Source organism: Nocardiopsis lambiniae (assembly GCF_031845465.1).
Lineage (GTDB): Bacteria > Actinomycetota > Actinomycetes > Streptosporangiales > Streptosporangiaceae > Nocardiopsis > Nocardiopsis lambiniae.
The window spans coordinates 1-115,343 of the sequence record NZ_JAVREP010000007.1; the positions used below are offsets into that span (position 1 = coordinate 1).

A 115,343-nucleotide genomic window follows, 5' to 3' on the forward strand; every position below is an offset into this window, starting at 1 on the left:
GATCCCCCACCCGCGCTGTCACCTCGACTGAGGACGGAACACCCTCCGTAGCACGTCCACCACCAGCTGCCCGCCCACGACCAACGCCCCCAGGGCGAACAGCCCGCCCAGCCCGGAACAGAACGCGCCGATCAGCACCAGCAGCACGATCGACGTCCCCGCCCCGCTGCCCGGACCCGCGTCGACGTAGGCGCGATCCCGCTCGGTCATCGACATCCACGTGTCCTCACCGGGTAGCAGGCGCGCCTCGTCCACCCGCCCGGCCTCGCACGGACCGGAGGAGTGCACCCGCACCCCCTCCCGTGCGGGGCCGTCGCCGTCGGGCTCGAACGTCCCGTGGCACACCTCCCTGTTCCGCACCCGCTCCTCGTGGGTCACCGTCACCCGCCCGGTCTCACCGGAGAACCCGTACGCGGCCCCCAACGACGCCCACTCGTACCCGACCACCTGAGCGCCCACCTGAAGGAGGAAATACGCCAGCAACCCGGCGACCAGCGCCAACCCCGCCCGCCCTATCGGCGAGGTCACCTCGTGCGCCTCCGGACCTCGTCCCACCGGCCACCCCGTTCCCGTCCGTCCGTCTCCGCTCTCATCCGACGCCCCCGGGCCTCCGTCGGTTCGGCCCTTCCCGGTCGCCCCCGGGATCAGGGAAACGACCCGTCCTCGGTCACCCACCGTTGACACCCGCTCACGGGGGATCGATATTCGGGAACCAGCGCGCTGCACACCCGCCCCCTGCCAGAGGACCCCCATGCACCGACGACGAGCACCACGCCGCCTCGCGGCCCTGATCCTGGGGGCGCTGACGGCCCTCGCCCTGCTCCCGGCCGCCTCGACCACCGCCTCGGCGCAGAACGTCGTGGAGGCCGCCGGCGGCACCGGCCCCTACGACGCGGGATACGTCACCACCTGGCGCCTGCGCGACCACACCGTCTACCGGCCCCTGACCCTGCCCACGAACGAGACCCTGCCCATCGTCGTGTGGGGCAACGGAGCCTGCCGCGCGGACGGCACCTGGTTCGAGAACGTCCTCACCGAGTTCGCCTCCCACGGCTTCCTCGTCATCGCCAACGGCCGTCCCGGCGGCACCGGCCGCACCGACGCGGAGATGCTCACCGAGGCCATCGACTGGGCCGTCGCCGAGAACACCCGCCTCTTCGGCGAGTACCGGGGCCGCATCGACACCGGTCACATCGCCGTCATGGGCCAGTCCTGCGGCGGGCTGGAGACCTACGAGGTCGCCGACGACCCCCGGATCACCACCACCGTGCTCTGGAACAGCGGCCTGCTCACCGACCGCGACGACCACCTCCTCGACGACCTGCACGCGCCCGTGGCCTACTTCACCGGCGGTCCGAGCGACATCGCCTACGCCAACGCCCTGGACGACTACGGAAAGCTCCCCGCCGGGCTGCCCGCTTTCATCGGCCACCTCGACGTCGGCCACTACGGCACCTTCGCCGAACCCAACGGCGGCGAGTACGGCCGGGTCGGCGCCGCCTGGCTCCGCTGGCACCTCAAGGACGACCCCGCGGCCCGCGCCGAGTTCGTCGGCGACGCCTGCGGCCTGTGCGACACCGACTGGGACATCGACCGCAAGAACTGGTCCTGACCCCCGTGCGGCCGTGCCGCCCACCGGCACGGCCGCACGGATCGAACGGCCTCGACGCCGGACCCCGCCGAGGCCCAGGCCCGGCCCTCACCAGGGCCGGGCCTCGCCCTACTCGCCCGGGACCGGCGACCGAACCGCTCCAGGCGGCTGCGCACCCGCTCCGACGCCTCCTCGGTGAACAGCGGCGCGAACCCCGGCCGCGACACGAGCGCCTCCACGGTCGGGGCCGGCCGTCCCCGCTCCCACGGGTTCGCGCACCCCTCCGACACCTCGGGTACGTTCGGCGGCCCACGCCGTTTCGTGCGGGCCTGACTCCGAGGGCATTCCCGGAGCGCGTGCCCCGCCTCCCGAACGAGACCATCGAGCGCGCTCCCGCACCCATGACCATCCACACCGCTCTCGGCCCCATGTCGCGGAACCTGTGCCGTCCCCCACGGAAATGGCCGGATCCGGACGTGCCCTGAGCGGCGGCCCGGCACACGAGGACGTGCGCGCCCCGGTCCCGTGCCAGGTGGGGCCGGTGTTCCGCCGCGAGGGCGCCCAGATCGCGCCACCGTGGCCGGACCACGGAACGCGAGGGGTACCGGAACCCCGTCTCAGGCTTCCGATACATTCTGCTCTCGGATCACCCGTCTCGGTAGCGAATGGAGCGCCACCCCGGGCCCAGACGGTGAAACGGAGCGAACCCATGTCCACCTGGAACATCCAGCCGGCCGAGGTCGGCGCCATCCTCGACACCGTGTTCTCCCACATCGGGGACGAGGAGGGGACCAGCGGCCTGACCGGGGACACGGTCGACCTCGGAGATCACCTGGTCGACGCCGACACCCACGCCGCCAGCGCCCCGATCGGTCAGGCACTGAGCGAGTTCGCCGAACACTACTTCGGTGTCCTGGGGGAGGCGATCGGCCTGGCCTCCGGCGCGGTCAACGGGGCGGGAGAGGCGACCCTCCACTACGTCAACGGGAACCTGGAGATGGCCGCGGAGGCACAGGACGCCGTGATCGCCGCGGACCTGGAGGAAGAGAGACCACCCGGGGTCACCCTCCACTGATCCGCCCGCAGCCCCCACCCCCGATCCCCGAGAGCACATGACCACTTCCTCCCCCTGGGACAGCGGCGGCGCCTACGCCTGTCTTCCCAACGGCGCCGTCGACCCCTCGCTGATCCCCATCCCCGACGTGGACCCCGACGAACTGGAGACCACGGCCACCCGGCTCACCGGGACCGCGGGCGATATCGGGCGGTCCGGTGGCGACATCACCGCCTCCTGGGCCGGCCTCGGTGGCGTCTACAGCGCACCCGAAGCCGAGACCCTCTTCGCGAAGATGGACCCGGTCAGCTCCCACACGCTCGACGTCCAAGAGGCGGTGGAGACCGTGGCCGACGCCCTGTCGGAATTCGCCGCCGACGCCCGGGAGGCCAAGAGCAAGCTCGTCTCCCTCAAGAGCCAGGCCGAGACCCTGCGCGCCGACATCGGCACGGACGAGGACTGGGCCGAGGACGACGACCTGCGGGACCGCAACAACTCCCTCAACAACCGGATCGCCTCGGCGGTCTTCGACTACCAGTACGCGGAACGGAACTGCGCCAACAAGATCACCCGTCTCTTCGGCGGCACCTACTTCGCGGGGTGGTCCGAGTTGTCACCCGAGGTTCCAGGCCGCACGAGCGACGGTCGAGAAAAGGTCTACTACGGCTCCTTCAAGCCCTTGGTCGACGCGGTCAACCCGTGGGGGAGCCCGGTGGACGCGCCGCCGGCCGGTGGGGTCCTCGGCGACGGTATGGCCGCACTGGGCGACATGGGAATGGGGGCGCTGCTCGGTCTCGGCGCGGCCTCCGGTGTCTACCGGGACGGGAGGGCGGCCTACCCCTTCGGAACCGAGTGGCAGGAGAACATGGGTGCTTACTTCGGGGACCTGAAGGAGGGGTACGCGACCCTCACCGGTTTCTACGTCGACGGGCAGTGGACCGGCCATGACTCGGTGGACGAGTGGTACGCGCATTTCAGGGGGCCCGCGGGTGAGCTCCTGGGATCGCTGGTCGCCTACGACCAGTGGGAGGAGCGTCCCGCCTACTCGATCACCACCGGGGTCGCCAACGCGGCACTCATGGCCGGCGGGGTCGGAGTGTTCAAGTTCCTTCTCGACGGCCCGTCAGGGCTGGGCGGTGGACCGGACGGCCCCTCCGACTCCTCACGGGGCGGTGAGGGGTCGTCCGGAAACGGTGGTCTCTCCTCCGGAGACCGTCCCGGTGCCTCCTCGCTCCCCGGACAGGAGGGCTTCGGCACGGGGAAGGACGGCACGCCCTCCCTGAACGAGGTCCGGCAGACGCTGAGCGACCTCAACGACCTGAACGGGGCCGACCGCACCGAGGCACCGCACTCCACGGGGACGGGACCTGTCGATTCCGGTACCTCGAATGGTCAAGGCACGTCCGGAGCGGACACCGACATCCTGACCACACCCTCCGGAACGGCCGATACGACCTCGCCTTCCACGTCGGTCGCAGGGGACACCGACAGGAACGCGAACGACCCGTGGACCGCCGCACCCGTCAACGGCACCGACCCGGCGCCCACTGCGAACACCACGAACGGGGCCGATCCCTCGGCGCGCACCGAAGGCACCAACGGAACCCGGTGGGCCGGCGGCACGGGTACGGCGAGCATCGCGCACGGTACCGGCACGGTCGACGCGAACGCCCCCGATCCCGCCACCGTCGACCCGGGATCCGGCCCCGACGGAGGCGGGAACGGTGGAGGCGACCCCCAGGCCGTCACAGGCGGCCAGGACCCGAACGGCGGCCAGCAGGGCGGCTCCAACAGCGGTGCCGGTACCTCTCCGACCGACAGCACCACCACGCACCCGGTGCCCGCGCCGCCGCCCGACCCGACCGCGTTCTACCCCGGGTATCTGGATGTGGATGGCATCCGGCGCTTCGCCGACGAGTCCGAGGTGGACGCCTACGCGCAACAGGTGCTGCTGGACCCGACCGCCAACCCGCACGCCTTCGACAACCTGCCCGCCGAACAGCGGGAGGTGGTGTTCAAGTACACCACCAACTCTTGGATCAACAGCATGGCCCGGGCAGGATCTCCCGTGGAGGTGCAGAGGATCCTCGACAGGATGATCGACTACACCCTGAGCAAGAGCGCGGCAGGGGAGACGGCGAGTGTGGGTTGGGAGTTGTACGAGCTCAACGGGCGAGTTCGCCCCACTCTGGCTGACTTGAGCGCCGCGAGTTCGAGGACCGACCTCACGGTGAACCAGCGGGCGCTTATACAGGACATCTTCTCCAACACTGATCCGGAGGGTCGCCTTGATCAGTGGCTGAAAAGCTCTGGTTATGCAGGTCTCGCCGCAGACATGAACGGTGGAAGGTACCCGGATGCCGCTGACGTCGGAGCCCTCATGTCCGAACTCGACGGCGCTGTGGACCGCCCATTGCCTGAACCCGTCGAACTGGTGAGGGGCGTTCACAGTCTGAACTACATGAACGGCTTCGATCCGAGTAATATATATTCGCTGGTGGGGGTTCCGCAAACCGAGAAGGGTTACATGTCGACTTCTATCGGTTCGAGTCCGACCAGGGTGGATGGAAAGAACTTCCCCTACGTTATGAATATTCAGTTCTCTGGAGAGGCCAGAGGGCTTTGGGTTGGAACTCGAAGCGCTTACCCTTTTCAGAGGGAGTTGATCCTGCCCAGGGGGACGCGGTACGTGGTTGAGAGGATCAGGCCCAATGGGTCGAATTATGTGCTCGACGTGAAAATTCTGGATTGAAATCTTCTTTGGGGGCCTGTTGAATTCATTTTCGGGTGCGCGTGGCAGAAGCTATCGCGCTTCTTGCGAGGGTTCGATTTTTCATTACCCGGTCCTGTTGAACGGAGTTCGGATAGCGCACATCTGGTGTTCGGTGGACCAAGAGGATTTCGCTGCCGGTTTCGTCATGATCGTCTCGGCGCTCGAATACGAGGAGCGAGTCGCGGCTCTGGCAGTCTGGTCCCTTCGTCGCACTGAAGCCGCACAATCAGGGCTTCCTCCACGAGAGGCCCTGGAACGGTGGAGGCGGGAGCCGGAGCATTCGAAGGCGGGTGGTGTCCCTGCAGACGTCGAGGTCGAGGAGCTGCCAAGTCTTGATGCCTTGGACGAGATCGCTAATCCCGGCTATGAGGAGCCCCCACTCGCACCGGAACTCGGCGCAGGGCCCGTCGACTTCGCAGCCCAGATCGAGAAGGACTGGGCATGGCAGCGGTGGGGAGACTTCGCTCCGGTGACGATCGGGAAGACCTACCGGCCCCGCACCGACCAGCCGGTGCGCTACCTGCCTGTTCACCTCGGGGACGAACTCATCGGGTACTTGTGGGCGTCGGTCACCGACGACGCGGCCGCATTCCAGTTCCTCCTTCCGGGTGACTCGGTCGGTTTCCGGGCCAACGCCTGGTGGATCGACGAGATGATGCAGCTCCAGGAGAGCGGCGTACCTCCGCTCCAGGCCCTGCGCTCGCGTGTCGGTGCGCCGGAGGATCCCAAGGGTGGTCGGATCGACGCCGACGCCGAGGAGCGCACCGCCCCCAGCCTGGACGCCCTCAAGGAGATCGCCCGCCGATGACCACGGCGCCCACCGCCACCGCCCCCACCGCCCCGCCCCTGCCCGCAGGCCGGACCCTGGTGGCCCTGCTCCACGACCGACCGGCCGTCCACGGCCTGCTCAACGCCCTGCGCACCACCGGGCTGCGCCCGCACCCGGTGTCCGACGGCGTGCTCATCGAGCTGCGCGACGCCGACGACCGGCTCGTCGCCGCCGTGCAGGCGGCCCGGCACGTCAGCGTCCTCGCGGAGGCCGAACGCCTCCTCGGTCCGCTCGACGACGAGGACGTCCCCGCCCAGCCCTGGTGGGTGGAGGCCCGAGCCTCCCATCCCGACGCCTTCACCGCGCTGACGGCATTCGCCACCGCCCTGACCACGCGCTACGGCGGGACCGTCCGCACCACGCCCTCCGACGCGACCGCTCCGCCGATCGCGACCCCCGCACCCCACCCGGCCCTCATCGCCGCCACCGAACACACCCTCCTCGCCGCCGACGACCGACCGCTCATCCCTTTCTCCGCGATGCTGGCCGACGCCCTCGCCACCCACGGGCCCGAGGGGTGCGCCGTTCAGATCGTCACCCCGCCGGGCAGCACTGTCACCCCGCTGCTGGCGGTCTTCCTCGCCAGCGGACCCCTGTTCCGCTGGGTCATCAGCAACGATGGCACCCACCACGACGCCCTCACCGGTGAGCCCCTGGTCTGGGACGACCGCCACGGCTTCGTCACCGACACCCACGCGCTGCGGGAACACGGCCCCCACCCCGACCACCTGCCCACAGAGGGTCGGCAGGCCCCGGGGTGGCGGCTCACCGTCGAGCTCACCACGCTCCACCCGGCCAGCGATGACCTGCTGCTCGGCGAGGCCGCCGAACTCCTCGCCGCGCACCTGACCGGTGGGCGGATCGCCCTCTTCGACACCGGCGAACCCCTCTGCCTGCCCTGGGACCCGCACGCCCTCACCCGCCTGTGCCGGGACCGCGCACCGGCCGCCTCGCTCCTGCCGTTCTCGGGGATGCCCGACTCCGTCCGCGACCCGGACAGCCTCGGCTTCCACGGCCTCCTGCGCGTCCAGCGGGTACAGGAGGGCGTCAAGGAGACCGTCTGCCTCACCGTCGTCCACCCGCAGGGAGCCCAACCCGACCTCGACGCGATCCCACGCGCCGTCGCTGCACTCGCCTCCCGGGGCCTGATCCGGAGCATGTCGGTCGCCCGTCGCCCCGGCACCCGCCCCGAACCCCGCTGGACCGGTTTCCCAGCCCCCGTCGGCCTCGCTCTGGGCCCCGAAGGCATCACCGAACTCGGCGTCACCGACCCCGCGACCGCCCCGGTCCCCGTCCGCCTGTTGGGCCCCTCGCTCAACCCCGCCGCCTGGTACCGGGTCGGCGATGGCACCCACCCTGAGGACTGGAACCGCCTGCGCCTGCTCCACCGCCACCTGGACCCCGAACGGCGATAGAAGACGCGGAGGAGTCGCCTTGGCTCCTCAGCGCCGACCCGGTCGACCCCGCCCGCCGCTTTCGCTCCGGCGAGGACCATAGCGCTGGACGCGGTTCTCGCAGAAGTGATGCCGGTCCCCTCACGCCCCTTCAACGTGTTCGCGGTGCCTTGGCTGCGACTGTGGGGACACCGATCGCCTCCACGAGGCGACCAGGCGTCACCTGGGCCGCTCAGGCCCGCCCTTCGTGGCGGCGAACACCCTTGAGAGCACCGCTCCGTACATCCGCTGCGGGCTGGGGAGCGACGGAGGGTGCAGGATCCCCGGCATCGGTCCCAGATCCTCGGCGAAATCGATCAGCTCGCCGTACACCTCCACCGCCCCTGACGGCCTGTCCTCCTGGCGCTTCTCCAGCAGTGCGGCCACCACCGCGGTCAGACTTTCCGGCACCTCCGGGCGTACGCTGCGAACGTCCTGAGGACGTTCGCTCACCTGCTTGGACGCCAGCCCGAAGTCCAGGACCTTCACCGTCCCGTCCGGCTCCAGCATCAGGTTGCCCGGCTTCAGGTCCCTGGGCACCAGGGACGCCCGGTGGGCCACAGCGAGCACCGCGCACACCTGCGCTGCGATCCCCGCTGCCCAGCCCACGGGCAGCCGCACCTGCTCGGCGACCAGGTCGGCGACGCTCACCCCTCGGACGAGCTGCATCACCAGGTAGGGGCGGTCGCCGTCATACCCGATGTCGAACACCGAGGGCACCCCGGGATGCTGGAGTTCGGCGGTGATCTTCGCTTCCCGCAGAAAGCGCCGAACCAGTTCGGTACGCTCCTCCTCATCGGCATCCCCGGGAAAGCGAACGAACTTCACCGCCACCCGGCACCCCAGCCGAACGTCGGTGCCCTCCCAGACATCGCCCATCCCGCCTCGGGCGATCGGCGCGGCAGCGAGTTCGTAACGCGCGTCCAGTACCTGCGTTCTGCGCGCCTCGGCCATGTTCGTACTCTCCCGGTGCCTACTCCTGCCGCGACGCTATCGCATCAGCCGGATGCCGAGAGGGGAAGCCGTCGCGTGGTGACCGCAGGTACGGAACACCGAAGCCGCTCCACGGTGCGTCGGCCTTTGCGTGTGGCGGCCGGTCTTGAGCAACCGGAACAGGTGCTCCGGAGAGCGGAAGAAGGAAGGCCGTCCTCCCCCCGGCTCGAAAGCGATATGCGAACAGCCCCTGACGCCCGTCCTTCAGTCTCCTTGTCCGTGGGCCCGCGTACTCTTCTCCGGTGCCTCCGGGGAGCTTCCCGCCCAGGTGACAGTGAAGAAATGGAGTGCCGCCTCGTAGAGCACCCCGGGTGCGCTCACGTACAGGCAGGGAGAGTGCCTGCCATGCCCGTGGCGTTCGTAGAAGGTGATGTACGCGGCCCGGTCCGTCACGATGACGCGGTAGAGGTGCGGGAGGTCGAACCGGCGCAGCTCGACCTTCGGTAGGCCGCGAGACACCCTCGCCAGATACACGGTGTTCGCCCGGATCTGCTCACGTAGCAGTTCGGTGGTGAAACCCGGATCGACCGAGACCAGGTCGGTTGCACGGTGGGCCAGCCACTCGCCGGGAACTGCGTCGGGGTCGGGCAGCAGGATCTGCACCGATTCGGCCCTGCCGACGTTTCCGGACCACAGCGGGGCGAACACGTCCCTGGTGAGGGTGTTGCCACGCCCGGACAACACCTTCACCCAACGGGCCCGCACCAGATCTCGCGCGATGTCCTCCTCGGCGGACCGCTGCTGCCGGTACACCCGACGCACCCCGGTTCCGGTGAGTCGCGAGAGCAGTTCGACCAGCCACCAGCGGGGGCGGGACGACCGTACCCATCCCGCAGCGAGGAGGATCATCGTGGCCAGGATCGAGCTGAGAACGCCGAGTACGAAGCCGGTCACGCGAGACTCCTCGTCCGTCAGGGGGCGGGTGCGGTGCATGAACAGATCAGAGCAGGTAGGGAAGCAGTTCTCGGACGACGTGGGCCGCGTTGTGCGCGGCCAGCCCATGGGCGTCGTCGTTCTTCTCCGCGTCCGCCCCGTCGGAGATGCCGCGGACCACGAGCCAACCCGGGTTGTCCGCTTCGCGTACCGAGTTCTCCTGCCAGAACTGACTGAGTCCGCCTGATTCCATGTCCACTGCCAGGATCTTGTCGTTGTAGTCCTTCAGCCAGTGGCGCACCTCGGAGTCGCTGTCGGCGATCACCGCCTCCCCCGAACCGATCAGTCCGTGGTGGACCTCGAAGCTGCGTTTGCGGTGCCCCTCCGCCCGGCCCCGGATCATCGCGGGCTCTCCACGGTCGGTGAAGTAGGCGTTCACCGCGTGCACGATGCGGGCCGGGGCCTGTCGTTCCTCACCCCGACGCTGTACGCGGTCCCCGGCCGTGATCTTGCGCGCGTCGTAGTAGACGATCCGTGTGGAGACGATGACGTTGCCGACCCGGGTCGGCCCCTCACTCCGGGTGTGTCCGTGATGGATGCCGCCCCCGATCCCGACCAGGACCCACAGGCGAGGAGCGAAATGGTGGCGCATATGGTCCAGCGCCGCCATCACCGATCGCTGCCCGGGGCCGTGGGTCTGGGTAGCGACGACGCTCGCCGTGCCGCTGTCGGTGGGGATGTCGCCGGTGCTGAAGAACAGACCTTCCTTCTTGTGCGGACGGTCCAGGCCCAGTTCGTCGAGGACCGCCCGCATCTCCGCGGGCAGGATCGTGACGATGCCGACGTTCCGGCGGAGTTCGCCACCGCCCGGCGCGGTCCGGGTTCCGAGGGCCTCCGCCCCGTTCGGGGGCACGGTCATGTGTGCTTTGTTGCCGACGGCGGTATTGGTGAAGCTGTTGGTGCCGCCCATGTTGACGATGCCGCTGTTGCCCTGCGTGGATTCGTGGAGGGTCATGCCGCACTTCCGCTCTGTGCCCCACCGGGAGTGGTGGATTGGGTCGGGTTGTTGTTGATCTGGGCGTGATCGCCGACGGCGGTGTTCCGGAATTCGTTGGTGCCGCCCATGTTGACGATGCCGCTGTTGATGATCTGCAGCGCCCGGTTGTCGAAGTCGGAGACGTCCACACCACGGGAGCGGAGGAAGTCGCTGGTGGCCTTGAGCAGCCGCTGCTCCACGTTCTTCATGTGGCCCAGGAGACGGGTCTTGTCCAGTTGGACCTTGCTCCATTCCTCCGCGTGTTCCTGGCGGATACTGATTCGACTGCCGATTCCGACGTTGCGAACGGGCGTGAGGGTGGGATCGCGCTTGTAGAAGACGAGCGCCCTGGCGATGAAGTAGGGGTAGTAGACGAACCGCCACAGAGAACGGATCTCCTGGGGGAGACTGAACAGGCCGCGACGGGCTGCGCTGATGACGGCCCGCTTGCCGTGCTGGCCGAACTCCTCTGCCCTGCGGAAGTCGTCGGGGGTGCGGGTCAGGGCGCAGGCCGCGAAGGAGAGGCTCAGCGTGCGGCCCTGCACCCCGACCTGGAGGAGGACGGTGGCCACCAGTTCACCGTCGGCGTCGGGCACGATCGCTTCGAGGAAGTAGTGGTAGGCGGGGTTCTGCCGGTTGATGATGCGCCGCATCACCGAGGTGCTCACCGGCTCCCGGAGCAGGGACCTGTCCTTTGAGATGTCGGATTGGGCGATGTAGACGCGGTCCCGCACTTCCACGGGGAGCCGGACGCTCTCGTCGTCCTCACGGAGCTGAGTGACGGCCTCGCGCAGGTGGTCCACCAGTTCATGGGGCTTGAACGGCGGGTACCGGTGCTCGCGCTCGTGCAGGGGGCTGTCATCGCTCCCTGGGCGCAGGAGCTGGACGTTCATGGGCGGGTTCCACTGGTGGATCAGCTCTCCGGCGCCGACGAAGGGGGACTCCGTGCCGAAGAGCGTGAATACGCCCTGCTCCTCGTCCTTCGTGTCCTTCTGGTGCGCCGGGCGGCGGTAGACCACGCAGGGGTGCTTCTGCTGTTCGTTCACGACCCGCTCACGGTGTGAGAGCCGTCGCGGTCGCAGGCCGGGCGCCTTGTGGATGTGGTTGATCCACCTCTGACGCAGCCCGCCCGCGACCACCGCCAGCACGCCTATGGCGCAGCCGATGTAGAGGGCCAGGGTCCCCTGATCGGGGTGGGAGTAGGCCAAGGCGGCCATGATCGAGGCCAGGACCAGTGAGAAGACTCCGGTGCGCTTGAGGCGCCTCTCATCCTTGCCGTGCTTCCAGTCATACGCCGACGGGAACCGTGGGAGGTGCCTTCGCTTCTTCTTCGACCGTGGGCGGAGTGTCTGGTCATCGCGCCGGGTCAGCCGCCTGGACAGGTCCCACGCCCACTCGAGGAGGACGAGGAGCGTGAACCCGCTGATGATCAGCAGGCTCGTTACGGTGTACCCCAGCAGGTGGGGTGCGAGCGCCGAGGCCGCCAGTGCCGACCTCAGCAGTGCCGTCAGGTGCAGTGCCCGCCAGGCGTGGCGCATCACGGGGACGAGGTCGAACCCGTAGGAGGGGGCGACCCGTCGGCGGGGGGCTGTGCAGATCTCTCCGATGACGAGGTCCCGGAACTCCTCGTCGACATGGACTCCGGTGCAGAGGTGGCGAGTGGCCCCGCTCGGTTCTCCGGTGGTGTCCGGAGACGGGGGAGGACTGTGGAAGGGAGGGGCGTGGGTCGTGGCGGTCATGCACTTCTCCTGCGCCGATCCAATTAGGGTCGGAGTGACCATAAATGGTTCCGAGGGTTCAGGTCAAGATGACCTTTAAGGGGGATGCGGTGGACGACCGCTTGGTGAGGTCCGTCGGAGTGGAGTTGTCCCTGGTGACGGTGGACCTGGCCATCTTCACCATCAGGGGCGGGACACTGATGATCCTGCTGGTCGAACGCGGAGAGGAGCCCTTCCTGGGTCGCCGGGCGCTGCCCGGCGGCAGGGTCCGCAGCGGGGAGACCCTCGACGAGGGGGCCCGGCGAGAGCTCATGGAGGAGACCGGAATCGACGGAGCGCGCCTGCACCTCGAACAGCTCGGTGCCTACGGCGACCCCGGGCGCGACCCCCGGGGCAGGGTCGTCACGGTGGCCTACCTGGCCCTGGGGCCGGACCTACCCGAGCCGGTGGGCGGAACCGACGCCGCGCAGGCCCACTGGATACCGGTGGGCGACGTCCTCGAAGGCCGGGCCTCCCTCGCCTTCGACCACGAACGCATCCTCTCCGACGCCCTCGAGCGCATCCGGGGGAAACTGGAGTACACCACCGTCGCGGCGGCGTTCTGCCCCGAACCGTTCACACTCACCGAACTGCGCACCGTCTACGAAGTGGTCTGGGGGCGCGGGCTCGACCCCAGCAATTTCCGCCGCAAGGTCACCGGGGCGAAGGGCTTCGTGGAGCCCACCGGTGATCAGCGCGCCCAGACGGCGGGGCGGCCTGCGGCCCTGTACCGCAGAGGAGACGCGACGCTGCTCTCCCCGCCCCTGCTGAGATCGGCCCCGTGACCTCCGCGCCCGTCAGCCCTCAGCACCAGGGGCGTGATCCTCTGGGACCAGGGCACCGGAGGTGAGACCCTCCCGGGTGAGCTCCGCCGTCTTGCGGGCCAGGACCGCCAGCTCCTCGGCCCGCCGCTCGAACTCCTCCAACGCCCGGAACGCCGCCCCGTAGCGGCGCTGGTCGGCCGGGCCCATCTGCGGCACCCGCGCCGCCCGGGCATCGGTCCGGTGGGTGCCGCTGGCGCTTGTGGAGCGCCGCGTGTTGGCGGGCGCCGCGATGAAGCCCCGCAGGAAGTCGCCGTCCAGCCGCTCGTCCACCGCTCGCGGCGACCCGCCCTCCAGGTCCACGAGTCCCGCGTCGACCAGGTCGCCCACCCGGACCTGTGTGCCCGGCCACTCCGCCGTCCCCGGGGCGGACACCTCCGGCAGCAGGCCGTCGATCGACCGCGCCAGCCGCCGCAGACCCTCCCGCGCCGACGCCAGCGCCCCGGGCAGGTCCTCCAGCCCGGGCGCCAGGTGCCGGCCCGGGGTCAGGTCCACCTCGTCGTCCAGCAGGTCGATGAGCGAGACCTCCGCCCCTCCCTCCCGCGGCCACGCCCACGGGCCGTCCGGGTCCGCCCCGGACAGGTCCCACATCCGCACCGACCGGGCCGCGTCACCGGTCCCGGTCGGGCGTTTGAGCAGCCACAGGTGCACCGGCTGGGCGTGCGCCGCGGCCAGCCCGGCCGGCAGCGCGACCACGTCCGTGAGCAGTCCGCGCCGGACCAGTTCGGCGCGGGTGCGCCGCCCGGTGCGCCGGTAGGCGCACGAGGTGGACAGCACCACGGCAGCCTGTCCGCCGGGCTCGGTGTGCGCGTACGCGTGCTGCAGCCATGCCAACTCGTTTTCCGCTCTGGGCGGCACCGCCAGCTCCCACCGCGGATCCATGAGCAGCTCCTCACGTCCCCAGTCGGTGGTGGCGGGCGGTGGATCGCACACCACCAACCGGGCCCGGTGGCCCTCCCAACGGTCGGAGCGCAGAGCGTCACCGACCCGGATGTCCGCCTCGATCCCGTGCTCCAGCTCGGACCGGGCCCGGACGAGCCGTGCCGCGTCGGGGTCGATGTCCTGTCCGGTACGTCCGGCGCCGGAGGCGCCCACACCGAACAGCAGCGCCCCGGTCCCGCACGCGGGGTCGAAGACACTGGTCGCCGTTGCGTCCGTCAGAGCCGCCAATGCCCGCACCAATCGCATGGTCGACCCGGACGGGGCGCCCGCGCGCTCCCCGGCGTTGAGGAACCGCTCGGTCAGGGCCCGGGAGACCTCGGAGGGGGAGGACTCGGAGGCCATTTCCTCCACGAGCCGCACCGCCTCGTCGCCCAGCCCGCCCCGGTCCCCGTCCAGCAGGTACCCGACGGTGTCGGCCAGCGCGGGGAGCATCCGCCCGGGGTGGTCGCCGCGCAGGGTGTGCCACAGCCGTACCTCGGTGGACTCCTCCACCCCCTTGTTCTGGGTCTCCAACCAGGCCCGGACTCCGGACAGGGAGAACAGCGGGCTTGACGGTGTACCGCCGACGGGGGAGGGGAAGTCGTCGTGGCGCCGGCGCCAGTTGGAGACGGCGGCGCGGGTGACACCGGCCAGCCGCGCGATGTCGGCGGCGGTGACCTGCTGTTCGTCTGCTGTGGTCCGGTCGCGGGAATCCATGGAGGTCACAGTACACGGCCGGATATCGCCGTCCGAAGAGGCGCTTGTTTGCGTTGTCAACGCCCCTTTTCGGCAGGGGATCCCTGCCCCGGTCGTCGGCCCGCGGCTCCTCTGGCGCATGTGACGAATGCGTCTCGGGCGCCATCCTTGCCGGGCGTACGCGCGTCCCCATCTCCGCAAAGAAAAGTGGAACCCGAATCCGATCGGTAGTCGCTCCCCTGGATCACCCTGATTTTCGCTGGGGCTTGCCACGCCCCGCCGTGCTGTGTATGTTTGCAAAGTAAACAGCATCAAAATTCTCAAGTATTCAAGAAATGTGTACTCGAGTGCGGCCCTCTCCGGTCCGGGCCGACGCCCCGGCGGCCCTCGACTCCGGGCCTGCCTCCGGAGGTCGCCTGGAACCGGCCGGGCCGCCTCCCCGTTCCCCTCCCGGGCCCCGGCCCCTCGGGCGTACGGTGAGTGCACACCCCGGACGGCACAGCGGCACAGCGGTACAGCGAAGCGCAAGGGACAGAGCGATGGAACGGCAGTACGTGGCGGACCGCTTCCGCCTCGACGGGATCATCGACCGCGGCAACATGGGCGAGGTCCACCGGGCCGAGGACACCCGACCACCCGAGGGCACCCCCGAACAGGACCGCCGCGTCGCCGTCAAGCTCATCCTGCGCCGCCGCTCGGGCGCCCCGGTCGACCCCGGGGACAAGTCCGTCAAGCGCTTCCTGCGCGAGGTGGACATCATGCGCCGCTTCGAGCACCCGCGCATCCCCCGGGTGGTCGACGGCGGGATGGACATCACCGGCGGCGACCACCTGCCCTACCTCGCCATGGAACTCCTGGACGGGCGCACCCTGCGCGACCTGAGCGACGATGTCCCCCAGGTGCCCGTCTCCTGGGCGGCGGCCATCGGCGCCCAGATCTCCGACGCCCTCTACACCGCCCACGCCGAGGGGGTCGTCCACCGCGACCTCAAGCCCGCCAACGTCATGATCACCCGCGGAGGCCTGGTCAAGGTCCTGGACTTCGGCATGGGGCGGATCGTCGACGATCCCGACCTCACCAAGCTCACCAGCACCGACACCACCGTCGGCACCGCGCGCTACATGGCCCCCGAGCAGTTCCAGGGCGCCAAGGTCACCTACGCCGCCGACCTCTACGCCCTGGGCTGCGTCCTGTACGAGCTCCTCACCGGGGCCCCGCCCTTCGACGGCGTCACCAACTTCGAGCTCGGCTACAAGCACAACAACGACGGCATCCCGCCCCTGGGCATGCTGCGCGCCGACCTCCCGGGCCCCTTCACCCACCTCATCGAGCACCTGCTCAAGAAGAACCCGGCCGAGCGCCCGGGCGACGCCGCCGAGGTCCGCGACACCCTGCGCTCCCTGGCGACGGCCTCCGGCGCCCCCGGCACCGCCCCCACCGTCGACGCCTGGGCCGAGTTCGACCCCCGCGACCACCTGCCGGTGCCCGCCCCCGCACCGGTCCTGCCCGACAGCACCACCGTGCGCCCGGTCCACGACGCCCCGCTCGGAGTCATGGACGTGTTCTCCCTCCACGAGCGGCTCATCTCCGAGTACCGGGACTTCACCCAGGGCGGCACCGTCCTGCGCGACGAGCGCATCGCCGCCTACCTCAAGCAGGACCTGGACGCCAAGTCCCAGTGGCCCGACCCGTGGCTGTCCCTCAACCCGTTCTTCGCCTCCGGCGGCACCGTCCCCGAACTCGTCAGCGAGGGCCTGCTGCACCCGGAGACCGCCCGCATCTTCCAGGCGCAGAAGAAGGAGGGGAGCACCGTCTGCGACGGCCGACCCCTCACCCTGCACCGCCACCAGCGCGAGGCGATCGAGACCGCCCAGAGCGGCCGCTCCTACGTCCTGACCACCGGCACCGGCTCGGGCAAGTCCCTCTCCTACATCGTCCCCATCGTCGACCGGGTCCTGAAGGAGCGCGACCGCGAGAAGGCCGGGGGGAACCACTCCAAGCGGGTGCGCGCCATCATCGTGTACCCGATGAACGCCCTGGCCAACAGCCAGCTCAACGAGCTGAGCAAGTTCCTCGTCGACGGCTACGGGCAGGGCCGCGAACCCGTCACCTTCGCCCGCTACACCGGCCAGGAGGGCGAGGAGGCCCGCAAGCGCCTGCGCGACGACCCGCCGGACATCCTGCTCACCAACTACGTGATGCTGGAGCTGATGCTCACCCGGCCCGACGACCGGCGCTCCCTCATCAAGATGGCGCGGGGCCTGGACTTCCTCGTCTTCGACGAGCTGCACACCTACCGCGGCCGCCAGGGCGCCGACGTCGCCCTGCTGATCCGCCGCGTCCGCCAGGCCTGTGAGGCCCCGGACGTGCAGTGCGTGGGCACCTCCGCCACCATGTCCTCCGAGGGCACCCTGGACGACCAGAAGAACGTGGTCGCCGACGTCGCCTCCAAGATCTTCGGGACCCGGGTCGACCCGGGCGACGTCATCACCGAGACCCTGGTCCGCGCCACCGCCGACGACCCGCAGGACGGGCCGGTCCGGGTGCCCGCCGAGCGCCTGTCCCAGGACGCCCCGCGCGCCTACAACGACCTGTACCGCGACCCCCTGGCCCGGTGGATCGAGTCCGCCTTCGGCCTGGTCGCCGACCCGGACACCGGCCGCCTGGTCCGCCGGCGCCCCACCAAGGTCGAGGACGCCGCCGCCGAGCTGTCCCGCGCCACCGGCGTGCCCGTCGAGCGCTGCGTGGAGGCGATCCGCCGCACCCTGGAGGCCGGCGCCGAGGCCTTCCACCCGGGCAACCGCCGCCCCCTGTTCGCCTTCCGGCTGCACCAGTTCCTCTCCAAGGGCGACACGGTCCACACCACCCTGGAGCACCCGGAGGAGCGCCACCTCACCCGCGACTACCAGCTGGAGCTCCCCGGCAGCGACGGCCACCTCCTCCTCCCGCTGGCGTTCTGCCGCGAGTGCGGCCAGGAGTACATGACGGTGTGGCGGGTGGAGACCGCCACCGGGACCTTCTACCGCTCCCGCCGCGACAGCGTCCCCTCCGAGAAGGACGCCGTCGAGGGCTACCTGTACGTCTCCCCGGACTCCCCCTGGCCCGCCGGCCTGGACGAGGTCCTGCGGCGCGACCTGCTCCCGGACTCCTGGATCGAGGTCGACGACAACGGCCAGGAGAACGTCAACAAGAACTACCGCGACCACGTGCCCCGCGCGGTGACCGTCGACCCCCGCGGCACCGAGGGCCAGGGCGAGCTGCCGGCCGCGTTCATCCGCTCTCCGTTCCTGTTCTGCCTGCACTGCGGCGTCAGTTACGAGAACAAGCGCGGCAAGGACTTCGCCAAGCTCGCCACCCTCGACCAGGAGGGCCGCTCCTCGGCGACCTCCCTCGTCTCCGGCACCATCGTCCGCGCCCTCAAGGCGGTCCCGGAGGAGGCCCTGCCCAAGGAGGCCCGCAAGCTCCTCACCTTCGTCGACAACCGCCAGGACGCCTCCCTCCAGGCCGGGCACTTCAACGACTTCGTCCAGGTCGTCGAACTGCGCGGCGGCCTGTACCGCGCCCTGATCGAGGCGGGGGAGGACGGCCTCAACTCCGAGGACCTGGCCTCCCGGGTCGCCGAGGCCCTGGCCCTGGCGCCGGAGGACTACGCCAAGACCCCGGGCCAGGCCCCGCGCCTGGCCGCCCAGGCGGCCAGCACCCTGCGCGACGTTCTCGCCTTCCGCCTCTACCTGGACCTGGAGCGCGGCTGGCGGGTCACCATGCCCAACCTGGAGCAGACCGGCCTGCTCAAGGTGGACTACGCCGACCTGGAGTGGACGGCCCAGCAGCAGGACCGCTGGGACCGGACCTTCTCCCCGCTGCGCTCGGCCGACCCCCACCTGCGCACCAGGATCCTGCGCGCCCTCATGGACGAGATGCGCCGCGCCCTGGCCATCGACACCCCCTACTTCCGCGACGAGGCCTTCGAGTCCCTCCAGAACGCCAGCGAGACCCGGCTCACCGAGTCCTGGTCGCTGGCACGCGGCGACCGCGCCAAGGTCGCGGTCGCCTACCCGGCCCCGTCCAAGCGCACCCTCAACCCCAACGGGCTGTTCCTGTCCGGGCGCGGCAAGTACGCCAAGTTCCTCAAGCGCGTCGACGACTCCTTCAAGAACCTGAGCACCCACGAGCTCCAGCAGGCCATCGCCGACCTGCTGGAGGTCCTGGCCGACGCGGGCCTGCTCACCAGGGTCAAGACCGTGCCCGGCCACGCCCGCCACCGCTTCCACCGCACCGACGGCGAGGCGGTCACCGGCTACCAGGTCGACGCCGGCTGCCTGCTGTGGAAGGCGGGGGAGGGGCGCTTCGGCGCCCAGGACCCGCTCACCCGCACCTACGCCAGCGGCGACGGACCCCGTGTCAACACCTTCTTCCGCGACCTGTACCGGGGCGCCGCCCGCACCCTCACCGGGCTGGTCGCCCGCGAGCACACCGCCCAGGTGCCGCCGGAGGTCCGCGAGGAGCGCGAAGCGCAGTTCAGCAAGGCCGACCTGCGGCTCCTGTACTGCTCGCCCACCATGGAGCTGGGGGTGGACATCAAGGAGCTCAACGCGGTGATGATGCGCAACGTCCCGCCCACCCCGGCCAACTACGCCCAGCGCAGCGGCCGCGGCGGCCGCAGCGGCCAGCCCGCCCTCATCACCACCTACTGCGCCACCGGCAACAGCCACGACCAGTACTACTTCCGCCACTCCGACAAGATGGTCGCCGGGGTCGTCCAGGCCCCCCGCCTGGAACTGGCCAACGAGGACCTGGTCGCCGCCCACCTCCAGGGCATCTGGCTGGCCGAGACCGGCCTCAAACTGGGCCGGGCCGTCCCCGAGGTCATCGACATCGGCTACGACGAGGACCAGCGCGTCCCGGCACCCGAACTGCCCCTCAACAGCGACGCCCACGCCAAGGCGTTCGACGAGGGCGCCCGCCGCCGCGCCATCGCCGCCGCCCGGGAGGTGTTCGACGACGTCCTGCCCCAGCTGGAGGCCATGACCTGGTGGGACGACTCCTGGCTGGAGCGCATGGTCCAGAGCGCCCCGCAGCGGTTCGACAAGGCCTTCGGCCGCTGGCGCGAGCTGTTCCGCGCCGCCCTGGTCGACCAGGCCGAGCAGAACCGCCGCCGCCTGGACCACAGCCTGTCCGAGCGCGACCGCAACCAGGCCAAGCGCCGCCGCGAGGAGGCCGAGGTCCAGATCGCCCTGCTCAAGAACGAGAGCCAGGAGAGCAAGTCGCTGCTGAGCGACTTCAACCCCTACCGCTACCTGGCCAGCGAGGGCTTCCTGCCCGGTTATTCGTTCCCACGCCTGCCCCTGGCCGCCTACATCCCCACCCGCCGCACCCGCTTCGACGAGGGCGACTTCCTCCAGCGGCCCCGGTTCGTGGCGATCCGCGAGTTCGGCCCCGGCGCCCTCATCTACCACGAGGGCGCCCGCTACCAGGTCACCCGCATCCAGCTCCCGCCGGACTCCACCGGCGACGTGGTCACCACCAGCGCGGTGCGCTGCGCGAACTGCGGCTACCACCACGCCCCCGAACAGCGCGTCGACCGCTGCCTGCTGTGCAAGGAGAAGCTGACCGGCCTGACCCCCAACCTGCTCCAGCTGCACACGGTGTACACCACCAAGCGCGAGAAGATCTCCTCCGACGAGGAGGAGCGCCGCCGCGCCGGGTTCCGCCTGGTCACCTCCTACAGCTTCGCCGACCACGGCGGCGGCCGGGAGGGCCGCCAGGACGCCAAGGTGTCCGACGGCGCCGGCTCCCTGGCCACCCTGCACTACGGCGACTCCGCCACCGTCCGCATCACCAACCTGGGCCGGCTGCGCGCCAAGGACGACGAGCCCGACGGCTTCTGGCTGGACCCCACCACCGGCAAGTGGCTCAACGAGGCCACCGCCAAGAAGGCCGTCGGCGACACCTCCGAGACGCCCCTTGTGGAGGACGGCCCCGACGCGGGGGAGGAGCGGGTCCACAAGAAGCGGGTCATCCCCTACGTCGAGGACCGCCGCAACATCCTGGTCCTGCACCTGGACCGGGCCCTGCCCCAGGAGCAGGCGCTCACCCTGATGTACGCGCTGGAGCGCGGCATCGAGGCCGCCTTCGAACTGGAGGACTCCGAGCTCACCAGCGAGCTGCTGCCCCCCGAGGACGGGCCGCGCGAGCGGATGCTGTTCACCGAGGCCGCCGAGGGCGGCGCCGGTGTGCTGCGCCGCATCCAGCACGACCGCGACGCCCTGGCCACCGCCGCCCGCGCCGCCCTGGAGATCTGCCACATCGACCCCGACACCGGCGTCGACCACGACGGCGACAAGGTGTGCGCCCGCGGCTGCTACGACTGCCTGCTCACCTACTACAACCAGACCCACCACCAGCTCATCGACCGCCGCCTCATCCGCGACCTGCTGCTGCGCCTGTCCGACGCCGAGACCCTGCCCACCGGCCTGGGGGTCTCGCGCACCGACCAGATGAAGACGCTGTCCTTCCAGTCCGACACCGGCCTGGAGCAGCGCTTCGTCACCTGGCTCAAGGAGCACGGCCACCGCCTGCCCGACGAGGCCCAGGTGTTCGTCCCCGAGGCGTCGGCCCGGCCCGACTTCGTGTACCGGCTGCCCAACGCGGCGGTGGCGGTGTTCGTCGACGGGCCCGTCCACGACGACGCCACCGTCGCCCAGCGCGACGCCGAGGCCGAGGACCGGCTGCTCGACGCGGGCTGGGAGGTGGTCCGGGTGCCGCACGACGCCGACTGGAGTCTGGTGGTGCGAGAGCACCAGGACTACTTCGGTCCGGGCACCCGCCGCTGAACCCGCACCCGGCGGCCGACCACCCCCGGCCGGCCGCCGGGACCGCAGCCCCGGCGGGGGCCGTCCGGCCCGTGACGGACCCCGCCGACCCCCTGTAGAACTCGATACGACGTCCACCACGACACCGAGGACACCCTCACGATGACCACCGCGTACGCCCCCGGCTCCCTGGTCTCGGCCAGGGGCCGCGAATGGGTGGTGCTCCCCGAGAGCGCCGACGACATGCTGGTCCTGCGCCCCCTGGGCGGCAGCGACGACGACGTGGCCGCCCTGTTCCCCGCCTTCGAGAAGGTGGCGGCAGCCAGCTTCGCCCCGCCCACCCCCGACGACCTCGGCGACGCCCGCGCCGCGGGGCTGCTGCGCAGCGCCCTGCGCATCGGGTTCCGCTCCGGCGCGGGCCCCTTCCGATCCCTGGCCGGGATCGCCGTGCAGCCGCGCGCCTACCAGCTCGTCCCCCTGCTGATGGCGCTGCGCCAGCCCACCGTGCGCATGCTCATCAGCGACGACGTCGGTATCGGCAAGACGGTCGAGGCAGGGCTGATCGCCTCCGAGCTGCTCGCCCAGGGTGAGGCGAGCGGGCTGGCGGTGCTGTGCTCCCCGGCCCTGGCCGAGCAGTGGCAGCAGGAGCTGCGCTCCAAGTTCGGCATCGACGCGGAGCTGGTGCTGTCCTCCACCGTGTCCCGGCTGGAGCGCAACACCGACTACGGCGGATCACTGTTCCAGAAGTACCGGCACGTCATCGTCTCCACCGACTTCATCAAGTCCACCCGGCACCGTGACGACTTCGTCCGCCACTGCCCGGACCTGGTCATCGTGGACGAGGCGCACACCTGCGTGTCCGCCGACGAGCCGGGCGGGGGAGCGGGCAGGCGCAACCAGAACCAGTTGCGCTACGAGCTCCTCCAGAAGGTCTCCGCCAAGGAGGACCGCCACCTGCTGCTGGTCACCGCCACCCCGCACAGCGGCAAGGAGTCGGCGTTCCGCAACCTGCTGGGGCTGGTCAGGCCCGAGCTGGCCACCGTGGACCTGGACACGGCGGAGGGACGGAGCCTGCTGGCCCGCCACTTCGTCCAGCGCAAGCGCGCGGACGTGCGCAACTACCTCACCGAGGAGCGGGGCGGCGCGCTGGCCGAGAGCACCGCGTTCCCCTCCGACCGCGAGTTCAAGAACGAGCCGTACAAGCTCACCCCCGCCTACCGGGACCTGCTCGACGATGCCCTCGCCTACGCCAAGGAGCGGGTCGAGCAGGGCACCGCCCAGGGCAAGCGCGAGGCCCGGGTGGCCTGGTGGTCGGCGATCGCCCTGCTGCGCTCCCTGGTGTCCTCCCCGCGGGCCGCCGCCAAGACCCTGCGCACGCGTTCCGTGGCCGCGGCGGCCCAGACCCCGGAGGAGGCCGACCAGCTCGGCGCCCCGCTCACCCGGGACGCGGCCGACGCCGACGCCCTGGAGGGTATGGACACCGCGCCGGGTGCCGAGACCTCCCCGGACGGGGCGGCGGCCGCCAAGCACGACCGGCTGCTGGAACTGGCGAAGCGCGCCGAGGCCCTGGAAGGCCCCGAGAGGGACCGCAAGCTCAAGGAGCTGGTCAAGCACCTCAAGGGACTGCTGGAGGAGGGGTACAACCCCATCGTCTTCTGCCGGTACATCGACACCGCCGAGTACGTGGCCGAGCACCTGGACGGCAAGCTCAACGGGCGTGCGTCGGGCGGCCGGCCGGGGTGGAAGACCACGGTCAAGCACGTCACCGGCAAGCTCTCCCCGCAGCAGCGCGTCGAGCGCATCGAGGAGCTGGCGGAGGAGGCGGCCGCCGAGGCCGCCCGCGCGGCCGTCGACGAGGAGGGCACCCAGGCCCGCCGGGTGCTGGTGGCCACCGACTGCCTGTCCGAGGGCGTGAACCTCCAGCACTACTTCGACGCCGTCGTCCACTACGACCTGGCCTGGAACCCCACCCGCCACGACCAGCGCGAAGGCCGTGTGGACCGGTACGGGCAGCAGCGGGACGTGGTGCGCGTCATCACCATGTTCGGCGAGGACAACGTCATCGACGGCAAGGTCCTCGAAGTCCTCATCAAGAAGTACCAGGAGATCCGCAAGGCCCTGGGCGTGGCGGTGTCCGTCCCGGACGAGACGGCCGCGGGCGTCACCGACGCCATCGTGGACTGGCTGCTGAGCCGGGGGCGCGAGGCCGAGCAGGAGGCGCTGTTCACCCCGGAGGACCTGGTGGCCCGGACCGAGGAGGTCGACAGCGCCTGGGAGTCGGCGGCCGAGAGGGAGAAGACCTCTCGCACCCGGTTCGCCCAGCGGGCCATCCACCCGGAGGAGGTGGCCCGCGAGGTCGCCGCCGTCCGGGAGGCCCTGGGCGGGGCCGGCGAGGTGCGCGAGTTCACCGAAGATGCGCTGCGGGCGTTGGGTGCGCTGGTCACCCCGCTGCCGGACGGGGACGGTGACGGCGGCGGGTTCCGCGCGGACGTGTCCACGGTCCCGGTGGGGCTCAAGGACGCCATCGTCCCCCTGGTGGGCGGCGATGTGGTGGACAAGGGGCGGCCGGTGCCGTTCCGCGAGACGGCGGCCGTGCCGCGCGGGGAGGCGGCGCTGGTGCGCACCGACCCGGTGGTGGGGGCACTGGCCTCGCACGTGCTGGACACCGCCCTGGACGCGGAGGGCGATCCGGACAAGCGGCCGGCGCGTCGCTGCGGGGTGATCCGCACGGACCGGGTGAGCACGCGGACCACGCTGCTGCTGGTGCGGTACCGGTTCCACCTGACCCTGCCGTCCCGGCACGGGACCCGGCAGCTGGTGGCCGAGGACGCCCGGCTGCTCGCCTTCACGGGTGCGCCGGACAAGGCCCAGTGGCTCACGGCCGAGCAGGCGCGCGAGTTGGTGGACTATGAGGCCACCGAGAACACCGCCCCGACGATGGGTGTGAACACCATGCGGCGGGTGCTGGACGCCCTGCCCGCCGTCACCGAACACCTCGACTCCTACGGGGACGAGCTGGCCGCCGAACTCGCCGACTCCCACCGACGAGTGCGCGTGGCCTCCGAGGAGATCCGCCGCGGTCTCAAGATCCAGGCCCAGAAGCCCGCCGATGTCCTCGGCGTCTACGTCTACCTGCCCACCGTCGCCAACCCCGCCGCTTCCGCCGGAGGTGCCGCCTGATGTCCGCCATCGCACGCAACCGTGTGTTCGAGTCCGCCCAGACCGTGGGCGGCCTGCTGCCCGCCGACATGCTCGTCCGCATCTCCGAGGGCAAGGATGTGGAGGGGGCCAAGCCCGCCGACTACGGGGTCCGCGTCGGCTCGGTGTCCGACGAGGCCGAACGCCGCTGGGAGTACCTCAAGGGCGTGTGGCGCGAGCTGCGCAAGAAGCTGCCCGTGGAGGGGACGGGTGAGGGTCCGGCGATCGACTCCGTCAACGCGGCCCGCCCGCAGTGGGTGGAGCCCCTGTTCAACGAGCTGGGGTTCGGGTGGCTGAACGCCGGGCCGGGGGAGGGGATCGCCTCCGACGACGGAGCGAAGCGGTTCAAGATCACGCACCTGTGGCAGCACGTGCCGATCCACGTGGTGGCCTGGCACGCCGACCTGGACAAGCGCCCGGGCGGGGCCGGGACGGTGCCCCCGCAGTCGTATGTGCAGGAGATGCTGAACAGCTCCTCGGCCCACCTGTGGGCGGTGGTGACGAATGGGCGGCAGCTGCGGCTGCTGCGCGACTCCAGCGCGCTGGCCACGGCGGCGTACGTCGAGTTCGACCTTGAGGCGATCTTCGACGGTGAGCTGTTCAACGAGTTCGTGCTGCTGTTCCGGCTGCTGCACGCCTCCCGGTTCGCGGTGGAGGCGGAGCAGCCGCCGGCCACATGCTGGCTGGAGAAGTGGCGCGGCGACGCGATCAAGTCGGGTGCCCGCGCCCTGGAGCAGCTGAGCGAGAACGTCCGTGAGGCGATCTCGGCACTGGGCACCGGGTTCCTCAAGGCCAACCCGGACCTGCGCAAGGACCTGGACGTGAAGGCGTTCCACGGGGCGCTGCTGCGGCTGGTGTACCGGATGCTGTTCCTGTTCGTGGCAGAGGACCGCGACGCCCTGCACCCGCCGGGTACGGATGGGCAGGCGCGGGAGCGGTACGCGAAGTACTTCTCCTCGGCGCGGCTGCGGCGGCACGCCCGCCGGCGCCGGGGGACCTCGCACGGTGACCTGTACCAGGCGTTGACGCTGGTGCTCGACGCCCTGGGCGGCAACGACAAGCACCCCCATGGGCGGCCCGAGATCGGGGTGCCCGCCCTGGGCGGTCTGTTCACGGCGACGGAGGCGGACGCGCCGCTGCACGGGTTCAAGCTGAACAACGAGGCGCTGCTGGGGGCGGTCCGCCACCTGGCCCAGGTGCGCGACACGGCGTCGCGGCGCTGGCTCGCGGTGAACTACCGCAACCTCGACGCGGAGGAACTGGGGTCGATCTACGAGTCGCTGCTGGAGCTGGTGCCCAAGTACAACGTCTCGGACCTGACGTTCGAGCTGCGGGTGATCGGTGGCAACGACCGCAAGACGACGGGGTCGTACTACACGCCGTCCTCGCTGATCGAAACGCTGCTGGACTCGGCGCTGGACCCGGTCATCGACGACGCGGTCAAGCGCGCCGAGCAGAACGCCACCGCTGCCGGGAAGAGCGATGTCTCCCACACGGTGGTGGAGGAGCTGCTGTCCCTGACGGTGTGCGACCCGGCCTGTGGCTCGGGGCACTTCCTCGTGGCGGCGGCGCGGCGGATCGCCAAGCGGGTTGCCGCGGTTCGCGAGGGCAACCCCGAGCCGACGGTGGGCGCGGTGCGGCACGCCCTGCACGAGGTGGTGGCGCGGTGCATCTACGGCGTGGACCTCAACCCGATGGCGGTCGAACTGGCCAAGGTGTCGCTGTGGCTGGAGGCGCTGGACCCCGGCAAGCCGCTGAATTTCCTCGACGCCCACGTCAAGCACGGCAACGCGCTCATCGGGGCGACCCCGGCCCTCATGCGCCAGGGCATTCCCGACGCGGCTTTCATCGCGACCGAGGGTGATGATAAGAAGCACGCGAAAGCCTTGGAGAAGATCAACGCCAAGGAGCGTGAGGGGCAGGAGAGCCTGTTCGACATCGAGCCGGAAGCCGTCAAGGTGTCCAACAGCTCGTTTGCGAGCAGGCTGCGTCAGATCTCGGCTGCTCCGGCCGAATCGCTTGAGGATGTGCGTCGGCAAGAGAAGGCGTTCGAGGAGTTCCAAAGTTCGGATGAGTACACGCATGCGCTGCATCTGGCGGACGCCTGGTGCTCGGCGTTCATGGCGGTGAAGGACCCGAAGCAGCCGCGTCCGGTTACGGAAGCTGTCTTCCAGGCGTTGCAGGAGCCGGAAGGTCATGGTGCCACCGAGGACACCAACCAGGAGATCATTCGGCTGCGGAAGCAGTACGACTTCTTTCACTGGTACCTGGAGTTCCCGGACGTTTTCTCGGTTCTGGAGAACGATAAGGGAATCAACCCTGACACGGGGTGGTCCGGTGGTTTCGACTGCGTTCTGGGAAACCCGCCGTGGGACAGCGTGGAGCTGAAGGAACAAGAGTTCTTTGCCCAGCGGGACCCGGAGATCGCCGAGGTTTCCCGGGCTTCCGAGCGCAAGAAGATGATCGCGGCTCTCAAAGACGACCCGGACAAGCATGAGCTTTACCGAGAGTACGCTGAGGCCAAGCGGAAGGTGTATGCCGAGAGTCACTTCCTGCGTAGGTCGGGCCGTGTCCCGCTGACAGGGAAAGGGAACCTCAACGTTTACGCGGTTTTCGCCGAGACGGACAGGATTCTGCTCGGTGAGTGCGGGCGCTGTGGTGTCATCGTTCCGACCGGTATCGCGACGGATGCGCGCACCCAGTACTTCTTCAAGGACCTGGTGCAGAAGGGTTCTATCGCGGCCCTCTACGACTTCGAGAATCGAAGCGGCTTGTTCCCGGCCGTGGACTCGCGCATGAAGTTCTGCATCCTGTCCCTTGCGGGTCGCGACCTGCGCGAATCTGAGGCCTCTTTCGCGTTCTTCCTGCACGACCCAGCCGAGCTGGACGATGCCGACAAGGCGTTTACCATGACTCCGCAGGAGATCACCCTCCTTAACCCAAATACGGGCACTTGCCCGATCTTTCGCTCCCGCCGGGATGCCGAGATCACCCTGGGCATCTACCGACGAGTCCCGGTCCTGGTGAAGGAGGGCGACCCGAACGGGAACCCCTGGGGTGTGTCGTTCATGGCTATGTTCCACATGTCCCACGACTCCCACCTCTTCCGTACTTACGAACACTTGGAAAAGAGTGGATGGATTCTGGAGGGAAATATCTTCGTCAAAGGTGAGAAGCGCATGCTGCCCCTGTACGAGGCGAAGATGATTCACCATTACGATCATCGGTGGGCCACATACGCGCAGGGCGGCGATACCCGTGATCTCACTCTCGAAGAGAAGAAGGACTCGAACGCCGTGGTCATGCCTCGCTACTGGGTCTCGGAGGGTGCGACCGACACGGGGGAGAAGGACAAGTACAGCAAGCCGGTGATGGAAACCGGTGTCCAGACCAAGTTGGACGCTGCTGGCTGGGGTCGGGGATGGCTTCTCGGTTGGCGCGACATCTGTCGTTCAACAGATTTGCGAACGTCAATAATTTCCTTTGTTCCTAAATCCGCAGTTGGAGACAAGTACCTTTTGATGTTCCCGGACTGTGAAGCCGGGATCGTTCCTGCCCTTGTGGGCATGCAGGCTTCTTTTGCTTTTGACTTCTCAAGTCGACAAAAGCTTGGCGGGACTTCCATGAAATTCTTCACGTGGAAGCAGCTTCCATTTCTCTCTCCGGGGGATGTTGCTTCAAATTCTGATTTTATCTCTAGGCGTGTCTTGGAGTTGACTTTTACATCTAAAGACATGATCTCCCTTGCGCGAGACCTTGATGATCAAGGAAATCCATTTCTGTGGGAGGAGGGGCGCCGTTTCGTAATGAGGGTTGAGCTGGATGCGCTCTTCTTCCACCTGTACGGGATCGATCGCGATGACGTGGAATACATCATGGAGACCTTCCCGATCGTGAAGAAGAAAGATGTGGCCAAGTACGGCACCTACCGCACCAAGGAGCGCATCCTGGAGATCTATGACCGGATGGCGGAGGCCGGGGTCTCTCAGGACACCCCGCTGGTCGATGGTGAGAACTTCATATCCGAACTGACCCCGCCGCCCGGCCACGGCCCCCGGCACGCGCCCGTTTCCTGATGTGCCTGCGCCCCGCCCCGAAGCCTTCGGGGCGGGGCGCCAGCACTCAGCAATCGGGTCTTGTCATGGACGCGCACTCCATGTGCTTCGGGTAGTAGCGATGACTTCTCCGGCCGCGCTGCCCTGGGGCCTTCCGGCTACCTCTTCTCGTTGCTGTCACCCGCGATCACCGAGGGCCAGGGGAAGTCCTCAGGTAGGGCGTCCATGACCACCTCCCCGCAGCGCCGCCCCTTCCAGGTCCCGGCACTGCGCATGGTGCCCACCTCCCGGAACCCCGCCTTGGCATAGGCGGTGCGCCCGGCGGCATTGGGTTCGAGCACTTTGAGCCAGACCATCTCCAACCCGATGACATGGAAGGCGTAGTCCAGGGTCAGCCGTGTGGCCGCTGTCCCCACACCCCGGCCGCGACTCTCCGGTGCCACGACCAGAACGAACTCCGCCGTGCGCACCTGGTGGTCGATCAGCAGACTCGCCAACCCGCACGGGGCCGTCTCGCCGCCCCGGGTGTCGTACACGGTGAACCGGGCCTGGTCGGGCGCTCCGCGCAATTGGTGTTCCAGCCCTTCGGCCCGCGACTCCGCGCTCTCGGGAACCTGCCGCCCGTACCCGAGCACCGCGCCCGGGTCGCTCTCCCACCGCCAGTACTCATGGGCCAGGTCGGCGCGCAGCGCCCCCAACGCGATGCCCTCGACTCGGGCCCACAGAACGGGTTCAGCGATGTCACTCACGGGACTCCTCGAAGGGTGTGTAGTCGGTGATGTCGTCGGATTCGGCGACCGGTCGGCCGTCGACTTCGACCCAGGCGTGCAGCCGCACCGGATCGGTGGCTGCCCCGTGCCGGAACACTGCCCGGTGTCCCGCCCAGCGAAGGGCGACGGAGGTCGCCGCAGCCTCCTCCCAACATGCCACGCGCAGCGGTAGCAGGCGGCCGATCCTCCTCACGGCGTACGCCGCCGCCTCCGCAACGGCATGGTCGGCAGGACCTGTCGCCATCCGTCCGGCCAGGCGCCGGGTATGGGCGAACGCTTTCGTACGGCCGAGCACTCCAACGCTCACGACGAGGGACAGCGCGCAGGCTCCCAACGCATACCAACGCAGTGATGAACGGGGAACCGGCGCGAGCGCGGCAGGGCTCTCCCGCGTCCCCCAACTGGGCGAGGAAGACACTCCCGGCCTCACCCTGCCCCAGGCCCGGGGATCTTCTCCCCCGGCGAGGACCCCGGCGTTCACCAAGGCCGCAACCGCCCGTCCCCGATCCGGGACGGACAGAGCCGAGACCACACCTCCCGCACCTTCCAAACACGAGATGACCTCAGCGGCCTCCCCCGAGAACAGCTGCACCGCCCCCGTCTCCGCGTCCAGGGCGACGCAGGCGGACGGGAAACAGATCAGCCGCAGCTGCGGGGCCGGCACAAGGTGCGGCGGAAGTGCCGTCATCACGCCTCCTTCCGTGCTCGGCTCCGCGTCCACGCGGCTGGAGGGCTTGCCTCGACCGCACGCCCCCACACCTCGGCGGAGATCACCGGCTCCAGCAGCCCCCAAGGGGAATCCCTGCCCAGCGCCGCCATGTGGAGTTCTCTGCGCAGTTCCTGCGGGTCGATCAGGCCGTGGCCGGCCAACCACCCGTCGAGGAGGACGGACACTTCTGGAAGATGTGCGCGCAACCCCAGGTGGTGGTCGGCATCGGTACCCCCCTTGGTACGGCGTCGCGTGATCGCTTCCGGTAGGACATCTCGCATCGCCTCCGCCAGCTGCGGTTTGTAACTCCAGGGCGACCCCCGATCCGTGACACGGAAGGCCAATGCGGCCTCCACCACGGATCTGTCCAGGAACGGGGCTTCCAGGCGGACCCCGAAGGCCTCGGCGAACTGCGCGTCGGCGTGGGCGGTGCGCCCGATGCCGCGCAACGTGAGGAGTTCCGCGTCCGAGCGCAGGAGGTCCAGCACACCACGGCCGCCTCCGAGGGCCGTCATGGCCTGTGCCTTCGGGGTGAGCCAACGGCAGGAGAACCTGTTCCCGCCCCGGGCCGACTGTCGCAGCAGCCCTGCGGGGGAACGCCGGTCGAGCTTGGCCCACCCGTGCAGATCACGCAAGGTACGGATCACGCGACCGCGCACCGCCGGCCTCAGTGCGAGCTCGGGCGACTGCATCAGCAGTGCGTCGCCTCCATCGCCGGTCATGTGCAGGGTGTTCCCCGCGGTCCGGATCCGCTCGTAGGCGAGGATGTGCCGGGCGCAGGTGACGGTGGACGGGGCCGGTTCGTCGGTCGGTGGTATTTGTTCCAGGCCGCTGTAGGGGAGCTCGGTCTCGCCCAGGGCCAGCAACTCGTGGCGCATGCCGAGCCGTCCGCGCGCGGCCTCGCGTGCGTGGTCGAGATCGCCGCCGTGGTCTCTGGAGGCGGGATGGACCGTCCAGGCGGTCAAACGCCGAGAGCCCGTGGCCCGCTGCTCGGCGAGGAGACACAAGGAGGTCGAGTCCAGGCCTCCGCTCAGATCACAGGAGAGACGCTCCGCCTGCGCGAACCTCACCTCCACGGCGCCTTCCAATGCCCTTCCGAAGCGGGGAACGGTCTCGGCCCGGGGACGGGTCCTGGGCGGTGACCACCAACGGTCGACCACAGTCCGTCCTCCATAGCGCATGTCCAGGCTGTGTCCCGGAGGAACGGCATGCACCTGTTGGAATGCGCTTCGCTCCGCGAAGTGCGGTCCCGCCGGGTCCATGAGCAGACCCGATAACCAGGCCAGATCCACCCCGGTATCGGTGAGGCCGGCCAGGGCACGGCTGGATGACGCCCACACCACTGAGCCCTCCACTTCGCAGAAGTAGAGGGGAAGCGCGTGTACGGGATCGGCGAACACTGTTGCCCCACCCCGATGGGCGACGACCACCGCGTACATACCGGCCCACGAGGAAGGACCGGTACGCCAGGCTCCCCGGAGCCAGCCGCGCAGATCGTCCGCGGACACCGTGTGGCTGCCGAGTACCGCACCCATCAGTGGGCCGCTCCTAGTGACGGTCACGGTGGGCCCGGCACCCGGGCCCACCCTCCACAGCTCACCACAGGGGATCACCTCTGACCAGGTCGGGGCCATCGGTCGCGGGGCGGAGGAAACGGCGGCCGTGACCACCCCGCCGAACCAGCCCATGGTTTCTCCTATCCTTGAGGCACCGACTTCATGTCGGGTCACTGGTACTTGTAGCGCTTGTCCTCGGTTCCGCTCCGGGTGCTCGTTCCCTCCGTCAGCTCCGCTGCGTCGCCGAGTTCGACGACATCGGGGAAGAAGGGTTCCGATCCGGATTCCTCCACCGTCTGTACGGGGTGGGCGTGTTCCTGCATTGCTGGACGCTCCTTCGTGCGCGCCGGTGATGTGGTCCTTAAGTCTGTTCCTGAACCGGGGGACGGATCTACCGCACGAAGGACACCTCGAAAGACGTCCTGGTGCGATAAAACGTCCCCATGCCCCCTAACGAACGGCTTCGTCTGTGCCTGTCGCGGTCCGGGCACACGCTGGCCTCGCTCGCCGAACAGGTGCGCACCGACCCCAAGACCGTGGCCCGCTGGATCAGCACCGGGCGGGTGCCCCACCGTCGCAACGCCCATGCGGTGGCCCGAGTGCTCGGTGTAGACGTCCGGGAGCTCTGGCCCTCTCTGGAGCAGCTGAGGGAGAGCGGAACGGGCGCGGACCAGGATCTGAAGTCCGTTCACCTTCAACGCTCCGAGGTACCGATCGAGCAGTGGCGGACGATGTTCGCGGCCACGGAGAGATCGATCGACATCCTGGTCTACGCGGCCCTGTTCCTCCACGAGCAGATCCCCGGTTGGAACGACCTGCTCAGAGAAAAGGCCGAGAACGGTGTCCGAGTGCGTGTGCTCATCGGAGACCCCGGTTGCGAAGCCGTGCGTGTACGTGGGGAGGAGGAGAACTTCGGCCACGGCATCCAGTCCCGGTGTCACCTGGCAACGATGCACTACCGGCCGTTGGCGGTCGTGCCTGGTGTTGAGGTGAGGTTGCACTCCACGACGCTGTACAACTCGCTCTACCGGGCCGATGACCACATGTACGTCAACACCCACCTGTACGGGGTCAACGCCTACGGCAACCCGCTGCTACGGCTCGAACGCACAGCCCCACAAGGACTGTTCGACGCCTACGCCGCCAGTATGGAAGCCGTATGGAACGATGCCCGGCCGTTGGAGGAGTGAACCGGAACATGGCTCGTACCGAGTACTACGACGACCCTGCCGCACCGGTCCCGAACAGTCTGGTGGTGGCGGCCAGCGCGGCCGTCATCGACGGTGAGGGACGGCTGCTGTTGCAGCGGCGGGTGGACAACGGGCTGTGGTCGATGCCCGGCGGGGCGATGGAGATGACCGAGAGCCTGCCGCAGGCGGCGGTGCGCGAGGTGTGGGAGGAGACCGGGTACGAGGTGGAGGTCACCGGCCTGGTCGGCACTTACACCGATGCCCGGCACGTCATCGCCTACAGCGACGGCGAGGTCCGCCGCCAGTTCAACGTGTGCTTCCGCGCCCGGGTCGTGGGCGGACAGCTCACGGTCAGCGACGAGTCGCACGAGGTGCGCTGGTTCGCGTCCGCCGAAATCGAGGACCTGCCGATGCACCACACCCAGCGGCTCCGGGTGGAACACGCCCTGCGAGGGGGACCTCCGTACACCGGCTGACCTCGCTCAGGTGTTGTCTCCGGGGCGCTTGAGCTCAGCTTGCTTTGCGCAGTACGGACCCCGTCTGCTGGAGGTTCACAGGCGGGGCCCGGCGATGGTGCTGTCGCCCGGGTCAGGTGTCCTTGGCCGTGTCGAGGAAGGCCTGCCACTCATCGGCGCTGAAAAAGAGCGCGCCCAGCTCCCGGTGCTTGGTGTCCCGGACCCCGGTGACCGGACCCTCCGAGACCTCCACACACTCACCGCGCTCAGCGCTGTAGCTCGCGGTGTGCCAGGGAGAAACGGGCATCGACGCCGTCTTGATGGCTTCGTGTTCAGTCATCAGGTCTTCTCCAGTTCGCCTGCCAGGTGGCAGATGAAGTCTTGCGTGTCGTCCAGGGGCAGGGCGGCCGCCTGCAAATGCTCGAACCGGTGCTCGTGGTCGGCGAGTTCGTTGCCGCCCTCGAAGAAGTGCCCACTGGGGAGGACGTCGATGTAGCCCACACGGTCGGCATCACCAAGGTGCAGCAGAGTGTAGCCGCAGGGCTGCGCCATGCCTTTGGACAGTAGCAGCACCTGAATGTCAATGTTCGGGCGCTTATTGAGCTCCAGCAGGTGCCGCAGCTGGGTGCCCATCACCTGCGGACCGCCGACGAGGCAGCGGAGTGCGGACTCGTCGATCACCGCCCAGATCCGGGGCGCGTACTCGCGGTTGAGGAGGGTTTCGCAGCGCTCGATCCGGGCGGCGATGCGCTTCTGGCGCTCTTCAGGATCGGTGACGATTCCCCGGGACATCAAGGCCTCGATGTAGTGCGGGTGCTGAAGAAGTCCGGGGACGACCCCCATCGCGTACTGCTGGATCTTGGTGGCCTCGTTCTCCAGGCTGTAGAAGGCGTTGCCGGCCACGTCCTCGTGCTGGAACCACCAGGGCTTCTGCTTGCGTGCCGCCTTGGCGATCTCCACCAGCTCTTCCCGGAGCGCGTCGCTCGCGCCGTACAGGCGGCAGAGCGCGGCCACGGCTTCCGTCGTCAGCCGGACGAACCGCCCGTTCTCGATTCTGTAGAGCTTGCTGGTGTCCCAACCCAACTCGTTCGCGACCTGCTCCTGGGACAGCTTGGCCTGGGTCCTGAGCCGCTTGAGCTGACTCACCAGGTAGTGCCTGCGCACGGGGGAGCCCTGGGCCACGGAGGCCTCCTTCGTCCAGTCGTCACATCGGATGGCAGGGGAGACCCATCATCTCACCGCGCCAAAAAGGACATGTGTTCATAATGCAGACCACTTTAAATGCAGGCCTTGTAAGTTTGAAGGCCGCTCCCTAGCTTAGAGGGCGAGGCGAGATTCCGGCGGGTTTCTCCGGAAGGAGGGGCTGACCTCGGCTGGCGCGGTGTGCCATGCGGGGAGGCGGCCGGGATCTGGCCGATCCCTGGCGTGCATCGCTCACTACGGGATGGCCGCTCACGGGGCGGCCACATGAAAACGGGCTCTGGGGGCGAATGCCGCGCCCCCAGAGCCCAGTGACAACGCAAGACTCCCTGCAAGGAGAAGCGCATCATGACCATTGTGCCGTGTCCCAGCGCGCTCTTCCACACCCCCACACCCGGCTTCGCTGGGCGCCGCTGGGCCAGCCGCCTCTACCCGGGTGACCTCGCCGAACTCTCCGGGGCCCGTCAGGACCTGCGCGCCGACCTGCACCGCCTCCAGGGGCTGTGCCCAGACCTGGCCGACACCATCACCCTCTGCGCCAGCGAGATGTTCGCCAATGCCTGCGACCACTCCCGCTCCGGCCAGAAGGGCGGGCGGATCATTCGCACCCTGTCCATGCCCACCGCCCGCAGCCTGCACGTGATGATCGTCGACGACGGCGTCCGGGACGCCGCCCCCGCCTTTCCGGAGATCCCGCACCAGCGCACCGTCGAGGAATGGGAGGAGGCCGAACGCGGCCGCGGCCTGCTGCTCATCGACGCCCTGGCCACCTGTTGGGGGTCCCGGGCCGTGGTGGACTTTCCGTTCTGCGCGGGGCTGGGCACCGCGGTCTGGGCCGAGTTCACCCTCCCCGCCCCGGCCGGAGACGTGGCCCGGTGAGCGCCGAACCCGTCTCCTCCGGGGTGCGCGCCGTGCTGGGCGCACCCCGGGGCCGCCGCTTCTCCCGCCCGGGAACCCCGACCCTTCCCGCGCTGTCCACTCGGGAACAGCGCCTCCTGGCACAGATGCCCGACAACCCCCGGGTCGCCTACCGCCAGGCCCGCGGCCAGACCCCGCCTTGGATGAACCTGCACTCCGCCCGTATTACCGGGGACGACGCCCCGCGCCCGGCCCGACGACGCGAACCCGCGCCCGTCCCAGGCCGCGTTCCGGCACCCCGGGTTCCGCGCCCCCGGCCCGCCCCCGACGACGGCCCGGCCAGGCCGCGCCCCCACCGGGAACCCCCGCCGTTGCCGCGCTGCCGTCCGGGCCGTCCGCGCAGCCACCGCAAACCCCGAAAGCCCGGCCGCATCGCCTGGCGACTGACCGCCTACACCCTCGCCGCCCTGGCCGGCGCCCTCGCCCACCACTTGGCCGCGCCCTTGTTATAACCATCCGACTCCACAGTCACCGCCGGGGCGGACCCACCCGCCCCGGCCTGTCCCGAACCCGATCCGGGGTGCCCACAGTCCACCTGCCCCGCCTGTCATCACGGAGACTTCTTCCGCACGGCACCCGTGGCAGACGGCCGACGACGCAGATCCATGGGTGCCGGCCGGTACGAATCGGAACCGCAACCTGTGCCTCATGGCCGAGAAGCCATCCCCGTGTTGTGGACGGCCGTGCTCGGAGCGAGATCGGCGAGATAGGACCTACTCGCCGTCCACGGTGTGAGTTCCACGCCGAAGGTGTCCTCCGTGCCCTGGGACAGGTGGACGAGCCTGCCCACCACATGGATCGGGTCCCCCGCACGGAAGGCCCCCGTGTACGCGCCCAGGTACGAGCGCAGGTGCACGATCCGGTCGGCGAAGGACTCGGGGTCGTCCACGGTCGAGCGCAGCACCCGGTCGACCCTGATCCGGTACAGCGCCGGAGTCAGGATCCCCTCCGCATGGTCGGTCACCGTGGCGAGCAGGGTGATCTCACCGATCTCCTTGGCGCTCATCGTGTCGGGGTTCCCGGGGACGTCGGCACGAAACACACACTCAACCTGACCATCCGCGCCCACCAAACCACGACCGGGTCCCGGTGGCGGCGCATGGACCCGGCCGCCCAGGCCCTGCTCGTTCTGGTCCACCTGCACAAGGGCGAACCGTTCGCCCAGGTTGCGGCTGGGCTCGGCATCAGCGCCGCAACCGCCTGGCGGTAAGTGCGCGAGACCACGGCCCTGCTCGCCGCCCAGGCGCCCACCCTGAAACAGGGCTGCGCCGCAACCGCCGCAAGGGCTGGGCGTACGTGATCGTGGACGGCACCCTCATCGCCTGCGACCGCGTCGCCGCCGACCGGCCGTTCTACTTCGGCTACTTCGGCAAACACCGGCGCCACGGCATGAACATCCAGGTCGTGTCCGCACCCGACGGCGAACCGCTGTGGACGTCCTGGTCACTGCCCAGTGTGGTGCATGACACCAAAGCCGCGCGGGTGTGGAAGATCGCCGAGCTCATCAAGGCCGCGGGGCTGATCGGCCTGGGCGACAAGGACTACGTCGGGCTCTCTGACGTGATGTTCTACCTGTTCAAGGGGCACGACAAGCCGCAGTGGAAGAAGGACGCCAACTCCGACCACGCCCAGCTGCGCTCACCCGGCGAGCGCGAGATTGCCCAGCTCAAGCAGTGGGACATCTTGCACCGCCTACGCTGCTTCCCACAATACGCCGCCAGATCACCCGTGCCGTGCTGGTCCTTGAGCTCCAAGAAACAGGACGAAAAAGGTTTAGTGTTGCAACATTCTGGAATGATAAGTCAGGAGCTAAGTTGAATTCCTGTCGCAAATGCGACGAGAATCAAGACTCCCATCCAATAAAATATGCGAAGCTTTCCTGTGGAGTGAATGGCCTGCTTGTAGGGCCATGAATTATGGAAATATTCCGGCAGGGGGCTCGGGCTGGAGGCGCTGATTTGATGCGTTAGTCCTGCTTTGGGGAGCATGCGGCGTAGTTCTGTCTCGAGAGTTTCTCCGTGTTTGACGGATCCTATTAGAAGTCTGTGGTACCAGGACTTGTCCACAAAATAAAAAGCAAGCCAAAGGATCAAACCAAAGAATAAAATCAGGGTAGGGAACTTTAGTGACAGGGAGAAGAGAGTGACTTCCGTTCTTTCTCTGGATGTCACTGCCGCTGTCCCTAGGGTGAAGGTCATAGCGGTCAGAGCCAGTCCGCGTATGCGCCAGCTGATGTCATTGAAATGCTGCTGAACGGAAATTGTTTGCTTCCACATTTCTATATAATGCTGAGTCTTGTCATCGTCTGTAGGATCTTGTGGCATCTAAGCTCCTTGGAAATCGAACATGTCCAGTAGTTCAGAGAATCCCTTATGTGCAGTTCGTGTGGGTGCTATATCGGGGCGCTCGGCCAGAATTTTCTCTCTCCTAATGTCTTCCTCCGTCCAGTGCGAAACTCGACGTAGGAGCTCATAGCCTTCACGATCGTGAGAGACGCCGTAGGCGGCATGAACATCATGGACACCGAATTCCTGGGCCATGGCCACGTCTTTCATTAGGCTATCACCGATATAGACCGTTGAACGGCGATCAACTGAAAAATCTTCAAGGATCCATCGTAGTACTTCTTTGTTCGGTTTGAGTAGTCCTTGGCGTACGTGGCGGTGCTCAGTCTTTTTCAGTCCGTAGTCGCTGGATGGGTACATTCGAATGCTTTCGGGGGTCTTTCCGTGCGGAAAGTCATGGTCAGGGGAAGAATACATGGTATCGATCAAGCCGTCCAGTCCTGTATTCCGCATCCTCCACTCTGACCAAAAAGAAATTGATTCGGTGTAGGCGATTACGGGGACGCCCCGGCTTTTTATCTCTCGGAGAGTTTTCTTGACTCCGGGATAGAGTGAAATAGTGTTCTTGCGCGCGCTATTCAATGCGTGTAGAGCTTCGTCATATGTTTGCATCGGAGAGCTTTTTGGTGAACGCTCTTGGAGTGAGGGAAGCTCATCCAAAAGAAGAGAGTATTCAGTGGTGGCTCGCGCCTGGTGGACCTCTCGTATCTCTGCTTCCAACTGATTCTGAGGCACCCCGCTCAGCTCGCTGAGGCGGTTCAACATAGCTGAGAACGACGTATGCCACATGTGAAACCAGTCCCACAGCGTGTTGTCGAGGTCGGTAATCAGAAGGGACACACGTGGTGTAGAGAGCTTAGAAGGCACGTTGGCCTCTCGGTTGAGGGTGCAGGTACAACTTCGGTGATGTGAGTAAGAGTACGATAAGGGTCTGACAGGCCGGGGTGGTGTCAATTCGTGGAAGCAACGCCTTCGTCCTGACAGGGCTGTTTCAAAGTCGGGATCGTGGCCCATTAGCGCTGATCACAGCCCTGTAGCGATCCGTCCGAAGCCCCCACCAACGAGCAACGGAGCCCGCTAGAAGAGCAGGGACTCTCACATCTCTGACTTCCAAGGGACTCCGTTGCGCCCCCAGTCTGCCACGCCCACCACCGCCCCCGTCGATCTTCCCGACAGGCTCACCCATCTGACCGATCCCCGCTCGCCGCGCGGTCGCCGCCACAGCCTGGCCAGCATCGTGCTGTGCGCCCTGTGCGCGATGCTCGTCGGAGCCCACCACCTGCGGGCGATCGGCCAGTGGGCCGACGCCGCACCCCTCTCGCACCCTGGCCCGCCTGGGCTGCCGGATCATCTGCCCCGCCCTGGGCGCCCGCGCCGCTCCGTCCCCGGCGACCATCCGCCGTGTCCTGCTCGCCCTGGACCCCGAGGCCCTGGCCGCCCTCATCCGGCCCGACACCCTCCAGATGGTGGCGGTGGACGGCAAAACCCTGCGTGGATCGGCCACCCCCGCCGAGACAGCGGTGCACCTGCTGGCCGCCCTGACCCCCTACCGGCGCCTGGTCGCGCAGGTGCGGGTGCCGGCCGGTACCAGCGAGATCGACGCCCTGGCCGTGTTGCTGGACGGTGCGGACCTGGCCGGTGTGGTGGTCACCGCCGAAGCCCTGCACACCCAGGCCGACACCGCCACCCACCTGGTCCAGGAGTTGCACGCCGACTACGTATTGACCGTCAAACGCAACCAGAAGACGCTGTTCGAGCAGTTCAAAGCCCTGCCCTGGGCGCAGGCGCCCACGCTGGCCACCGCCCGGGACCGCGGACACGGATGCGCTGAGACTCGCACCGTCAAGGTCATCAACCTCGCGGGCAGGCCCGGTTTCCCGCACGCGGTCTAGGCCGTGCGCCTGCGCCGCTACGTGAGGGATCGGCGCACCGGGAAGGTGTCGTGGACCTATGCTTATGCGGTGACCTCGCTGGAGGTCGGCCAGGCCGACGCGGCTCGGATCGGCGCTCTGGTGCGGGGGCACTGGGGCATTGAGGCATGGCACCACATCAAGGACGTGTCGTTGGGTGAGGATGCCTGCAAGGTTCGCTGTGGGCACGGCCCCGACAACCTGGCCGCGTTACGTGCTCTCGCCTTGGTGTTCCTGGGCCGGTTGGGTCAGGACACGGTGCCCGACGCGATCCGGTGGGTGTGGTATGAGGCGTTCATCCGCCCGCTCGACGTGATGGGGCTTCGTTGACCAGCGCGAACGTTACTGCATGCCGAGAATGGAACAGCCCTGGCCAAGACTGGGATGATCGTGCAAGACACTCTGGCGTCGACCACCGTAAAAAACCTCTAATATAACCTCTATGAGTCACATCTGACGTATTCTTCGATGCTTTCCACGTACTCCTCGCGGGTGTCGAATTTTTCCCAATGAGAATCGAGATAGAGACCTGAGAAATCATTTCCCTTCATGGGCTCGCCGCACCAGTCAACTTCGTTCACCTCCAGGGCGTGCTGCATGGCCTGAATCACCTCGCTTTCGCTGACCCCCGAGCCCCCACCGACCTCCCATTCCTCTATGGCAACGGTCACATGATATCCTTCCGCGTCTTCGATGACCGCTTTGGATCTCAGTAGCACATCGATCCCATCGAATTCCGACAGGCCTTCCTCTTCTTCAAATTCTTTTCGTTCTTCGTAGTAATTTCTTACGTTCTCCATGGCTGATTCTCCATCACTTCTGGAGAATATTTCACCGAGAACGTAGGCATCGGTGGTCGCCGAAAGCCAGATCCGCGTCACTTGATCGACCTGGGCCTCGGTGTTGGCGGGTGTACCTCCGTTCGCTTCTTCGCGGGTAAGACTGCACGCGGAAGCAAGGCCGAGTGTGAGAATGGAAATGGTGGCGAGTGAAAGCGGCGTCGTTCTTCTCATCGGCTGTTGTCTTTCGATTTCATTGAACGAGGGGGATCCAATTAATCACGAACTCGGTGAGTCTGCGGGCACTCCTTCGTAGAGCCCGTTGATGTTTTCCTTGGAGTAGCGGAGTTGGTCTTCGATGGGACTGTAGTAGTCGCCGAAGTATTCGGTGAACCCCGCCGAGAAATCGGTTCCGGATTCATTCTCCCTCGGTGTCCAATCGACTTCGCTGGATTCAAGGAAGCTGTTCAATGCCTCTTGGGCCTCCGAGGAATCGAAGGATTCGTCCCCGGTCTCGCCGCTGAAATCGATGTAATACTCCCCGTTGTGCTCACCCAGGAGACCCGCGCGTTCCAGTACTTCCTGGGGGGTGGCATCCCCCGCGATCCGTATTTCGTCATTGATGCTCGGGAGTTCTCCACCGTTACGCTCGATCACCTCGGAGAGGACTCGTGAGCTCGTGTAGTACTCTACGTCGATCGCCGTGGTTCTGCTGTTCACGTGAGACGTGGAACTCAGATAGTCGTCGAACGCTTGATTGATGATGTCTGGAGTCATGAACTGCGACATGCTTTGAATTGCCACGCCGACCCCCGGAACCAACCCCAAGGCGTTGTTTCCGGTATTCGCCACGCCGTCGACGATTCTCCGTCTCAGTGCCATTTCTTCTTCGAGGTCGAGGTTTCGATTCACTGCTTCGTTGTGCAGGGCGGCATCCACGAGCGACTGGAGGACACCGGCGTTGGCGCCTGTCTCCACCTCATTGCCGTCCACCAGGTATATCTCGGTCTGCGCGGCCGAATAAACCGTCGCTGCGGTATGGGCGCGGACAGCAGAATCCTCGTTGCCCATGATGTACTCAAGGAAGATCAGTCGCTCGGCGGGGGACATGGCGAGTGCCCTGGAGTCGTCATTCCAACGGTCTTCCTTCTCTGGCCTCTCCCATCCGAAGTCCACGTGCCCGCCGTCGATACCTTCCTCGTCGGCGAAACTATCGATGTACAACTCGAAGAGGTGGGCGAACCCGTCAGCGATCTCTCCGTTGACCGCGGTGAAGGGGGCGTCGGGAACTTCTGTCCCGTCGGCAAGTTCCACTTGGATGCCCGTGTCGGAGAGGATGTCGTGCATGTCCTTGGAGGTGATCGTCTCCATGAGTCCGTCCATGGCCTCAGCGGCCATGCGGCGCTCATCCGCGTCGTCACTCCATGACATGTCCTCGATCCACTCGGTCAGACCGCGAGCCGCATCTCCGTCATCTTTCCAGTCGTGGGTGTACAGGTCACCGATAATGCGGTTCGTGACGTTCTCGGCGGTGTCCTCGGTCCATGGAAGTTCCCCTTCGACACCGTCCGGATACTCCCCGGTGAGAATCGCGTAGTTGGCATCCTCGTTCCTGGTCGCTACATCGACGAGCCCGGCCATGGAACTGTCGTCATTGCCCAGTGCACCGATCCTCGTGAGTGACAGCGAGACGGTGTCCATCATGCGTGTGGAGAACTCGGCGCCCCCCTCCATGTCCTCATGGGAATGCTGAAGGAAGTCGTTGAGGTATCCGGCTCTCTCCATCCAGTCCGTGTGAGTCTCGTTGAAGCCGCCGGCGGTTCTGGTGCCGCTGAAGTCCGGGCCCTCGATCACGGAGCGGACAGATGCGGGCAAATCTTCGTATCCGCCGCCTATCCGTTCGTCGGACAGGGCGAGGATCCCGTCCCCGAGCACTCCGAGCGCGTGCTCGCGCTCCTCATCGCTCAGATGGCCTCCCTCCATCAACGTAGGCAATCCGAGCACACCGTTGCCGTTCGGATCCGCCTCTTCAAGGCTTTCGTAGAAGGTCTGGAGGAAGTCGATCTCTTCACTGGGATAGCCCGTGGTCCACTGTTGGGCCTGCTTGGCGTTGGTGCCGATCATCGCCATCACGAGCATCAGCTCGTGGTAGCGGTCGTCCAGCGGCTTGTCACCGGACCAGTAATCCGCCAGCTCGTCCGCCCACTCCTGGGCGTTCTCCTCGGTCAGCTCGCTCGGGTCGACCAGCATCGTGTAGTAGCGGGCCGGGTCGAGGTTGTAGAACGCCCAGTTGGCGTAACCGCCGTCGATGAGCTTCTGCACGTTGACCTTGGTGGCGCCCTCCTCCAGCATGTCGCCGATCTCCTCGGCGTGCTCCTGGTAGGTGGTCCACAGGGTGTCGAACCGGCCGCTGACGCTCGTGCGCTTCTCGACCAGCTCGTCGTACAGGTCCCGGCAGGTGTTCTCGTCGCTCCAGAGCCAGGTGCGCTCGGGGAAGGTCGACGTGATGTGGCTGGAGGAGTAGTCGCCGGGCACCCGACCCTCGCAGTTGGTGACGGCGGTGTTCCACTCCTCGAGGAGTTCCTCGCGGCCCTCGCGGAACTCCTCCACGTAGTCGGCCCACATGTCGCTGACCATGGCCGCGTAGGTCAGGGCGACGGCGGCGTCCACCCACAGCTGCCGATCCTCGGCGGCCAGCGTGCTGATGTCCCAGGCCAGGATGCTCGTGAACTGCCCGGCCGCGCCGTCCAGACTCGCTTGCAGGTTCTCGGAGTCGCCCAGGACCCGGGCGTCCAGATCCTCGAAGTCGGTGGTCCGGGCCCGGATCAGCGCGGGGATCGCGTCGGTGGTGCGCAGGGTGAGGGAGAGGTCGAAAGATGCCACGGGGGTTCCTCAGGGGGAGCGGGATCGGGGAGAGGGGGTCAGTAGAAGTTGACGTTGCCCAGGCCGGGCGGCACGTGGTGGGTGGCGTCGGACAGCTCCTCGGAGCTCTCCAGGTCGTTGAGGGCGACCTCGCTCGCCCCGGCCTGGATGTTGTCGGCCAGTTGCAGCCCGTGCGCCTGCACGTCCACGAACCCCTGGAGGTGGCGCTCGCGGAAGGACCGCCATCCGGCCTCGATGTCCTCTTCACCCGACACCCGGATCGCGTCGTCGACCGTCAGGTCGAACGCGTCGGCCAGCCCGGCCATCGCCGTGGCCAGCGCCTCGGCGTCCTCACCGCCCTGCCGGGCCTCGTTCGGATTCGCACCGGTTCCACCGCTCATGCGAAATGTGACCTTCCCCAAGGGCGGTACAAGCCCTCATGACTTTTGTGTCGCAAGACTCCTGCTTATCGCCATAAGTTACCGCTCCGCACTGAGAGCAATGGATCCGCCCTGAGGTTCATGGCTCGCGACCTGGGTTTCCAATGGAACTCGTGACCACTTTCGGCCAGTCGAAGGTGCCCGGAGCAGGGAATCCAGATCGGTTCACCGGCTTTGTTCGCTGGACTCGCGTGAGCCGAGTCCGACCTTGTGCACCTCCAAGTGCTGCGTGAGCAGATGCTGTCCCGGGACCTGGGCCTGCTGTGGTGGCTGGAACGGAACAGGTACCGCAGGGGACGGAAAGCCCGTTGCTGTGGACCAGGGAGCCCATCGAGGACCACCGGGAGCTGGTCGCCGTGCTGCGCCGCGAGAGCGCCGTCGCGGAGACGCGGGAGGGTGCGCTGCTGAGAGCCAGAGTTGAGGAGGCCCTGGCCCTGGTGGAGGACCCCGAGACCGCCGCCCGCTTCGCCCGCCACCTGGGGGACTGCATCGCCCACATCCCGCCCGGCCCTCCGGTGAACGAGGCGTGCGATCCACACCTCGTTGTCCGCGACGGCTGACATCATGGCGGAAAGCCGTGTGCTCACCCCGCTCCCGCAGTACCGCCCCCGCCCCCCGAGTGCACAGGAGACTTGTTGCAGTCCAACACCTACAGCCCGACCGCGATCTTCGGTAGCCACACGCGGTACGTTGTCCCCCTCTTCCAGCGGCCTTACGTCTGGAACCGGGACGAGCAGTGGGAACCGCTCTGGCAGGACGTGTGATCGGTCGCCGAGCGACTGCTGGAGCCCCAGGCCCTGCTCGCCCCTCCGGCGGCACTTCCTCGGGGCCGTCGTCTTGGACCAGCAGAGCATCCCCACCGGGCACATCGCGGTGCGCCGGGTCACCGACGGACAGCAGCGGCTGACCACCCTCCAGCTCCTGCTCGACGCGGTGCGCAGGGCCGTGCGGTCGCACGGCTTCTTCTTCGAGGAGATCACACGGTGGGCCCTGGACGACGGTGAGGGGACGCCCGGCGGGTCCCCGCAGGAGCGGTTGACCGCCCTGGTGCGCACGGTCCGCGACCATCTGCGCCTGGTCGTCATCGACCTCGAGCCCGGCGACAACGCCCAGGTGATCTTCGAGACCCTCAACCACCGCGGCAGCCCGCTTCTGGCCGCCGACCTCATCAAGAACCTGCTGTTCCAGGTCGCCGAGCAGCAGGGCGCCGACGTCGAGGGCCTGTACCGGGACCACTGGGCGCCGCTGGACGGCGACCGGTGGCAGGAGGAGGTCAGCCAGGGGCGGCGCAAGCGCCCCCGGATCGACATGTTCTTCCAGGCGTGGCTGACCATGCGGCTGCGCCGCGAGGTCCTCCAGGACCGGCTCTTCGTGGAGTTCCGGGAGCTGCTGGCCACCGGGGGGACGACGGCCGCCGCCCTGATGGAGGAGGTCGCCGCCGACGCACGGGTCCATCAGGCCATGGCGGACGCCCCCTACGACTCCGTCGAGGGCCTGTTCCACTGCCGGGTGGTCCGCCTGGACACCGCGGTCGTGGCGCCGTTGCAGCTGTGGCTCATGCGCTGGGACGAGTCGGACATGCCCGAGGAACAGCGGCACCTGGCACTGGGGGCGCTGGAGAGTTGGATCGTGCGACGGTCAAGGACATCAACCGCTTGGTCGTCCTCCTCAGGGCCGTGCACGAGGCGGGCCCCGGGCAGGCGGGCACGGCGGTGCTCCGGGAGCTGGAGCGGCAGACCGCCTCCTCCCGGTACTGGATCGACGACCACCAGATGTGGACGATCCTGCGGACCGCTCCGCTGTACCGGCAGCTCACCCGCCCCCGCATGCGCATGCTCCTGGAAGCGGTGTAGGACTCCCCGCGCGGGCCGTGGGGCGAGGGGCAGCCCTGTCCGCGTCAGCTGACCGTCGAGCACGTGATGCCCCAGCAGTGGACAGAGCACTGGGGAGAGGATGTGCTCGGTGATCCGGAGGCGGAACAGGCCAGGGAGGAGCACGTTCATGTCCTGGGCAACCTGACCCTGGTCAACGACAAGCTCAACCCCGCACTGTCCAACCGCCCCTGGGCCGATGAGACCACGGCGGCCCGGGGGATCAACGGCAAGGGCAAGCGCTCGCTGCTGCTGGTGTACAGCACCCTCAAACTCAACGCGCTCTTGGCCGTCGGTCACGAGAAGGAGTGGACCGAGGCGGACATCGACCGGCGCACCGAGCAACTCGTCGACCACCCGGGCCTGGGTCAGCGGCCCGCCGGGGCGAAGTCGCGCGAGGCGAGGAACTCCGGGCGTGGGGCCGGGGCGCTGAACGGCTTCACGCAGGCGTTCTCCACGCTGTTGAATACGATGAAGACGTTCGAGCGCGGGTACGGCGTGATGTTGCCGCCCGAGCCGTGCATGCAGTTGGAGTCGAACACGGTCACCCCGCCCGCCGGGCCGGTGAGCACGTCGATGCCGTGCCGGTCGGACAGCCGGGACAGGGACGCCTCGTCGGGGGTGCCCACGTGCTGGCTCCTCAGGGAGGCCCGGTAGTGGTCCTCCGGGGTCTCGCCCACGCATGAGACGAACGTCCGGTGCGAGCCGGGCATGATCATCAGCGCGCCGTTGTGCGTGAAGTTGTCGGTCAGGGCGACCGAGAAGCTGCACGCCCGCATCCTGGGCATGCCGTCCTCGGCGTGCCAGGTCTCGAAGTCGGAGTGCCAGTAGAACGAGCCGCCGCCGAAGCCCGGCTTGTAGTTGACACGGCTCTGGTGCACGTACACGTCCGAGCCGAGGATCTGACGTGCGCGCTCCACCAGACGGGGGTCGTTCACCAGGTCGGAGAACACCGTGCTGATCTTGTGCACGTCGAACACCGAGCGCACCTCCTCGGAGGAGGGCTCGACGATCAGGCGTTCGTCGCCGCGCAGCGCGGGGTCGCCGGCGAGCCGGTCCAGTTCGGCCCGGTAGGCCGCGACCTCGGCGTCGGTGACGAAGGCTTCGATCTGTGTGTAGCCGCGACGCTCGTACCCTTCGAGCTCCCGGGAGGAGAAGGGGCCGTCGCCGGAGCCCCAGACGGTGGGGTCCTTGCGGTCCAGCAGTGCTGGTTCGGGGGTTTTGCGGGTCGGGTACTCGTCCGCGGTCGATGCCGGAAGATCCATCTGCAGAGTCATGGCCGAATCCCCTGGCGGGGTCTCATCCTCTCCGAGGTCGACGGTTTTTCCTGCCGACACGTGAACCTAACAAAGAGGAGAGGTCTCTCGTTCCGCTCTTGAGAAGGTGTGTGTTTGTCGGATGACCTGCCGGGTAGGGCTCGATTACTATATGGGCGGAAGTTCTTCCCGGAAGCTTTCGTCCGTGCCCCTCGGTGTGTTCTTTCCGGGAAATGAACCGGCTTACCTGCGAAGATCGCGCGGGGTGCGGGGTGCGCCGCCTCGGGTCATCCTCCCAGCTCGTCGCGGTGCGGGACGCGGATCGGATGATTCGATGTCGCGATGCGGAATCGTGTTGTGCTCTGGTTCACATCAATCTGATTCAGATTATGGTGCAGAACCTCCGTCCGCCGTTCGGTTGTCCGTGCCGCCTCCGCTTTTCTCCACGAAGTCGGTGGAGCGACCCTTGTCGCTGTTCGTCGGCGGTTTTCTCCTGCGTTTCTCGCGGATCGGAGTCCGGGTGAAGGCCACCGTTGCCCGAGGTGCGCCGGGGCCCCGCCCGGCATCGTCGTGTCGGCGGTATGTGGTTGTCTCGTCCCATGGGTGTCGAGATCGAGCGGTTCCTGCGATTGGCGAAGGCGCTACCGGAGTGCGAACAGCAGCAGGGGGACAAGTACACGACGTTCCGCGTGCGAGGGAAGCCGTTCGGCTACCTGTGGCCGCGCACCGCCACGGTGGGGCTGAAGCAGACCCTGCTGGAGCAGACCGCCCTCGTGGCCGAACGCCCCGAGGTGTTCGAGGTGCAGTTCACCGCGGGCGGGTTCGGGTGGGTGGTCGTCCACCTCGACGGGATCGACCTGGACGAGCTGAGCGAACTCGTCCTGGAGGCCTGGTTCCTGACCGCGCCGGAGGACCTGCACACCTCACAGCCGACCCCGGAGGCCCTGGTCGGATCCTGAACCGCGGAATCTCCATTCCTGGAGTGGAACGCGGGAACGCGGGCCCTCCCCGCCTCCTGTCCGCCACCATCGCCGACCGGGAGGTAGGGCGATTTCGGCCATGCGGGCCTTCAGGGACCCGAAGCCCTCGATGAGCCGTCGCTCTACGGAAGCCGGTGGGGCCGCGGGGGTGCGATTCGAGCGGCTCCGAACACCATCCGATCCGGCGGGCCGGGGAGTGGAGACATCCCGGCCCGCATCTCGTATCGGCGTGATCCGTCAGGAGGGGCAGGGAGCGCTGTCTTCCTCGGTCACCCACTCCTCCCCGGGGACGTCCGGGATGTCCTCGGCGTCGTCGTAGCCGAGTTCCTCCAAGACCTCCTCGTCGGTCCACATGCCCGGCCCGTCCTCACCGAACGGCAACACCGCGAACCAGCGACCCTCGTCCTCGTAGACCATCACGTACAGGGTCTCCCGCGCCCCGCCGCGAGAGCCGTCGAAGCGGACCGAGCACGTGCCGTGGAAGTACTGCCGTGACCAACTCTCCTCCGGGACGAACTCCTCCCCGCCGTGGGCCTCCAAGGCCAGTTCGGCCCGCTCTCGTTCGGCCTCCGGCTCTCCGATGGCCAGCAGCCCTTCCACGTCCGCGGCGTTGATCGCCGCGATGTAGGCCTCTGCGGCCTCCTGGGCGGTCGCCCGACCCGCGTCCTCCCCGGAACAGGAGGTCGCGAACAGACAGACCGTCATCGCCGCGAGGAACGGGGGGAGTCCCCTGAGCGCCATGTCGTCCTCTTTCCGTGCTCGATGTCCGTCGGTCCCATCCCGTTCCTCAGGTCCGATGGGGGTACCACGTGGCACCCGGGTGGCGCTGCCTGATCCGGCTGAGCTTCTCCTCCTTCGTGTCCGTGGAGTGGTAGTTGAGGTACTTCTCGCCGCCGGAACCGGTCTTCACCACGATCATCGAATGGTCCTTGGCGGAATTCTTGCGCCAGGCCGCCTGAAGGATATCGCCTGCGGCCAGACTCTTGAGAGTGATCTTCTTCGTGCGCTTGGACTTGTCGCGGGCGAAGATCCCCCAGTTCTCCGCGCCCGCCCAGGTGTAACTCGTGGTGGCCGTCATCGACCCATAGAACCAATTAGTGCTGCTCTTGCGACCGATGACGCTTCCGGTATGTTTCCAGCCGCCCGATTTCATGGCCTGGGAAACGAAGTTGGTGCAGTCCTGTTTGTACGAACGGTAGTTCTTGTTGTAATTCTTGACGTACTTCTGCGCGTAGTCGACGACCTTCTTCTTGTTTGCCTTGCTCAGCGCCATGGTGCCCATGCCCGAGCCCTCCGCGGTCTCCAGGGGCCGGCCGGTCGTCTCGGCCTCACCCGCGACCTCGGGTTCCTCCAAGGCGGACCCGGTGTCGATCACCTGTGTGGCGGGCAACAGGACACCCGGGGCGAACTCGGGCGTGGAGTCCAGCAACACCCATCCGGAGCGGCCCTGGACGAAGACGAATTCGTGCCTCAGCCAGTACTCGCTGAACTCCGGCTCGCCGGGGGCGGGATTCTGGTAGTAGAGCTTGGAGTTCTCCTCGACGGTGATCGTCGCGCGATCACTCTCGGCGGCTATCTCGATCAGGGAGACGGCCACGTCGGCCGCCGCATTGCCGCCGTCGACGGAGCGGTCCCCTTCACGGTGGTCCTCGATCACGACGATGTCGTCGTGGATCCGCTCCTCCAACGCGGAGTCGACGGCCAGTCCGTCGGTCAGCCTTCCGAACAGCGAAGGTGAATTGACGAGCTGATCCGAACGCAGCGCCAGATAATTCCGGGCCTGTGCCAAGAGGAATTTCTCATCGGCGGGGGATATTCCGGTCGAGGCCGAAGCCGCACCCGGGGGGAGAAAAGCGAAGGCAGTGGCACTGAGCCCAGCGGCGGTGAACAGGGAACGGCGATTCAAGGACACGTACGGGCCTCTGGTGGGAAGTCGGAGGGCTCGGGGCCCTCTCGTTATTCAGGACCTTTGGAACCTAGCCCTTGGTACAGGGTTGATCCAACTTTTGTTCATCTTCTGTCCGTAGTGGGACAAGAGAGAACCGCCAGGCTTTCCGAGTGCGTTAGTCGGTGCTCTCCCCGCCACTTGCGGGGGCGCGGCGCCCAGGACCTCGTACTCTTCCCGACCGCTTCGGTGGAGGAGGTGGCCGGCTGCCCGCGAGGAGGTGGACGGGATCGCACTGCCCGAGGGCTGCCGGGAGCGGAGGGCGACGAGGATCCGGGAGGCCTCCTCCGGTTCGACCGCGCCGTTCAGGGCCGTGACCGGGGAGCGGACCCGTCGCCTCCGTCCGGTGACGGGGTGGCCGTGAGGAGGATGCCACCGTTCTCCCCGGCGTCGTGCTCCGGTCAGTGGGTGTGGAAGTCCGCGAGGTCGATGGGCGGCGCGGCCGTGAACTCGACGCCGAGTTCGGGTGGCAGGGGTTCGCCCGAGGCGGCGTCGGTGCAGTGGGCGTCGAACATCTCGGCCTCGTCGAGGGGGACGAGGGTGTGGGCGGCGACCCGCCATCCGCGGACGACCTTGACCGGGATGTCGACCCCGTTCGGGAGGGTGTGGGAGATCCGGTCGGTGAAGGTGCGCATGATCAGCGCCGCCGTTCGGCCGCCGGCGAGGGTGGTGGTCAGCCGTTCCACCACCGGGGGGTGGCCGATGTCCCATGCTCCGTGGCGGAGGGCGATCGTGGTGGACATCGTATGGCCGGTGTGCAGGGTGAGGATGTGGTGTCGGCCGGGCAGATCCCGCAGGAGCGCGGACAACAGGATGCGGGCACGTGAGGTGAGCATGTTCTGAGTATGTGCGCGCGGATCGGGCCGGATCGGGTTGTCCACAGGGCGGATTCCGCGCACGTTGGGGGCGGTCGGAATCCCCCTCCTTCAGAAGGGGGAGGAGGTCACAGCGCCAGGAACCCGACCGCGCTGGCGCCCAGGACCACCGCCCAGGCGGGCGTGCGCCACACGGCCAGCGCCACGAACGCGACGGAGGCCACCGCCATCGTGGCCGGTGAGACCACGCCCTGGGTGAAGACCGGGTCGTACAGGGCGGCGCCGAGGATGCCCACGACCGCCGCACCTGCTCCGGCCACGGCGCCACGCGCACGCGTGGCGGTGCGCAGCCGCTCCCACAGGGGCAGCGTGCCCACGAGCAGCAGCGCCGAGGGCAGGAAGATCGCGGTCAGGGCGATCGCCGCGCCCAGGAGCGGGCTCCCGGCCACGGGTGTCAGCGCGCCCAGGTAGGCGGAGAAGGTGAACAGCGGTCCGGGTACGGCCTGGGCCGCTCCGTAGCCCGCGAGGAAGGACTCGTGGTCCACCCGGCCGGTCCCCACCACCTCGGCCTCCAACAGCGGAAGCACGACGTGTCCGCCACCGAAGACCAGCGATCCGGCCCGGTAGAAACCGTCCGCCAGCCCCACGGCGGGACCTGCGGTCAGCGCGGCGAGCACGGGCAGGCCCACCAATAGGGCGGCGAAGACCGCCAGGCACACCACGGCGGTCCCGCGCCCCACGGGAACCTCGCCGGCGTCCGCTCCGTTCTCGACGGACCCGGTCGCACGCAGCCAGAACAGGCCCAGCACGCCGCCCACGAGGATCGCCGCGACCTGGCTGAGTGCCGAGGGCAGCAGCAGGACCAGGACCAAGGCCACCACGGCGATAGCGGCCTGCCGTTTTCCCGCCGCCAGGCTGCCGGCCATGCCCACCACGGCGTGGGCGACCACGGCCACCGCAGCCGCCTTCAACCCCAGCAACCAGCCGGCCCCCGGTTCGGCGCCCACGGCCTGCACGCCCAGGGCGAAGGCCACCAGCAGCACCGCCGAGGGCAGTGTGAAGGCCACCCAGGCCGCGGCCATCCCCGCGTATCCGGCCCGGCGCAGGCCGATGGCCATACCGACCTGGCTGGAGGCGGGGCCGGGCAGGAACTGACACAGCGCCACCAGGTCCGCGTAGGCCTCCTCGGTCATCCAGCGGCGCCGCACCACGAACGCCTCGCGGAAGTAGCCCAGGTGCGTCACCGGCCCGCCGAACGAGGTCGATCCCAGTACCAGGAAGGCACGGAACACCTCGCCGGCGCTTCCGCGCCCGGTCCCGGGGCTCTCCTCCACGGTCTCCCCGCTCATCCGCGCGTCCTCGGCGGAACGGACCCCGGGGGCGTCGGTGATGAGTGCACGGTGGGGGCTCCTTCTCGGGGGACGTCCTCTGCGGACACCTCGTCCGATGTCGTCGGACGATATCGACCTGGAGCGCGAGGCCGTCGAACGGGGGTGCCGGACGTGGCAGGTGCCTCGCTCCGCCGGTGATCCACGCGGGCCGAGCCGTCCCCGACGCCGACGGAGGTGGCCGACGAACGGTGTCGTCCCGACGTTCCCACGTCGACCGCCCGTTCGAGGTGACGTGGACGCGGCACGCCACGGAACCGGAGGTGAACGATCACGGGCGGGTGGGGCCGTGGGAGCGATGCCGCTCGTCGGGCACGTCCCCCGGGGCGGCCATCGACCGCGTGTCCCCGGGTGCGCGGATCCCGGCGGCCCGCGCGTGGTCACGGCCGCCCGGTGCCTTCGTCGAGGGGCGAGGGCACCGGGGTGATCAGGCGGGTTTGCGCAGGACGGTGATGCCGTCGCGGTACCTGGTGACCGTGTACTGGTCGCGGTCGCCCCACGAACGGCGCTGTTCGACGACCTCCAGGCCGGCGTCGGCCGTCCAGCGGGCGAAGGCCTCGGGGGAGACGTCGGAGCGGTTGCCGTCGTCGCGCCAGCGTCGCTGGCTGATCCAGCGTTGGGCGACGTGGCCCGGACGGCCCGTGCGTCGGGTCAACGGGGCCAGGCGCAGCGACCAGTCGGGCTTGCCGGCGTGGTGGACGACCGCTGTCGCTCCCGGGGCCATGACCCGGGCCATCTCTCCGAGGTAGCCGGTGATGACGTCCGGGTCCAGGTGGACGAAGACGTCGAAGGACCACACGAACGCGATGGAGGCGTCGGGGACGGGGTCCATGCCGCTGTCGGCGGTGTGGTGGACGCGCAGGCCGGGGTGGTCGGCGAACCGTTCGCGGCAGTGGTCGAGGCAGGTCTCGTTGACGTCGACGATCCACACGTACGGGGAGTGGTCCAGCAGGTGCTCGGTCCATCGACCGTGGCCGGGGCCGATCTCCAGGGAGGCGCCTCGGGAGGCGCCCGGGACGAGCAGGGTGTCGATGAGCGAGGACTTCCACTCCTCGTAGGGCTGTCCGCAGTGGGCCGCCATGAAGGACCACTCGTCGCCGTTCTTGTCCCAGGAGTGTTTTTTACCCCATGTGCTGCGATTCCATTCGACGGTGGGCATTTCTTCTCTTCCTTGTGCTTTGTCGACTGATGCACGTTTTCCTCGATGGGAAAAGTGCGCTTCGCAGCCTACAGTCGATGAAGGGAAAAGGTGTTCTCACTTCTTCCCCGGGTGGAGTCCACCTGTTCCCACGATCCCCTGAAGCGGGCCCTCGTCGCTCGGCCGGGCCGTGCGGCGTTGTGGGATCCGTGTCGTGCCGGAGGTGTTCCGCCTGCGGTTCTGCGGCCAAGGTCCACCGTCCCTTTCCGGCGGAGCGGGACCGTCCGCTGTCACGGGCGGGGGGATGCCTCTTCTCTCGGGGGGCGTCCACGCGACCGAACGTATCGGTTTCATGCCGACCTCGCAGAGTTTTCACGAAAAAAATCATGAAAACATATGATCTACAATATAAAGATGGCATATCGGTCATGGAATCTTCATCCCGGCCGGTCGACGGGGTGCCGATGACGCATCGTGCGCGTCATGTCCCGGAGGCCGCGCGACGAACAGGGCCGACCGGGGTACGGGCCCGCGCGACGTGACCCGGGTGGTGCGGGGCGTCGCCGGGAGACGATAGGAAAGGGGGCGGTCCCCGCACACGTACGAACACGGAGAGCCCTCATGGCCACCGCGCCCCCCGCCCCGACACCTCGGCCCGTACCCGACCCGGAGCGGGAGGGCGCGCTGCTGGAGGAGTTGGTCCGGCTGCTGGCGGCGGAGGCGCCCGCGGGGTGGCGGGTGATCTCCTACCGGGCCGCGCCCGTCGGCGGACCCGAGTGGGGGCGGCTGGGGGTGGTCACCGCCGAGGGGCGCGAGACCGCACCGGTGCCGCCGGTCTCCCTGAACCCGGTGGTCGAGCGGCTGAAGGACCTCTGGTACGTGCCGGGCGAGGGCACGTGGCTGGACATGCGCCTGGTGGTCGAGGCGCCGGGACGCCACACCGTGGAGTACGACCACGTCGGCTGCCCGCCGCCGGCGGAGGCCTACCCGGTCCTGTCCTTGTGGGAATGGGAGAGGTACCCGCGCGATGAGGAGCACGTACCGCGGTGGTGGCGGGAGACCCTGGAGAAGGTCCGCGGCCTGGACGTCGAGGCCCTGCGGGGTGAGTTCGCCGCCCTGGTGAGGGGGGCGTTGGAGCACGAGGGTCTGACCGTCCTGGGCCGGCGGGCGTCGTCGCTGCGCCTGCTCACCCCCGAGGGGCGCCCGCTCGCCCTGCACGACATCGACCCGTTGTTCGCCCGGACGCTGCCCGACCGGCTCCTCACCGGTCCCGCCCCCGAGCCGAACGCCCCCCTGGCGCGGGACACGGCCGCGAAGTTCGTGCGCGCCGTTCTGCGGGGGGTCCGTGACCGGGGCCGGGGGCACCGGGGCGAGGGCCCGGACACGGCGGTCGGCGCGGTGGTGGCCGAGCTCGCGCGCCGGGGTGTGCGGTCGTTCGTCACCGACGCCGACGTGCTCGTCCTCTCCGGGGTCGACGGCCGTGGCGCGCGCACCGACCTCACCCCGTTCCGCGAACGGGCGCGGGACGCTTTCGAGGGACGGATGGAGGAGGCCGCGTCCTGGTACGCGGACCGGGTGACCGCGTGGTTCGGGCGTTCGCGGGCGGGGGAGGGCGCGGAGCCCTTCGATCACCGGCTGCGGGTGTCCCTCAGGACGGGGAGAGCGCCCTTCCACCTGTTCCCCGACAGGGCTCTGCGCTCGGAGACGGGTCTGCACCAGTGGGTGGTGCTGGACGGCCCGTTGGGCCCCGCGGACCTGGAGGGGGTGGTGTACGGGGATTCGGCGCGGACGTACGCCGAGGTGCACGCCGAGGCGGTGCGGCGTTCGATCGCGGAGCCGGTCGAGACCGTGCAGGGGTGGGTCGACGGAGCACGTCTGGTCACGGTGAAGGGGGCGCACCCGTACGCGGCGGCGCAGACGCACGTGCTGGAGCGGCACACCGGGGAACTGGCGCACGGGGCGATCGTGGCGTTCCCCGACGCGCGGACGGTGCTCGCGCACCCGCTGGGTCAGGGCGATCCGATCGCGGCCATGGAGGGGCTCAACGGTCTGCTGGCCCGGTGGCCGAGGGAGGTGGGCTGGGAGGTCGACGCGACCCGGTCCTACTGGTGGCACCCCTCGTCCCGGGAGCGGGCCGACGAGACCGACCTTCCGGATCTGCGCCCGGTGGGGGTGAAGGTCGACCACGGGCTCAGGTCGGTGTCCCTGCTCACCTCCGACGAGGAGTTCACGACGCTGATCCCCTCGTTGATGTGAGCCGGACGGTTCCCGGGACACCGGTACCGCCGGGAACCGATAGGAAAGGGGGTGATCGGTGCGAACCGTCGACCTCCTCCCCGTCCTTCAGAGCGGGGTCCGCGCACCTCACGACCAGTTGAACACGGAGAGCCCTCATGACGACCGCGCCCCCCGGACCGATGCGTCGGGTCGAGCAGGCCGAGGAGACGGCACGCGTCCTGTTGTCGGTGGCCCCCCAGGGGTGGCGGGAGATGGTCCACCGGGTGGTGTCCGTGGGCGGGTTCTCGCACGAGACGTTGTCGGTGGTGGACGCCGACGGTGCGGTGTCCGAGGCGTGGATCCCCCGGGCGGTGTCCGACGCGGTCGCCGGTCTGAAACGGGCCTGCCACCGGAAGGGCGAGGGGACCTGGACGTCGTTGGAGTTCACGGTCGCCCCGTCCGGGCGGTTCGGGGTGTCCTACGACCGCGACGCGGAGCCGACGCTGCCGTCGGGGGTGGCGCCGGTGGTGTTCCGGCAGGAGCTGGAGCGGTTCCCCCGCGATGAGGAGCACGTTCCCGGGTGGTGGCGGGAGCGGCTGGAGCAGGCGCGTTCGGTGGACGTGGACGCCCTGTACGCCGAGTACGCGGAGCTGGTGGCGCGTGAGTTCGAGGCGGAGGGCGGGGTGGTCGGGTACCGGCCGCCGACCTCGCTTCAGGTGCTCACCCGCGACGGGCGCCTGATCCTGCGGCAGGACCTGCGCGAGGAGTTCGAGAGGGCGGTGGCGGAGCCGGGCGCCCTGGGTTCCGCCGCGGCCGGGTTCGCCGCGTCCGTCTTCCGGCGCGTCGAGGGCGGTGGGCCGGCCGTCGAGGCCCTGGTCGCGGCGTTCGCGCGGTTGGGGGCGCGTGCCTCGCTCGGCGCGCTGGGTGTGGTGAGGGTCGTCTTCGGCAACGGCCGGCGGGAATGGGCCGACGTCGAGGGGTTCTGTTCCGCCTTCGGCGGTCTGCCCCCCGAGGAGCTGGGGCGGGAGGCCGCCGCGTTCGTCCGGGAGCGGACCCGGTGGTGGGATCGGCGCGGGGCCCGCCGGACGGTGGACGGCGGCGGTTTCGCCGGCCGGTGGCGGGTCCGGCTACTGCGCGGTCCGGAGTCGACGCAGGCCGTCCGGGAGCGGGCGCAGGTGCGGGAGGTCGCTCCGGGGCTGTGGCAGGGAGTGGTGTTGGAGGGGCCGGGGGCGGAGCCCCCCCCGCCCGTCGACCGGGCGGTGTTCGCCTGGGAGGGGCGGTCGGAGGCGCGGGTGTTCGCCGAGGCGGTCGAGTCCTCGGTGAACGAGCCGGTGCGGGTGCGCGAGCGTGGGGCCGACGGTACGCGGTTGCTGTGCATCGGTGGGGAGCACCCCTACGTGGCCGCGCAGGCGTACGTGTTGCCGAGGTACGCGGGGGAGATGCCGCACGGGGCGGTCGTGATGTTCCCGACGCCGTACGTGATGTACGCGCACCCGCTGGGGCAGGGGAGCCCGGTCACGGCGATGCAGGTGATGAACGCGATCGCGGACCGCCTGGTGGGGGTGGGCGACCCGGGGGCGCGGAGCGCGGGACGGCTGTACTGGTGGCATCCGTCGGCGTGGGGCCGGAACCTGGGACGCCCGCCGGAGCCGAGGGAGGTGGGGGTGCGCGTCGACCACGTGGTGGGGGAGGCGACGCTGCTCACCTCCGACGAGGAGTTCGATTCCCTGGTGCGCTCGCTGGTGTGATCGCCGTCGTCGGTTCAGGGAGAGCCCGACCGGCGGCCGGTCGGGCTCCGCCCTCCCCGGCCCCTCGGGTCCGGGTCACGTTGACGGGGTGTTCCGTTCGCCGTGGCGGGTGGCGGGAGGGTCGAGTTCGTCCAGGGCGGTCACGGAGGCGGTGTAGGCCGCCGCCCCCTCCGGGCCGAGTGCGTCGGCGTAGGCCTCCACCGACACGGCGGGGACGTCCTGGCCGTTGGCCTGCGCGGCCAGCAGCCACCGCGCCACCTCGTGCGGGTCGACCCCCGCCCGGGCACAGGCGGTGGCGTGCAGGGGGACCAGGGCCGAGGCCTCGGCGGACGGGAGCGCGGGGTCGGTCAGCATCGGGGCGGTGCGGTCGATCAGGACGATGGCGCGGCGGGCCAGGGACTCGGCGGCCGTCCACTCGCCGAGGTCGGACAGCGCGGCGACCTCGCGCACCAGCTCGCGGACGGCCTCCGCGTACTCCTCGGCGCGGTCGGGCAGGAGTGAGGGGCCGGACAGCAGTTCCAGGGGGTCGTCGTCCAGGGGAGAGGTCATGGGACCAGTGTCCCCGACCGGCGGTGGCGGCCGATCCGCTCCGTGCCGTGTCGAGAGGTCATGGCGGGGTGGGGCCTCGCGGGCCTGGTGGGTGTGCGGGCGGGTGAGGAGGACGGTGGTTCCGGCCGGGGTCGTGGCCGCACTCGGGTACAGCGCCGGTGTGCGGGTCCCGGGCCGCGGGACGCGGGCGCCCCTGGAGGGGCGGACGGTGGACGCCGGTGGTTTTCCCCGGCCGCGCCGGTGAGGCCACAATGGAGGGATGTCGCAACGCGGATCACGTCAACGCACCCTCCCGTCCCGCCCCGGGGACACCGACCCCTGCCTGTGCGGGGGCGGGGAGTACGGCTCCTGTTGCGGTCGGGCGCACCACGGGACGTGGGCCGCGAACACCGCCGAGGCGCTCATGCGTTCGCGCTACAGCGCCTTCGCCGTCGGGGACCGGGAGTACCTGGCGCGCACCTGGCATCCCGATACCCGTCCGGCCCGGGTGGAGGTGGATCCGCGCACCGAGTGGACCGGGTTGGAGATCCTGGGGACCGAGGGCGGTACCCCCTTCCACGGCGAGGGCACGGTGCGCTTCCGTGCCCGGTACCGGGAGGGCGGCCGGGCGGGGGAGATGGTGGAGCACAGTCGGTTCGTCCGGGTCGACGGCGCCTGGGTCTACCTGGACGCGCAGGCCTGAACGTTCCCCGTGGGGCCGTGCCGGAGGATCGGCGCGACCACCGCGGGTCAATGCCGGTCGCGTCGGACCCGGACGGCGGCGGCCCGGAAACGGGCGGCGCGGTCCGGGTCGGGGTGGACGCGGCACAAAGCCTCCAGGACCCGCACGGTGTCGGGGTGGTCGACCCGCCGGAGCCGGTCGACGTCGTCCAGGAGCAGGGTCTCCAGACCGGCGGTGTCGGGAGAGGTGAGGAAGTCCACGAGGCCGATCTCTCCCGTCGACATCGCGGCCGCGACCATGTCCACGACCACCCACGGGCCGTGGTCCTCCATGATCCGGTCGATCTCCCCCTGATCGAGCATCCGTGAGCCGAGCAGGACGATCGCGGCCAGGCTCACCAGGGCCGGCCGTTCGGAGCCCAGCAGGGCGCGCAGGTGCGGGCCCAGGTGCGAACTGGTCAGGTTGAGCACCTTGGCGCCGTCCCAGCGGCGCAGTGCCGACCCGGGCCGGTCCACCGCGCCGCCGATCTCCCGCAGGGCCCGCGCCGGGGTGCGGGCGGCCAGCCAGGAGTCGATGGCGATGAGCCGGCCGTCCAGGGAGAAGGAGTGCAGCGAGTCGAGGAACTCGGCGGCGCCCACCCGGCTGAAGTCCTCGATGAGCGGGGCGGGGACCCCCACGGACAGGAGGATCTCGCGCACCCCGAAACGGCCCAGCGGGGTGAGCCGCACCAGGCACGGCCCGGAGGAGGGCCGTGCGTGTCGGTGGTCGAGGTGGACCGCCCCGATCTCGGTCAGCTGCCACAGCATGGGCAGGAGCAGGTCGGACAGGCGGTGGCGCACCCGGTCGGACAGGCCGCTCAGGGCCTCGGGTCCCGTCGACAGTTCGGTGACCAGGTCACTCAGCGGGACACGGGACCGGTCGGGCGCCTCGTAGAGGGAGCGCAGCACCCGGGGGAGCAGGTCGGGGCCGGTGGTGCCGGGTTCGGTGCCGGCCAGGTCGCCGCGAACGCTCTCGACGGTGGTCTCGAACATGTCGTTCCACCAACGCAGGATCTGTCGGGGGTCGCGGGCCCGTTCCTCCAGGTCCGGGGCGGGGCGGGCCTGCCCGGCGGCCAGTTCGACCATGCCGAGGCGGATCGCCTCCCACCAGGGCAGTGCGAACAGGGGGTCGATGGAGGAGAGGTCCTCCGCGCGGGTCGGGCCGGCGTCCCCCGACGGCTCCGGGGGGAGTCCGGCGGGCCGTAGCGAGAGGGCGCGCACGGCCTCCCCGATCAGCGGGGGTTCGGGGAACCCGCGCGGGGTGACCGGGACGGTGGGGCCGGCCCAGCGCGCCAGCGCCAGGGCGTTGGCGTACAGGGGGCAGTGCGAGGCGGAGAAGGCCAGCTGTGTCTCCGGGTGCAGGTGTATCGGTCGTGCGGAGACCCGGGGAGGGTCCGGGGGCCGCGGGTGATGAGAGGGCGTGTTCAATCCCGGATTCTCCTCACGAGGAAGGAAGCGACGTCCCTTCTCTACCGCTCCGGGGTGAGGTCGTGGGCGGGTTTCCCGAACATTGGCGCGGAAAAACCGTGGTCGAGAAGGCCGAACCGCGCGTTCGTCGGGAAAAGGGGCATCTCAGGGCCGGGCCCGTGCGCCCGGTCCGTGGACCCCTGAGGACGGGTGGGAGGCGCGGTGGGAGCGGATCGGGCGGGGCGGAGCCCGTGCGGGCCGGCCGCCCCGGGTGTGGGGCGGCGGCCGGTCCCGTGGAGAAGGAAGGAGGGCCCGATTCGGATGAACACCCCACACGGCGGTGCCGGGCGGTTTAGCGTCGTCTCCATGACCGATGACACGATCGGGGCTTCCTACCCCGCGACGGTTCCCTCCGCGCTGGCGGAGGTCTTGGAGCAATTGGATCTGCGGCAGGGGCTGCGCCGTGAGCTGCAACGCTATCCGGAGGAGACCGGCACCATCCTGGTCGAGACCGCCGAGTACCTGCTGCACGAGGGCGACCGGGAGCAGGGCCTGCGGTTGCTGGTGGCCCTGCGCGACCATCCGCCGACGCCCGAGGACGCCCAGTACGCGCTCATCGAGATCGCCCGCGACCTGCGCGAGCACGGTGATCCGGCGGAGTCGGAGCGGATGGTGGAGGACCTGATGAAGTCGGCCGACCTGCGGCCCGGCCCGGCCGGGCTGTTGGCCGACCTGTTCGAGGGGGACGGGGACCCGGTGCGGGCGCTGCACTGCTACAACATCGCCGCCCGGGAGTTCCTGGACCGTCCCGGGGAGTCCCTGGCCGGGGCGAGCGTCTTCGACATCGGTCCGTTGGTGGGGCGGGCCCGCCTGCGGGGGGACGCGGGCCTGGAACCGGACGTGCACGACCTGGTGGTGATGGAGGCCGCCGGACGGTTCTGGCGAGAGCGCTCGGAACAGGGGACGGACACCCCCGGGGTGTTCCATTCTCGGTGAGCGGTGATGTCCGTGCCGGTCACCGAGGCCCGATCACGTCCCGTGGTCGGGTGGAGGCCCGTACGGCGTCCACCGAACGGCACCGGGGAGGGCGTCCTGCCCCGGATCGGACGACGACACCGTGGCGACCGTGCGCGGCGCGTCCGGGTGGTCCCCGTCGATGCCGAGGAGATCCGGGGCTTCGCCGGTGGGCCCGGCCCGGACCCGTGGGCGGAGGGGCGCCGCGGATCCGGGCGGAACGGGTCCTGGAGCCGGAGGACCGGCGGGCGGTGGCCCGGGTGGACGTGCCCCGCCGGTGCGATTCCGGGGTCTGCACGCCCGTCGCCGTGGCACCGACCACCGAACACCGCGGCCCGAGCCGCGTGCGGTCGCCCCGATCCGCGCACAACGCCCTGCGACGGATGATCGTGGCCTACGATTCTGTTCTCTCGACCTTCCTTGGTCGTCGTGGGCCGGGCGCGTGCGGGTGTCCGGAGGTTCGCTCTGGAGGGGTCCGTGGCCGTCGCAGCGGGTTCGGGTGAGGAGATCGTCCCTATCGTTCCCGGTTCGCCGCTGGACGAGGCGTCGGCGGTGGAGGGCGACGGCGGCCGGTCGTCGGTGCGCGACGGTGTCGAGGGGGTCCTGTGGTGCGCCCTGATGCTGGAGGACGTCCGGCTCGCCCCCTCCGAACGGGTCGGCCTGGCCTGGTTGCTGCGCGAACACCAGGAGTTCGTCGCGGCTTCGTTCGTGGTCGGCGACGGCCCCGGGTTCGCGGCGTTGCACTCCGGGCTGCGTGAGGGCGAACGCGGGTGCGGGATCGTCGTGGGCCGACCCGGGGAGGGGCGGACCGGCACGGCCGTCGCCGCTCTGACCCGGGCCGGGCTGACGGTCCGACCGCTCATGGTGGACATCGACGAGGACGACCCGTTCCAGGGGGTCTGGCCCGAGGCCGGGCGGGGGTACCTGATCGACGTGTCCGGGGCGGGACCGCTGCCGGACGGGTTCCTGCGGGCGCTCCGCGACTTCGCGTCGGCGGCGGCCCACGGTGGGGCGGCGCTGGTGGTGATCGCCGACCCCGGCCAGTGGGATGCCGACCCGGTGCCCGGGGCCGCCCACCTGCGGGTGCGCCCACCGGAACCGCGCGAGGTGCTCGCGGCGCACCTGGGGTGCCTGTCGGGCGACCGTTACCGGGCCGCCCGCTGGGCACGCGAACTCGACGGGTACGGGTTGTTGCGCGGTGCGACCCCGGCCGAGGCCGCCGCGCTGGCCCGGATCGCGCACGGCGTTCTCCGCGGTCGGGAACGCGGATCGGGCGAACGGGAGCGGCTGGCGCTGATCCGGGAGCGGTACCTGGGCGGCGGGGAGATCGCCTCCTGGTTCGCCGCCGCCACCGGGCCCGAAGGGGTGTGGCATCGGGTCGTGGTCGCGGCGTTGGCCGTGCTGGAGGGGGAACCGGTCCAGACCGCCCTGGCGGGAGCCCGGGGGCTGGCCGAGGAATGGGGGGTGGTCCCCCGGGAGACCGACGGCATCGACGGGATCGGCATCGGTCCGACACTGGAACGGGTGGGTGCCCGGCGCACCGGTACCGGGGAGGTGTTCTTCGAGAGGGAGGACCACGCCGACCGCGTGCTGGACCACCTGTGGGCCGAACACCCGGGGGTGCGGGCGGGCCTGACCCGGTGGGCGGCCGGGGAGGCGGTGCGTCGCGGCGGGGGGACCGCGCACCGGATCGGTGCCCGGCTCTTCTCCCTGTTCGAACGGTGCGACGACCCTCGGGCCCTGGTGGGGTTGTTCGACGCCTGGGTCGGGGAACCGGACCTGGTGGACGTGGTGGTGTCGTTGGCCTCGGCGGCGCTGGTCCACCCCCGGTTCGCGCGTTCGCTGCGCGAGCGCCTGTACGAGGAGGCTCGGGCGCCCGCGTCGGTGATCACGGCCCGCGTGGTGGCCCGGGTGTGCGCCGAGTACGGCAAGGCGGACCCGGCGGGTGCGTTGACCCGGTTGAAGTGGCTGGTGGAGGTGGACGAGGACGCCGAGGCGGCGCTGCGCGACCTGGCCCGGTACGAAGGGCTGCATCCGGCGTTGACGCGGGCGGCGCTGGGATGGATCGGCGGGGCGCTGCCGTGGAACACCGGGGCGACCTCGCCGGTGCGGGCCGACGCGGGCGTGCGCCTGCTGGAGGCTCTGATGGCGACCGGCGACGACATGACCCCGGTCCTGTTGGCACGGCACCTGCGGGGACCGGACGAGGAGAGCGAGCGGCTCGTCGGGGCCGCGTGGTACGCGCTGTTGGAGTTCGGGGCGCACGAGCGGGTGCGCGCCGCCCTGGCGTCGTGGATGCGGGCGACCTCGGCCGGGCCCGAGGGGTTCGACGAGGTGGTGTACGTGCTCGGGTGCGCGGTGGCCGGGTTGGCCGACGCCGATCCGGACGGGGTCGCCCGCCGGGCCGCCCGGCTGGACCGGGCGTTGACGGAGGTGTGCGCTCGGGAGGGATGGGAGGGGCCGCGGTACGCGCGCGTGCGCGAACTCCTGGGACTGGTCCCCCAAGACGACCGCACCGCCTCCGTCTCCTGACCGCGCCCGGTGTCGGTCGGCGTGCGGTCAGTCCGAGAGGGCGGCCTGGGCCCCGGGCGGTGGGGACGCCGGGGCGGCCCACGGGAAGGGGGCCTCGGCGGCGACCTCGCGCATGCGCCGGTAGGCGGCCTCGTCGGAGGGGCGCGGAGCGCCGTCCTCGGCCAGCAGGTGGGTCAGGGGCGGGGCGGTCCCCCCGTCGTCCAGGACCACCGTCTTCTGCCGGGCCCCGTCGCGCAGGGTCAGCCGGACCTCGGTGATGTTGTCCGTACCGCGCAGGTGGAACAGCCCGGCCAGGTCCACCCGACGGGCCAGGATCTGCTCGGTCAGCGAGGCGGGCAGATGGCGCTGGCCCGGCGGCGGGGTCAGCACGTGCCGGAAGGTCCCCATGGGGCGGGGGTCCTCCAGATTGAACAGGTCGGCGCCGCGGGTGATCTCCACGACCTCCACCCTGACGGCGTGGGCGCTCTCCAGGAACCGCCGGTAGGCGTCGGAGTCCGACAGGGGGGCGCAGCGCAGGGACAGCCGGCCGCCCAGCCGGGCGTCGACGGCGCGTTTGAGGTGGTCCAACAGGATGGTCCCGGCCCCGCGCCCCTGGTGGCGTTCGGTCATCGCCAGCGCGTGGGCGCAGCCCTGCGGGACGACCAGCAGCGCGCGCAGGTGCGTGGTGGCGGCCTCCTGGGCCCCGTAGTGGTAGGGGTCCCTGTCCTCGGCGACGCTGCGGATGGTGCCCGGGGTGCCGAACCTGCCGTAGTCCAGCCGGACCTCGATCTCCCGGTCATCGGTCCGGCGGTGGGCGCCCACGGACAGATGGGAGCGGCGTTCGGCGTCGGTGACCGGTGTGCTCTCCAGGTCGCGCACGGCGGTGTGGAGGAGATCGAGCAGGTCGGTCCCCTCGTCGTCGAGGCGGTCCACCGGAGGGTGATCGTCCGGGCGGCCGGGCGGGGCCGCCCACAGTCGGTAGGCGGCGAAACCGTGTGTGGCCACGCGTGTCCGTTCGGGTCGTCGGTCGGGTCGGCGCCGCCCCGGGCGGGCGGCACGGAACACCAGGGTAGTGGGGTCGGGGGTGGTGGTGCGCGGCGTGTCGGAGGCGGGTCGATCGCGGTCGCGACGGCGTAGGGGACGTGCGGCCGTTCGAGGTCGCGGTGCGAGGTGGCCGGGGCGTCCGGTGCGGCGTGCGCGACCGGGCGCACTCCGATCTCCGCCCGCGCCGCGGGTCGTCGGGATCCCCTCGGCGCGGGCGGAGTGCGGGAGGGGCGGTCGGGGCACGAACCCGGGCATGGGTGAACTGGTACTGGTCAGGCATGGACAGACCGAGTGGAGCCGCACGCGGCGGCACACCGGGCTCACGGACGTCCCGTTGACGGAGGAGGGGGAGCGTCAGGCGGAGGCGTTGCGGCCGTTGTTGGCCCGGCGCACGATCGGTCGGGTGATCACCAGCCCGTTGGGCCGTGCGGTGCGGACCGCCGGGCTCGCCGGGCTCACGGGCGCGCGGGTCGACCCGGACCTGGGGGAGTGGGATTACGGCGGGTACGAGGGGATCACCACCGCCGAGATCCGTGAGGAGCGGCCCGGCTGGGATCTGTGGCGCGACGGGGTGGTCCCCGGTGGTGCCGACCATCCCGGTGAGCGGGTGGAGGAGGTGGCGGCCCGGGTCGATCGGGTGCTGGCGTCGTCGGCCGAGGGGGTGGGCGATCCCGGCTCGGACGATGTGGTCCTGGTGGCGCACGGGCATGTGCTGCGGGTGCTCACGGCGCGCTGGCTGGGGCTGGACGGCCGGGCGGGGGCGCTGTTCTCCCTGGGCACAGGGGCGGTGTGCACACTGGGCCGCGAACACGATCGGCCGGTGATCACCTCGTGGAACCTCATGCCCTGAGCTTGCGCCGACTGAGGCCGGGGGATTCCGACCGCCCCATCGGGTGGTGCTCGGGCGGGTCGCCTCACGGAGGTGGTCCCCCGTTCCGAGGCGGGGGCGGGGGTGCGCGGGAAGGCCGCGCGTGACGCGGGTCCGGAGGACCGGGACGGGGGAGGGACGGATCTCCCACCGACGGTCAGGACCGGACGGATACGGCACCGAAGGCGGCTGGTGGCCTGGTGCCGTTTCCCCGGTGAGGGGGCGGTCCTGTCAGGGGTGAGCAGGGGAAACTCGGGGCTCGACGGACCGGAGTCGACACCCGCGTTCTGTGCGGGGTCGGTTGTTGGTTCAGACGTGAGGCCGACGTCACCGGTTCCTCAGGGGGCCACATGAGGCCACTCTGGAACCTTTTGCCTCGTGATCCCGTGGGGGACGGGGACGGTCGGGCCCGCTCGTGAACAGGGGACACGAAGGCTCCGACCGCCGGCGGCCCCCCTCGGGTGAGAGGGGCCGGATCCGCCGTCGGTTCCCGTGGGGGACGGCGGAGGATCATGTCGGCGCACCGTGTCCGCGGGGGCACGGTGCGCACACCGTTGGTGGCAGGGCCTTCCATGAACGGGGGACATGGAGGACCCCGCCACCTCGGCCCGCCCTCCGCGCGGGGGCTGCCGGAGGGCGAGGCCGACGGTGGCGACGGCACCGGAGGTGATGGCGCCGCCGCTCGGGGAAGGTCTATGCGGCGTTCTCGCGGTCGAGCGCCTCGCCGGGTCTGAGCCCGAAGGGCACGCCGAACCCGGCGAGCCATCCGTCGCGTCCCAGGCGGTCGAAGATCTCCTGGGTGACGTCGTGGTCGGGTGCCGATCGGAGCGGCCAACCGAAGTGCTCGGAGACGGCCGACCAGCTGGGGCCGTGTCCATGGGCGGCCCGGTATCCGTCCACCCAGTGGGCGACCTCGGCGGCGCGCTCGGCGAGCAGGCGGTCGGCGCGTTCGGCGACCGATACGTTCAGCGGCGTGGTGGCCGGGGAGACCCGGGGCGGGGTCGGCGGCGGGGGCGCGGTGGGGGCCAGCCAGGCGGTGGTCTCACCCAGTCGGGCCTCGACGATCGCCCCGTCGTCGCGGACGGAGACGATCCACTCGATCCGCGCCAGCCATTCCAGGAGTTCGGTGAGCTCGTCGGGGCCGGAGAGCGCGCACGCCACGGATACCTCCACCCGGGGGACCCGGATGCGGCCGCCCGGCTCGGCGCGGGCGGCCAGGTAGGTGCCCACGAGACGGAGCCGGTTGGGCTTCTTGCGCATCTTCTTGTGCCCCATCGACCGGGCGACCCATCCCGAGGCCCGGGAACGGATCCCCTGTCCGACGTCCCAGGGGTTGCCCTCCACGTCGGGCAGGTCGCACAGGGCCGGGTCGGAGGGGTGGGAATCGATCACCCGCTCGGGGGTGGTGACCAGCCAGCCCGAGGCGATCAGGTCGCTGAGCGCGGCGTGCGGGTCCTCCAGACGGAGGATGCGCATGTCCTGACCGAGCAGGTAGACCTTGCCGCGTATCGCACCGCGCAGAGCACAGACGAGGGCGAGGTAACGACTGTCGGGGTCACCGCCCACCGGTTTCGAGGCGACGTAGGTCCACACGTCCCGGAGGAAGTCCATCTTGCGGGTGCTGATGGGCAGTTCCCGGTTGGGGTGGGGGGTCGGCGGCGGCGGACCCTCCCTGCGCCTGGGCGGCTTGGGCGGCCAACCGGGCGGAGTGGTCACACCGTTCTCCTGGCAACGGACGCATTCCATCGCCGCGGCCAGGTCCGGATTGGGCCTGTGGAACCGTGGTTGTGGGATCTGATCGGGGGCCGTGGACCCGTCGATCGCGGTGTGCTGCGTCATGGCAAGGAGACTAGCGGGATTCGCGTGGGCGGGGGTCTCCGTCGGTGGGAAAACCGCGGGTGACCCGTAATCCGAATAATCGCTCCCTCAAGCGCTCACATCCGGTATAGGGCGGGCGCCGAAGGCGCCGACCGCGGGGGTGGGGCGCGGGCGTGCGGGCGGGGCGGGGTCACGACGGCGCGCCCTCCTCCCGCTCGGATGCGGGACACCACGGGTGATAGGGACAGGTCCGGCAGGCGGGACCGGGTGCGGGGGCGTGCACCCGGTCCCGGTGCCAGGGGGCGACCAGGGCGCGGACGGTGCGCTCGGCCGCCGCCAGGACCGGTGGCGAGGCGGGGTCGACGACGTCGACCCGGGCGCGGTCGGGGGTGAGGATCTCCATCTCCACCGCCGGTTCCGGGCCGGCGGCGATCACCCCCGCGGCGAAGAACAGCACCCCCAGCGCGGCCCGCGGATCATCCGCGAAGAGTTCCGGCCCCCGGGCCTCGGGCGGGCCGTCCTCGGCGATCAGGACGGTGCGGTGGACCCAGGAACCGCGTCGGTGGTGCAGGACGTCGGCGCGGTGCACGACGAGCACGTCGGCGTCGGTGTCGTCGGCGGTCAGGGTCGGACCGGAGCGCACGTGGTCACCGGCGGGCAGGTCGCGCAGCGGACAGACGGGGATGTGGGCGGCGAGCATCGCGGCGGCCCGCCGCGCACGGTCGCCGAACAGGCGTCGACCCGCGCAGGCCCACCGGGAGGGGTCCACGGGTAGGTCGGCCGGTTCGCATGCGCGCCGGGGCAGCCGGTCGTGTGCCCGCCGCAACCAGGCTCGGACCAGCTCCGCCACCACCCCGGCCGACCCCCGTCCACCGGAACCGCCGGTACGGCCGGGAGCGCCGGGACGGCCGGTCCACGGACCCCCGTCCGTTTCCGCGCCGTCCGCGCGCACGACGTCGCGACGGACTCCTCCGGTCCGTCCTTCGACGGTTCCGGACCCGTCCACGCGCACGATGGTCCGTCCGGTGCCACGGCCGGGGGAGCCGGGCGCCTCGGGTGTGTCCGGGGGCGCGGTCGCCGTGTCCGCGCCCCCGGGAGGAGGGACGACACCGGCGGCGCTTCCACCGTCGCCGCGGTCGGGCGGGGACTGGGGCGGGAGAGGGGTGATCGTCGGGGGACGGCGGTCGATGACGGCGGGCAGGCCCAGGGCGTGGAAGTGGGCGCGGGCGGGGCAGAGGGCGAACTCGCGGGCGAGGGTCGGGGACCACGACCGCCGCTCACCGCCGGAGGAGCCCAGCAGCCCCGGAGCGCGGGGCAGCCGCCCGCAGCCGCGGCGGACCCCGCAGGTCAGGCAGTCCGTGCCCGGGGCCCGTGCCCCGCCCACCAGGGCGGCGCGCAACCCCTCGCGTCCCTTGGCGGCGAACAGTTCCCCGGCCTCGTCGGCGGTGCCGTCGAAACGGACCGCCGTCGTGCCGTCCAGGCACGACACCTGGATCACCCGCACCCGTTCCGGTGGCCGGCCGCGCCCGCGCATCGGGTAAGGGGCCCCGTCGTGGTAGCGCCGTGGATCGGCGGCGTAGGCGTCCCGGTCCACCGGCGACCCCGTGGCCAGGACGTAGGCGGCGACCGCGACCCCCGCGTCGGGGGAAAGGGGCCGGCGCAGGCCTCCCGGGCTCGGCGCCCACAGCTCTCTGACCGACCCGTCGGTGTAACAGCGCCCCGCGGCGCGCACCTCGTAGGGGCGGCGGTGGCGGGACCCGGGTTCGGGCATGTACTGGCGCACCCAGAAGTCGGCGACGGGGGTGCGGCCCGTCGTCGCGGCGAGGTGGGTGCGGGCCGCGTGGCGGACCCACGCGCGCACCCCGTCGTGCACGGCCGGTACCCGTTCGCCCAGCACGGAGATCGCGGGGCGTCCCGGTGCGGGCAGGTGGGCGCAGGCCCGCTCCAACGACCGACCCCGGTGTTCGACCAGGTCGAGGACGGCGTTCAGGGCGAGCGCGGGCACCTCGCCCGGTCGGTGAGGGGCCGGACCGAGGGCGAGGTCGGCGCGTACCCGGCGGTGGGCGGGGCAGCCTCCCCGGGCCAGGACGGCGGTGTCGCTGAGGAGTCGGATGACGGGAGGGTGTCCGGTGTCGGTGATCATGTCCTGCGCCTTCCGGAGGGGCTTTTCCGGAAATGGTGGCATGAGCGGGGGATCGCCGCCGGAGGCCTGTGGATAACCTTTTCGGTCCCTGCCTCTATCGAATCTCGGGTCGGGCCGGATCGAAAATCAAAAATCCAGGACCTGTTTTCCCGGATATCCGTTCACCTGCGACGATGCCGTCGGTGTTCGACGGGGTCGGACGCCGGTCGTGGGAAAGCCCCACGCGGTACGCGCTGTCCGATCAGACTGGGGTGCGTGCTCCAACAGCACATCGTCGAGGGTTTCTGGTTCAACGATCGACTGTACGTGTGGGGAATGGACGCCACCCTGCCCCTCGTCACCGATTCCCGTCGCCGTGTGCCGCCCCACCCTTACGCCCTGCCGCCCGAGGACCTGGGGCGGTGCGTGGACGGGGCGGGAGCGGATCCTCGGTTCCGTCGCCGCCGATCGCGGTCTGCGCGAGGCGGTGTTGCTCGGGCGGGCCCCGGTGGCCCTGACCGGGGTGTTCGAGCGGCACCGCGCCGTTCTCTTCCCCCGGGATCCCTCGGCGCTCGACGTGTCCTGCTCGTGTCCTGTCCCGGGGTGCGCCCACGGGCGCGGGGTGGTGACGGAGATGGCGCGGGTCTTCGACGCCGACCCGTACCTGCTGTTGACGTGGCGGGGCCTCGAACGGGGGGAGTTGCTGCGCCGGGCGGGCCGTTCCCGTGGCGCCCCGTCCGTGCGGTCGGGGCCACCGCCGATGGCGACGTTCTGGGAACGGACGGACCCGCTCCCTGCATGCCCGGTGCGGTCGGGCGACCCCGGCGATCACCGTCCGGCCGGGCCGGGCACCGACCGTTGGTCGCGGGCCCAACGGTTCCTGCGCGGCGTGCCTCCGAACGCGCCGCGTGATGGCCGCAAACCCCCGGCCGGCGGGGATGTCCGGGTGGAACAGCGAGAACGCGAGATCGACAGAGGGGATGAACCTACGTAAAAAGTCACTCACGGTGACGTTTTCGGCGTCTTGGGAGGCGCGGCGAACGCACACGTCTCCCCCTTCGATCATGTTGAATGTCGACCATGATCGTGCGTCGAGTACTTCCCGATGAGATGAGCGCCGTCAGCGAGCTGCGGGTGATCGCCTACACGGCCGACGGACTGTTGGATGTCAACCCGGACTACGTCGAGGCGTTGCGGCTCTTGGGCGCCGACGGCCACGGCGAGGTCCTCGTGGCCGAGGACGACGGTCGTCTGTTGGGGACGATCATGTTCGAACCCTGGTCACCGCAGAGCGAGGTGGCCCGGGGCGCGGACGAGGCGGAGGTGCGGGCGTTCGCGGTGGCGCCCGAGGCGCGAGGCCGGGGTGTGGGGCGCGCGTTGGTGAACGCGCTGGTGGAGCGGGCCCGTGAGGAGGGCGTCTCCCGGTTGCTGCTGTCCACGCAACCGCAGATGCTCTCCGCTCAGTACGTGTACCGGGCCCGCGGGTTCGTCCCGGTTCCCGAGCGCGACTGGTCGCCCCTGCCCGACGTCGTGTTGTCGACCTACGAGTTGGTGCTCAAGGACTGAACACCGTGGGGGCCGTGGCGGGGCCGGTCCCCGCCGCGTCCGCGTTCGCCGTGAAACCGCCGACGTGAGGCGGCCGGCTGCGCGGAACCGTCCCGTGGCGGGTGGTCGGGCTTTCCTCCCTCGGAGGGGGAGGGAGGTCGCGTCCCGTCCGCGTTCGTTCCGGTGCCGTGTGCGTCGCGGTGCCGTGTTCACACCGAGCGCGCCCGGCGGGCCGCCCGGGCCAGGACCAGCCCCAGCTCCCCGTCGGCCAGGCGGTCCAGCACCGTGTCGGCGGCCGGGTGGCCGGACGACCGTACGGAACGGACGAAGTGTTCGGCGTGGGGGGACAACCGTTCGCGGTCCCGGACGGGCAGCGGCAGGCCCGCCTCCACCAGTACGGCGTAGTCGTCCAGCAGGGCCCACGCCGTGGGCCGTGAGGTCGGTGGTTCCTCACCGGTCGCACGCAAGCGCCGTACCCATCCGCCGAGCACGGGGTGGTCCAGGTGGGGGCGCAGGGTCGTCTCCGGATCGACCCCCTGCCGGGCGAGCAGTTCGGTGACGTTCCTGCGGCGGTGCCAGGCCCCGGGGGCGGTGGAGGCCTCCAACAGGGCGCCGGCGGCGGTGTCGGGGTCCCGCCCCTCGATCCACCGGTGCAGGAGGTCCCCGGTGTCCGTCGGACGCCCCTCCTCGGTCAGGGAGAGCACCTCGTGGGCGTCCATGTCGGCGATCGCCCGGGTCACCCGTACCGGGACGCCGACCCGTCGGAGCCGGCGCACCATGCAGTGGTCGCCCAAGCGGCCGATCCGGAATCCCCCGTCGGTCCGGTGGACCGCCTTGAGGTCGGCCAGGAGTTCCAGGGCGACGCGCACCCGCTCCTCGTCGATCCCGTCCCGGCCCCGGTAGGCGGCGGTGATCTGGCGGGGGGCGCGCTCCCGGCCCAGGAGGAACAGATCGGTGAGCGCCAACAGGGTGGTGGTGCCGTGTTCGGCCGTCATCGCGGGCAGCGCGTCGGCCCAGGCGTCGGCGACAGCTCCGGGGACACCGGCCGACCAGGCGTAGGCGGCGCGTCCGGCCAGGACCCGGGTGTAGGTGGTGCGCAGCAGACGCGCGGAGCGGGCGACGGAGAACAGGTGGTCGATCTCGGCCGGGGACGCTTCCAGATGGGCCGCTGCGGCCGGCACGTCCTCGGCGCACAGCGCGTCGCGGCCCTCGGAATCGGGGCGCAGCAGCCGGCCCCGATCGACCCAGACGGTCAGCCGGGCGGCATCGGCCAGCGTGCGGCACTGACGTGCGGCGTCGTCCAGGTCGCCCGGTTCGGCGGGGGCGATCGGTCGCGGCGGTGTGCCGTCGAGCCGGTCCAGGAGCGGTTCGGCGCCCGCAGGGGCGGGGACGGGGGCGCGGTCCCCTCCCACGGTCAGGTCGACCTCCTCGATGGCGGACCGGAGGCGGCGAGGGCTCTCGTCCGAGACCAGGCCGTCCTGGTCCACCAGGTGATCGCACCAGGCCAGCCAGGTGGAGCGGAGCACAGCGGTGTCGCGGAGCGCACCGGGGTGGCGGGGGCCGCCGGGGCGCGCGCCGGCGCGCACGACGCGGGCGACCTCGTGCACGTCGTCCACGTACCAGTCCCCTGGCTCGGGCGCGCCGAGCTCCAGGTGCGCGGTGAGCAGCAGGGTCAGAGCGTCGGCGTCCGGTACGGTGCCGGTGTCCCGCGCCCCATCGAGGCATCCCCGCACAGCGGAGGCGATGCCCTGTGTCACCGTCTCCCCACCGAAAGTCGTGGTACTCACGATGTCAGGGTAACCGCGCCCCTCACCGCCGGAGACGGGAACGCCGAAATCGCGTCGGAGTCCCACCCCGAGACGGTCGATCGGCCATCGAGAAGTCCGGATCGGCGCTCACCCCCGGCCCGTCGACATGGGAGGCGATCCGTTCCACCGCCGCTCCGTACACCTGCCGTCCCGTCCTCGACGGGACACGGGAGGCCGGCCCGTCGGCAGGGCCCCGATCCGTGCGCCCGGCTCACCGTCCAGTGCGGCCTCGGCGGGGAAAGAGTGTGAACGTGAGGAAACCGTTCCCACGAAACAGCGGGCGGCGTCGTTCTCGCGTCCGTGATCATCCCCGGTGAACGCGCCCCGGGCCGGCCCCAGAGGAAGGGACCGTCCGAGAGCAAGGTTTGACCCCGCTCGCATAAGAGCACATAGGGAAGGGAATCGGTCCTATTCCCCCTTTTTGTGTGCTTTCGCCCCAGGAGGGCGCCGCGTGACCGACGACCTTGTCACGACAGTCCGTTCCCACCAGGCGGAATGGCCCGCCGGACTCGACGTGGAGGAACTGCTCGCCCAGGGATGGCGTCCCACCCCTTTTCGCCAGTTCATCCTCAAGATCCACAGCCGTTGCAACCTGGCCTGCGATTACTGCTACATGTACGAAATGGCGGATCAGGGCTGGCGACGCCAACCGCGCCGAATGGCCCGACCGATCGTGGACCGCGTCGCCGAACGGATCGCCGAGCACGCCCGGGCCCACGGCCGTTCCCGGGTGGACGTCATCCTCCACGGCGGCGAGCCCCTGCTGGCCGGGGCGGACCACATCCGCTATGTCGCCGACGCCCTCCGCAAGACCTGCGAACCCGACGTCCACGTCTCCCTGCGCGTGCAGACCAACGGTGTCCTCATCGACGACGCCTTCCTCGACCTGTTCGACGAACTGGGCGTGCGGGTCGGGGTGAGCGTCGACGGTGCCGAGGAGGACCACGACCGCCACCGGCGCCGTGCCAACGGACGCGGCACCCACGCCGAGGTCCGGGCCGCCCTCGACCGCCTCACCCGCCGTCACCGGCATCTGCTGTCCGGGTTGTTGGCCACCGTCGACCTGGAATCCGACCCCGTGACCACCTATGAGGCGCTGCTGGAGTTCGACCCGCCCGGCGTCGACTTCCTCCTCCCGCACGGTACCTGGGACACACCGCCACCGGGCCTGACCGGGGAGGGCACCCCCTACGGCGACTGGCTGACCGCCGTGTTCGACCGCTGGTACGGGGCGCCCGTGCGGGAGACCGACATCCGTATGTTCACCGAGATCATCCGGCTGGTCCTGGGCTCCCCCTCGCGCACCGAGTCCGTGGGGCTCTCCCCGGCCGCCATGGTGGTGATCGAGACCGACGGATCGGTCGAACAGGTCGACAGCCTCAAGGCCGTGGCCGAGGGCGCCGCCGGCACCCCCTTCCACACCCTCACCCACCCCTTCACCGAGGCCCTGTACACGCCCGGCGTCGTCGCCCGGCAGATCGGCCTGCGGGCGCTGAGCGACACCTGCGTCGCGTGCCCCCTGGTCCGGGTGTGCGGGGGCGGGCTCTATCCGCACCGCCACCGGAACGGCACGGGGTTCCGCAACCCGTCCGTGTACTGCGCCGACCTGGCCCGGCTCATCACCCATGTCCACCAGGCCGTGGCCGCCGACGTGGCCCGCATCCGGGAAGAACACTGAATGCCCACCACCCCCGCCACCGTTCCCGACGAGGTGTTCGACGCCCTGGCCGTGGGAGGAGGGGGGACCAAGGCCACCGCCTACCTGCGCGCCGCCCAGTACGGCAAGCACCTACTGCTGGTGCGCCGGGTGCTGGACGCGGCCAGGGAGGCGGACCATCCCGACACCGGACGTGTCGAGGAGGCGTGGTGGGCTCTGGTCGCGGCGCAGGAGACGGATCCCCCGTCGGTCGCCGCGACCCTGCGCCACCCCACGGTCGGGGTGTGGGCCCGGCGCACCGTGCTGGCTCTGGAAGGGCGGCGCCGCGAGGACCCCCGTGTCTCGGTCCTGGCGTCCCTGGCCGCCGCCGCCGCGCTGCGCGCCGGGACGACGCTGCGGATCGAGGTCCCCCTGGACGGTCCCACGGCCCCGCTCGTGTCCCTGGGCCGGGCCGTGGTCGGCGGCGAGACCGGAGCGGTGGCCGAGGTCGCCGACGGGCGGGCTGTGCTGGCCACACGGGACAGGGAGGTGGCGGTGCCCACCGATCCGCACCGGGACGGCCCCGGCTGGCAGGCGCTGCGCCGGATGGAGGCCGAACACGCGGGACACCGCTTGGCCCTGCTCTTGGACGACCAGGATCCCGACCGCATGCCCGGGGCCGACATCGTCGCCCGCCGCCTGACCGGACCGGAGGTCGACCACTGGCGTGCCGTGTTGTGGGAGGCGTGGGAGATCCTGGTGGAGGACCACTGGACGATCGCGGAGGAGACGGTCGACACCGTCCTCACCCTCACCCCCACCCGGCCAGCGGACGGCGCACACACCAGCGCGACCGCCCGGCACGCCTTCGGGAACCTGGGGCTGTCCACCCCACCCGAACCGGTGGCGTTGGCGCTCACCTTCGCCCACGAGGTGCAGCACGCCAAAATGACCGCGCTGTGGGACCTGGTCCCGCTCACCCTGCCCGACGACGGCAGCCGTTACTACGCGCCCTGGCGACCCGACCCGCGACCCGCGGCCGGACTGTTCCAGGGGGTGTACGCCCACTTGGGCGTGGCCGGTTTCTGGAGACGCCACCGGCACACCGTGGCCGGGGCGCGGGCGGAGCGGGCCCACGCCGACTTCGCGCACTGGCGGCGTTCCACCCTGGACGCCGCCCGGGTGCTGGCGGGGTCGGGCCGGCTCACCCCGGAGGGGGAACGGTTTCTCACGGCCACCGACCGCACCCTGGAGGCCTGGCAGGACGAGCCGGTGCCGACGGCTGCCGCGGAGGCCGCCGCCCGGGGCGCCCGGGAGCACCTGGCCCGATGGTTGGAACGCCACGGCGACCGTTCAGGGTCCTGACCGGTTCGGACCCCTCCACGACGGCCTCTCTCCATCAGGAGCCGGCGACCTTCAACCGGGGCGGGACGGGGCGAGGGCGGGGGCCCGGCGCACGGTCAGAGTTGGCGGGGATCGAAGTCGAAGTTCATCCGCCGACCGGACAGGAACGCCTCGGTGAACTGGTGCTCGCGGCCGTGGACGCGGGCGTACAGGGGTTCCACCTGAGCGAGCAGCCGGTCGGCCTCGTCGTCCTCTCCCTCCGCGCGCAGGTCCAGGATGAGGTTGGCCGAACAGGAAAGGACCATGGGGTGCTCCTCGCCGAGCAGGGCCCGCATGCGGCGCAGACTGCCCCGGCCCAGGCGAACGGCGTTCTTGGTGTCGTTCAGCGCGGACAGGTCGCTGGCCAGGTTGAGGGTGATGCCCAGCGCGTAGTGGTGGTCGCGGCCCAGTTTCTCCTCCACACCCGCCAGTGACGCCTCGTTGAGCCGGCGCGCCTTCGACGGGTCGCCCAGCATCCGGTACAACAGAGCCACGTTGCTGGTGCACCCGTGGTTGTAGGGGTGTTCCGCACCGTAGATCTGGTCGTAGCGCAGGTCGGTGTCCTCCGCCAGTTGCAGTGCCTCCGCCAGCGCGCCGTGCATCCGCCAGGTGTTGGCCAGGCACATGGCGGCGGCGAGCGTTTCGGGGTGGTCGAGCCCGTACAGCCGCAGGTGCCGGGAGTGCGCGTCCTGGGCCAGCTCCAGGGCCTGCTCCAGGTCCCCGTTCATGCGCAGGGAGGTGGCCAGGTCGATCTGGGTGCGCAGGGTCCGGGGGTGATCGGCGCCCAACTGTTCGCGACCGTAGGCCAGGGCGTCCTCGCCCAGGTCACAGGCCTCGATGTAGTCCCCGGCCAGCCGCACGGCCAGTGCCAGGCCGTGCAGATAGATGAGCAGGTGTACGGCGGACTGGGTCGCACTGTGGCGCTTGTGCAGCATGTAGACGCGCTCGTGCAGGTCGCGCGCCCCGGAGAAGTCACTGGTCAGGGCGAGGTCGACGGCCAGGTTGTACATGGCGCGCAGGGTCGCCGGATCGGCGGGGCCCAGCGCCTCCCGGTGCAGCCGCAGAGTCTCCTCGTCGCTCTCGCGGGCCTGCTGGAATTCGCCCTTGGCGCGCAGGTCGGCGCCGATGCCCGAGCGCACGGCCAGGGTCAACCGGTGTTCGGGGCCCAGAACGCGCTGCGTCTGTTCCAGGAGGGTCCGGTCCAGGTCGTACGTCTCCTGATAACGGCCCAGTTCGCGCAGCCGGTTGGCGTACTTGAGCCGTGCCTCCAGGACGTGGGGGTCGTCGGGGCCGGACACCGAGGCCCACTGCTCGACGAACTCGTGTGCGTAGCGTTCGGCCATCGCGTAGTTACCGGAGGTGTACAGGAAGGTCAGGACCTTGAGGGCGAATTCCCTGGCCTCCGGAAGGGTGCTCTCGGCGATGCCGGAGGGGCGCAGGTGGGGCAGTAGTTCGAGGTAACGGTCCTGGGAGGCCGGGTTGTTCATCGCCGACGGCGCGGCGGCGGCCAGGAGAGACCACACCTCCTCGCGCACGCCCCGCTGTTCCTCGGAGGACAGCTCGGCCCGGATCAGGGTCTGGATCAGTCGGTGCACCTGAATGGTCCGGTTGGAGTTGTCCAGCCGGATGAGCGCGTACCGGGCCAGTTGGCCGATGACCCGGATCAGCTTGATGGGGTTGGCCAACAGGTCGATCATCTCCGGGCGGACCGGGCCCTCCTCCACCGGGAAGAAGACGTCCCGGGGGATCGGTTCGGGCCCGAAGAAGGCGCAGCAGCGCAGCAGGTCCATGGCCTCGGGCAGGTTCTCCCGGAGCTTGCTCACCGACAGCTGCCAGGCGGCCGTCATCGGTGTCGGATACTCGCTCGGCGCGCCCTCGCGCAGCAGGGAGGCGGGCTGCTCGGCCAACAACCTCAGGTACTCGCGGTTGGACATCCCGGTCTCCGACCGAAGCGCTCCCGCCTGTTCCAACGCCAGGGGAAGGTGTCCCAGGGCCTCGGCCAGCTCCTCCGCCTCCGCCCGGGTGATGCCGCGCGGAATGCGCTTCTTGAGGAACTCGACGCTTTCGACGTCGGGGAAGACGTCCACCGAGACCGTCTCGGCGACCGACTGCCAGCGGTGATTGCGAGAGGTGATGAGCACGTGCCCGGTCTCATGACCCTCCGGGATGACATCGCGCAGGTCCTCGGGTTCGTCGGCGTTGTCGTAGATGAGGAGCCACCGCCGGTAGGGGTCGCCCCTGCGAAGGGCGTTCAGGACGGTCTCGGCCGCCTCCTCGATGCCGGTGGAACTCACCCCCGGCAGACCCATGTGGGGGGCCAGATGCGCGAGGGATGAGCGCACCAGGCCCGGCTGGTCGGCGTTGATCCACCACACCAGGTCGTATTCGTGGCGGTAGCGGTAGGCGTACTCCACCGCCATGAGGGTCTTGCCGACACCTCCGTAGCCGTGGAGCGTGTGCGGGACCACGGCGGTGATCTGGTTCATCAGACCGAACCTGAGCGCGTTGAGCTGCTGGGCGCGCCCCGTGAAGTTCTTGTTGCGCCCGGGGACCCCTCCCCAGACCTCCGGAGAACGCCCCGGCGCTCGGCCTCCCACGGGTCCTTGCGCATCGGCCACTTGGCTTCCTCCGTTTTCACATCCGTCACACCAGAAAACCGTTACCGCATCCGGTCCTGATGCCTCGTCCGTGTCACCATTCCTTTTTCCGTGCTTCCGGGACCGGGTGGTTTTCAGGGTAGGCGATCATGTTAGGGAGCGACAGTCGCGTGGTAAAAACCTCAACGAGGAAGTAGTCGGAAAAAACGTTTCGGAGGATGGCTCGCCGCCCTCCGGACGGGTGGGAACGGAGAGGACTGTGACGGCAGTGCAACATGGCGGCGACCTCGCCCTGGTATCTCTTGAGGGCCTGTCGCTAAGGGACCTGGAATGCTTCGGGGAGTCTGTGATCATCGGTGCGCTCGGGTCCGTCCTGGGTGCCGGAGAGGCCGACGGTGAGATCGTCGCCTCCTTCGCCAACGAAGGGGACAAGGCCTGAGTCGTTCCCAGGTCGGATTTCCCGTGGTGTGCGGCGTTCGTCGAGCGGACCGCGCACATTGTTCCAGGTGAGAATGCCTGCGTGGGGCATTGTTCTCCTTGTGGTCCACGGCGTTCCCATTGTCGTTCCTGCTCTTGTCGATTTCTCGTTCTCGCTGGTCGGGAGCCATTGTCATGAAACGAACCGCCGGGTGGGACGACCGACCCGGGCCGTTCGTCGGCCCGCGACCCTTCCGTGCCCGGGATCGGCCGTTCTTCCTGGGACGAGGACGGGAGGTCGCCGCCCTGGTGACGGCCTGGCACGGTCATCGGCTCACCGTCCTGCACGGTGACACCGGCGTGGGCAAGACCTCCCTCGTGCGCGCGGGGGCCGTTCCCGGGATCACCGACAGGGGCGGCGACGTCCTGCCCCATGACGACCTCTGCCTGGACTCCGGGTTCCCCGCCGCCGTCCTGCCCGACCAGAACCCCTACGGCCGCGCCCTGGTCTCCTCCTGGGACCCCGAGGGACCGCCCGGGCGCTCTGTCGCGGACCTGCTGCGCACACGTTCCCGCACCGACCGCTATGGCCGCCGGATCCCCGTGTACGCCGTCCTGGACCGGGTCGAACTCCTCCTGCGGCCGGGGGGCGCGGGCGAACATCACCGGCGCGACCTGCTGGAGGAGCTGCTCACCTGCCTGGACGGGCACGAGGAGCTGCGCCTGCTGCTCGTCGTGCGCACCGACCACTGGGACGAGTTGCGCCGCCTGCTCGACAAGTACACCGTGCGGTTCGCCGAGATCCCACTGCACCCCCTCACGGCACGGGCGGCGGCCGAGGCCGTCGATCTGGCCCTGGACCGGGTGGGTCACCGGTTGGAGCCGGGGCAGGGACGGCTGCTCGCCGAGGAACTGTGCCTCCCCGTCCCCGGAACGCCCCATCGGGGCGGAATCGTGGACCCGGGCCTGCTCCAGGTGGTCGGACGGGCGCTGTGGGAGGCGTTGCCCGCCGGAGCCCGCACGCTCACCCGTGACCCGACCGCCGACACCGACCGGGCCCTGCACGCCCATACGGCGCGCGCCGTGGCCGAGACGGCCGCCGAGTGCCTCGTCTCCCCCCGCGCGCTGCGCGCCTGGCTCGCCCGCGTCCTCGAATCGGGGGAACAGGGCGCGCGGGCCTTCCGGGGCGGTGAGGACGCCGCCCGAGCCCTCCAGGACCGGCACCTGGTCGGCCGACACCACGCCAACGGCACCTACCTCGTGCGCCACCCGAGGCTGACCGGTCCCCTGACCTCTCCGGATCCGCTCCCCGAGGTCCCCCGCGGGGCGACCTCGCACTTCTCCTTCGCCTGCCGCACCCGGACGCGGGGAGACCTCCCCGTGGCCCGTGAGCACGCCCGTCGGGCGTTGGCCGCCCAGCCGCCACCCCGGCCCCGCGATCGGGCCAGGATCATCTCCCTCCTCGGCGACCTGGCCTTTCACGAGGGGGACTTCCCGTCGGCGGCCCGTCTGTACCAGGACGCTGCCGGACTCCGGGCCTCCCTGGGGGAGGGCGTCGCCGTGGGCCACGCCCTGCTCGCCCAAGCCCGCTGCCTGCTGCTGGCCCGTGACCGTCCCGCCGCCCTGAACGCCCTCGCGGTGGCGGCCGGTCGGGCCGGCGCCGACCCGGGGATGCAGACCGGCCTGGGCCAGGCCCTGTGGCAGGCGGGCCAGGCCGAATCCGCCCTGGACGTCCTCGATCGGGTGCTGTCCCGCGACGGTGCCAACGCCGAGGCCCGCCGCACCCGGGGGGAGATCCTCGCGGATCAGGGGGAGGCCGTCTCCGCCCTGCGCGACCTCGAACGCCTGGAGGCACCGGAGAGCCCTTCCACCCGTACCGCCCGCGCTCTGGCCCAGGCCACCCTCGCCGGGGTCGGCACCTGGTCGGAGGAGCTGGACGAGGCCCTGGTCGAAGCCGCCGACAGCGGTCCGGTCCTGCTGCGCGCGGCCCGGGTACGCCGTCTGCGGGGCGACCGCGATCTCGCCGCCCGACTGGCGGCCCGGGCGGTGAGCGCGCATCACCCGCCTCTGCCGCCGCACCAGGTGTCCACCGCCGCCCGACTGTCGGAGGAGGCGTGACGTCGGTCCTGGCGCAATGGTCGGACCCCACCGTCCTGGTCGCCCTGATCACGGGGGTGACCACGGCGACGGCGACGATCACCGCCTCGGCCGTCACCGGGGGGCGGGCGGTCAAGGCCGAGCGGGAGCGGGCGCGCCACGCGCTCGAAGCAGAACGTGACCGGTTCGAGCGGGAACGCGGCCTCCGGTCCGAGGAGGCGCATCGCGCCCTCATCGGTGAGGCTGCCGCGAGTGTGCTCAGGTTCGCCATGACCGGGAGGTGGATACTGCACGTTCGGCTCATGGGGCCCAGCGGGCCGGGCCGGGAGAGCCTGGCCGACCTCATGGACCGTTTTCCCGATGACGCCCTGGCGGCCCTCACCGCCCTGGAGAGGCTGCGGGGCGTGCTGCCCGCGGAGGCGGCGGTCTTCGCGGAGGAGCTGGTGGCGACGGTGGACCGGGTCTTCGTGCGAGTGACCTCCGAACGCGCCGAGACCGGGAGCGCCGAACTCGTCAAAGCGGACCTGGATCGGGGGCTACGGCGACTGTTGCGTTCCCTGTCCGGGCCCGAGGAGGGTTCAGGATCACCATCAGTACCGTGAACACCAGTGCGATCACCCCGTTGGCCGCCGCGAGCAGGGCGCTGGTGGGTCCCGGTCCCCAGGCCTCCAGGAGGTGGCCGCCGCACACCAGCCCCAGCGGCATGGCCCCCTGGGCGAAGAACTGGTCCACCCCCAGGACCCGGCCCAGGAGGTTCCGGGGCACGTGGGTCGCGTGATAGGTCCCCACCGTCACGTTCATGTGCGCTCCCACGAACCCGATGCCGCCCCAGGTGAAGGGGAGCGTGGCCATCAGCCAGCGGGGATCGAGGTGGTGGGCCACCGCCAGGGCGCCCAGCGGGAGCATCCACGACCACAGGCACAGGGCGATCATGTGCACCGGGCGGAAACGCCCCACCAGACGCGGCGCGAGCAGTGATCCGAGCAGGCCGCCCACCCCGGTGGCGGCCAGGACCACGCCGATGAGCACGGGCGGGAAACCCTCGTGTGTGACCGTCGACATGATGAGCAGCCACACCGTCTGGAACAGGGCGTTGGTGATGGTGCACACGATCAGGGCCGATCTGAGCAGGCGATCGCGGTACAGCCATCGGAAGCCCGCCCGGAACTCCTCGATGAACGGCTCCCGTTCCCCGCCCCTGTCCACGGGGGCGGGGCGCACCGGCCGGGGCAGGAACAGGGCGGTCAGCAGCGCGCCCGAGGACATCACGAGGTTGAACGCCGTGGGCGCCCACGCGGCCAGGCCGAACAGGAGGCCGCCCAGCGGCCGTCCGGTCATCTGGGTGCCGTGGGCGCGGGCCTCGTTCCTGCCCACCGCCTCGGCCAGATGTTCCTCGGGCACCAGGTGGGGCACCGCGGTGGTGGCGGCGGTGGCGAACAGCGTGGAACAGATCCCGTGCACCGCCATGGCCGCGATGAGGAGGGAGACGGGTGCGTTCCACAGCAGGACGGGGGGCACCAGGAGGACGGTCACCGCCAGACGCCCGGCCTGGCCGATGATCATGACCCGGCGCGGATCCACCCGGTCCACCAGGACGCCGACAGGGGCGTGCAGGAGGATGCGGGGGAGCATTCCCGCCACGGCGATCCACGCGGCCGTCACGGGCGAACCCGTCTGCGCCAGCGCCAACAGCGGCACGGCCAGGGTGAAGGTCATGGTGCCCAGGCCGTTGAGCGCCCCGCCGCTCCACAACAGGGCGAAGTGACGCCGCCACGGGGTCCGGACGGCGGTGTTCTCGGGGACGGGGGGCGAGGCCACCGCGCGGGTCTCGGTGGTCACCCCGTCCATGTGACGTTCTCGGGCATGGCTCTCGGAAGGAAGTCGACGTCGTTGTCCGACGGCGTGCGGGAATCCGATGGCATTCCCGGGCTGCCGTCCTCCTACCTGCCTCGGTGGCCGGATGGGCCGTGAGGCGGCGCCGCGGCCGTGTGTTCCCCGCCGGCGCCGCAGTGGGACGGCGACAGCCTAGTGCGATGAGGGTCCGTGCGTGCGCGTAACACGTCAACAGCCGATGAAGAAGATCGTTCAGGCGCCTCCCGTGTCCACCAGGGTGAGCCGGTGGGCCTCGGTGGGGTCCGGGTGTTCCCACCGGCCCACCAGACGGTCCACCACCGCCGCCGGGATCGGGGAGGGGCGGCGGTCCAGTCGGGCGCGCAACGTCCGGGGCGGGGCCTCCACCGCGACGATCTCGACCCGGGCGCCGTAGGCCGCGGCCAGGGTCGTGCAGCGGTCGCGCATCGACCGGGACACGTTCGTGGCGTTCCAGACGAAGGACCGTTCCGCGCGCAGGTGCTCGCGGGCGCGCTCGTGGGCCGCGGTCGCCACCGGGCGCTGGTCGTCGGTGGGCCGCACCCCCAGTTCGCCGCGGATCGCGTCCAGGCTCACCACCGGCCCGCCGGGGCGCTCCCGTCCGATCCAGGTGTCCTTGCCCGCCCCCGGCAGGCCGGACATGACGGTGACGGTCATCCGGGTGTCGTCGTAGGCGTCGTGGTCGGGGTCGCGCTCGGGGCGCTGGAAGAAGCGGAACCGGGCGTGGTCGGAGGGGAAGGCGCGCGGCCGGTCCAGGCAGGCCTGTTCGGCGCAGTACTCGCGGTAGAGGTCGATGTTCTCCAGCACCTCGGTGGCGTCCCCGCAGTCCCGGCCCAGGATGTCGGCGGTGGCCAGGATCGCCAGGTCGTCGTTGCGCGCGGTCAGGCTCACCCGGAACACGATGCCGCGCAGGTCGGGGCGTTCCAGCGCCCAGAACGGGACCTGGTGGTGGCGGACCAGCGCCGCCACGTGCTCGCGCCAGGCGACGGGGGCGCCCATCCGCCACAGGAGGCCGCGCACCATGAGGTCGCCCCGTCGGGAGTGGCCGTGGGCGGTCACCCTGCCGTCGGTGTCGCGTCGGGTGCACAGGGGTTTGGCGATGTCGTGCAGCAGCACCGCGGCGAACAGCCGTACCCGCTCGTCGGCGGGGCGGGCCCGCCACTCGGATAGGGAGGCCAGTGCCTCGCAGGCCATGCGGGTGTGCACGGCCACGTCCCCCTCGGCGTGGTGGACCGGGTCCTGTTCCACCCCCTCCAGGGCGCGGACCTCGGGGAGGGCGTCGCGGATCCGGTCCCAGTCGAGGTCCCAGGTGGGCGGGGCCGGGCACAGGTCGGTGAACTCAGTGAACGTTCGCATGGAGCACCTCCGGGTCGGCCAGGCCGTTGGCGATGACGGGCCGGTCCATCCAGTGCGTCCCCGAGTCCAGGACGGCGGTGGTGAAGTCGGCGCGGACCCACTTGTAGCGGTCCACGGTGCGCCCGCCCTCCTCGACCTTGACGTACAGGCCCTCCATGAGGTCGGAGCCGTCGCTCTCGGCCAGGGCACGGGCGGGGTCGGTCCCGCCCGCGCGGGCGGCCTCCTCCAGGGACCGCCGCCAGTGCGGGGTGCGACAGGTGGAGGGGCCGACCAGGTCGGTGAGGTCCTTCACCCGGCGGAGGGGCCCGGTGTGCAGTACGGGCACCGACACGATGGGCAGGCCGGCCAGCAGCGCCCGGCGTGAGGGGGTGTCCAGGAACGCGCCCTCGCGGGTGTCCAGGACGTCGAACTCGCAGAACAGGTGGGGGAGGGCGTCGTAGTACACGGTGTGCTTGGCGTACATCCACTCGCCGTACAGCACGTACCGGTCGCCCAGCCGCTCGCGCAGGCGCGGTGCCACGGCGGCGGCCCAGGCCTTGAAGGGGGCGAACTGGCGCTCGCGGGGGCCGCCGGTGAGGTAGTGCCCGCGGCTCTGGAGGCGCAGGTCACCGTCGGGCCCGAAGCCGATGCCGGCGTTGGCGCCGTCGAGCTTCTCCTCCACGACCAGGTGCCGTCCGGCGAGGGCGGAGAAGGGGACCGCGGACAGGTCCCGGTCGCCGGGTTGCAGGCGTGATCCCCGGATGTGCCGGGTCCGCGGGTACTTGTGCATGAGGACCGTTCTAGCGTGGCGCCGGGTCACCGGGCCAGGGATTTTCCCGGGCACCGCACGGCACCGGGATGCCCCGGTCGGTCACCGCCGCACGGCACCGGGGCGGTCCCGAGGGCACCGCCGCCGAGCGCGTCCCCCGGTGCCGTGCCGCCGGGGATCAGCGTCCGGTGACGGGGCGGCGCGATCCCAGGGAGGCGGCGTCGGCGGCGGCCCGTCCGGCGTTCCACCCGTCCTCGCTGTAGGGGCCGCGCACCCGCGAGTAGGTGAGTTCGCCGAAGGCCTGTGCCACGGCCCGTTCCACTTCGCGCTCTCGGGCGGCGAACAACGGGACCAGATCACGGCCGGCCTCGGCCTGGACGGCCTCCCGGGCGGTGCGGGCCGCCTCGGTGAGGCGCTCCCCGACGCGCACGGCGAACGCCGACATGAACGAGGAGCGGAAGTCCTTCCCCGCCCTGCGCCCGGAGCGGTCGCGCGCCGAACTGCCCGCCCGCATCGCGGTCTCGGCCTGCACCAGCAGGGAGGTGAACAGCAGGTCGACGGCGTCCACGTCGTCGGGGAAGCCCATGACCGTGCACATTTCGAGTTCGCGGTGCCACACGGCCCGGCAGTGGTTGGCCTCGGCGACCTCGTGCAGCAGGACGGCCTTGGACTCGTCGTAGGGGGCGTCCACGGGGAGCCGCCGGGCGTGCCCGGCCTCGGAGGACTCCGGATCGTCCTCGTCGAGCAGCGCCCGGTCGATGCTGTGCCGCGCCATGAGTTCCTGGGCGCGGGCGCTGAGCGCCTCGGCCTCTTCGGGGAACTCCGTCGATTCGGCCTTGGCCAGCAGGGCCCGCACCCGGGCGAGTTTGCCCCGGTCCACCTCGGTGCGTGCGCGGGTCGGGCGTGCCCGGCCGGGACGGTGGGCGCCGGGCGGGTCGACGAGGCGTTGCAACGGTGGTAGGACGCGCAGTCCGGCCAGGGTGCGCAGGACCTGTTCCACGGCTTCGAAGCGCAGCAGGCCGTGGGCGTCCGCCAGGTGCGCGAGGGGATCCCCGACGGTGTCGAGGGCACGCGCCTGCGCGGTCCAGTCGGGCGCCACGGTGGCGGGGGCGTGCCGCTCCAGGTCGGCGGTGATCGCGTGGGCGCACACCGCGGCGGCGGCCGGGCCGAGGAGGCGTTCGACGCGGCGCGTGGTCTCGGCGGGTTGCCAGCCGCGCGCCCACACCGACGTCATGGCGTCGCGCAGCGCCTCGGTGAGGGCCCGTTCGGCGTCGCGGACCCGGGCGGCGTCCTCGGTGTCGGCGAGCAGGGCCGCGGCCAGGTCGACGCCGTCGCCACCGCGCCCCATCACCAGGGCGTCGACCGCCTCGGTGACGATCTCGGCGGGGGACGACGCGGTCGAGGGACCGTCCCAGTCGGGGACGGTCCGGTCGCGGCGCCCGGCCGTTCGTCGCCTCTTGCCGCCCACGGTGTTCCCCTCGGTCGCGGTGTCGTGTGATCGGTGGACGATCCTACCGAGCGGCGCGTACCCGCCCCGCACGTGAGGGAACGGAAATACCCGGGAAAAACATCCGGGCGGGCGTGCCGGCGGCTTTGCCGGGGAAAGTGTCCCGTATCACTTCACCCGCCAGGGGAAATGCTCCCTGCCGAACGCGGAACCCGGCGCGCCGGGCCCGACATCGCCGGTCAGCGGCGCCTGCGAGTGGCTTCCGCGTATACGTGCGGAACATCATGTAAGAGCTGATAGAGGGCCTGAAGTCCGCCATACCTCCCAATCCGGGCTCGCCCTCTCGTGGTATCGGGTGCCCGTCGAGGAAAGGTGGAACTTTCCTTCCCGAAGCATCGCGGAAACATCCCGGTCCTAGCGTCTCCTCAACCGCAGTCACCGAGGAGTCTCCATGTACCAGGGCACCGGTCCCACCGACCATGAGGGAACCGCGAGCGGAGACGGGGCGGGCCGCTGCCCCTACAGCGAGGACGGTGCCCTCGCGTTGCACCGGGGAGGAGAGCTGCCCTGGCGACAGTTGCGCGAACGGCACGGCGGGCTGGTCCCGGTGGAACTGGGCCCGGGGGTTCCCGGGTGGCTCCTGCTGGGCTACAAGGAGAACCTCCAGGCGCTGCGGGACCAGACCTACTTCTCCGCCGATCCGCGTCCCTGGCGTTCCACCGGGTCTCCGGCCCGCAGCGGGGCCCTGGGGCACGACGGCGCCGAGCACCAGCGGCTCCGGGCCCCCATCGTGGAGGCGCTGGCCGCGGTCGGCACCGCCCAGCTGGTCCCGGTGGTCGAACGCGCCGCAGTGCACCTGTTGGGCCGGGCCGCGGCCGACGGCAGCGCCGACCTCATCGGTCAGTACGCGGCCCCGCTGCCCGCGATGGTCTTCAACGAGCTGTTCGGACTGCCCGACGAGTACGGGCGACTCCTGGCGGACATCGCCGAACGCTCGTGGAGCGCGGACCCGCGGGAGGCGGCGGACGCCGGGGACTCGGTGCGCGGCTACTTCCGCGGTCTGGTGGAGCGCAAACGCCGTGAACCCGGCGAGGACCTGGTCGGACACCTGCTGGCGCACCCCAACGCGCTCACCGACGAGGAGGCGGTCGAGGCGCTGTCGATGCTGTGGGCGACCGGGCACGAAGCCACCACCCACCTCATCGGCAACGCCCTGCTCAAGCTGTTGGAGGACCCCAACGTGTGGACCGCCTACCTGGGCGGCACCCTCACCCCGGAGGACTTCATCGACTACGTCATGTGGACCGACTCGCCCATCCAGGTGCTGGCCGGTCGTTACTCCACCATGGACATCCGGTTCTCGGGAGCGCACATCCGCAAGGGCGAGCCGCTGCTGTTCGGGTTGGCCTCCGCGCACACCGACCCGTCGGTGTCGCGCGGCGGCGACGACGCGATGGCCCTGGCCGGCAACCGCTCCCACCTCGCGTGGGGTGCGGGCGCGCACCGGTGCCCGGCCACCGCCTTCTCCCGGGAGATGGTGCGCACCGCCATCGACATGGCCGTGGACCGGCTGCGCGGCATGGTCCTGGCGGTCGAACCGGCCGATCTGCGGCGGCGGCCCTCGCTGTCGGTGCACGGTCTGGAGGAACTGCCGGTGTGGTTCACCGCCACCGGTGAACGGACCGAACGGCAGGAGCCGCCGCAGGAGCGGGGTCCGATGCGCACCTGGATCCGAAGAAGGCGACGCCCCGTGGCGCAGGGGGCCCGCTACCAGGCCCCGTTGTCCCGGGAGGGCGGCCGGGAGGAGGCGGAGACGGTCGTCGCGGTCCCCGAGCCCAAGAGGCGTCGCGCCCCGCAGGGGGCGGGAGCCCGCTACCAGGCGCCCTTCGCGAAGCAGGAGGACGTCCCCGATCCGTTGGACCGGCTCCTGGCGACCTGGACCCCCCGGGGCTGAACGGGCGCGGCCCGGACCCGTGGAGGGGCCGGACCGCGCGTGCACGCGGTTCCCCCGTGGCGTCGGCCACCGGTCCGGGGCGTCTCAGGTGGCGGCCTCCACCAGCAGCACCTCCAGGGTGCGCGGGCCGTGCACCCCCTCCACCCGGTTCAGCTCGATGTCGCTGGTGGCCGACGGCCCGCTGATCCAGGTGAGCGGACGGGCCGGGTCCAACAGGCGCACCCCCTGGGGCACCCCGTCCACCACCTGGTCGGCGCGCACCACGCACAGGTGGTAGTCGGGCACCAGGGTGATGGCGCGCCGACCCTGATCGGGGCCGCCGTCCAGGACGATCGTCCCGGTCTCGGCGATCGCGACGGCGCACCCGGTGATCACTCCGTCGGAGGCGTCCAGTTCCCGCACCGTCAGCGGCTCCTCCCGGGAGTCGGTCAGGGTCTCGATGCCGGTCCCGGCCAGCCACTCCCCGGGCAGGGCCGGGGGCACCACCACGCGCCGGGCCCCGCGCCGGGCCAGGGCGGCTGCGATCTCCTCGCCCACCCGGTCGGCGGGGGTCCGGTGCACGAGCGCCTTGTAGTCGACCAGCCGGTCCTCCAGCACGTCCAGGGTGGGCCCGACCCCGTGGGAGTCCAGATGGGCGCGGTCCGGAACGCGCTCCAACGGTTCGTCGGCGGGCACGTCGGCCAGGGCGGCCCGTACCCGGGCCAGGATCGCTTCCTTGGCGCTCATCGGCCTTCCCCCTGCTCTCTCTCGTTCCACCAGCGGCGGAACGACTCGGCCGGTACGTCCGGGACATCGCGTGTGTCGGTCCAGGCCCCCGCGAGCCCGGGAAGGTGGCGCGGGACCAGCGTGCGGCCCAGCCCCGCGGCGCGCTGCACCGCGCCCAGGGCGGTCGAGGACGAGAACACCGCCTCCGCGCCGGCCATCAGCGTCTTCTCGCCCAGGTGCCCATGGCCCTGGGCGACCTCCTCGCGCAGGTGCACCAGCACCTCGGGGATGTCGATCGCGACCGGGCACACCTCGTAGCAGGCGCCGCACAGGGACGACGCGTAGGGCAGGGACTCCTCCACCTCCGACCCCATCCCGCGCAGCTGCGGCGTGAGGATGGCGCCGATCGGCCCCGGGTAGACCGAACCGTAGGAGTGCCCGCCGGTGCGCTCGTAGACCGGGCAGGTGTTCAGGCAGGCCGAACAGCGGATGCAGCGCAGCGCCTGGCGGCCAACGGTGTCGGCCAGTACGTCGGTGCGGCCGTTGTCGAGCAGTACCAGGTGGAACTCCTGGGGGCCGTCGCCCGGTGTCACACCCGTCCAGGTCGAGGTGTAGGGGTTCATCCGCTCCCCGGTGGACGATCGCGGCAGTAGCTGCATGAACACCTCCAGGTCGTCCCAGGTCGGAACGATCTTCTCGATGCCCACCACCGAGATGAGGGTCTGCGGCAGGGTCAGGCACATGCGCCCGTTGCCCTCCGACTCCAGCACCACGAGCGTGCCCGAGTCGGCCACCGCGAAGTTGGCGCCCGAGATGGCCGTGCGGGTGCGCAGGAACCGTTCGCGCAGGTGGGCCCGGGCCGCCTCGGCCAGCGCCCGGGGGTCGTCGGTCAGCCCAGGGGGAGCGGGGGTGCCCCACTCGGCCATCTGCTCCAGGAAGATCTCCCGGATCTGGGCGCGTCCCAGGTGGATGGCCGGGACCAGGATGTGCGAGGGCAGGTCGTTGCCCAGCTGGACGATCAGTTCGGCCAGGTCGGTCTCGTAGGCGGTGATGCCCTCGGCCGCCAACGCGTTGTTGAGCTCGATCTCCTGGGTGGCCATCGACTTGACCTTGACCACGTCGGTCTCACCGGTGGCCTTGACCAGGGCGGTGACGATCCGGTTGGCCTCGGCGGCGTCGGAGGCCCAGTGGACGTGCCCGCCCGCGCGGGTCACCGAGGCCTCCAGCTGTTCGAGGTAACGGTCGAGGTGGCGCAGGGTGTGCGTCTTGACGGCCGCGCCCTCGGCGCGCAGCCGGGCCCAGTCGTCGCCCATCTCGTCCACCACGTGGGCGCGTTTGTCGCGGATGGTGTGGGTCGCCTTGCGCAGGTTGTAGCGCAGCCGGGAGTCCTTGACGGCGGTGCGGGCCGCCTCGGGGAAGGGCGGCATGCCCAGGAACGTGGCGTCGCTCATCGGGTCGCCTCCTCCTTGTCGGTCCGGTCGCGGGTGTCGCTCCGGAAGTCCTTCTCCGTGCTCGCCAGGATCTCCGCGATGTGCGCGATCCGCATGCCGGCGCGCTGGCGCGACAGGACGCCGCCGATGTGCATCAGGCAGGAGTTGTCCACGGCGCACAGCACCTCGGCCCCGGTCTCCAGGGCGTGGCGGGCCTTGTCGGCGCCCATGGCCGAGGAGACGTCGCCGTTCTTGACCGCGAACGTGCCGCCGAACCCGCAGCACTCGGTGGCCCCGGGTAGTTCCACCAGTTCCAGACCGCGCACCGCGCGCAGCAGCTCGTAGGGGCGGTCGCCCAGCCCGAGCATGCGCAGTCCGTGGCAGGTGGGGTGGTAGACGACCTTGTGCGGGTAGTAGGCGCCCACGTCGGTGACGCCCAGAACGTCGACGAGGAACTCGGTGAGGTCGTACACCCGGGGGGTCAGCGCGGCCACCTTGCGGGAGAGGCGGCTGCCGCTCCCGCCCAGACGCGGGTAGTTGTCGCGGATCATGGCCGCGCAGGAGCCCGAGGGCACCACGACGGCGTCGGCGTCCTCGAAGGTCCGCACGAACCGCACGGCCAGCCTGCTCGCCGGACGCCGGTAGCCGGTGTTGTAGTGCATCTGCCCGCAGCAGGTCTGGCCTTCGGGGAAGACCACCTCGTGACCCAGCCGCTCCAGGAGGCGCACCACCGCCCGTCCGGTGTCGGGGAAGAGCGTGTCGTTGACACAGGTGATGAACAACGCGACCCTCATGTGCCTCCTTCGCGCCGCGCCGGATGGGCGGGCGTACCGCTCACCACGAGCCTCTCAGTGGTCTGACCACTTTTGCACAGGTGAGCGAAAGGCGGCAAGGAAACCCCCTTGTCGGAGGATGGCAAGGGGTGGTGGTCCGGATTGGTATGATCACTTTCGCGTGGGGGGTGTCAAGGGTCGCGCGGCGGCCCGCACCCGGCGGACGGGGGGTGTCGTGGACGGTTCCGACTCCGAGCGCACCCCGGTCACACGGCGGGCCGTCGAGCGCATCAAGGAGATGATCTCCTCCGGGGAGGTCGGCCCCGGTCAACGCCTGCCCACCGAGCGCGACCTGTCCGCCCGCCTGGGCGTCTCCCGCAGTTCCATGCGCGAGGCCATCCGTTCCCTGACCACGCTGGGAGTCCTGGAGGCCCGCCACGGAGCGGGCGTCTACGTCACCGCGCTGCGCCCCGCCGACCTGCTGGAGACCTTCTCCGTGCTGGCCGAGGTCTCCGGCGGTGAGACGCTCCTGGAGGTCCTCCAGGTCCGCAGGATCATCGAACCCGCCGCCACCGCCCTGGCCGCCGCCCGCGCCACCGACGCCGACCTGGAGCGGATCGGCGCGCTTCTGGACCGCATCGACGGCGACCCCGCCACGGCCGCCGACACGGTCACCGCCGACCTCGGCTTCCACCAGGCGATCGTGGCCGCCACCGGCAACGCCACCCTGGCCGCCGTCAACGACGGTCTGTCCTCACGGACGTTCAACGCCCGTGTGTGGGCCGGCCACCGCGAGGCCGGGTTCACCGACGCGCTGCGCGAGGATCACCGGCGCATCCACGAGGCCCTGCTGGCCCGCGACCCCGAGGCCGCCCGCGCCGCCGCCGCCGTCCACGTCATGCGGGTGGAACGGTGGCTCACCGCGGAACTGGCGACCCGGGAGAGCCGGGACCGGTAGACCCGAGGCGCGCTCCTGAACCGTCGGGCCGTGCCGCATCCGCGTCGTCACATTCCGCGCTCGCGCAACCTCTCGGCGAACTCCTCGGCCCGCAGCACCCGTGCCAGATCCTCGCGCCGCGACGTGTGAGGCGTCTCCTCCTCGGGCTCGGGCGCCTGCTCGGGCACCTCCCGGCGCAACTCGGCACCGATCCCCAGAGTGCCCTGGTCCTCGATCTCCTCGATCCGCAGACCGTAGGGATGATCGAGCAGGTACCCGGCCACCACGCTGTCCTGGTTCGGGGCGCCCACGTCCATGTCGGCGTCGACGTCGTCGATGTCCTCGTCCCGGTTCCGGTCCGGGTACTCCTCGGTTGATCCGACCACCGGCGGCCCCCTCACCCTCGGTCATCCCTGGACCTTCGATCATGCCTGTTCGGAGCGGGGGATTCCAGTTCCGAGCGGGATGGAGCGGGACGAGAGGGGAACGGCCGTCCGTTACGGACGGTAGGATTCTGCGGCCCACCCCCCACCACAGGAACGGAGCCCCCTTCCCCGTGACAGCGCGCGAACGGGTCCGTACGATCGTCGACGCCTCCTGGTTCCAGGGCACGGTCGTCTCCCTCATCCTCGTCAACGGCGTCATCCTGGGCGTGGAGACCTCCACGAGGGTCATGGCCGCCCACGGAGGGCTCCTGCACGCCATCGACCTGTGCATCCTCGCCCTTTTCGTGGTGGAACTGGCCCTGCGGATGTTCGCCCACCGCGCGGCGTTCTTCCGCGACCCGTGGAGCTGGTTCGACCTCGTCATCGTCGGTATCGCCCTGCTGCCGGCCTCCGGGCCGTTCGCGGTCCTGCGGGTGCTCCGTGTGCTGCGGGTCCTGCGCCTGCTCTCGGTCATCCCCAGCCTGCGCCACGTCGTCGCCGGGCTGTTCCGGGCGATGCCCGGCATGATGTCGATCCTGTTCCTGGTGGTCCTGCTGCTGTACGTGTCGGCGGTGATGGCGACCCGGCTGTTCGCGGAGGTCTCCCCGCAGTACTTCGCGGACCTGCCCACCTCGCTGTTCACGCTGTTCCAGATCGCCACCGCCGACGGATGGGGCACCATCGCCAAGGACGTGATGGAGCACGAGCCGATGGCGTGGGTGTTCTTCGTCGTCTTCGTGCTCGTGTCGACACTGGTGGCCCTCAACCTGTTCATCGCCGTGGCGGTGGAGGCCCTCGAACGGGACGACGACGAGCCGCCCCGGGGCGGTGGCGAGGGCCGGGCCGGCCACGGCGGTTCCGGACCCGACGACGAGGGCCCCGAGGGACAGCGCCTCATCCTCGCCGAACTGCGCGCCCTGCGGGCCGAGGTGGAGTCCCTGCGACGCGAGCGCGAGGGCGTCGGTCCGGGCTGATCCGTCCCACCGGATGGGACGGATCGGGGAGTGCCTGTGGAAAACCCCGCGTTCGGCTCCGGACGTGGCAGGGTAAGGATCACAGCCGCAACGCGGAGCGCACGGCGCGGACCGAGCACACGTGTCCCTGGCCCCGCACCTGGACCTTACGGACGACGAGGAGCGACCGGATGTCTGCCACACCCCTCCCCCGCACAGAGGGCCCCGGAGAGCGTGCCCGCGGGGCCACCGCCCTGGACCGACGGGACCAGTGGACGGCCCTGGCCGGGCACCGGGCCCGGCTGACCGGCACGCGTCCGCGCGACCTGTTCGACGCCGACCCCGCGCGGGCCGACCGTTTCACCCTCGACGTCGGCGGCCTGCACGTCGACTACTCCAAGAACCTCCTCACCGACGAGACCCTGGGTCTCCTGGTGGACCTGGCCGAGGCGACCCGGGTCGCCGAACTGCGCGACGCCATGCTGCGCGGCGAGCACATCAACCTCACCGAGGACCGGGCCGTGCTGCACACCGCCCTGCGCGCCCCCCGTTCGGCGGTCATCGAGGTCGACGGCCACGACGTGGTCCCCGCGGTCCACGAGGTCCTGGACCGGATGACGGAGTTCGCCGACGGGGTGCGCTCCCGCCGCTGGGTCGGGCACACGGGGCTGCCCGTGCGGCGGGTCGTCAACATCGGCATCGGCGGCTCCGACCTGGGCCCGGCCATGGCCTACGACGCGTTGCGCCCCTACACCGACCGGGGGCTGGAGTTCCGGTTCGTGTCCAACGTCGACGGCGCCGACCTGCACGAGGCGCTGGTGGACGCCGACCCCGCCACCACACTGTTCGTGATCTCCTCCAAGACCTTCACCACGATCGAGACCATCACCAACGCCACCGTCGCCCGCCGGTGGCTGGTGGATGGACTGGGCGCGGAGGAGGCCGTCTCCCGGCACTTCGTGGCGGTGTCCACCAACACCGAGGAGGTGACCCGGTTCGGGATCGACACCGACCACATGTTCGGTTTCTGGGACTGGGTGGGCGGTCGCTACTCCTATGACTCGGCCATCGGGCTGTCGCTGATGATCGCCATCGGTCCCGAGCGGTTCCGGGAGATGCTCGCGGGGTTCCATCTGATGGACACCCACTTCGCGACCGCGCCCATCGAGCGCAACCTGCCGTTCCTGCTGGGCCTCATCGGGGTCTGGTACGGCGGTTTCTGGGGGGCGGAGAGCCACGCGGTGCTGCCCTACGCCCATCACATGGCGCGGTTCCCGGCCTACCTCCAGCAGCTGGACATGGAGTCCAACGGCAAGTCGGTGCAGCGCGACGGGCGACCGGTCACCTGGGAGACCGGGCCGATCGTGTGGGGCACCCCGGGCACCAACGGACAGCACGCCTACTTCCAGTTGCTGCACCAGGGGACCCGGTTCGTGCCCGCCGACCTCATCGGGTTCGCCGAGCCGGCCCCCGACCTGCCCGAGGCCCTGGTGCCCCAGCACGACCTGCTCATGGCCAACATGTTCGCCCAGGGGCAGGCGTTGGCCTTCGGCAAGAGCGCCGAGGAGGTCGCCGCCGAAGGGGTGCCGGCCGAACTGGTCCCGCACCGTACCTTCGCGGGCGGGCACCCCACCACCACGATCCTGGCGGAGCGGCTCAGCCCATCGGTGCTGGGTCAACTGGTCGCCCTGTACGAGCACAAGGTCTTCGTGCAGGGGGCGGTGTGGAACATCAACTCCTTCGACCAGTGGGGGGTGCAGCTGGGCAAGGTGCTGGCCAAGCGCGTCGAACCCGCGCTCACCGAGGGGGCCGAGGTATCGGGACTGGACACCTCCACGGCCGCCCTGGTGGCCCGGTACCGCACACTGCGCGGGCGTTAGCCCCGTCATCGCGCGGACCGCGTGATGACGGGCGCGGTCCGCGGCCCCGCCTCCCGGTGTGACGCGAGCGAGGCCCGCGACGTGTTCGGGGCTTCGGTGGAAGGGAGCGTCGGGCCCTACGAGGGGGCCGGTCCGGGTGGGAGGTGCGCGTCTTCGACGCGCGTGAGATCGCCACCGCTCGGAGCGCGACCGGGCGGGTGCGCCGCGCGGGGGACGCGGGTCCGGGTGGGTGACGTGCGCCGGCGGCCGTGCGCTGGGACAACGGCCGTACAGGGGCGTCGCCACAGGGGAGGGGTGCCGGGAGCCGAACGGGATCGTGTTTTTCGGTCAGGACACGTGGGGGGCGAACACCGTCGTTAAATCCTCGCCGTGGGTGAGGAGGGCAGGTGGGCCGTGCCGGGAAGGGGACCGTTCGGCTCAGAGAAGCGGTCCAATGATGAAACATCATGACCTGAGCCGGACAATTCAAGCATTGAGCGGTGCATCGCCGTTACGGTTCCAAGGGTCCGTCGGAATCGTTTTCGACACCGGTGTATGGAAAAGCCTTCCCGCTTTTTCCCATGATCTTCGGAGGATCATCGTGACCACGCCCCCCAAGCGTTCGCTCTCACGCTCGCTCGCCGCGATCGCCCTGTCCGCCGTCACCGTCGTCGGTGGTCTGGCGTTGGCCTCCCCGGCGCAGGCCACCGCCGTCCCCCAGGAGGCCTCGGCCTCCCAGGTCCTGTGCCCCTACCGTGTCACCGTCGACGGGCTGCGCGTCCGCAGCGGCCCCGGCACCCACCACACCGCCGTCGGCTGGCTGGGCATCAACTCCATCGTGTCGGCCACCTCCACGGTCCAGAACGGGTTCCGCAAGCTCGCCGGGACCAACCGCTGGGCCTCCAACCAGTACCTGAGCCGCACCAGTGGGCAGTGCATGGTCTGACGGGCCCCTTTCGCGCTCCGTCCTTTTCCGTGCGGCCCTCGCGCGCGCACCGCTTCCTTTCCGCTCTCCCTTTCGAAGCACCCTTTCCCGCCGTTCCCCGGCTCCTGAGGGAACGAGGCGCGAGGTCCCGCGCGTCCCCGCCCGGGGTGCGCGCAGGACCGGCCGGCCGCCGGGGGAGACGACGTGTCGGCTGTTCGGGCCGGCACCGGCCGGGGACCCCGAGGTCCCCGGCCGGTGGTGTGCCTGGGGTCGTGAGGAGGTCGCCGGCCCGGCGCCGCAGGGCCGGCGGGCACCACCCGGGCGCGGACGGGGACGGTGCCCTGCGGTCGGCGCGGATGTTGGAAATGGACACGCCATTCGTGCAAGCTCTACGTAGTCGATCTACTACGTAAAGCGATCTACGGGGGCAGTGCCGCACATGACCGCGCCGATGGACGCGCCGGAGTCCTCCCAGCACGCCGACCCCGAAGCGGTGGTCGCCGGGGCGAAGAACCCCGCGAGCCGATCCCTGCGCCAGATCGCCTGGCAAAGGTTCCGCAAGGACAAGGTCGGCATGGCCGGCGGGATCGTCGTCGTCCTGCTCATCCTCGTCGCCATCTTCGCCCCGCTGCTGACCGCCTGGTTCGGCTACCCGCCCAACCAGTTCAACCAGCAGATGATCGACCCGGCCACCGGCGGCGTCCTGCTCGACCCCGACGACCCCGTGCCGGGGATGCTGGACCCCTGGGGCGGCATCGGCGCCGATCACCTCCTGGGCGTCGAGCCCGTCAACGGCCGCGACCTTTTCAGCCGTATCGTCTACGGCGCCCGCACCTCACTCCTGGTCGCCACGGTCGCCACCGTCGTGTGCGTCGTCATCGGCACCGTTCTCGGCGTCGTCGCCGGTTACTTCGGCGGCTGGGTCGACACCGTCATCAGCCGGGCCATGGACATCTTCCTGGCCTTCCCGCTGCTGTTGTTCGCCATCGCCCTGGTCGGCGTCATCCCCGACGGAGCGTTCGGCCTCACCGGCAACGGACTGCGCATCGGTGTCCTGATCTTCATCATCGGGTTCTTCAACTGGCCCTACATCGGCCGCATCGTGCGCGGACAGACCCTGACCCTCAAGGAGCGCGAGTTCATCGAGGCCGCCCGCAGCCTCGGCGCGGGAAGCCCCCACATCGTCTTCCGGGAGATCCTGCCCAACCTCGTCACCCCCATCCTCGTCTACTCCACGCTGCTCATCCCCACGAACATCCTCTTCGAGGCGGCCCTGAGCTTCCTCGGGGTCGGCGTCAACCCGCCCACGGCCACCTGGGGCGGCATGTTGGAGAACGCCCTGCGCTTCTACACCATCGCGCCGCACTTCGTGATCATCCCGGGCCTGGCCATCTTCATCACCGTGCTCGCCTTCAACCTGTTCGGTGACGGCCTGCGTGACGCCTTCGACCCGCGTTCCTCCGACTGACGGACCCGCCCCTTCGCCGTACGCGGCGGGCGGACCCGGTTCCCGACCGTGCTCCGCACGGTTCCCGCAGCAACCCGATCCTGGAGGCAAGGTGAACACCCACCACGGCACACCCGCGACGTTCCGGGGGCGCCGACACGCGGCTCCCGCGGCCGTCGGCACGGCCCTGGTCCTGATGCTGACCGCGTGCGGCGGCGGGGGCGGCGGCGGGGGCGGAGGGGAGGTCGACGCAGAGTTCAACCAGGCGGAGGCGGAGGTCGTCAATCCGTCCGACCAGACCGGCGGTACCCTCCGTTACGCCATCTCCGCGGACTTCGACTCCCCGGATCCCGGCAACACCTACTACGCGTTCAGCTGGAACTTCACCCGCTACTACGCGCGCACCCTGCTCACCTACACCGAGGCCCCGGGCGAGACCGGCACCGAACTCCAGCCCGACCTGGCCGAGGCGCTGCCCGAGGCCAACGAGGACTCCACCGAGTGGACCGTCCGCCTCAAACAGGGGCTGAGGTACGAGGACGGGTCGGACATCACCGCCCAGGACGTCAAGTACGCGATCGCCCGCAGCAACTTCGGTGACCAGGCCCTGCCCAACGGGCCCAAGTACTTCCAGCAGCTCCTGGCGGACAGCGAGGACTACGAGGGGCCCTACGCCGCCGAGGGCGATCCCCTGGACGGCTTCGACGGCATCGAGACCCCGGACGACCACACCCTGGTCTTCCGTCTCAACAAGAGCTTCTCGGAGTTCCCGTACGTCCTCATCCAGCCGCAGACCGCGCCGGTGCCGCCGGACGCCGACCGCGGTGAGCAGTACCAGAGCCAGGTCGTCTCCTCGGGTCCCTACAAGTTCGACGGGGAGTACCGGCCGGGGGTGTCACTGAACCTGGTCCGCAACGACCAGTGGGACGCCTCCACCGACCCCACCCGCAAGGCGCTGCCCGACCGCGTCGAGGTGCAGCTGGGCGTCGACCAGAACGAGATCGACCAGCGCCTGGTCAACGGCGAACTCGACGTGGACATGGCCGGTGTCGGGGTGGGCCCGGCGATGCGCGGCAGCCTCATCACCGATGACGCCCGTCGTGCCAGCGTGGACAACCCGCAGACCAACACCCTGCGGTACGTCAACATCAGCACCGTGGTCGAGCCGCTGAACGACCCGGCCTGCCGCCAGGCGGTCATGTACGCGGCCGACCGCGACGCCCTGCACCGCGCCTGGGGCGGTGACAGCGGTGGGGACATCGCCACCCAGATCATGCCCTCGGCCCTGCCCGGCGCCGACCCGGACATCGACCCCTATCCGTCCGACGACGACAAGGGCGACCTGGAGATGGCCCGCGAGAAGCTGGAGGAGTGCGGGCGGCCCGACGGCTTCTCGACCTCCATCGGCGCCCGCGCCGACCGGCCCTCGGACGTGAGCACCGCCGAGGCCGTCCAGCAGGCTCTGGAGCGCGTCGGCATCGAGGTCGAGATCAAGCAGTACCCGTCCGACACCTACACCAACACCCAGGCCGGTTCCCCGGACTTCGTCCAGGAGAACGACCTGGGGCTGACGGTCTACGGCTGGGCCCCGGACTGGGCCAGCGGCTACGGCTTCATGAGCAAGATCCTGGACGGCGACGCCATCCAGGACGCGGGCAACTCCAACATCTCCGAGTTCGACGACGACGAGGTCAACGGCTGGTTCGACGAGGTCGTCACGATCGAGGACCCCGAGGAGCGGGCCTCGATCTACACCCGGATCGACGAGCGGGCCATGGAAGAGGCCGTCATCCTGCCGGCGGTGTTCGAGCGCACGGTGATGTACCGGCCGCCGAACCTGACCAACGTGTACTACCACGCGGGTTACTCGATGTACGACTACATGTCTTTGGGCACCACCCGGGAGTGAAGAGCAGCAGGTAGGGCGGCGGGACCGTTCCCGCGTGCGCGGGGCCCGGCCCTCCCGCGACGACCACCGCGCCGCGCACCCGGGATCATCCCCGCGTGCGCGGCGCTCGTGCTTGATGACCTGTGCCGGCGCGGAGCGTTGGCTTCGCGTCGTGTGTCCTCGCGGCGGGGCGCGCAAGGGCGCGGAGGCCCCAAGGGGCAGCCGAGGTGAAAGATGTGGGTGCGGGGGCGATGAGTTCGAAGGTGGACGGGGGTCGGAACGGCAGAGGCCGGAAGACGTAGGGAAAGCGAGTGCTCATGTCCTCGGGTGATGTCGATGGGATCGTTCTGAGCCTGCCGATCGCGGATCGGATGCGGGCGATGCTGTTCTACCGGGAGGTGTTCGGGTTCGAGGCGCTGGGCGAGCCGGCCGAGGACGGGGTACCGGAGCCGTTGCAGTTCGAGATCGGTCGGCGGACGCGGCTGATGCTCATCCCTTCGGGAGGGTTCGGCTGGGTTCTGGGGGAAGGGCGTGAGGTCGCACCGACGAAGTCGCACGAAGTGCTGCTGAGTTTGACGGTCGGCGCGCCCAGGGCGGTCGATGATGTGATCGGGCGGGCCCGGCGGGCCGGGGGTGAGATCGTTGCGGAGCCTCAGCGGCAGCCGTGGGGGTACACGGGTGTCTGCGCCGACCCGGACGGCCATCTCTGGCAGGTCATCGTCGCGGCTGCCGCCACCTCCTGACGGGTGTGGGGTGGAGACCGGAGGTGGCCTCCACCCCCGGAGGCCGCGGATGTCGCCCCGGGCGGGGCGTGACGTCGGTACGTCGGCGGAGGCGTTCCCGGAACCGGTCGGGATGGGACCATGGTGGGGTCGGCCGGGTCAGGGCTGATCGCACTCCGCGCCGGTCCGTCCCGGGTGCGCGGCAGCGGTGTCCGTCCCGGTGGGCGCGGCCAAGAGGTCACGGCAGCGGTTGAACCCCTGTCATCCGTCTGAGTGAACTGCGAGGACGCGACCGAGAGGAGGTCACACCACTTCAGGGGGCACACCCCGCTCCTCGGTGCGGCCCGGGAACAGAACCGTGCTCGGATACCGTTCCGATCACAGGGGCGACCGTCCCCTCATCCGGGGCCGTCCCTGCGGCGTTGTCCCACCCTCGTGAGCGGGTGATGGCGATGTGCGCCGTTCATCCGCCCCACCCGCGCCTTCATGGGGAGCAAGGTATTGCCGCCGCCCGGAACCGATGAATCCGTGCCGTCGGCCGACGGGGGAGGACTCACGTCCTTCCGGTCGGTCGTCTCGACCCTGCGGTCCGACCCGTCGGGGATCGCACTGTTGCGCGAGTCCCTCCGCGGCCTGGCGGGGGTGCTGCATCCCGAACGCCTCACCGAACAGGCGGTCCGCCTGCCGCTCGACTCCGTCGCCGACGTCTGCGTGCTCTTCGCCGGTCGCCCCGGCGGTTCGCCCCGGTGGACGGCCGGGGTGTCCGGTCGGGAGAACGGCGGTGACGGCGCGGTGGTGCGCGGACGCTGGCCCGTCGAGACCGCCTTGGCCGCCCCGTGGCTGACCGAGGGGGCGGAATCCGGTCCGGGAGCCGTGGACCTCTCCCCCGGAGACCCGGCGGAAGAGCTGCTGCGCGAGGTGACCGGACGGGAGATCTCGGGCCAGATCCGGGTGGTCCCCCTGCCCGGCCTCGCGGGCGCGTTCGGTGCCCTGCTCTGGTACCGCCGGTACGGCCGCTTCACCCCGTCGGAGGCGGACCTGCTCTCCGAGTACGCCGAGAGGGTCGGCTCCGCGCTGGGATCGGCCCACCTCTACCAGTACCAGGCACGGACCGCCACCACCCTCAAAGCCGCCCTGGTGCCCGAACCGCTGCCTCGGGTGGACCGGGTGGAGCTGGGCTCCTCCTTCCGCTCGGCGTTCGAGGTCGAGCGCATCGGTGGTGACTTCTACGAGGTGGAGGACGCGGGGGACCTGGTCCACTTCTCCTTCGGGGACGTGTGCGGCAAGGGCAACGACGCCGCCGTGCTCACCGGGCTCATCCGCCAGTCCCTCCAGGCGCTGCGTCTGGTGGAGACCGCGCCGCTGCGCCTGTTGGAGCTGCTCAACGTCCTGCTCCTGCGCACCGACCCGGAGAAGTTCAGCACCATGGTGCTGGGCACGGCACGGCCGCTGCCCGGCGGAGGACTGCGGGTTCGCGCGGCGGGGGGCGGTCACCCCGCCCCCCTGGTGCTGGGGGTCGACGGCACGGTCCGGGAGTTCGCGCTGGGCGGGATCTTCGTCGGCGCGATCGAGGAGGCGGTCTTCCGCGAGGCCGAGACCGACCTGGCCCCCGGGGAGGCCATGGTGGTGTACAGCGACGGGGTCACCGAGGCCCGCAACCCCCTGCTGGACGGGGAGATGCTCGGGGAGGAGAGACTGGCCCGCCTGCTGACCGAGTGCGGCGGCATGCCCGCCCCGGCCATCGCCGACCGGGTCGCCCAGGCGGTGGGCGACTGGTTGGGCGGAGCCGAACACGACGACATCACGGTCCTGGTGCTCCAGGCCGTGGCCACCCCGGGCACCTCCTGATGTCGGGCAGCGCCGCGGAGCCCCACGCCTCCGGGCTCGACCGGACCCGGGACGCCTACTTCGAGGCGGTCACCGCGATGGACGAGGCGACGGCCCTGGACGTCGTCCGCCGCGCCTTGGCCCGCGGAGACGATCCCGAGACGCTTCTCCTGGAGGTCGTGGCCTGGGCCCAGCGGCGTGTGGGCCGGCTCTGGCAGACCGACGACTGGAGTGTGGCCCGCGAGCACGCGGCGACCTACATGGGCGAACGCGCCACCGCCCTGATCACCGAGCACGCGACCGAGGCCGCGACGCCGCGCGGCGTCGTCGTGGTCGTCTGCGCCGACGGGGAGTGGCACAGCCTGCCCGCCCGCCTCATGGGCGAGGTGTTGCGGCTGCGCGGTTGGCGGGTCCGGTTCCTGGGGGCGAGCGTCCGGACCCGGCACCTGGCCCTGCACCTTCAGGAGTACTCGCCGGACATCGTCGCCCTGAGCTGCTCGCTGCCCTCGCGGCTGATCGCCGCGCACGGCATGATCGAGGCGGCCCGGCGCACCGGGGTCCCGGTGATCGTGGGCGGGGCGGGCTTCGGCGCCGACGGCACCCTGGCCGAGCGCATGGGCGCTTCGCTGTGGGCCGCCACCGCCACCGAGGCCGCCGACCTGTTGGAGAAGGGGCCGCCGTTCCCGGTCCGGCGCGCTCCCGCGTCGCTGCCGTTCAGCGACGAGTACACGCCCATCCTGCGCCGACGGAAGGCTTTGATGGGCGTCTGCCTGCGCAGCGCGGAGGAGGCCCATGGGGGCCGAGGGCGCGTTCTGGAGGGGCCGGACCTGGACCGCACGGTGGGGGAACTCGCGCACATCCTGGACTTCCTTCTGGCGGCCCTCTACGTGGGCGACGATCGGGTGTTCACCCGGTTCCTGGAGTGGACCCGGGTGGTGATGGAATCGCACGGGGCGCCGTGGGGCCATGTCGTGGGGGTGCTGGTCGTTCTGGAGTCCGAGCTGTTCGACCACCCCGAGGCCGCAGGGCTCGTCGCCCGGGGCAGGGCGGCCCTCCGGCAGGGGTGAACGGGGCCCGCGGGCCTTCCCCGGGTCCGCACCCGCGCTCTCCCGTTTCCGGACGGGCCACACGCCGCGTGATCAAGCGTGATCATTCAAATACGCTGCGTTATGTTTGTCGTCTCAGGCCGCGACTTCGCGCCCCTGCCGAATCCCCCTCCGAGGCGGGCCCGACGACAGAAGGAACACGCGCCTTGCCGACCTACATCCTCCGCCGTCTGGGCGCCGGTCTGCTGCTCCTGGCCGTGGTCACCATGGTCACCTTCGCGATCTTCTACGTGGTGCCCAAGTGGGCCGGCCGCACCACCGAGCAGTTGGCGACCATGTACGTGGGTCGGGCCCCCACGCCCGAGGCGATCCAGGCCACCATCGATCGCCTGGGCCTCGACGAACCGGTCATCGTGCAGTTCGGCGAGTTCGTGCGCGGGATCTTCTTCGGCGCCGAGTACCGGTTCGGCCGCGACACCATCGAGTGCTCGGCCCCCTGTTTCGGTTACTCCTTCCAGAGCTACCAGGAGGTCTTCCCCGAGATCGTGGCCCGCCTGCCGGTCACGTTCTCGCTGGCGCTGGGCGCGGGCGTCATCTGGCTCGTCGGCGGCATCGCGGTCGGCGTGATCTCCGCCGTGTGGAAGGGCAGCCTCTTCGACCGGGTCGCGATGGCGATCGCCCTGGCCGGCGTGTCCCTGCCCATCTTCTTCACCGGTCTGCTGGTGCTGGCCTTCCCGGTGCACTCCTGGGGCTGGTTCCAGACCCCGCGCTACGTCCCCCTCACCGTGGACCCCCTGGCCTGGGCCGCGGGGATGTTCCTGCCCTGGTTGACGCTGGCGTTCCTGCACGCCGCCATGTACGCCCGCCAGACCCGGGCGGGCATGCTGGAGGTGCTGGGCGAGGACTACGTCCGCACCGCCCGCGCCAAGGGGCTGAGCGAGGGCAGGGTGGTGCTCAAGCACGCCCTGCGTCCCACGCTGACCCCCATCGTGACGATCTTCGGCCTGGACCTGGGCCTGGTCCTGGGCGGAGCGGTCCTGACCGAGCAGGTGTTCTCCCTCAACGGCATCGGCCGGTACGCGGTGAACGCCATCACCCAGAGCGACCTGCCGGTCATCCTCGGGGTGACCCTTTTCGGCGCGTTCTTCATCGTCGTCTGCAACCTGATCGTCGACCTGATCTACCCCTTGATCGACCCGCGCGTGCGCATCCACTAGCGCACCGCCCCAGTGACCACGACTTCGGCCCCAGAGAGCAGAGGCGTCCCCGATGAGCGAATCCGCACCCGAGCCCGTCGTCCGGGTGGACGACCTGCGGGTGACGTTCCCGACCATGGACGGTGACGTCCGGGCGGTGGACGGACTGTCCTTCGAGGTGCCGGCCGGTGGTGCCCTGGGTATCGTGGGCGAGTCGGGCTCGGGTAAGAGCGTGACCTCGTTGGCGTTGATGGGTCTGCACCGGGGCACTCGCGCGAGGATCACCGGCGCCATCGAGGTGGCGGGTGAGAACGTGGTGACCGCCGGTGACAAGCGGTTGCGGGCGATGCGGGGCAACGACATCGCGATGGTGTTCCAGGATCCCATGCAGTCGTTGCATCCGCAGTACACCATCGGTAACCAGCTGGTCGAGGCCTATCGGGTCCATCATCCCCGGGCGTCCAGGGCCGTGGCGCTTCGGCGTGCGGTGGAGTCGTTGGAGCGGGTGGGGATCCCGGAGCCGGCCAGGCGGGTCAATTCCTATCCGCACGAGTTCTCCGGTGGTATGCGTCAGCGTGTGGTGATCGCGATGGGGTTGATGTGCGATCCCAAGGTGTTGTTGGCCGATGAGCCCACGACGGCGTTGGACGTGACGGTGCAGGCGCGGATCCTGGATCTGCTCGATGAGTTGCGTCGGGATCTGGGGATGGCCTTGATCCTGGTCTCGCATGATCTGGCGGTGGTGGCGGGGTCGGTGGACGAGGTCGTGGTGATGCGGCACGGTGTGGCGGTGGAGCGGGGTGAGGTGCGCAGGGTGTTGTCGGCGCCGGAGCATCCGTACACGCGGGCGTTGTTGGCGGCGGTGCCGCGGGTGGAGGTCTCCCGGGCCCAGCGCCGCGCCCAGGACCGCGCCGACCGGATCCGACGTGAACGCGGTGGACGGCGGCCCCCCGGAGCACCGGCCGATGAGGGGCCGACCCCGGAGCACGTCGCGGGGTCCACCCCCGAGACGCCCGGACCCGAGCGCGAGATCCTGCTCAAGGTCGCCGACGTGGGCCGGCGTTTCAAGGTGCGCGGTGGCACCTGGGGCAGGTCGACCGACTTCTGGGCCGTCAAGGACGTCTCCTTCGACCTGTACAAGGGTGAGACGCTGGGCGTCGTGGGTGAGTCCGGTTCGGGCAAGAGCACCCTGTCCCGACTGATCATGCGCCTGCTGGAGCCCACCGAGGGGCGCGTGGAGTTCGAGGGGCGCGACATCACCCACATCTCCGAACGGCGGATGCGTCCGCTGCGCCGTGACGTGCAGATGGTGTTCCAGAACCCGTACTCGTCGCTGAACCCGCGGGTGACGGTGGGCGACGCGATCGGCACCGCGCTGCGGGTGCAGGGCGAGCGCGACGGCAGGAGGATCCGCGCGCAGGTGCAGGAACTCCTGGAGCGGGTGGGCCTGGAACCCGACCACTACAACCGGTTCCCGCACGCGTTCTCGGGCGGGCAGCGTCAGCGCATCGCGATCGCGCGGGCGCTCATCCTCAAGCCCAAGCTGATCATCTGCGACGAGCCGGTGTCGGCCCTGGACGTGTCCACCCAGGACCAGGTACTGCGTCTGCTCTCCGAACTCCAGGACGACTTCGGGTTGACCTACATCTTCGTCGCCCACGACCTGGCGGTGGTGCGTCAGGTGAGCGACCGCGTCGCGGTCATGCGCCAGGGCGAACTGGTGGAACTCGACGACAGCGACGCCATCTACGAGAACCCGCGGAGCGACTACACCCGCCGACTCCTCAACGCCGCCCCCGTGTTGGACCCCGACGAGGCGCGTGAACTGCGCGCCGCACGGGTCCGCGAACGCGCGGCCGGGGTCTGAGACCCCGCGCCGGTCGGGTCTCCCCGACCGGCGCGGACGGTCGGAACGGGTCGCGGTTCCCCGGCCCGGTCCAGTCGGGCGGCCCGCTCGTGGGCCACGTCGAAGCCCTCGTGACCATTCCGTCCCTCGGCGAACGGCGGGCCGGGGCCCTGGCCGGTCCGAGGAGCACGTCCATGTCGCGCTCGTCGGTGACGAACGGCGGCTCCAGGTCGGCCTTCTCGGATTCCCTTGGGGTCGGGGCTCAGGCCAGGCCTCGCAGCAGGGCCCGCAGGCCGTAGTGGAAGCGGGCGGCGGTCTCGGCGGCGCCCGGCGCGTCCTCGTCGTCCTGGTGGCGGACCTGGTGGACGACCGCGCCCAGGCAGTAGGAGTACAGGGCGTCGGTGGCGCGGTCGAGGTCGTCGGTCGGCACCCCGGCCTCGGTGAAGGCGCGGTGCGCCAGGGCGCGGGCCGCCGTGTCGGCGGGGGTGGCCGGGGCACGGTGCACCAGGAGGGACAGCGCTCCGGAGTACTCCAGCAGCCGGGCCCGGTAGTCGTCGGCCCAGGAGGCCAGGCGTTCGTCCCAAGGGCGGGTGTCGTTCTCCTCCTCGGTGGTCTCCTCGGGGACCTCCTCCTCGATGTCCTCGACGCCCTCGACGGGGGAGTCGCCCGTCGAACCCGGCGAGGTGACGTAGGCGGCGATCGCGTTGAAGAGCTGCTCCTTGCCGAGGGGGAAATGATGGTAGATGGCCATGGCCTCCACCTCCAGGGCATCGCCCAACCGGCGCATCGACAATCCGCCCAGGCCGCGTCCGGCGATGATGTGGAGCGCTTCCAGGATGATGCGTTCCCGGCTGAGCCCCGCGTAGTTCCTGCTCACTTGTGTCCTTTCGGAAGTATTGGTCACCCAATGTGGCTGTTCCGGCGCGTGGAGGCCGTCATCGACGCGCGATCCGGGTCGCCTCATGATCTTCGTCACGGCTAGAGTGCCCTGCAACGGTGTACCAGGTGATCGGAGTGGGCGATGGGACTCGGCGGACACAGCGCGGCGCAGGTACGGGAGAGCCTGATGGCCGACCGTGAGACGGCTGCGCGGTTGGACGATCTGTTGCGGGAGGTGGCGGCGGCCCAGACGGCGTTGGACGACGCCCGGGCCGCGGACGCCCCCGTGGAGGAACTGCACGAGCGCGGCCTGGTGCTGGACACCGCGCTCACCGAGGCGATGCGGGCCGCCTACGCCCGCGAGCGTGTACTGATCGGCCCGAAGGGCTACGAGGACCGCCTCCAGCGGCGCAAGCGACTGGCCCGCCCCGAGGTGCGTCAGGCCACCGAGGTCGCCGAGCGGCTGCTCACCGTGCGCGAGACCCATCGCCTGCACGGCGTGCAGCGGGTCCCCCCGCAGGTCCGCCGAGCCTGAGCCGACCGGCCCCGCGCCCCCGGAGGCGCGGGGCCGGACACGCACGGTAGTTTGGGGCCGGAACGGGTATGGGGCCCGCAGTCACGAACACCGAACGTGGGGAGCGCAGGAGGAGATGGCGGATTTCATCCGCGTCGACCCGACGTCGAAGGTACCGCCCTACGAGCAGATCCGGACGACCGTGGCCATGGCCGCCGCCGCCGGTGAACTCCCGGTCGGGTACCGGTTGCCGACGGTGCGAGCGCTGGCCGGACGGTTGTCGGTGGCGGTCAACACCGTGGCCCGCGCCTACCGTGAACTGGAGCAGGCCGGGGTGGTGGAGACCCGGGGCCGCTCGGGGACGTTCATCGCGGCGGCCGGCGACGACCAGCGCGCGGAGGCCCTCACGGCCGCGCGCGCCTACGCGGAGGTGATCTCCAGGGTGGGCCTCGACCACGACGAGGCCGTGGAGATCCTGCGCGCCGCACTGGGCTCCGTCCAGCCCCAGGGGTGAAGGCCCTCCGGGTGCGCGCCGATCAGCGGCGCAGACCCACCACGGAGATGATGTAGAAGACGATCAGACCGAGCCAGACGGCGGCGAGGGAGGCGGCCCCGCCCACCACACCGGCCGCGATCCCCGTGATGGGTATGCTCACCCCCAGGCAGACCAGGGACAGCACCATGCGCGCCGTGTTGGAGGGCACCCCCACCTTGGCCGGGCGCTCCTCCTGCCGCCTGTGGTCCAGGTGACGGCGGACGCTGGTGTCGATGGCCTCGTCGATGCGCTCGACCAGGGAGGCGGCCAGGGCCTCGTCGTATTCGGGCCCGAGTTCGCGCCCGGCGCGCAACGTGGCGGCGATGTCGGCCTGGTGGCGGGATGTGCTGTCGGTCATCCATCCATGGTGGCATCACCGGTGTGTCCGGATCGATCCATCGGAGCCGATCCCAGGGATCGTTCCGGGAGAACCCTGAGGACACGTCCGAAGGGCCGCCCTCCACGCGGGAGGGCGGCCCTTCGGACGTTTGGGTCAGCTGGCGAAGTCGAGCAACTGCTGGGCCCGGCTGGGGTGGCGCAGCTTGGACAGCGACTGCTTCTCCAACTGCCGGATCCGCTCGCGGGTCAGCCCCAGGTGTTTGCCGATCTCGTCCAGGGTGCGCGGTCGGCCGTCCATGAGGCCGAAGCGCAGGGACATGATGGTCGCCTCGCGGGGCTCCAGGTCCGACAGCGCGTTGCGCAGCTGGTCGGCCATGAGCTGACGGTCGACCACCTCGGAGGCCTCCGAGGCGTCCACGTCCTCGATGAGGTCGCCGATGCGGGTCTCGCCGTCCTCGCCGATGGTGGAGTCCAGGCTGATGGGCTGGCGGGTGACCCGCAGCAGCTCCTCGATCTGGGCCGGGGTCTTGTCCAGCTCCAGGGCCAGTTCCTCGGGGGTGGGCTCGCGGCCCAGAGCCTGGTGCATGTCGCGTTCCAGGCGGCTGACCTTGCTCAGCAGTTCGAGTACGTGGACGGGCAGCCGGATGGTGCGCGCCGAGTCGGCGAAACCGCGCTGGATGGCCTGGCGGATCCACCACATGGCGTAGGTGGAGAACTTGAAGCCCTTGGTGTAGTCGAACTTCTCCACGGCGCGGATCAGTCCGAGATTGCCCTCCTGGACCACGTCCAGCAGGGACATGCCCCGGTCGCTGTACTTCTTGGCCACCGACACCACCAGGCGCAGGTTGGCCTCCAGCATGTGGGACTTGGCCGCGCGCCCGTCCTCGGCGATCCACTCCAACTCCGCGCGTTCGACCTCGGCCATCTCCACGGAGGAGTCGATCTCGCCGTGCAGACCCAGGCGGTACTCCGCGTAGAGACCGGCCTCCACCCGCTTGGCCAGCTCGACCTCCTGCTCCGCGTTGAGCAGCGGTCGGCGCCCGATGGCCTTGAGGTAGGTGTGGACGGAGTCGCCCATGGCGGGGGACTGGTCGTCCAGATCGGCCTCGCCGGTCTCGGGATCGACGGTGGCCTGAGTGGACTCGGTCTTCTGGGTGCGCCGCGTGGTGCGGGTCTTCCTCCGAGGGGAGGGACCGGTGCGCGGTGCGACCTTGCCGGATACGGCCTTGGGTGCCTCGTGGGTGTCGGGCACCGTCGCGATGAGAGTGTCTTCGAGCACGTCGTCCTCGGCGTCGGGTTCGGCCACCGGCACGGAATCCTCGCCCCCGTTGGCGAGTCGGACCCCGTTCTCGGTGAGTTCACGCAGGATGGCACGGCCGTCGCCGGCGGAGACTCCGGCCGCGGAGAAGGCGGTGCGCAGTTCGGAGAGGGACAGGTGCCCCTGGGCGCGTCCGCGGGTGAGCAGGTCGGTCAGTGCCGTGTGGTCGGCCGCGAACGGAACGGTGCCGTCGGTGGCCGTGGCGGTGGGTGCCGAGCGGGTCCGGGCAGTGCTCGTCATCTGGGCACCTCCCTCCCTTCCATGACGTGTGGCACGTGGCGGAGGATTCCCGCCGACTGGACGCGCCAATATGTCCAACGTGTCGGGGTGTCAAATGTTCCCCGTCTCGATTGGATATCTTTCGAAGTGACATGGATCACCGCGCCTTCGGTGGCGAGCGGTGGGAGGAAGCGAGTATGAGAACCCGCTCGGGTCGCCGTCCGCGGACACGCGGGACCGGTCGCGGCGGAGGGCGCAGGGGCGTGGACGGGTGGACTCGTGGCTGTCGCCAACTGCGGACCTCCTTGACAGAGGGGCCGTGGGATCCGGGCACTCGGCCGACCCGGATACACAGGTAGACGCAGGGCGGGCCGGGGAAGTTCCCCGACCATCGGATATGTCCGATCTATCGGATCTGTTCGGTGTCCTCGGCGTCCACTCCGCGCCCGCCTCGCAACGCCACCAGGTCCGGTTTGCCCGAGGCCAACATCGGCAGCCGGTCCCGCACCTCCACCTCCTGCGGGGCGGCGTAGGCCGGTAGCCGCGCGCGCACCAGGGCACGGACGCGCTCCAGCGTGGGCGGGTCCGCCGGGTCCGCCGGCACCACCACCGCGCACACCCGTTCGCCCCACTCGGGGTCGGGCCGTCCCACCACCACCGACTCGGCCACCGCCGGGTCGGCCGCGATGAGCGCGTTGACCGGGCCGGGGACGACCTTGTGGCCTCCGGTGTTGATCACCTCGTCCATCCGGCCCAGGACCGTCAACCGGTCCCGTTCCCACCGGCCCAGGTCGTTGGTGCGCAGCGTCCGGCGTCCGTCGGCGTCCGTGACCGGGCCCTCGACCGGGGTGGCCCCCGGCGCGGTGCGGTAGCGGGTGAGCAGGGTCGGCCCGGACAGCAGCACCCGACCCGAACCGTCCCGCGCGGGCTCCTCGATCCCCACCCCCACACCCTCCAGGGGGACCCCGTCGTAGACGCACCCGCCGCAGGTCTCGCTCATGCCGTAGGTGGTGACCACACGGCCGCCGGCGGCGCGGGCCGCCGCCAACAGCCCCGGGTCGGCCGCCGCCCCGCCCAGCAGGATCACCCCGAACGCCGACAGGTCCACCCCGGCCGCCACCAGCCGCCGCAACTGGGTGGGCACCAGGGACACGTGCGGGTGGATCCCCTCGGCCAGGGAGGCGGCCTCCGAGAAGGGGGCGTGCACGGCCTCGGTGCCCATGACCAGGGCGCGCAGCATCACCTGGAGGCCGGAGATGTGCCCGGCGGGCAGCACGCACAGCCAGGAGTCGCCCGGCCGGGCCCCGATCCGCGCCACCGACGCCTCCGCCGATGCGCGCAGGGCCGCCGCCGACAGCTCCACGCCCTTGGGCGCGCCGGTGGACCCGGAGGTCGTGACGACCAGGGCGGTCCCCGGGGCGGCGCGTACGCCGTCGGCCAGCGGGCTCTCGCCCTCGGGTGTCAGGATCGAGGAGGGGCGCATCGCCGTGAGCAGTTCCCCGACCCGTGCGTCGGGGGTGCCGGCCGGTACGGGCATCAACGCGGGCCCCCGACCGGCCAGTGCCTCGGCCAACAGCTCGGACAGTCTGCCCGGTTCCAGGCCGACGGCGGCGCGCAGGGCGGGGCCGTCGCCGGGGACGGGTTCCGGGTTCGGGACGTGGGAAGGGTTCGCGGATGCCACGGGGCACAAGACTACGCCCGACGTGCCGTCGGGGGGCGTACCCGGTCGTCGCGGTCGGCCTGGCAGAATGCGTAGGGTTGACGCGGGGTTCGCCTCCGGATTCCCACGAATCCGGGCGTCCATCCGTCCCAGTGTCCCGTGAGGAGAAGCAGTAGCCGTGAGCAGCGTGATCGACTGGCAGCGGTCGGGCGAGTATTCCGACATCATCTACGAGACCGCGGAGGGCATCGCCAAGATCACGATCAACCGGCCCGAACGGCACAACGCCTTCCGGCCCCAGACCCTGTTCGAGTTGCAGCAGGCGTTCAACATCGCCCGCGACGACTCCGAGGTCGGCGTGATCATCTTCACCGGTGCCGGGGACCAGGCGTTCTGCTCCGGCGGGGATCAGAAGATCCGTGGCGACGACGGCTACATCGGCGACGACGCCGTGGCCCGCCAGGGCATCGGCCGGCTCAACGTCCTGGACCTCCAGGTGCAGATCCGCCGCCTGCCCAAGCCGGTCATCTGCATGGTCGCCGGATGGTCCATCGGCGGCGGCAACGTCCTCCAGGTGTGCTGCGACCTGACCATCGCGGCCGACAACGCCAAGTTCGGCCAGACCGGTCCCAAGGTCGGCTCCTTCGACGGCGGCTACGGCTCCTGGCTGCTGGCCGAGACCGTGGGCCTGAAGAAGGCCCGCGAGATCTGGTACCTGTGCCGTCAGTACAGCGCCCAGGAGGCGCTGGACATGGGCATGATCAACACCGTGGTGCCGCTGGCCGACCTGGAGAAGGAGACCGTCTCCTGGGCCCGCGAGCTGCTGGAGAAGTCGCCGCTGGCGCTGCGCATGCTCAAGGGCGCCATCAACGCCGTCAGCGACGGCGCGGCCGGCATGCAGCAGTTCGCCGGTGACGCCACCATGCTCTACTACATGAGCGAAGAGGCCCAGGAAGGCCGGGACGCCTTCAAGGAGAAGCGCCGCCCGGAGTTCGAGAAGTTCCCGCGCCGCCCGTGACACCGATCGCCGATCCCCCCGCGGAGACCGGCCCCGGAGCGGGCCGGGCCTTCGCCATCGGTCTGCGCAACCGGTTCCGCGGCATCACCGTGCGCGAGGGCATGCTGGTGCGCGGACCCGCCGGATGGGGCGAGTTCTCGCCCTTCGCCGAGTACGGTCCGCGTGAGTGCGCCCGCTGGTGGGCGGCCTGTCACGAGGCCGCCCACCGCGGGTGGCCCGCCCCGGTGCGCGATCGGGTCGCGGTCAACGTCACCGTCCCGGCCGTGGACCCCGAGCGGGCCCGCGCGATCGTCGCGGCGGGCGGCTGTGCCACCGCCAAGGTCAAGGTCGCCGAGAAGGGGCGGGACCCGGCCGAGGACTTGGCCCGCGTCGAGGCCGTCCGCGACGCCATCGGCCCCTCGGGGAAGGTGCGCGTGGACGCCAACGGCGCCTGGGACGTCGACACCGCCGTGCGGATGATCCGCGCCTTGGACGCCTACGACCTGGAGTACGTCGAGCAGCCCTGCGTCACCCTGGACGAACTCGCCGAGGTGCGCCGCCGGGTCGACGTGCCGATCGCGGCCGACGAGTCGATCCGCCGTGCCGAGGACCCCCTCAAGGTCCGCGCCGCCGACGCCGCCGACATCGTCGTGCTCAAGGTGCAGCCCCTGGGCGGGGTGCGCGCCGCGCTACGGGTGGCCGAGGCGTGCGGGCTGCCCGTGGTGGTCTCCAGCGCGGTCGAGACCTCGGTGGGTCTGGCCGCCGGGGTGGCGCTGGCCGCCGCCCTGCCCGAACTGCCCTACGCGTGCGGGCTGGCCACCATGCAGATGCTCACCGCCGACGTCACCGCCGAGCCGTTGCTGCCCGACAACGGGTACCTTCCGGTACGCCCGGTGAAGGTGGACGAGGAGCGTCTGCGCGCGGTGGAGATCGCCCCCGCCGGCTGGCGCGCCCGCGCCGAGGCGGCCATCGCGGCGGCCGACGGCGGCTGACCCGCCCGGGACGCGGATCACAGCCCGGGGCGTTCGCCGTTCGCCCCCGAACGGGGTTCACTGGAAGGTGCGCTCCCGTGAGATCAGGGGTGCGATGCGGTACATCGGCACCCTGCGGTGATACTTGGTACACACCTTGACGAACGAAAGCGTTGTGGATGAATCCGTCTACCGCCCTGGCGCGGGTCCTCGTCGATGAACTGGCCCGCTGCGGCCTGGCCGAGGCCGTGGTCGCGCCGGGGTCGCGCTCGACGCCGCTCGCGCTCGCCCTGGTCTCCCACCCCGGGATCCGGGTGCACGTGCGCGTGGACGAGCGGTCGGCGTCCTTCCTGGCGCTGGGGCTGGCCCGGACCTCCCGGCGCCCCGTGGCCGTGGTGTGCACCTCCGGGACCGCCGCGGCCAACTTCCACCCCGCGGTGCTGGAGGCCGACGAGAGCGGTGTCCCGCTGCTGCTGCTCACCGCCGACCGGCCGCCGGAGCTGCGCGCCACCGGCGCCAACCAGACCGTGGACCAGATCGGCCTGTACGGCGGCGCGGTGCGCATGTTCGCCGAGGTCGGCACGCCCGACCCGGTGCCGGGCATGGTCGCCTACTGGCGTTCGCTGATCGGTCGCGCCTGGGGCGCGGCCCGGGGAGGACGGCCCGGGCCGGTCCACCTCAACGTCGCCTTCCGCGACCCGCTCACCCCCGACGGCCGCGGCGGGGAATGGGTCGAACCGTTGGAGGGCCGTGTCGACGGCGCGCCGTGGATCTCCCGTCCCGGTCCCGTCGCCGAGCCGGTCCCCTTCGTCCTGCCCGACGTCGAACGAGGCGTGATCGTCTGCGGGGACGGGGACTACGACCCGGTGCCGTTCCTGGCCCTGGCCGAGCTGACCGGATGGCCGCTGCTGGCCGAACCCACCTCCAACGCCCGGCGGGTGGGCGCGGTCTCCACCTACCGCCATCTGCTCGCCTCGCCTTCGATCGTCTCCGGCCCCGTCCCCGACCTGGTGGTCAGCGCGGGCCGCCCCAACCTGTCCCGGCAGACCCTGGCGTTCCTGCGCCGGGCCCGGCGCCACGTGGTCGTCACCGCCGGCGTGCTGGGCGACGCCCGCGCGGCGCTCGCCGACGGGTTCGCCGACCCGGCGCGCACCGCCACCGACGTGGTGGCCGCCGTCGAGGCCCCGGCCGACCTGTCCTTCGACGAACCGCGCCGCACCGACTGGTCCCGGTGGTGGTGGCGGGCCGAGTCGGCCGCCCGCGCCGCGCTGGACGCGGTGCTGGACGAGCAGGAGACGCTCACCGAGCCGCGCCTGGCCCGCGACCTGTCCTCCCGTCTGCCCGCCGGGTCCCTGCTGTTCGCCGGGTCGAGCATGCCCGTCCGCGACCTGGACTCCACCATGCGCGCCCGCTGCGGGGTGCGCCTGGTCGGCAACCGGGGTGTCAGCGGCATCGACGGCACGGTGTCCACGGCGATCGGCGCGGCCCTGGCACACCAGGCCGCCGATCGGTCGGCCGGGGCGTTCGCCCTGCTGGGCGACCTCGCGGTGCTGCACGACCAGAACGGGCTCATCATCGGTCCCGGCGAGCCGCGCCCGGACCTGGCGATCGTGGTGGTCAACAACGACGGCGGCGGTATCTTCTCCGGTCTGGAACAGGCCGGGCACCCCGACTTCGAGCGGGTCTTCGGGACCCCGCACGGGGTGTCG

General features: G+C 70.4%; 90 protein-coding genes and 4 pseudogenes (1 of these 94 running past the window's edge). 51 read left to right on the plus strand and 43 right to left on the minus strand.

The annotated features are described in order from the left end of the window. Nucleotides 1-18: 18 nt before the first annotated feature. A complete protein-coding gene (locus RM479_RS12230) occupies nt 19-555 on the minus strand; it encodes a hypothetical protein (protein ID WP_311511845.1) in 537 nt (178 codons plus the stop codon). 196 nt (nt 556-751) lie between these two features. On the opposite strand from RM479_RS12230, the gene RM479_RS12235 reads away from it, so the two are divergent. From RM479_RS12235 to RM479_RS12255, 5 genes are all read left to right on the plus strand, one after another. Further along, a complete protein-coding gene (locus tag RM479_RS12235; protein ID WP_311511846.1) occupies nt 752-1,612 on the plus strand; it encodes an alpha/beta hydrolase in 861 nt (286 codons plus the stop codon). A 688-nt stretch (nt 1,613-2,300) separates the two neighbouring features. Further along, nucleotides 2,301-2,666, plus strand: a complete 366-nt coding sequence (locus tag RM479_RS12240) for a DUF6507 family protein (RefSeq protein WP_274810958.1) — start codon at nt 2,301-2,303, stop codon at nt 2,664-2,666. Nucleotides 2,667-2,793: 127 nt separating this feature from the next. Then, nucleotides 2,794-5,397 carry an ADP-ribosyltransferase gene (locus tag RM479_RS12245; RefSeq protein WP_311511847.1) on the plus strand — a complete coding sequence of 868 codons (2,604 nt, stop codon included), beginning with the start codon at nt 2,794-2,796 and terminating at the stop codon, nt 5,395-5,397. Nucleotides 5,398-5,758: 361 nt separating this feature from the next. Next, the gene (locus tag RM479_RS12250; protein WP_311511848.1) at nt 5,759-6,226 is read left to right on the plus strand and encodes a hypothetical protein; all 468 of its coding nucleotides are present in this window, start codon (nt 5,759-5,761) and stop codon (nt 6,224-6,226) included. Continuing rightward, entirely contained in the window at nt 6,223-7,662 is a 1,440-nt protein-coding gene (locus tag RM479_RS12255) for a DUF6177 family protein (protein WP_311511849.1), read from the plus strand. The genes RM479_RS12250 and RM479_RS12255 overlap by 4 nt, the downstream gene beginning before the upstream one ends. Before the next feature lie 198 nt (nt 7,663-7,860). Here the strand turns inward: RM479_RS12255 and RM479_RS12260 are convergent, their stop codons facing one another. From RM479_RS12260 to RM479_RS12275, 4 genes are all read right to left on the minus strand, one after another. Next, nucleotides 7,861-8,634 carry a serine/threonine-protein kinase gene (locus RM479_RS12260; protein ID WP_311511850.1) on the minus strand — a complete coding sequence of 258 codons (774 nt, stop codon included), beginning with the start codon at nt 8,632-8,634 and terminating at the stop codon, nt 7,861-7,863. A gap of 243 nt (nt 8,635-8,877) precedes the next feature. Further along, the gene (locus RM479_RS12265) at nt 8,878-9,567 is read right to left on the minus strand and encodes a hypothetical protein (RefSeq protein ID WP_311511851.1); all 690 of its coding nucleotides are present in this window, start codon (nt 9,565-9,567) and stop codon (nt 8,878-8,880) included. 46 nt (nt 9,568-9,613) lie between these two features. Next, on the minus strand, nt 9,614-10,561 hold the full coding sequence (locus tag RM479_RS12270) for a 5'-methylthioadenosine/S-adenosylhomocysteine nucleosidase family protein (RefSeq protein ID WP_311511852.1): 948 nt from the start codon (nt 10,559-10,561) through the stop codon (nt 9,614-9,616). Continuing rightward, entirely contained in the window at nt 10,558-12,321 is a 1,764-nt protein-coding gene (locus RM479_RS12275; protein ID WP_311511853.1) for a hypothetical protein, read from the minus strand. The genes RM479_RS12270 and RM479_RS12275 overlap by 4 nt, the downstream gene beginning before the upstream one ends. Before the next feature lie 89 nt (nt 12,322-12,410). On the opposite strand from RM479_RS12275, the gene RM479_RS12280 reads away from it, so the two are divergent. Continuing rightward, nucleotides 12,411-13,124 carry an NUDIX hydrolase gene (locus RM479_RS12280; RefSeq protein WP_311511854.1) on the plus strand — a complete coding sequence of 238 codons (714 nt, stop codon included), beginning with the start codon at nt 12,411-12,413 and terminating at the stop codon, nt 13,122-13,124. 12 nt (nt 13,125-13,136) lie between these two features. Here RM479_RS12280 and RM479_RS12285 read toward each other — a convergent pair whose 3' ends face one another. Next, entirely contained in the window at nt 13,137-14,798 is a 1,662-nt protein-coding gene (locus RM479_RS12285) for an N-6 DNA methylase (RefSeq protein ID WP_311511855.1), read from the minus strand. A 518-nt stretch (nt 14,799-15,316) separates the two neighbouring features. On the opposite strand from RM479_RS12285, the gene RM479_RS12290 reads away from it, so the two are divergent. The 3 genes from RM479_RS12290 to RM479_RS12300 all read left to right on the plus strand — a co-directional run bounded on the left by RM479_RS12290 (nt 15,317) and on the right by RM479_RS12300 (nt 28,863). Then, complete coding sequence (locus RM479_RS12290) at nt 15,317-21,610, plus strand: protein kinase domain-containing protein (protein WP_311511856.1); 6,294 nt, start codon at nt 15,317-15,319, stop codon at nt 21,608-21,610. A 141-nt stretch (nt 21,611-21,751) separates the two neighbouring features. After that, a complete protein-coding gene (locus tag RM479_RS12295; protein ID WP_311511857.1) occupies nt 21,752-24,769 on the plus strand; it encodes a helicase-related protein in 3,018 nt (1,005 codons plus the stop codon). Beyond that, a complete protein-coding gene (locus RM479_RS12300) occupies nt 24,769-28,863 on the plus strand; it encodes an Eco57I restriction-modification methylase domain-containing protein (protein ID WP_311511858.1) in 4,095 nt (1,364 codons plus the stop codon). The genes RM479_RS12295 and RM479_RS12300 overlap by 1 nt, the downstream gene beginning before the upstream one ends. A 137-nt stretch (nt 28,864-29,000) precedes the next feature. On the opposite strand, the gene RM479_RS12305 is transcribed toward RM479_RS12300, so the two are convergent. From RM479_RS12305 to RM479_RS12320, 4 genes are read right to left on the minus strand one after another with little or no spacing between them, the layout of a single operon-like run. Then, nucleotides 29,001-29,591 carry a GNAT family N-acetyltransferase gene (locus RM479_RS12305; protein ID WP_311511859.1) on the minus strand — a complete coding sequence of 197 codons (591 nt, stop codon included), beginning with the start codon at nt 29,589-29,591 and terminating at the stop codon, nt 29,001-29,003. After that, nucleotides 29,584-30,300 carry a lasso peptide biosynthesis B2 protein gene (locus tag RM479_RS12310; RefSeq protein ID WP_311511860.1) on the minus strand — a complete coding sequence of 239 codons (717 nt, stop codon included), beginning with the start codon at nt 30,298-30,300 and terminating at the stop codon, nt 29,584-29,586. The genes RM479_RS12305 and RM479_RS12310 overlap by 8 nt, the downstream gene beginning before the upstream one ends. Continuing rightward, nucleotides 30,300-32,009 (minus strand): albusnodin/ikarugamycin family macrolactam cyclase, encoded by a 1,710-nt coding sequence (locus RM479_RS12315; protein ID WP_311511861.1) that lies wholly within the window; start codon nt 32,007-32,009, stop codon nt 30,300-30,302. Before RM479_RS12315 ends, RM479_RS12310 begins: the two co-directional genes overlap by 1 nt. A gap of 38 nt (nt 32,010-32,047) precedes the next feature. Then, nucleotides 32,048-32,200 (minus strand): albusnodin family lasso peptide, encoded by a 153-nt coding sequence (locus tag RM479_RS12320; RefSeq protein WP_311511862.1) that lies wholly within the window; start codon nt 32,198-32,200, stop codon nt 32,048-32,050. A 120-nt stretch (nt 32,201-32,320) separates the two neighbouring features. On the opposite strand from RM479_RS12320, the gene RM479_RS12325 reads away from it, so the two are divergent. Then, nucleotides 32,321-33,067, plus strand: a complete 747-nt coding sequence (locus tag RM479_RS12325) for an XRE family transcriptional regulator (protein WP_311511863.1) — start codon at nt 32,321-32,323, stop codon at nt 33,065-33,067. Between the two features lie 8 nt (nt 33,068-33,075). Further along, complete coding sequence (locus RM479_RS12330) at nt 33,076-33,543, plus strand: NUDIX hydrolase (RefSeq protein ID WP_311511864.1); 468 nt, start codon at nt 33,076-33,078, stop codon at nt 33,541-33,543. Nucleotides 33,544-33,655: 112 nt separating this feature from the next. On the opposite strand, the gene RM479_RS12335 is transcribed toward RM479_RS12330, so the two are convergent. Together RM479_RS12335 and RM479_RS12340 are read right to left on the minus strand one after the other, a co-directional pair. After that, complete coding sequence (locus RM479_RS12335) at nt 33,656-33,862, minus strand: DUF397 domain-containing protein (RefSeq protein ID WP_311511865.1); 207 nt, start codon at nt 33,860-33,862, stop codon at nt 33,656-33,658. Then, on the minus strand, nt 33,862-34,704 hold the full coding sequence (locus RM479_RS12340; RefSeq protein WP_311511866.1) for a helix-turn-helix domain-containing protein: 843 nt from the start codon (nt 34,702-34,704) through the stop codon (nt 33,862-33,864). The genes RM479_RS12335 and RM479_RS12340 overlap by 1 nt, the downstream gene beginning before the upstream one ends. A gap of 366 nt (nt 34,705-35,070) precedes the next feature. Between RM479_RS12340 and RM479_RS12345 the strand changes: the two genes are divergently transcribed. Continuing rightward, nucleotides 35,071-35,601, plus strand: a complete 531-nt coding sequence (locus RM479_RS12345; RefSeq protein WP_311511867.1) for an ATP-binding protein — start codon at nt 35,071-35,073, stop codon at nt 35,599-35,601. Further along, nucleotides 35,598-36,092, plus strand: coding sequence for a hypothetical protein (locus tag RM479_RS12350; RefSeq protein ID WP_311511868.1), 495 nt, complete (start codon nt 35,598-35,600; stop codon nt 36,090-36,092). Before RM479_RS12345 ends, RM479_RS12350 begins: the two co-directional genes overlap by 4 nt. Nucleotides 36,093-36,286: 194 nt before the next feature. Here the strand turns inward: RM479_RS12350 and RM479_RS12355 are convergent, their stop codons facing one another. Then, nucleotides 36,287-36,646, minus strand: a complete 360-nt coding sequence (locus RM479_RS12355; RefSeq protein WP_311511869.1) for a hypothetical protein — start codon at nt 36,644-36,646, stop codon at nt 36,287-36,289. Here RM479_RS12355 and RM479_RS12360 point away from each other — a divergent pair. Beyond that, nucleotides 36,593-37,458: pseudogene (locus RM479_RS12360) on the plus strand (transposase family protein). The gene RM479_RS12355 and the pseudogene RM479_RS12360 sit on opposite strands and share 54 nt — an antisense overlap. On the opposite strand, the gene RM479_RS12365 reads toward RM479_RS12360, so the two are convergent. Next, the gene (locus RM479_RS12365; protein WP_311511870.1) at nt 37,443-37,964 is read right to left on the minus strand and encodes a hypothetical protein; all 522 of its coding nucleotides are present in this window, start codon (nt 37,962-37,964) and stop codon (nt 37,443-37,445) included. The pseudogene RM479_RS12360 and the gene RM479_RS12365 sit on opposite strands and share 16 nt — an antisense overlap. After that, on the minus strand, nt 37,965-38,825 hold the full coding sequence (locus tag RM479_RS12370; RefSeq protein ID WP_311511871.1) for an HAD family hydrolase: 861 nt from the start codon (nt 38,823-38,825) through the stop codon (nt 37,965-37,967). It lies immediately after the preceding gene. A 283-nt stretch (nt 38,826-39,108) separates the two neighbouring features. On the opposite strand from RM479_RS12370, the pseudogene RM479_RS12375 reads away from it, so the two are divergent. From RM479_RS12375 to RM479_RS12385, 3 genes and pseudogenes are all read left to right on the plus strand, one after another. Beyond that, nucleotides 39,109-39,237 (plus strand): annotated as a pseudogene (locus RM479_RS12375) (hypothetical protein); the annotation flags it as partial. 178 nt (nt 39,238-39,415) lie between these two features. Continuing rightward, the gene (locus RM479_RS12380) at nt 39,416-39,877 is read left to right on the plus strand and encodes an ISAs1 family transposase (RefSeq protein WP_311512075.1); all 462 of its coding nucleotides are present in this window, start codon (nt 39,416-39,418) and stop codon (nt 39,875-39,877) included. 69 nt (nt 39,878-39,946) lie between these two features. Continuing rightward, the gene (locus RM479_RS12385) at nt 39,947-40,225 is read left to right on the plus strand and encodes a hypothetical protein (protein ID WP_311511872.1); all 279 of its coding nucleotides are present in this window, start codon (nt 39,947-39,949) and stop codon (nt 40,223-40,225) included. 110 nt (nt 40,226-40,335) lie between these two features. On the opposite strand, the gene RM479_RS12390 is transcribed toward RM479_RS12385, so the two are convergent. From RM479_RS12390 to RM479_RS12400, 3 genes are read right to left on the minus strand one after another with little or no spacing between them, the layout of a single operon-like run. Continuing rightward, complete coding sequence (locus tag RM479_RS12390; RefSeq protein ID WP_311511873.1) at nt 40,336-40,908, minus strand: hypothetical protein; 573 nt, start codon at nt 40,906-40,908, stop codon at nt 40,336-40,338. Between the two features lie 45 nt (nt 40,909-40,953). Next, nucleotides 40,954-43,557 carry a TPR repeat region-containing protein gene (locus RM479_RS12395; RefSeq protein ID WP_311511874.1) on the minus strand — a complete coding sequence of 868 codons (2,604 nt, stop codon included), beginning with the start codon at nt 43,555-43,557 and terminating at the stop codon, nt 40,954-40,956. 38 nt (nt 43,558-43,595) lie between these two features. Beyond that, complete coding sequence (locus RM479_RS12400; protein WP_311511875.1) at nt 43,596-43,937, minus strand: hypothetical protein; 342 nt, start codon at nt 43,935-43,937, stop codon at nt 43,596-43,598. Between the two features lie 347 nt (nt 43,938-44,284). Here RM479_RS12400 and RM479_RS12405 point away from each other — a divergent pair, with 347 nt between their 5' ends. The 4 genes and pseudogenes from RM479_RS12405 to RM479_RS27600 all read left to right on the plus strand — a co-directional run. Beyond that, nucleotides 44,285-44,536, plus strand: a complete 252-nt coding sequence (locus RM479_RS12405; RefSeq protein ID WP_311511876.1) for a hypothetical protein — start codon at nt 44,285-44,287, stop codon at nt 44,534-44,536. A 72-nt stretch (nt 44,537-44,608) separates the two neighbouring features. Then, entirely contained in the window at nt 44,609-44,740 is a 132-nt protein-coding gene (locus RM479_RS12410) for a DUF262 domain-containing protein (RefSeq protein ID WP_311511877.1), read from the plus strand. Nucleotides 44,741-44,795: 55 nt separating this feature from the next. Continuing rightward, nucleotides 44,796-45,881 (plus strand): annotated as a pseudogene (locus RM479_RS12415) (DUF262 domain-containing protein); the annotation flags it as partial. Nucleotides 45,882-45,895: 14 nt separating this feature from the next. Beyond that, a pseudogene (locus RM479_RS27600) lies at nt 45,896-46,138 on the plus strand (HNH endonuclease family protein); the annotation flags it as partial. Nucleotides 46,139-46,215: 77 nt separating this feature from the next. On the opposite strand, the gene thpD reads toward RM479_RS27600, so the two are convergent. Then, the gene (gene thpD / locus RM479_RS12420) at nt 46,216-47,124 is read right to left on the minus strand and encodes an ectoine hydroxylase (protein WP_311511878.1); all 909 of its coding nucleotides are present in this window, start codon (nt 47,122-47,124) and stop codon (nt 46,216-46,218) included. 578 nt (nt 47,125-47,702) lie between these two features. On the opposite strand from thpD, the gene RM479_RS12425 reads away from it, so the two are divergent. Beyond that, on the plus strand, nt 47,703-48,062 hold the full coding sequence (locus RM479_RS12425) for an MmcQ/YjbR family DNA-binding protein (protein WP_311511879.1): 360 nt from the start codon (nt 47,703-47,705) through the stop codon (nt 48,060-48,062). Between the two features lie 258 nt (nt 48,063-48,320). On the opposite strand, the gene RM479_RS12430 is transcribed toward RM479_RS12425, so the two are convergent. The 5 genes from RM479_RS12430 to RM479_RS12450 all read right to left on the minus strand — a co-directional run bounded on the left by RM479_RS12430 (nt 48,321) and on the right by RM479_RS12450 (nt 53,390). Next, a complete protein-coding gene (locus RM479_RS12430) occupies nt 48,321-48,824 on the minus strand; it encodes a hypothetical protein (RefSeq protein ID WP_311511880.1) in 504 nt (167 codons plus the stop codon). Between the two features lie 46 nt (nt 48,825-48,870). Continuing rightward, nucleotides 48,871-49,872 carry an amidase domain-containing protein gene (locus RM479_RS12435; RefSeq protein WP_311511881.1) on the minus strand — a complete coding sequence of 334 codons (1,002 nt, stop codon included), beginning with the start codon at nt 49,870-49,872 and terminating at the stop codon, nt 48,871-48,873. A gap of 557 nt (nt 49,873-50,429) precedes the next feature. Next, entirely contained in the window at nt 50,430-50,864 is a 435-nt protein-coding gene (locus tag RM479_RS12440; protein ID WP_311511882.1) for a hypothetical protein, read from the minus strand. Between the two features lie 107 nt (nt 50,865-50,971). Further along, a complete protein-coding gene (chrA, locus tag RM479_RS12445; RefSeq protein WP_311511883.1) occupies nt 50,972-52,192 on the minus strand; it encodes a chromate efflux transporter in 1,221 nt (406 codons plus the stop codon). A 466-nt stretch (nt 52,193-52,658) separates the two neighbouring features. After that, complete coding sequence (locus RM479_RS12450) at nt 52,659-53,390, minus strand: class I SAM-dependent methyltransferase (RefSeq protein WP_311511884.1); 732 nt, start codon at nt 53,388-53,390, stop codon at nt 52,659-52,661. A gap of 600 nt (nt 53,391-53,990) precedes the next feature. Here RM479_RS12450 and RM479_RS12455 point away from each other — a divergent pair. Together RM479_RS12455 and RM479_RS12460 are read left to right on the plus strand one after the other, a co-directional pair. Further along, nucleotides 53,991-55,625: a hypothetical protein gene (locus RM479_RS12455; protein ID WP_311511885.1), complete on the plus strand. Its 1,635-nt coding sequence runs from the start codon at nt 53,991-53,993 to the stop codon at nt 55,623-55,625. Nucleotides 55,626-55,762: 137 nt separating this feature from the next. Further along, nucleotides 55,763-57,334: a hypothetical protein gene (locus RM479_RS12460; protein ID WP_311511886.1), complete on the plus strand. Its 1,572-nt coding sequence runs from the start codon at nt 55,763-55,765 to the stop codon at nt 57,332-57,334. Nucleotides 57,335-57,409: 75 nt separating this feature from the next. Here RM479_RS12460 and RM479_RS12465 read toward each other — a convergent pair whose 3' ends face one another. After that, nucleotides 57,410-57,883 (minus strand): hypothetical protein, encoded by a 474-nt coding sequence (locus RM479_RS12465; RefSeq protein ID WP_311511887.1) that lies wholly within the window; start codon nt 57,881-57,883, stop codon nt 57,410-57,412. A gap of 259 nt (nt 57,884-58,142) precedes the next feature. Between RM479_RS12465 and RM479_RS12470 the strand changes: the two genes are divergently transcribed. After that, complete coding sequence (locus RM479_RS12470) at nt 58,143-58,565, plus strand: YchJ family protein (protein WP_311511888.1); 423 nt, start codon at nt 58,143-58,145, stop codon at nt 58,563-58,565. A 47-nt stretch (nt 58,566-58,612) separates the two neighbouring features. Here the strand turns inward: RM479_RS12470 and RM479_RS12475 are convergent, their stop codons facing one another. Further along, nucleotides 58,613-60,010 carry a hypothetical protein gene (locus RM479_RS12475; RefSeq protein ID WP_311511889.1) on the minus strand — a complete coding sequence of 466 codons (1,398 nt, stop codon included), beginning with the start codon at nt 60,008-60,010 and terminating at the stop codon, nt 58,613-58,615. A 345-nt stretch (nt 60,011-60,355) separates the two neighbouring features. Here RM479_RS12475 and RM479_RS12480 point away from each other — a divergent pair, with 345 nt between their 5' ends. Together RM479_RS12480 and RM479_RS12485 are read left to right on the plus strand one after the other, a co-directional pair. Then, nucleotides 60,356-60,985, plus strand: a complete 630-nt coding sequence (locus tag RM479_RS12480) for a tetratricopeptide repeat protein (RefSeq protein WP_311511890.1) — start codon at nt 60,356-60,358, stop codon at nt 60,983-60,985. A gap of 495 nt (nt 60,986-61,480) precedes the next feature. Next, nucleotides 61,481-63,535, plus strand: coding sequence for a hypothetical protein (locus RM479_RS12485; protein ID WP_311511891.1), 2,055 nt, complete (start codon nt 61,481-61,483; stop codon nt 63,533-63,535). 27 nt (nt 63,536-63,562) lie between these two features. Here RM479_RS12485 and RM479_RS12490 read toward each other — a convergent pair whose 3' ends face one another. Continuing rightward, nucleotides 63,563-64,519 (minus strand): hypothetical protein, encoded by a 957-nt coding sequence (locus RM479_RS12490; protein ID WP_311511892.1) that lies wholly within the window; start codon nt 64,517-64,519, stop codon nt 63,563-63,565. Between the two features lie 292 nt (nt 64,520-64,811). On the opposite strand from RM479_RS12490, the gene RM479_RS12495 reads away from it, so the two are divergent. Further along, entirely contained in the window at nt 64,812-65,408 is a 597-nt protein-coding gene (locus RM479_RS12495) for a histidine phosphatase family protein (protein ID WP_311511893.1), read from the plus strand. A 711-nt stretch (nt 65,409-66,119) separates the two neighbouring features. Here the strand turns inward: RM479_RS12495 and RM479_RS12500 are convergent. Both RM479_RS12500 and RM479_RS12505 read right to left on the minus strand, forming a co-directional pair. After that, the gene (locus tag RM479_RS12500) at nt 66,120-67,265 is read right to left on the minus strand and encodes a hypothetical protein (protein WP_311511894.1); all 1,146 of its coding nucleotides are present in this window, start codon (nt 67,263-67,265) and stop codon (nt 66,120-66,122) included. Nucleotides 67,266-67,434: 169 nt separating this feature from the next. Next, the gene (locus RM479_RS12505; protein WP_311511895.1) at nt 67,435-69,387 is read right to left on the minus strand and encodes a hypothetical protein; all 1,953 of its coding nucleotides are present in this window, start codon (nt 69,385-69,387) and stop codon (nt 67,435-67,437) included. Between the two features lie 1,089 nt (nt 69,388-70,476). On the opposite strand from RM479_RS12505, the gene RM479_RS12510 reads away from it, so the two are divergent. Continuing rightward, a complete protein-coding gene (locus tag RM479_RS12510) occupies nt 70,477-70,932 on the plus strand; it encodes a GNAT family N-acetyltransferase (RefSeq protein WP_311512076.1) in 456 nt (151 codons plus the stop codon). Between the two features lie 188 nt (nt 70,933-71,120). On the opposite strand, the gene RM479_RS12515 is transcribed toward RM479_RS12510, so the two are convergent. Next, nucleotides 71,121-72,698: a hypothetical protein gene (locus RM479_RS12515; RefSeq protein ID WP_311511896.1), complete on the minus strand. Its 1,578-nt coding sequence runs from the start codon at nt 72,696-72,698 to the stop codon at nt 71,121-71,123. Nucleotides 72,699-73,170: 472 nt separating this feature from the next. On the opposite strand from RM479_RS12515, the gene RM479_RS12520 reads away from it, so the two are divergent. Together RM479_RS12520 and RM479_RS12525 are read left to right on the plus strand one after the other, a co-directional pair. Beyond that, nucleotides 73,171-74,397 (plus strand): FxsB family cyclophane-forming radical SAM/SPASM peptide maturase, encoded by a 1,227-nt coding sequence (locus RM479_RS12520; RefSeq protein ID WP_311511897.1) that lies wholly within the window; start codon nt 73,171-73,173, stop codon nt 74,395-74,397. Then, nucleotides 74,398-75,720 (plus strand): HEXXH motif domain-containing protein, encoded by a 1,323-nt coding sequence (locus RM479_RS12525; RefSeq protein ID WP_311511898.1) that lies wholly within the window; start codon nt 74,398-74,400, stop codon nt 75,718-75,720. It abuts the gene before it with no gap. 95 nt (nt 75,721-75,815) lie between these two features. On the opposite strand, the gene fxsT is transcribed toward RM479_RS12525, so the two are convergent. Continuing rightward, complete coding sequence (gene fxsT / locus RM479_RS12530) at nt 75,816-78,335, minus strand: FxSxx-COOH system tetratricopeptide repeat protein (protein ID WP_311511899.1); 2,520 nt, start codon at nt 78,333-78,335, stop codon at nt 75,816-75,818. A gap of 259 nt (nt 78,336-78,594) precedes the next feature. On the opposite strand from fxsT, the gene RM479_RS12535 reads away from it, so the two are divergent. The 3 genes from RM479_RS12535 to RM479_RS12545 all read left to right on the plus strand — a co-directional run bounded on the left by RM479_RS12535 (nt 78,595) and on the right by RM479_RS12545 (nt 81,451). Further along, nucleotides 78,595-78,774 carry an FXSXX-COOH protein gene (locus RM479_RS12535; RefSeq protein ID WP_311511900.1) on the plus strand — a complete coding sequence of 60 codons (180 nt, stop codon included), beginning with the start codon at nt 78,595-78,597 and terminating at the stop codon, nt 78,772-78,774. Nucleotides 78,775-78,947: 173 nt separating this feature from the next. Next, a complete protein-coding gene (locus RM479_RS12540; protein WP_311511901.1) occupies nt 78,948-80,870 on the plus strand; it encodes a tetratricopeptide repeat protein in 1,923 nt (640 codons plus the stop codon). Beyond that, the gene (locus tag RM479_RS12545; RefSeq protein WP_311511902.1) at nt 80,867-81,451 is read left to right on the plus strand and encodes a hypothetical protein; all 585 of its coding nucleotides are present in this window, start codon (nt 80,867-80,869) and stop codon (nt 81,449-81,451) included. Before RM479_RS12540 ends, RM479_RS12545 begins: the two co-directional genes overlap by 4 nt. Here RM479_RS12545 and RM479_RS12550 read toward each other — a convergent pair. The 4 genes from RM479_RS12550 to RM479_RS12565 form a co-directional block, all read right to left on the minus strand. Beyond that, a complete protein-coding gene (locus RM479_RS12550) occupies nt 81,363-82,688 on the minus strand; it encodes an MFS transporter (protein WP_311511903.1) in 1,326 nt (441 codons plus the stop codon). The two genes, RM479_RS12545 and RM479_RS12550, sit on opposite strands and share 89 nt — an antisense overlap. Before the next feature lie 246 nt (nt 82,689-82,934). Beyond that, the gene (locus tag RM479_RS12555; protein WP_311511904.1) at nt 82,935-84,074 is read right to left on the minus strand and encodes an AAA family ATPase; all 1,140 of its coding nucleotides are present in this window, start codon (nt 84,072-84,074) and stop codon (nt 82,935-82,937) included. Then, nucleotides 84,058-84,843, minus strand: coding sequence for an RNA ligase family protein (locus tag RM479_RS12560; protein ID WP_311511905.1), 786 nt, complete (start codon nt 84,841-84,843; stop codon nt 84,058-84,060). The genes RM479_RS12555 and RM479_RS12560 overlap by 17 nt, the downstream gene beginning before the upstream one ends. A gap of 157 nt (nt 84,844-85,000) precedes the next feature. Beyond that, nucleotides 85,001-86,290, minus strand: a complete 1,290-nt coding sequence (locus RM479_RS12565; protein WP_311511906.1) for a DUF2786 domain-containing protein — start codon at nt 86,288-86,290, stop codon at nt 85,001-85,003. Between the two features lie 430 nt (nt 86,291-86,720). On the opposite strand from RM479_RS12565, the gene RM479_RS12570 reads away from it, so the two are divergent. Further along, the gene (locus RM479_RS12570; RefSeq protein ID WP_311511907.1) at nt 86,721-88,223 is read left to right on the plus strand and encodes a cytochrome P450 family protein; all 1,503 of its coding nucleotides are present in this window, start codon (nt 86,721-86,723) and stop codon (nt 88,221-88,223) included. A gap of 84 nt (nt 88,224-88,307) precedes the next feature. On the opposite strand, the gene RM479_RS12575 is transcribed toward RM479_RS12570, so the two are convergent. From RM479_RS12575 to RM479_RS12585, 3 genes are read right to left on the minus strand one after another with little or no spacing between them, the layout of a single operon-like run. Next, complete coding sequence (locus tag RM479_RS12575; RefSeq protein ID WP_311511908.1) at nt 88,308-88,949, minus strand: LutC/YkgG family protein; 642 nt, start codon at nt 88,947-88,949, stop codon at nt 88,308-88,310. Beyond that, nucleotides 88,946-90,379, minus strand: a complete 1,434-nt coding sequence (locus tag RM479_RS12580; protein WP_311511909.1) for a lactate utilization protein B — start codon at nt 90,377-90,379, stop codon at nt 88,946-88,948. The genes RM479_RS12575 and RM479_RS12580 overlap by 4 nt, the downstream gene beginning before the upstream one ends. After that, nucleotides 90,376-91,152: a (Fe-S)-binding protein gene (locus RM479_RS12585; RefSeq protein ID WP_311511910.1), complete on the minus strand. Its 777-nt coding sequence runs from the start codon at nt 91,150-91,152 to the stop codon at nt 90,376-90,378. Before RM479_RS12585 ends, RM479_RS12580 begins: the two co-directional genes overlap by 4 nt. A gap of 214 nt (nt 91,153-91,366) precedes the next feature. Here RM479_RS12585 and RM479_RS12590 point away from each other — a divergent pair, with 214 nt between their 5' ends. Continuing rightward, nucleotides 91,367-92,089, plus strand: coding sequence for a FadR/GntR family transcriptional regulator (locus RM479_RS12590; RefSeq protein WP_311511911.1), 723 nt, complete (start codon nt 91,367-91,369; stop codon nt 92,087-92,089). 47 nt (nt 92,090-92,136) lie between these two features. On the opposite strand, the gene RM479_RS12595 is transcribed toward RM479_RS12590, so the two are convergent. After that, nucleotides 92,137-92,385 carry a hypothetical protein gene (locus RM479_RS12595; protein ID WP_311512077.1) on the minus strand — a complete coding sequence of 83 codons (249 nt, stop codon included), beginning with the start codon at nt 92,383-92,385 and terminating at the stop codon, nt 92,137-92,139. A gap of 239 nt (nt 92,386-92,624) precedes the next feature. Between RM479_RS12595 and RM479_RS12600 the strand changes: the two genes are divergently transcribed. From RM479_RS12600 to RM479_RS12645, 10 genes are all read left to right on the plus strand, one after another. Beyond that, entirely contained in the window at nt 92,625-93,467 is an 843-nt protein-coding gene (locus RM479_RS12600) for an ion transporter (protein WP_311511912.1), read from the plus strand. Nucleotides 93,468-93,637: 170 nt separating this feature from the next. Next, the gene (gene pgi, locus RM479_RS12605; protein ID WP_311511913.1) at nt 93,638-95,326 is read left to right on the plus strand and encodes a glucose-6-phosphate isomerase; all 1,689 of its coding nucleotides are present in this window, start codon (nt 93,638-93,640) and stop codon (nt 95,324-95,326) included. A 580-nt stretch (nt 95,327-95,906) separates the two neighbouring features. Beyond that, on the plus strand, nt 95,907-96,251 hold the full coding sequence (locus tag RM479_RS12610; protein WP_311511914.1) for an SH3 domain-containing protein: 345 nt from the start codon (nt 95,907-95,909) through the stop codon (nt 96,249-96,251). A gap of 418 nt (nt 96,252-96,669) precedes the next feature. Beyond that, nucleotides 96,670-97,698: an ABC transporter permease gene (locus tag RM479_RS12615; RefSeq protein ID WP_311511915.1), complete on the plus strand. Its 1,029-nt coding sequence runs from the start codon at nt 96,670-96,672 to the stop codon at nt 97,696-97,698. A gap of 175 nt (nt 97,699-97,873) precedes the next feature. Continuing rightward, nucleotides 97,874-99,586, plus strand: a complete 1,713-nt coding sequence (locus RM479_RS12620; RefSeq protein WP_311512078.1) for an ABC transporter substrate-binding protein — start codon at nt 97,874-97,876, stop codon at nt 99,584-99,586. A gap of 296 nt (nt 99,587-99,882) precedes the next feature. After that, a complete protein-coding gene (locus RM479_RS12625) occupies nt 99,883-100,308 on the plus strand; it encodes a VOC family protein (RefSeq protein ID WP_311511916.1) in 426 nt (141 codons plus the stop codon). A 591-nt stretch (nt 100,309-100,899) separates the two neighbouring features. Continuing rightward, a complete protein-coding gene (locus RM479_RS12630; protein ID WP_311511917.1) occupies nt 100,900-102,135 on the plus strand; it encodes a PP2C family protein-serine/threonine phosphatase in 1,236 nt (411 codons plus the stop codon). Further along, nucleotides 102,135-103,181: a cobalamin B12-binding domain-containing protein gene (locus RM479_RS12635; protein ID WP_311511918.1), complete on the plus strand. Its 1,047-nt coding sequence runs from the start codon at nt 102,135-102,137 to the stop codon at nt 103,179-103,181. The genes RM479_RS12630 and RM479_RS12635 overlap by 1 nt, the downstream gene beginning before the upstream one ends. Nucleotides 103,182-103,366: 185 nt before the next feature. After that, complete coding sequence (locus RM479_RS12640) at nt 103,367-104,377, plus strand: ABC transporter permease (RefSeq protein WP_311511919.1); 1,011 nt, start codon at nt 103,367-103,369, stop codon at nt 104,375-104,377. A 52-nt stretch (nt 104,378-104,429) separates the two neighbouring features. Beyond that, entirely contained in the window at nt 104,430-106,223 is a 1,794-nt protein-coding gene (locus RM479_RS12645) for an ABC transporter ATP-binding protein (protein ID WP_311511920.1), read from the plus strand. Between the two features lie 241 nt (nt 106,224-106,464). On the opposite strand, the gene RM479_RS12650 is transcribed toward RM479_RS12645, so the two are convergent. Continuing rightward, a complete protein-coding gene (locus tag RM479_RS12650; RefSeq protein WP_311511921.1) occupies nt 106,465-107,079 on the minus strand; it encodes a TetR/AcrR family transcriptional regulator in 615 nt (204 codons plus the stop codon). 144 nt (nt 107,080-107,223) lie between these two features. Here RM479_RS12650 and RM479_RS12655 point away from each other — a divergent pair, with 144 nt between their 5' ends. Continuing rightward, nucleotides 107,224-107,616 carry a hypothetical protein gene (locus tag RM479_RS12655; RefSeq protein ID WP_311511922.1) on the plus strand — a complete coding sequence of 131 codons (393 nt, stop codon included), beginning with the start codon at nt 107,224-107,226 and terminating at the stop codon, nt 107,614-107,616. Nucleotides 107,617-107,731: 115 nt separating this feature from the next. Further along, a complete protein-coding gene (locus RM479_RS12660; protein ID WP_311511923.1) occupies nt 107,732-108,109 on the plus strand; it encodes a GntR family transcriptional regulator in 378 nt (125 codons plus the stop codon). Between the two features lie 22 nt (nt 108,110-108,131). Here RM479_RS12660 and RM479_RS12665 read toward each other — a convergent pair whose 3' ends face one another. The 3 genes from RM479_RS12665 to RM479_RS12675 all read right to left on the minus strand — a co-directional run bounded on the left by RM479_RS12665 (nt 108,132) and on the right by RM479_RS12675 (nt 111,624). Then, the gene (locus RM479_RS12665; protein WP_311511924.1) at nt 108,132-108,488 is read right to left on the minus strand and encodes a hypothetical protein; all 357 of its coding nucleotides are present in this window, start codon (nt 108,486-108,488) and stop codon (nt 108,132-108,134) included. Nucleotides 108,489-108,623: 135 nt separating this feature from the next. Next, the gene (locus tag RM479_RS12670; RefSeq protein ID WP_311511925.1) at nt 108,624-110,027 is read right to left on the minus strand and encodes an RNA polymerase sigma factor; all 1,404 of its coding nucleotides are present in this window, start codon (nt 110,025-110,027) and stop codon (nt 108,624-108,626) included. A gap of 385 nt (nt 110,028-110,412) precedes the next feature. Beyond that, complete coding sequence (locus tag RM479_RS12675; RefSeq protein ID WP_397222091.1) at nt 110,413-111,624, minus strand: AMP-binding protein; 1,212 nt, start codon at nt 111,622-111,624, stop codon at nt 110,413-110,415. Between the two features lie 220 nt (nt 111,625-111,844). Here RM479_RS12675 and menB point away from each other — a divergent pair, with 220 nt between their 5' ends. From menB to menD, 3 genes are all read left to right on the plus strand, one after another. Continuing rightward, nucleotides 111,845-112,684, plus strand: coding sequence for a 1,4-dihydroxy-2-naphthoyl-CoA synthase (gene menB, locus RM479_RS12680; protein ID WP_274813123.1), 840 nt, complete (start codon nt 111,845-111,847; stop codon nt 112,682-112,684). Then, on the plus strand, nt 112,681-113,655 hold the full coding sequence (locus RM479_RS12685) for an o-succinylbenzoate synthase (RefSeq protein WP_397222023.1): 975 nt from the start codon (nt 112,681-112,683) through the stop codon (nt 113,653-113,655). The genes menB and RM479_RS12685 overlap by 4 nt, the downstream gene beginning before the upstream one ends. A 158-nt stretch (nt 113,656-113,813) precedes the next feature. Next, a protein-coding gene (menD, locus tag RM479_RS12690) for a 2-succinyl-5-enolpyruvyl-6-hydroxy-3-cyclohexene-1-carboxylic-acid synthase (RefSeq protein ID WP_311511926.1) crosses the window boundary here: on the plus strand, nt 113,814-115,343 show its 5' portion. Its footprint extends 186 nt past the window's final position; only the first 1,530 of its 1,716 coding nucleotides appear in the window; its start codon is at nt 113,814-113,816; the stop codon falls past the right edge of the window.

Excerpts from the sequence above, each read along its gene's own strand:
- RM479_RS12310 (WP_311511860.1), bottom strand. The coding sequence starts at position 30,300 with ATGACGGCACTTCCGCCGCACCTTGTGCCGGCCCCGCAGCTGCGGCTG.
- RM479_RS12620 (WP_311512078.1), top strand. The coding sequence starts at position 97,874 with ATGCTGACCGCGTGCGGCGGCGGGGGCGGCGGCGGGGGCGGAGGGGAG.
- RM479_RS12355 (WP_311511869.1), bottom strand. The coding sequence starts at position 36,646 with ATGAGCGCCAAGGAGATCGGTGAGATCACCCTGCTCGCCACGGTGACC.
- RM479_RS12635 (WP_311511918.1), top strand. The coding sequence starts at position 102,135 with ATGTCGGGCAGCGCCGCGGAGCCCCACGCCTCCGGGCTCGACCGGACC.
- RM479_RS12465 (WP_311511887.1), bottom strand. The coding sequence starts at position 57,883 with ATGACCTCTCCCCTGGACGACGACCCCCTGGAACTGCTGTCCGGCCCC.
- RM479_RS12320 (WP_311511862.1), bottom strand. The coding sequence starts at position 32,200 with ATGCAGGAACACGCCCACCCCGTACAGACGGTGGAGGAATCCGGATCG.
- RM479_RS12425 (WP_311511879.1), top strand. The coding sequence starts at position 47,703 with ATGGGTGTCGAGATCGAGCGGTTCCTGCGATTGGCGAAGGCGCTACCG.
- RM479_RS12390 (WP_311511873.1), bottom strand. The coding sequence starts at position 40,908 with ATGAGAAGAACGACGCCGCTTTCACTCGCCACCATTTCCATTCTCACA.
- RM479_RS12555 (WP_311511904.1), bottom strand. The coding sequence starts at position 84,074 with ATGCGAACGTTCACTGAGTTCACCGACCTGTGCCCGGCCCCGCCCACC.
- RM479_RS12260 (WP_311511850.1), bottom strand. The coding sequence starts at position 8,634 with ATGGCCGAGGCGCGCAGAACGCAGGTACTGGACGCGCGTTACGAACTC.
- RM479_RS12460 (WP_311511886.1), top strand. The coding sequence starts at position 55,763 with ATGACGACCGCGCCCCCCGGACCGATGCGTCGGGTCGAGCAGGCCGAG.
- RM479_RS12240 (WP_274810958.1), top strand. The coding sequence starts at position 2,301 with ATGTCCACCTGGAACATCCAGCCGGCCGAGGTCGGCGCCATCCTCGAC.
- RM479_RS12500 (WP_311511894.1), bottom strand. The coding sequence starts at position 67,265 with ATGACGCAGCACACCGCGATCGACGGGTCCACGGCCCCCGATCAGATC.
- RM479_RS12315 (WP_311511861.1), bottom strand. The coding sequence starts at position 32,009 with ATGGGCTGGTTCGGCGGGGTGGTCACGGCCGCCGTTTCCTCCGCCCCG.
- RM479_RS12470 (WP_311511888.1), top strand. The coding sequence starts at position 58,143 with ATGTCGCAACGCGGATCACGTCAACGCACCCTCCCGTCCCGCCCCGGG.
- RM479_RS12655 (WP_311511922.1), top strand. The coding sequence starts at position 107,224 with ATGGGACTCGGCGGACACAGCGCGGCGCAGGTACGGGAGAGCCTGATG.
- RM479_RS12455 (WP_311511885.1), top strand. The coding sequence starts at position 53,991 with ATGGCCACCGCGCCCCCCGCCCCGACACCTCGGCCCGTACCCGACCCG.
- RM479_RS12440 (WP_311511882.1), bottom strand. The coding sequence starts at position 50,864 with ATGCTCACCTCACGTGCCCGCATCCTGTTGTCCGCGCTCCTGCGGGAT.
- pgi (WP_311511913.1), top strand. The coding sequence starts at position 93,638 with ATGTCTGCCACACCCCTCCCCCGCACAGAGGGCCCCGGAGAGCGTGCC.
- RM479_RS12645 (WP_311511920.1), top strand. The coding sequence starts at position 104,430 with ATGAGCGAATCCGCACCCGAGCCCGTCGTCCGGGTGGACGACCTGCGG.
- RM479_RS12575 (WP_311511908.1), bottom strand. The coding sequence starts at position 88,949 with ATGAGCGCCAAGGAAGCGATCCTGGCCCGGGTACGGGCCGCCCTGGCC.
- RM479_RS12450 (WP_311511884.1), bottom strand. The coding sequence starts at position 53,390 with ATGCCCACCGTCGAATGGAATCGCAGCACATGGGGTAAAAAACACTCC.
- chrA (WP_311511883.1), bottom strand. The coding sequence starts at position 52,192 with ATGAGCGGGGAGACCGTGGAGGAGAGCCCCGGGACCGGGCGCGGAAGC.
- RM479_RS12560 (WP_311511905.1), bottom strand. The coding sequence starts at position 84,843 with ATGCACAAGTACCCGCGGACCCGGCACATCCGGGGATCACGCCTGCAA.
- RM479_RS12625 (WP_311511916.1), top strand. The coding sequence starts at position 99,883 with ATGTCCTCGGGTGATGTCGATGGGATCGTTCTGAGCCTGCCGATCGCG.
- RM479_RS12510 (WP_311512076.1), top strand. The coding sequence starts at position 70,477 with ATGAGCGCCGTCAGCGAGCTGCGGGTGATCGCCTACACGGCCGACGGA.
- RM479_RS12330 (WP_311511864.1), top strand. The coding sequence starts at position 33,076 with ATGGCTCGTACCGAGTACTACGACGACCCTGCCGCACCGGTCCCGAAC.
- RM479_RS12665 (WP_311511924.1), bottom strand. The coding sequence starts at position 108,488 with ATGACCGACAGCACATCCCGCCACCAGGCCGACATCGCCGCCACGTTG.
- RM479_RS12285 (WP_311511855.1), bottom strand. The coding sequence starts at position 14,798 with ATGGATTCCCGCGACCGGACCACAGCAGACGAACAGCAGGTCACCGCC.
- RM479_RS12275 (WP_311511853.1), bottom strand. The coding sequence starts at position 12,321 with ATGACCGCCACGACCCACGCCCCTCCCTTCCACAGTCCTCCCCCGTCT.
- RM479_RS12365 (WP_311511870.1), bottom strand. The coding sequence starts at position 37,964 with ATGCCACAAGATCCTACAGACGATGACAAGACTCAGCATTATATAGAA.
- RM479_RS12670 (WP_311511925.1), bottom strand. The coding sequence starts at position 110,027 with ATGACGAGCACTGCCCGGACCCGCTCGGCACCCACCGCCACGGCCACC.
- RM479_RS12325 (WP_311511863.1), top strand. The coding sequence starts at position 32,321 with ATGCCCCCTAACGAACGGCTTCGTCTGTGCCTGTCGCGGTCCGGGCAC.
- RM479_RS12525 (WP_311511898.1), top strand. The coding sequence starts at position 74,398 with ATGCCCACCACCCCCGCCACCGTTCCCGACGAGGTGTTCGACGCCCTG.
- RM479_RS12300 (WP_311511858.1), top strand. The coding sequence starts at position 24,769 with ATGTCCGCCATCGCACGCAACCGTGTGTTCGAGTCCGCCCAGACCGTG.
- RM479_RS12585 (WP_311511910.1), bottom strand. The coding sequence starts at position 91,152 with ATGAGGGTCGCGTTGTTCATCACCTGTGTCAACGACACGCTCTTCCCC.
- RM479_RS12345 (WP_311511867.1), top strand. The coding sequence starts at position 35,071 with ATGACCATTGTGCCGTGTCCCAGCGCGCTCTTCCACACCCCCACACCC.
- RM479_RS12580 (WP_311511909.1), bottom strand. The coding sequence starts at position 90,379 with ATGAGCGACGCCACGTTCCTGGGCATGCCGCCCTTCCCCGAGGCGGCC.
- RM479_RS12505 (WP_311511895.1), bottom strand. The coding sequence starts at position 69,387 with ATGATCACCGACACCGGACACCCTCCCGTCATCCGACTCCTCAGCGAC.
- RM479_RS12290 (WP_311511856.1), top strand. The coding sequence starts at position 15,317 with ATGGAACGGCAGTACGTGGCGGACCGCTTCCGCCTCGACGGGATCATC.
- RM479_RS12660 (WP_311511923.1), top strand. The coding sequence starts at position 107,732 with ATGGCGGATTTCATCCGCGTCGACCCGACGTCGAAGGTACCGCCCTAC.
- RM479_RS12595 (WP_311512077.1), bottom strand. The coding sequence starts at position 92,385 with ATGGACGTGGGCGCCCCGAACCAGGACAGCGTGGTGGCCGGGTACCTG.
- RM479_RS12480 (WP_311511890.1), top strand. The coding sequence starts at position 60,356 with ATGACCGATGACACGATCGGGGCTTCCTACCCCGCGACGGTTCCCTCC.
- RM479_RS12270 (WP_311511852.1), bottom strand. The coding sequence starts at position 10,561 with ATGACCCTCCACGAATCCACGCAGGGCAACAGCGGCATCGTCAACATG.
- RM479_RS12570 (WP_311511907.1), top strand. The coding sequence starts at position 86,721 with ATGTACCAGGGCACCGGTCCCACCGACCATGAGGGAACCGCGAGCGGA.
- thpD (WP_311511878.1), bottom strand. The coding sequence starts at position 47,124 with ATGACTCTGCAGATGGATCTTCCGGCATCGACCGCGGACGAGTACCCG.
- RM479_RS12615 (WP_311511915.1), top strand. The coding sequence starts at position 96,670 with ATGACCGCGCCGATGGACGCGCCGGAGTCCTCCCAGCACGCCGACCCC.
- RM479_RS12540 (WP_311511901.1), top strand. The coding sequence starts at position 78,948 with ATGAAACGAACCGCCGGGTGGGACGACCGACCCGGGCCGTTCGTCGGC.
- RM479_RS12400 (WP_311511875.1), bottom strand. The coding sequence starts at position 43,937 with ATGAGCGGTGGAACCGGTGCGAATCCGAACGAGGCCCGGCAGGGCGGT.
- RM479_RS12255 (WP_311511849.1), top strand. The coding sequence starts at position 6,223 with ATGACCACGGCGCCCACCGCCACCGCCCCCACCGCCCCGCCCCTGCCC.
- RM479_RS12335 (WP_311511865.1), bottom strand. The coding sequence starts at position 33,862 with ATGACTGAACACGAAGCCATCAAGACGGCGTCGATGCCCGTTTCTCCC.
- RM479_RS12295 (WP_311511857.1), top strand. The coding sequence starts at position 21,752 with ATGACCACCGCGTACGCCCCCGGCTCCCTGGTCTCGGCCAGGGGCCGC.
- RM479_RS12235 (WP_311511846.1), top strand. The coding sequence starts at position 752 with ATGCACCGACGACGAGCACCACGCCGCCTCGCGGCCCTGATCCTGGGG.
- RM479_RS12495 (WP_311511893.1), top strand. The coding sequence starts at position 64,812 with ATGGGTGAACTGGTACTGGTCAGGCATGGACAGACCGAGTGGAGCCGC.
- RM479_RS12430 (WP_311511880.1), bottom strand. The coding sequence starts at position 48,824 with ATGGCGCTCAGGGGACTCCCCCCGTTCCTCGCGGCGATGACGGTCTGT.